The sequence below is a fragment of the Sphingobium sp. TomTYG73 genome, assembly GCF_055394245.1.
Genome location: NZ_AP027339.1, coordinates 1,231,747 through 1,339,845, shown reverse-complemented (window position 1 = coordinate 1,339,845; position 108,099 = coordinate 1,231,747). Strand labels below are relative to the sequence as shown.

At 62.2% G+C, this 108,099-nt stretch carries 120 protein-coding genes, 1 tRNA gene and 1 pseudogene (2 of these 122 cut by a window edge); 67 read left to right on the top strand and 55 right to left on the bottom strand.

The window, feature by feature from the left end; all coding sequences use genetic code 11:
• A protein-coding gene (gene lpdA / locus ACZ5TH_RS06770; protein WP_464793369.1) for a dihydrolipoyl dehydrogenase crosses the window boundary here: on the top strand, positions 1-852 show its 3' portion. 549 nt of this gene lie to the left of the window's left edge; the window shows 852 of its 1,401 coding nt (coding positions 550-1,401); its start codon lies beyond the left edge, outside the window; its stop codon occupies positions 850-852.
• 54 nt (positions 853-906) lie between these two features.
• Here the strand turns inward: lpdA and ACZ5TH_RS06765 are convergent, their stop codons facing one another.
• Together ACZ5TH_RS06765 and ACZ5TH_RS06760 are read right to left on the bottom strand one after the other, a co-directional pair.
• A complete protein-coding gene (locus ACZ5TH_RS06765; protein WP_464793368.1) occupies positions 907-2,079 on the bottom strand; it encodes a GGDEF domain-containing protein in 1,173 nt (390 codons plus the stop codon).
• A gap of 139 nt (positions 2,080-2,218) precedes the next feature.
• Positions 2,219-2,887, bottom strand: coding sequence for an HAD family hydrolase (locus tag ACZ5TH_RS06760; RefSeq protein ID WP_464793367.1), 669 nt, complete (start codon positions 2,885-2,887; stop codon positions 2,219-2,221).
• Positions 2,888-3,042: 155 nt separating this feature from the next.
• On the opposite strand from ACZ5TH_RS06760, the gene glmU reads away from it, so the two are divergent.
• From glmU to glmS, 3 genes are all read left to right on the top strand, one after another.
• On the top strand, positions 3,043-4,335 hold the full coding sequence (gene glmU, locus ACZ5TH_RS06755) for a bifunctional UDP-N-acetylglucosamine diphosphorylase/glucosamine-1-phosphate N-acetyltransferase GlmU (protein WP_464795072.1): 1,293 nt from the start codon (positions 3,043-3,045) through the stop codon (positions 4,333-4,335).
• A 41-nt stretch (positions 4,336-4,376) separates the two neighbouring features.
• The gene (locus tag ACZ5TH_RS06750) at positions 4,377-5,189 is read left to right on the top strand and encodes a metallophosphoesterase (RefSeq protein ID WP_464793366.1); all 813 of its coding nucleotides are present in this window, start codon (positions 4,377-4,379) and stop codon (positions 5,187-5,189) included.
• 92 nt (positions 5,190-5,281) lie between these two features.
• Positions 5,282-7,105 carry a glutamine--fructose-6-phosphate transaminase (isomerizing) gene (gene glmS, locus ACZ5TH_RS06745; RefSeq protein WP_464793365.1) on the top strand — a complete coding sequence of 608 codons (1,824 nt, stop codon included), beginning with the start codon at positions 5,282-5,284 and terminating at the stop codon, positions 7,103-7,105.
• On the opposite strand, the gene ACZ5TH_RS06740 is transcribed toward glmS, so the two are convergent.
• Positions 7,092-7,298, bottom strand: a complete 207-nt coding sequence (locus tag ACZ5TH_RS06740; protein WP_464793364.1) for a KTSC domain-containing protein — start codon at positions 7,296-7,298, stop codon at positions 7,092-7,094. The two genes, glmS and ACZ5TH_RS06740, sit on opposite strands and share 14 nt — an antisense overlap.
• Before the next feature lie 470 nt (positions 7,299-7,768).
• Between ACZ5TH_RS06740 and ACZ5TH_RS06735 the strand changes: the two genes are divergently transcribed.
• Together ACZ5TH_RS06735 and ACZ5TH_RS06730 are read left to right on the top strand one after the other, a co-directional pair.
• Positions 7,769-9,064 carry a chloride channel protein gene (locus ACZ5TH_RS06735; protein ID WP_464793363.1) on the top strand — a complete coding sequence of 432 codons (1,296 nt, stop codon included), beginning with the start codon at positions 7,769-7,771 and terminating at the stop codon, positions 9,062-9,064.
• A gap of 113 nt (positions 9,065-9,177) precedes the next feature.
• Positions 9,178-10,217: pseudogene (locus tag ACZ5TH_RS06730) on the top strand (IS110 family RNA-guided transposase).
• A gap of 267 nt (positions 10,218-10,484) precedes the next feature.
• Here the strand turns inward: ACZ5TH_RS06730 and ACZ5TH_RS06725 are convergent.
• The 6 genes from ACZ5TH_RS06725 to ligK form a co-directional block, all read right to left on the bottom strand.
• Positions 10,485-11,426, bottom strand: coding sequence for a helix-turn-helix domain-containing protein (locus ACZ5TH_RS06725; protein ID WP_464793362.1), 942 nt, complete (start codon positions 11,424-11,426; stop codon positions 10,485-10,487).
• A gap of 89 nt (positions 11,427-11,515) precedes the next feature.
• Positions 11,516-12,478, bottom strand: coding sequence for a PDR/VanB family oxidoreductase (locus ACZ5TH_RS06720; protein WP_464793361.1), 963 nt, complete (start codon positions 12,476-12,478; stop codon positions 11,516-11,518).
• A gap of 8 nt (positions 12,479-12,486) precedes the next feature.
• A complete protein-coding gene (locus tag ACZ5TH_RS06715; protein WP_464793360.1) occupies positions 12,487-13,590 on the bottom strand; it encodes a Rieske 2Fe-2S domain-containing protein in 1,104 nt (367 codons plus the stop codon).
• A gap of 201 nt (positions 13,591-13,791) precedes the next feature.
• Positions 13,792-14,679, bottom strand: coding sequence for an amidohydrolase family protein (locus tag ACZ5TH_RS06710; protein WP_464793359.1), 888 nt, complete (start codon positions 14,677-14,679; stop codon positions 13,792-13,794).
• Positions 14,676-15,731, bottom strand: a complete 1,056-nt coding sequence (locus ACZ5TH_RS06705) for a 4-oxalomesaconate tautomerase (protein ID WP_464793358.1) — start codon at positions 15,729-15,731, stop codon at positions 14,676-14,678. The genes ACZ5TH_RS06710 and ACZ5TH_RS06705 overlap by 4 nt, the downstream gene beginning before the upstream one ends.
• Positions 15,724-16,398 carry a 4-carboxy-4-hydroxy-2-oxoadipate aldolase/oxaloacetate decarboxylase gene (ligK, locus tag ACZ5TH_RS06700; RefSeq protein ID WP_464793357.1) on the bottom strand — a complete coding sequence of 225 codons (675 nt, stop codon included), beginning with the start codon at positions 16,396-16,398 and terminating at the stop codon, positions 15,724-15,726. The genes ACZ5TH_RS06705 and ligK overlap by 8 nt, the downstream gene beginning before the upstream one ends.
• A gap of 103 nt (positions 16,399-16,501) precedes the next feature.
• On the opposite strand from ligK, the gene ACZ5TH_RS06695 reads away from it, so the two are divergent.
• The 7 genes from ACZ5TH_RS06695 to ACZ5TH_RS06665 all read left to right on the top strand — a co-directional run bounded on the left by ACZ5TH_RS06695 (position 16,502) and on the right by ACZ5TH_RS06665 (position 22,692).
• Positions 16,502-17,653 (top strand): LysR substrate-binding domain-containing protein, encoded by a 1,152-nt coding sequence (locus ACZ5TH_RS06695; RefSeq protein WP_464793356.1) that lies wholly within the window; start codon positions 16,502-16,504, stop codon positions 17,651-17,653.
• 64 nt (positions 17,654-17,717) lie between these two features.
• Positions 17,718-18,620 carry an NAD(P)-dependent oxidoreductase gene (locus ACZ5TH_RS06690; RefSeq protein WP_464793355.1) on the top strand — a complete coding sequence of 301 codons (903 nt, stop codon included), beginning with the start codon at positions 17,718-17,720 and terminating at the stop codon, positions 18,618-18,620.
• A 328-nt stretch (positions 18,621-18,948) separates the two neighbouring features.
• Positions 18,949-19,974 carry an amidohydrolase family protein gene (locus ACZ5TH_RS06685; protein ID WP_464793354.1) on the top strand — a complete coding sequence of 342 codons (1,026 nt, stop codon included), beginning with the start codon at positions 18,949-18,951 and terminating at the stop codon, positions 19,972-19,974.
• A gap of 106 nt (positions 19,975-20,080) precedes the next feature.
• Entirely contained in the window at positions 20,081-20,485 is a 405-nt protein-coding gene (gene ligA / locus ACZ5TH_RS06680) for a protocatechuate 4,5-dioxygenase subunit alpha (RefSeq protein WP_464772535.1), read from the top strand.
• Positions 20,485-21,333, top strand: coding sequence for a class III extradiol dioxygenase subunit beta (locus tag ACZ5TH_RS06675; protein WP_449473307.1), 849 nt, complete (start codon positions 20,485-20,487; stop codon positions 21,331-21,333). Before ligA ends, ACZ5TH_RS06675 begins: the two co-directional genes overlap by 1 nt.
• Before the next feature lie 21 nt (positions 21,334-21,354).
• A complete protein-coding gene (locus ACZ5TH_RS06670; protein ID WP_464793353.1) occupies positions 21,355-21,717 on the top strand; it encodes a hypothetical protein in 363 nt (120 codons plus the stop codon).
• Between the two features lie 36 nt (positions 21,718-21,753).
• A complete protein-coding gene (locus ACZ5TH_RS06665; protein WP_464793352.1) occupies positions 21,754-22,692 on the top strand; it encodes a Gfo/Idh/MocA family oxidoreductase in 939 nt (312 codons plus the stop codon).
• Here the strand turns inward: ACZ5TH_RS06665 and ACZ5TH_RS06660 are convergent.
• The gene (locus ACZ5TH_RS06660) at positions 22,653-23,540 is read right to left on the bottom strand and encodes a helix-turn-helix domain-containing protein (RefSeq protein ID WP_464793351.1); all 888 of its coding nucleotides are present in this window, start codon (positions 23,538-23,540) and stop codon (positions 22,653-22,655) included. The genes ACZ5TH_RS06665 and ACZ5TH_RS06660 overlap by 40 nt on opposite strands.
• Positions 23,541-23,653: 113 nt before the next feature.
• On the opposite strand from ACZ5TH_RS06660, the gene pobA reads away from it, so the two are divergent.
• Positions 23,654-24,823 carry a 4-hydroxybenzoate 3-monooxygenase gene (gene pobA / locus ACZ5TH_RS06655; protein ID WP_464793350.1) on the top strand — a complete coding sequence of 390 codons (1,170 nt, stop codon included), beginning with the start codon at positions 23,654-23,656 and terminating at the stop codon, positions 24,821-24,823.
• 413 nt (positions 24,824-25,236) lie between these two features.
• On the opposite strand, the gene ACZ5TH_RS06650 is transcribed toward pobA, so the two are convergent.
• From ACZ5TH_RS06650 to ACZ5TH_RS06640, 3 genes are all read right to left on the bottom strand, one after another.
• A tRNA-Glu gene (locus ACZ5TH_RS06650) sits at positions 25,237-25,311 on the bottom strand.
• Between the two features lie 287 nt (positions 25,312-25,598).
• The gene (locus ACZ5TH_RS06645) at positions 25,599-26,387 is read right to left on the bottom strand and encodes a SapC family protein (protein ID WP_449473299.1); all 789 of its coding nucleotides are present in this window, start codon (positions 26,385-26,387) and stop codon (positions 25,599-25,601) included.
• Between the two features lie 126 nt (positions 26,388-26,513).
• Positions 26,514-27,953, bottom strand: coding sequence for an FAD-binding oxidoreductase (locus ACZ5TH_RS06640; protein WP_464793349.1), 1,440 nt, complete (start codon positions 27,951-27,953; stop codon positions 26,514-26,516).
• A 77-nt stretch (positions 27,954-28,030) separates the two neighbouring features.
• On the opposite strand from ACZ5TH_RS06640, the gene ACZ5TH_RS06635 reads away from it, so the two are divergent.
• On the top strand, positions 28,031-28,465 hold the full coding sequence (locus tag ACZ5TH_RS06635) for a hypothetical protein (RefSeq protein WP_449473298.1): 435 nt from the start codon (positions 28,031-28,033) through the stop codon (positions 28,463-28,465).
• A gap of 124 nt (positions 28,466-28,589) precedes the next feature.
• On the top strand, positions 28,590-29,936 hold the full coding sequence (locus tag ACZ5TH_RS06630; protein ID WP_464793348.1) for a DEAD/DEAH box helicase: 1,347 nt from the start codon (positions 28,590-28,592) through the stop codon (positions 29,934-29,936).
• Positions 29,937-29,981: 45 nt separating this feature from the next.
• On the opposite strand, the gene radC is transcribed toward ACZ5TH_RS06630, so the two are convergent.
• Complete coding sequence (gene radC / locus ACZ5TH_RS06625; protein ID WP_449473294.1) at positions 29,982-30,677, bottom strand: RadC family protein; 696 nt, start codon at positions 30,675-30,677, stop codon at positions 29,982-29,984.
• Between the two features lie 130 nt (positions 30,678-30,807).
• On the opposite strand from radC, the gene ACZ5TH_RS06620 reads away from it, so the two are divergent.
• The 27 genes from ACZ5TH_RS06620 to ACZ5TH_RS06490 all read left to right on the top strand — a co-directional run bounded on the left by ACZ5TH_RS06620 (position 30,808) and on the right by ACZ5TH_RS06490 (position 56,714).
• Positions 30,808-34,029 (top strand): intermembrane phospholipid transport protein YdbH family protein, encoded by a 3,222-nt coding sequence (locus ACZ5TH_RS06620; RefSeq protein WP_464793347.1) that lies wholly within the window; start codon positions 30,808-30,810, stop codon positions 34,027-34,029.
• Positions 34,026-34,214, top strand: coding sequence for a YnbE family lipoprotein (locus tag ACZ5TH_RS06615; RefSeq protein WP_196225806.1), 189 nt, complete (start codon positions 34,026-34,028; stop codon positions 34,212-34,214). Before ACZ5TH_RS06620 ends, ACZ5TH_RS06615 begins: the two co-directional genes overlap by 4 nt.
• The gene (locus ACZ5TH_RS06610) at positions 34,211-34,612 is read left to right on the top strand and encodes a DUF1318 domain-containing protein (protein WP_464793346.1); all 402 of its coding nucleotides are present in this window, start codon (positions 34,211-34,213) and stop codon (positions 34,610-34,612) included. The genes ACZ5TH_RS06615 and ACZ5TH_RS06610 overlap by 4 nt, the downstream gene beginning before the upstream one ends.
• Positions 34,613-34,786: 174 nt before the next feature.
• Positions 34,787-35,110, top strand: a complete 324-nt coding sequence (locus tag ACZ5TH_RS06605; protein WP_449473288.1) for an AtpZ/AtpI family protein — start codon at positions 34,787-34,789, stop codon at positions 35,108-35,110.
• A 46-nt stretch (positions 35,111-35,156) separates the two neighbouring features.
• Positions 35,157-35,942 carry a F0F1 ATP synthase subunit A gene (locus tag ACZ5TH_RS06600; protein ID WP_196225809.1) on the top strand — a complete coding sequence of 262 codons (786 nt, stop codon included), beginning with the start codon at positions 35,157-35,159 and terminating at the stop codon, positions 35,940-35,942.
• Positions 35,943-35,996: 54 nt separating this feature from the next.
• Positions 35,997-36,224, top strand: coding sequence for a F0F1 ATP synthase subunit C (locus ACZ5TH_RS06595; RefSeq protein WP_021240110.1), 228 nt, complete (start codon positions 35,997-35,999; stop codon positions 36,222-36,224).
• A gap of 85 nt (positions 36,225-36,309) precedes the next feature.
• Positions 36,310-36,804, top strand: a complete 495-nt coding sequence (locus ACZ5TH_RS06590; RefSeq protein ID WP_460986071.1) for a F0F1 ATP synthase subunit B family protein — start codon at positions 36,310-36,312, stop codon at positions 36,802-36,804.
• Positions 36,797-37,411 carry a F0F1 ATP synthase subunit B family protein gene (locus tag ACZ5TH_RS06585; protein WP_464793345.1) on the top strand — a complete coding sequence of 205 codons (615 nt, stop codon included), beginning with the start codon at positions 36,797-36,799 and terminating at the stop codon, positions 37,409-37,411. The genes ACZ5TH_RS06590 and ACZ5TH_RS06585 overlap by 8 nt, the downstream gene beginning before the upstream one ends.
• Positions 37,412-37,888: 477 nt before the next feature.
• Positions 37,889-39,805 (top strand): excinuclease ABC subunit UvrC, encoded by a 1,917-nt coding sequence (gene uvrC, locus ACZ5TH_RS06580; protein WP_464793344.1) that lies wholly within the window; start codon positions 37,889-37,891, stop codon positions 39,803-39,805.
• 363 nt (positions 39,806-40,168) lie between these two features.
• Positions 40,169-41,827: a sensor histidine kinase gene (locus ACZ5TH_RS06575; RefSeq protein WP_464793343.1), complete on the top strand. Its 1,659-nt coding sequence runs from the start codon at positions 40,169-40,171 to the stop codon at positions 41,825-41,827.
• Between the two features lie 218 nt (positions 41,828-42,045).
• The gene (locus ACZ5TH_RS06570) at positions 42,046-42,828 is read left to right on the top strand and encodes a DUF2569 family protein (RefSeq protein WP_464793342.1); all 783 of its coding nucleotides are present in this window, start codon (positions 42,046-42,048) and stop codon (positions 42,826-42,828) included.
• Positions 42,829-43,524: 696 nt separating this feature from the next.
• The gene (locus ACZ5TH_RS06565; RefSeq protein ID WP_464793341.1) at positions 43,525-43,710 is read left to right on the top strand and encodes a Flp family type IVb pilin; all 186 of its coding nucleotides are present in this window, start codon (positions 43,525-43,527) and stop codon (positions 43,708-43,710) included.
• A 16-nt stretch (positions 43,711-43,726) separates the two neighbouring features.
• A complete protein-coding gene (locus ACZ5TH_RS06560) occupies positions 43,727-43,927 on the top strand; it encodes a Flp family type IVb pilin (RefSeq protein ID WP_464793340.1) in 201 nt (66 codons plus the stop codon).
• A 66-nt stretch (positions 43,928-43,993) separates the two neighbouring features.
• Positions 43,994-44,920 carry a Flp pilus assembly protein CpaB gene (gene cpaB / locus ACZ5TH_RS06555; RefSeq protein ID WP_464793339.1) on the top strand — a complete coding sequence of 309 codons (927 nt, stop codon included), beginning with the start codon at positions 43,994-43,996 and terminating at the stop codon, positions 44,918-44,920.
• On the top strand, positions 44,907-46,409 hold the full coding sequence (locus tag ACZ5TH_RS06550) for a type II and III secretion system protein family protein (protein WP_464793338.1): 1,503 nt from the start codon (positions 44,907-44,909) through the stop codon (positions 46,407-46,409). Before cpaB ends, ACZ5TH_RS06550 begins: the two co-directional genes overlap by 14 nt.
• Before the next feature lie 14 nt (positions 46,410-46,423).
• Positions 46,424-46,711: a hypothetical protein gene (locus tag ACZ5TH_RS06545; RefSeq protein ID WP_464793337.1), complete on the top strand. Its 288-nt coding sequence runs from the start codon at positions 46,424-46,426 to the stop codon at positions 46,709-46,711.
• 19 nt (positions 46,712-46,730) lie between these two features.
• Positions 46,731-48,299, top strand: a complete 1,569-nt coding sequence (locus ACZ5TH_RS06540) for a pilus assembly protein TadG-related protein (RefSeq protein WP_464793336.1) — start codon at positions 46,731-46,733, stop codon at positions 48,297-48,299.
• A gap of 11 nt (positions 48,300-48,310) precedes the next feature.
• A complete protein-coding gene (locus tag ACZ5TH_RS06535) occupies positions 48,311-48,838 on the top strand; it encodes a TadE/TadG family type IV pilus assembly protein (RefSeq protein ID WP_449473267.1) in 528 nt (175 codons plus the stop codon).
• A gap of 71 nt (positions 48,839-48,909) precedes the next feature.
• Entirely contained in the window at positions 48,910-49,461 is a 552-nt protein-coding gene (locus ACZ5TH_RS06530; protein WP_464795025.1) for a TadE family protein, read from the top strand.
• Positions 49,462-49,481: 20 nt separating this feature from the next.
• Positions 49,482-50,693, top strand: a complete 1,212-nt coding sequence (locus ACZ5TH_RS06525; protein WP_464795024.1) for an AAA family ATPase — start codon at positions 49,482-49,484, stop codon at positions 50,691-50,693.
• On the top strand, positions 50,693-52,054 hold the full coding sequence (locus tag ACZ5TH_RS06520) for a CpaF family protein (protein WP_464795071.1): 1,362 nt from the start codon (positions 50,693-50,695) through the stop codon (positions 52,052-52,054). Before ACZ5TH_RS06525 ends, ACZ5TH_RS06520 begins: the two co-directional genes overlap by 1 nt.
• Positions 52,051-53,055, top strand: coding sequence for a type II secretion system F family protein (locus ACZ5TH_RS06515; protein WP_464795023.1), 1,005 nt, complete (start codon positions 52,051-52,053; stop codon positions 53,053-53,055). Before ACZ5TH_RS06520 ends, ACZ5TH_RS06515 begins: the two co-directional genes overlap by 4 nt.
• 4 nt (positions 53,056-53,059) lie before the next feature.
• The gene (locus ACZ5TH_RS06510; RefSeq protein WP_464795022.1) at positions 53,060-54,031 is read left to right on the top strand and encodes a type II secretion system F family protein; all 972 of its coding nucleotides are present in this window, start codon (positions 53,060-53,062) and stop codon (positions 54,029-54,031) included.
• Between the two features lie 26 nt (positions 54,032-54,057).
• A complete protein-coding gene (locus ACZ5TH_RS06505) occupies positions 54,058-54,891 on the top strand; it encodes a tetratricopeptide repeat protein (RefSeq protein WP_464795021.1) in 834 nt (277 codons plus the stop codon).
• Positions 54,888-55,715 carry a tetratricopeptide repeat protein gene (locus ACZ5TH_RS06500; protein ID WP_464795020.1) on the top strand — a complete coding sequence of 276 codons (828 nt, stop codon included), beginning with the start codon at positions 54,888-54,890 and terminating at the stop codon, positions 55,713-55,715. The genes ACZ5TH_RS06505 and ACZ5TH_RS06500 overlap by 4 nt, the downstream gene beginning before the upstream one ends.
• Positions 55,712-56,236: an A24 family peptidase gene (locus tag ACZ5TH_RS06495; RefSeq protein WP_464795019.1), complete on the top strand. Its 525-nt coding sequence runs from the start codon at positions 55,712-55,714 to the stop codon at positions 56,234-56,236. Before ACZ5TH_RS06500 ends, ACZ5TH_RS06495 begins: the two co-directional genes overlap by 4 nt.
• A gap of 262 nt (positions 56,237-56,498) precedes the next feature.
• Complete coding sequence (locus ACZ5TH_RS06490; RefSeq protein ID WP_460986051.1) at positions 56,499-56,714, top strand: hypothetical protein; 216 nt, start codon at positions 56,499-56,501, stop codon at positions 56,712-56,714.
• 572 nt (positions 56,715-57,286) lie between these two features.
• Here the strand turns inward: ACZ5TH_RS06490 and purQ are convergent.
• Entirely contained in the window at positions 57,287-57,961 is a 675-nt protein-coding gene (purQ, locus tag ACZ5TH_RS06485) for a phosphoribosylformylglycinamidine synthase subunit PurQ (protein WP_464795018.1), read from the bottom strand.
• A 3-nt stretch (positions 57,962-57,964) separates the two neighbouring features.
• A complete protein-coding gene (gene purS, locus ACZ5TH_RS06480; RefSeq protein ID WP_022683267.1) occupies positions 57,965-58,198 on the bottom strand; it encodes a phosphoribosylformylglycinamidine synthase subunit PurS in 234 nt (77 codons plus the stop codon).
• Between the two features lie 126 nt (positions 58,199-58,324).
• Here purS and ACZ5TH_RS06475 point away from each other — a divergent pair, with 126 nt between their 5' ends.
• Positions 58,325-58,474, top strand: a complete 150-nt coding sequence (locus tag ACZ5TH_RS06475; protein WP_176502204.1) for a hypothetical protein — start codon at positions 58,325-58,327, stop codon at positions 58,472-58,474.
• A 53-nt stretch (positions 58,475-58,527) separates the two neighbouring features.
• Positions 58,528-59,280, top strand: coding sequence for a sulfite exporter TauE/SafE family protein (locus ACZ5TH_RS06470; RefSeq protein WP_464772507.1), 753 nt, complete (start codon positions 58,528-58,530; stop codon positions 59,278-59,280).
• Between the two features lie 72 nt (positions 59,281-59,352).
• On the opposite strand, the gene purC is transcribed toward ACZ5TH_RS06470, so the two are convergent.
• The 4 genes from purC to otsB form a co-directional block, all read right to left on the bottom strand.
• Positions 59,353-60,135 carry a phosphoribosylaminoimidazolesuccinocarboxamide synthase gene (purC, locus tag ACZ5TH_RS06465; protein ID WP_464795017.1) on the bottom strand — a complete coding sequence of 261 codons (783 nt, stop codon included), beginning with the start codon at positions 60,133-60,135 and terminating at the stop codon, positions 59,353-59,355.
• A 148-nt stretch (positions 60,136-60,283) separates the two neighbouring features.
• Positions 60,284-61,690: an alpha,alpha-trehalose-phosphate synthase (UDP-forming) gene (otsA, locus tag ACZ5TH_RS06460; RefSeq protein ID WP_464795016.1), complete on the bottom strand. Its 1,407-nt coding sequence runs from the start codon at positions 61,688-61,690 to the stop codon at positions 60,284-60,286.
• Positions 61,687-63,411, bottom strand: coding sequence for a glycoside hydrolase family 15 protein (locus tag ACZ5TH_RS06455; protein WP_464772505.1), 1,725 nt, complete (start codon positions 63,409-63,411; stop codon positions 61,687-61,689). Before ACZ5TH_RS06455 ends, otsA begins: the two co-directional genes overlap by 4 nt.
• Positions 63,412-63,563: 152 nt before the next feature.
• Entirely contained in the window at positions 63,564-64,328 is a 765-nt protein-coding gene (otsB, locus tag ACZ5TH_RS06450) for a trehalose-phosphatase (RefSeq protein WP_464795015.1), read from the bottom strand.
• A gap of 115 nt (positions 64,329-64,443) precedes the next feature.
• Between otsB and parC the strand changes: the two genes are divergently transcribed.
• Together parC and ACZ5TH_RS06440 are read left to right on the top strand one after the other, a co-directional pair.
• Positions 64,444-66,732, top strand: coding sequence for a DNA topoisomerase IV subunit A (gene parC / locus ACZ5TH_RS06445; RefSeq protein ID WP_464795014.1), 2,289 nt, complete (start codon positions 64,444-64,446; stop codon positions 66,730-66,732).
• An 84-nt stretch (positions 66,733-66,816) separates the two neighbouring features.
• Complete coding sequence (locus ACZ5TH_RS06440; RefSeq protein ID WP_464795013.1) at positions 66,817-68,568, top strand: putative bifunctional diguanylate cyclase/phosphodiesterase; 1,752 nt, start codon at positions 66,817-66,819, stop codon at positions 68,566-68,568.
• Here ACZ5TH_RS06440 and ACZ5TH_RS06435 read toward each other — a convergent pair.
• The 4 genes from ACZ5TH_RS06435 to ACZ5TH_RS06420 are packed head-to-tail and all read right to left on the bottom strand — an operon-like array spanning position 68,532 to position 71,460.
• Complete coding sequence (locus tag ACZ5TH_RS06435; protein WP_464795012.1) at positions 68,532-69,743, bottom strand: CCA tRNA nucleotidyltransferase; 1,212 nt, start codon at positions 69,741-69,743, stop codon at positions 68,532-68,534. The genes ACZ5TH_RS06440 and ACZ5TH_RS06435 overlap by 37 nt on opposite strands.
• Entirely contained in the window at positions 69,724-70,335 is a 612-nt protein-coding gene (locus ACZ5TH_RS06430; protein WP_464795011.1) for a CoA pyrophosphatase, read from the bottom strand. The genes ACZ5TH_RS06435 and ACZ5TH_RS06430 overlap by 20 nt, the downstream gene beginning before the upstream one ends.
• A complete protein-coding gene (locus ACZ5TH_RS06425) occupies positions 70,332-70,898 on the bottom strand; it encodes a DUF1285 domain-containing protein (RefSeq protein WP_464795010.1) in 567 nt (188 codons plus the stop codon). The genes ACZ5TH_RS06430 and ACZ5TH_RS06425 overlap by 4 nt, the downstream gene beginning before the upstream one ends.
• Before the next feature lie 43 nt (positions 70,899-70,941).
• Positions 70,942-71,460, bottom strand: a complete 519-nt coding sequence (locus ACZ5TH_RS06420; RefSeq protein ID WP_449473231.1) for a GNAT family N-acetyltransferase — start codon at positions 71,458-71,460, stop codon at positions 70,942-70,944.
• Positions 71,461-71,570: 110 nt separating this feature from the next.
• Between ACZ5TH_RS06420 and ACZ5TH_RS06415 the strand changes: the two genes are divergently transcribed.
• Positions 71,571-71,954, top strand: a complete 384-nt coding sequence (locus ACZ5TH_RS06415; protein ID WP_449473229.1) for a dihydroneopterin aldolase — start codon at positions 71,571-71,573, stop codon at positions 71,952-71,954.
• A gap of 13 nt (positions 71,955-71,967) precedes the next feature.
• Here the strand turns inward: ACZ5TH_RS06415 and ACZ5TH_RS06410 are convergent, their stop codons facing one another.
• The gene (locus ACZ5TH_RS06410; RefSeq protein WP_464795070.1) at positions 71,968-72,864 is read right to left on the bottom strand and encodes an isopenicillin N synthase family dioxygenase; all 897 of its coding nucleotides are present in this window, start codon (positions 72,862-72,864) and stop codon (positions 71,968-71,970) included.
• A gap of 123 nt (positions 72,865-72,987) precedes the next feature.
• On the opposite strand from ACZ5TH_RS06410, the gene ACZ5TH_RS06405 reads away from it, so the two are divergent.
• Together ACZ5TH_RS06405 and ACZ5TH_RS06400 are read left to right on the top strand one after the other, a co-directional pair.
• The gene (locus ACZ5TH_RS06405) at positions 72,988-73,395 is read left to right on the top strand and encodes an EVE domain-containing protein (RefSeq protein WP_464795009.1); all 408 of its coding nucleotides are present in this window, start codon (positions 72,988-72,990) and stop codon (positions 73,393-73,395) included.
• Positions 73,396-73,529: 134 nt separating this feature from the next.
• On the top strand, positions 73,530-73,814 hold the full coding sequence (locus ACZ5TH_RS06400) for a hypothetical protein (RefSeq protein ID WP_464772498.1): 285 nt from the start codon (positions 73,530-73,532) through the stop codon (positions 73,812-73,814).
• 70 nt (positions 73,815-73,884) lie between these two features.
• Here the strand turns inward: ACZ5TH_RS06400 and ACZ5TH_RS06395 are convergent, their stop codons facing one another.
• The gene (locus ACZ5TH_RS06395) at positions 73,885-74,187 is read right to left on the bottom strand and encodes a glycine zipper 2TM domain-containing protein (RefSeq protein ID WP_449473222.1); all 303 of its coding nucleotides are present in this window, start codon (positions 74,185-74,187) and stop codon (positions 73,885-73,887) included.
• A 323-nt stretch (positions 74,188-74,510) separates the two neighbouring features.
• On the opposite strand from ACZ5TH_RS06395, the gene ACZ5TH_RS06390 reads away from it, so the two are divergent.
• The 3 genes from ACZ5TH_RS06390 to ACZ5TH_RS06380 all read left to right on the top strand — a co-directional run bounded on the left by ACZ5TH_RS06390 (position 74,511) and on the right by ACZ5TH_RS06380 (position 76,904).
• Positions 74,511-75,140 carry a class I SAM-dependent methyltransferase gene (locus ACZ5TH_RS06390; protein WP_464772497.1) on the top strand — a complete coding sequence of 210 codons (630 nt, stop codon included), beginning with the start codon at positions 74,511-74,513 and terminating at the stop codon, positions 75,138-75,140.
• 64 nt (positions 75,141-75,204) lie between these two features.
• Positions 75,205-76,137 carry an ABC transporter ATP-binding protein gene (locus ACZ5TH_RS06385; protein WP_464772496.1) on the top strand — a complete coding sequence of 311 codons (933 nt, stop codon included), beginning with the start codon at positions 75,205-75,207 and terminating at the stop codon, positions 76,135-76,137.
• On the top strand, positions 76,134-76,904 hold the full coding sequence (locus ACZ5TH_RS06380) for an ABC transporter permease (RefSeq protein ID WP_449473216.1): 771 nt from the start codon (positions 76,134-76,136) through the stop codon (positions 76,902-76,904). The genes ACZ5TH_RS06385 and ACZ5TH_RS06380 overlap by 4 nt, the downstream gene beginning before the upstream one ends.
• A gap of 34 nt (positions 76,905-76,938) precedes the next feature.
• Here ACZ5TH_RS06380 and ACZ5TH_RS06375 read toward each other — a convergent pair whose 3' ends face one another.
• The 5 genes from ACZ5TH_RS06375 to ACZ5TH_RS06355 form a co-directional block, all read right to left on the bottom strand.
• Entirely contained in the window at positions 76,939-77,259 is a 321-nt protein-coding gene (locus tag ACZ5TH_RS06375) for a hypothetical protein (RefSeq protein ID WP_449473214.1), read from the bottom strand.
• 83 nt (positions 77,260-77,342) lie between these two features.
• Positions 77,343-78,719, bottom strand: a complete 1,377-nt coding sequence (locus ACZ5TH_RS06370) for an MATE family efflux transporter (RefSeq protein WP_464795008.1) — start codon at positions 78,717-78,719, stop codon at positions 77,343-77,345.
• 43 nt (positions 78,720-78,762) lie between these two features.
• The gene (locus tag ACZ5TH_RS06365) at positions 78,763-79,692 is read right to left on the bottom strand and encodes a DUF808 domain-containing protein (RefSeq protein WP_464795007.1); all 930 of its coding nucleotides are present in this window, start codon (positions 79,690-79,692) and stop codon (positions 78,763-78,765) included.
• A 107-nt stretch (positions 79,693-79,799) separates the two neighbouring features.
• Positions 79,800-80,045, bottom strand: a complete 246-nt coding sequence (locus tag ACZ5TH_RS06360) for a hypothetical protein (protein ID WP_464772493.1) — start codon at positions 80,043-80,045, stop codon at positions 79,800-79,802.
• A complete protein-coding gene (locus ACZ5TH_RS06355) occupies positions 80,042-80,374 on the bottom strand; it encodes a hypothetical protein (protein WP_464779949.1) in 333 nt (110 codons plus the stop codon). The genes ACZ5TH_RS06360 and ACZ5TH_RS06355 overlap by 4 nt, the downstream gene beginning before the upstream one ends.
• Positions 80,375-80,497: 123 nt before the next feature.
• Here ACZ5TH_RS06355 and ACZ5TH_RS06350 point away from each other — a divergent pair, with 123 nt between their 5' ends.
• Positions 80,498-80,800: a plasmid stabilization protein gene (locus tag ACZ5TH_RS06350; protein WP_464779321.1), complete on the top strand. Its 303-nt coding sequence runs from the start codon at positions 80,498-80,500 to the stop codon at positions 80,798-80,800.
• Here the strand turns inward: ACZ5TH_RS06350 and ACZ5TH_RS06345 are convergent.
• Positions 80,797-81,561 (bottom strand): glutaminyl-peptide cyclotransferase, encoded by a 765-nt coding sequence (locus ACZ5TH_RS06345; protein WP_464795006.1) that lies wholly within the window; start codon positions 81,559-81,561, stop codon positions 80,797-80,799. The two genes, ACZ5TH_RS06350 and ACZ5TH_RS06345, sit on opposite strands and share 4 nt — an antisense overlap.
• Positions 81,558-82,295: a CAF17-like 4Fe-4S cluster assembly/insertion protein YgfZ gene (gene ygfZ / locus ACZ5TH_RS06340; protein WP_464795005.1), complete on the bottom strand. Its 738-nt coding sequence runs from the start codon at positions 82,293-82,295 to the stop codon at positions 81,558-81,560. Before ygfZ ends, ACZ5TH_RS06345 begins: the two co-directional genes overlap by 4 nt.
• A gap of 48 nt (positions 82,296-82,343) precedes the next feature.
• Here ygfZ and ACZ5TH_RS06335 point away from each other — a divergent pair, with 48 nt between their 5' ends.
• Entirely contained in the window at positions 82,344-83,675 is a 1,332-nt protein-coding gene (locus ACZ5TH_RS06335; RefSeq protein ID WP_464795004.1) for a dihydroorotase, read from the top strand.
• A 10-nt stretch (positions 83,676-83,685) separates the two neighbouring features.
• Here ACZ5TH_RS06335 and rarD read toward each other — a convergent pair whose 3' ends face one another.
• Together rarD and ACZ5TH_RS06325 are read right to left on the bottom strand one after the other, a co-directional pair.
• A complete protein-coding gene (gene rarD / locus ACZ5TH_RS06330) occupies positions 83,686-84,543 on the bottom strand; it encodes an EamA family transporter RarD (RefSeq protein ID WP_464795003.1) in 858 nt (285 codons plus the stop codon).
• A 41-nt stretch (positions 84,544-84,584) separates the two neighbouring features.
• Complete coding sequence (locus tag ACZ5TH_RS06325; RefSeq protein WP_196225858.1) at positions 84,585-84,806, bottom strand: hypothetical protein; 222 nt, start codon at positions 84,804-84,806, stop codon at positions 84,585-84,587.
• A 152-nt stretch (positions 84,807-84,958) separates the two neighbouring features.
• On the opposite strand from ACZ5TH_RS06325, the gene ACZ5TH_RS06320 reads away from it, so the two are divergent.
• The 6 genes from ACZ5TH_RS06320 (at position 84,959) to ACZ5TH_RS06295 (ending at position 89,053) form a co-directional block, all read left to right on the top strand.
• The gene (locus ACZ5TH_RS06320) at positions 84,959-85,681 is read left to right on the top strand and encodes a hypothetical protein (RefSeq protein ID WP_464795002.1); all 723 of its coding nucleotides are present in this window, start codon (positions 84,959-84,961) and stop codon (positions 85,679-85,681) included.
• A 61-nt stretch (positions 85,682-85,742) separates the two neighbouring features.
• Positions 85,743-86,126, top strand: coding sequence for a fluoride efflux transporter CrcB (crcB, locus tag ACZ5TH_RS06315; protein WP_196225860.1), 384 nt, complete (start codon positions 85,743-85,745; stop codon positions 86,124-86,126).
• The gene (locus tag ACZ5TH_RS06310; protein WP_464795001.1) at positions 86,123-87,454 is read left to right on the top strand and encodes an RluA family pseudouridine synthase; all 1,332 of its coding nucleotides are present in this window, start codon (positions 86,123-86,125) and stop codon (positions 87,452-87,454) included. Before crcB ends, ACZ5TH_RS06310 begins: the two co-directional genes overlap by 4 nt.
• Positions 87,451-88,110 carry an HAD-IA family hydrolase gene (locus tag ACZ5TH_RS06305; protein WP_464795000.1) on the top strand — a complete coding sequence of 220 codons (660 nt, stop codon included), beginning with the start codon at positions 87,451-87,453 and terminating at the stop codon, positions 88,108-88,110. Before ACZ5TH_RS06310 ends, ACZ5TH_RS06305 begins: the two co-directional genes overlap by 4 nt.
• The gene (locus tag ACZ5TH_RS06300; RefSeq protein WP_464794999.1) at positions 88,107-88,361 is read left to right on the top strand and encodes a hypothetical protein; all 255 of its coding nucleotides are present in this window, start codon (positions 88,107-88,109) and stop codon (positions 88,359-88,361) included. The genes ACZ5TH_RS06305 and ACZ5TH_RS06300 overlap by 4 nt, the downstream gene beginning before the upstream one ends.
• A complete protein-coding gene (locus ACZ5TH_RS06295; RefSeq protein WP_464794998.1) occupies positions 88,358-89,053 on the top strand; it encodes an ATP12 family chaperone protein in 696 nt (231 codons plus the stop codon). Before ACZ5TH_RS06300 ends, ACZ5TH_RS06295 begins: the two co-directional genes overlap by 4 nt.
• A 179-nt stretch (positions 89,054-89,232) precedes the next feature.
• Here ACZ5TH_RS06295 and ACZ5TH_RS06290 read toward each other — a convergent pair whose 3' ends face one another.
• The 3 genes from ACZ5TH_RS06290 to ACZ5TH_RS06280 all read right to left on the bottom strand — a co-directional run bounded on the left by ACZ5TH_RS06290 (position 89,233) and on the right by ACZ5TH_RS06280 (position 91,752).
• Complete coding sequence (locus ACZ5TH_RS06290; RefSeq protein WP_464794997.1) at positions 89,233-89,913, bottom strand: murein L,D-transpeptidase catalytic domain-containing protein; 681 nt, start codon at positions 89,911-89,913, stop codon at positions 89,233-89,235.
• A gap of 90 nt (positions 89,914-90,003) precedes the next feature.
• Positions 90,004-90,291, bottom strand: coding sequence for a hypothetical protein (locus tag ACZ5TH_RS06285; protein ID WP_464794996.1), 288 nt, complete (start codon positions 90,289-90,291; stop codon positions 90,004-90,006).
• A gap of 6 nt (positions 90,292-90,297) precedes the next feature.
• Positions 90,298-91,752: a L,D-transpeptidase family protein gene (locus ACZ5TH_RS06280; protein WP_464794995.1), complete on the bottom strand. Its 1,455-nt coding sequence runs from the start codon at positions 91,750-91,752 to the stop codon at positions 90,298-90,300.
• 59 nt (positions 91,753-91,811) lie between these two features.
• Here ACZ5TH_RS06280 and ACZ5TH_RS06275 point away from each other — a divergent pair, with 59 nt between their 5' ends.
• A complete protein-coding gene (locus ACZ5TH_RS06275; RefSeq protein ID WP_464795069.1) occupies positions 91,812-92,729 on the top strand; it encodes a histone deacetylase family protein in 918 nt (305 codons plus the stop codon).
• Here the strand turns inward: ACZ5TH_RS06275 and ACZ5TH_RS06270 are convergent.
• The 6 genes from ACZ5TH_RS06270 to hisB all read right to left on the bottom strand — a co-directional run bounded on the left by ACZ5TH_RS06270 (position 92,713) and on the right by hisB (position 96,562).
• Positions 92,713-93,285 (bottom strand): hypothetical protein, encoded by a 573-nt coding sequence (locus tag ACZ5TH_RS06270; RefSeq protein ID WP_464772479.1) that lies wholly within the window; start codon positions 93,283-93,285, stop codon positions 92,713-92,715. The two genes, ACZ5TH_RS06275 and ACZ5TH_RS06270, sit on opposite strands and share 17 nt — an antisense overlap.
• Before the next feature lie 72 nt (positions 93,286-93,357).
• The gene (locus tag ACZ5TH_RS06265; protein WP_464794994.1) at positions 93,358-93,678 is read right to left on the bottom strand and encodes a phosphoribosyl-ATP diphosphatase; all 321 of its coding nucleotides are present in this window, start codon (positions 93,676-93,678) and stop codon (positions 93,358-93,360) included.
• A gap of 46 nt (positions 93,679-93,724) precedes the next feature.
• Positions 93,725-94,489 (bottom strand): imidazole glycerol phosphate synthase subunit HisF, encoded by a 765-nt coding sequence (hisF, locus tag ACZ5TH_RS06260; RefSeq protein ID WP_449473180.1) that lies wholly within the window; start codon positions 94,487-94,489, stop codon positions 93,725-93,727.
• A 103-nt stretch (positions 94,490-94,592) separates the two neighbouring features.
• A complete protein-coding gene (hisA, locus tag ACZ5TH_RS06255) occupies positions 94,593-95,330 on the bottom strand; it encodes a 1-(5-phosphoribosyl)-5-[(5-phosphoribosylamino)methylideneamino]imidazole-4-carboxamide isomerase (protein WP_196225871.1) in 738 nt (245 codons plus the stop codon).
• Between the two features lie 30 nt (positions 95,331-95,360).
• Positions 95,361-95,978 carry an imidazole glycerol phosphate synthase subunit HisH gene (gene hisH / locus ACZ5TH_RS06250; RefSeq protein WP_464794993.1) on the bottom strand — a complete coding sequence of 206 codons (618 nt, stop codon included), beginning with the start codon at positions 95,976-95,978 and terminating at the stop codon, positions 95,361-95,363.
• Complete coding sequence (hisB, locus tag ACZ5TH_RS06245; RefSeq protein ID WP_464794992.1) at positions 95,975-96,562, bottom strand: imidazoleglycerol-phosphate dehydratase HisB; 588 nt, start codon at positions 96,560-96,562, stop codon at positions 95,975-95,977. The genes hisH and hisB overlap by 4 nt, the downstream gene beginning before the upstream one ends.
• A 98-nt stretch (positions 96,563-96,660) precedes the next feature.
• On the opposite strand from hisB, the gene ACZ5TH_RS06240 reads away from it, so the two are divergent.
• The 3 genes from ACZ5TH_RS06240 to ACZ5TH_RS06230 all read left to right on the top strand — a co-directional run bounded on the left by ACZ5TH_RS06240 (position 96,661) and on the right by ACZ5TH_RS06230 (position 98,965).
• Positions 96,661-97,137 carry an SspB family protein gene (locus tag ACZ5TH_RS06240; RefSeq protein WP_449473174.1) on the top strand — a complete coding sequence of 159 codons (477 nt, stop codon included), beginning with the start codon at positions 96,661-96,663 and terminating at the stop codon, positions 97,135-97,137.
• A gap of 66 nt (positions 97,138-97,203) precedes the next feature.
• Positions 97,204-98,586, top strand: a complete 1,383-nt coding sequence (fumC, locus tag ACZ5TH_RS06235) for a class II fumarate hydratase (RefSeq protein ID WP_464794991.1) — start codon at positions 97,204-97,206, stop codon at positions 98,584-98,586.
• A gap of 40 nt (positions 98,587-98,626) precedes the next feature.
• Positions 98,627-98,965, top strand: coding sequence for a hypothetical protein (locus tag ACZ5TH_RS06230; RefSeq protein WP_196225876.1), 339 nt, complete (start codon positions 98,627-98,629; stop codon positions 98,963-98,965).
• Here ACZ5TH_RS06230 and ACZ5TH_RS06225 read toward each other — a convergent pair.
• A complete protein-coding gene (locus tag ACZ5TH_RS06225) occupies positions 98,962-99,561 on the bottom strand; it encodes a DUF2585 domain-containing protein (RefSeq protein WP_464794990.1) in 600 nt (199 codons plus the stop codon). The genes ACZ5TH_RS06230 and ACZ5TH_RS06225 overlap by 4 nt on opposite strands.
• 27 nt (positions 99,562-99,588) lie before the next feature.
• On the opposite strand from ACZ5TH_RS06225, the gene gmk reads away from it, so the two are divergent.
• Positions 99,589-100,254, top strand: a complete 666-nt coding sequence (gene gmk / locus ACZ5TH_RS06220) for a guanylate kinase (RefSeq protein ID WP_464794989.1) — start codon at positions 99,589-99,591, stop codon at positions 100,252-100,254.
• 53 nt (positions 100,255-100,307) lie between these two features.
• Here the strand turns inward: gmk and ACZ5TH_RS06215 are convergent, their stop codons facing one another.
• Positions 100,308-101,378: a class I SAM-dependent methyltransferase gene (locus ACZ5TH_RS06215; protein ID WP_464794988.1), complete on the bottom strand. Its 1,071-nt coding sequence runs from the start codon at positions 101,376-101,378 to the stop codon at positions 100,308-100,310.
• Positions 101,368-102,270, bottom strand: coding sequence for a prolipoprotein diacylglyceryl transferase (gene lgt, locus ACZ5TH_RS06210; protein ID WP_464794987.1), 903 nt, complete (start codon positions 102,268-102,270; stop codon positions 101,368-101,370). Before lgt ends, ACZ5TH_RS06215 begins: the two co-directional genes overlap by 11 nt.
• Positions 102,271-102,427: 157 nt before the next feature.
• Here lgt and ACZ5TH_RS06205 point away from each other — a divergent pair, with 157 nt between their 5' ends.
• Positions 102,428-103,138 carry a helix-turn-helix domain-containing protein gene (locus ACZ5TH_RS06205; protein ID WP_464794986.1) on the top strand — a complete coding sequence of 237 codons (711 nt, stop codon included), beginning with the start codon at positions 102,428-102,430 and terminating at the stop codon, positions 103,136-103,138.
• A gap of 238 nt (positions 103,139-103,376) precedes the next feature.
• Here the strand turns inward: ACZ5TH_RS06205 and rplI are convergent, their stop codons facing one another.
• The 8 genes from rplI to ACZ5TH_RS06165 all read right to left on the bottom strand — a co-directional run.
• Entirely contained in the window at positions 103,377-103,973 is a 597-nt protein-coding gene (gene rplI, locus ACZ5TH_RS06200; RefSeq protein ID WP_449473163.1) for a 50S ribosomal protein L9, read from the bottom strand.
• 13 nt (positions 103,974-103,986) lie between these two features.
• Positions 103,987-104,211 carry a 30S ribosomal protein S18 gene (gene rpsR, locus ACZ5TH_RS06195; protein ID WP_004212076.1) on the bottom strand — a complete coding sequence of 75 codons (225 nt, stop codon included), beginning with the start codon at positions 104,209-104,211 and terminating at the stop codon, positions 103,987-103,989.
• A 13-nt stretch (positions 104,212-104,224) separates the two neighbouring features.
• A complete protein-coding gene (gene rpsF, locus ACZ5TH_RS06190; RefSeq protein ID WP_449473159.1) occupies positions 104,225-104,656 on the bottom strand; it encodes a 30S ribosomal protein S6 in 432 nt (143 codons plus the stop codon).
• Between the two features lie 160 nt (positions 104,657-104,816).
• Complete coding sequence (locus ACZ5TH_RS06185; protein ID WP_449473158.1) at positions 104,817-105,218, bottom strand: BLUF domain-containing protein; 402 nt, start codon at positions 105,216-105,218, stop codon at positions 104,817-104,819.
• A 142-nt stretch (positions 105,219-105,360) separates the two neighbouring features.
• A complete protein-coding gene (locus tag ACZ5TH_RS06180; RefSeq protein WP_464794985.1) occupies positions 105,361-105,738 on the bottom strand; it encodes an RcnB family protein in 378 nt (125 codons plus the stop codon).
• A 124-nt stretch (positions 105,739-105,862) separates the two neighbouring features.
• Positions 105,863-107,068 carry an ABC transporter permease gene (locus tag ACZ5TH_RS06175; RefSeq protein ID WP_464794984.1) on the bottom strand — a complete coding sequence of 402 codons (1,206 nt, stop codon included), beginning with the start codon at positions 107,066-107,068 and terminating at the stop codon, positions 105,863-105,865.
• A gap of 184 nt (positions 107,069-107,252) precedes the next feature.
• A complete protein-coding gene (locus ACZ5TH_RS06170) occupies positions 107,253-107,951 on the bottom strand; it encodes an ABC transporter ATP-binding protein (RefSeq protein WP_460988087.1) in 699 nt (232 codons plus the stop codon).
• Positions 107,952-107,955: 4 nt separating this feature from the next.
• Positions 107,956-108,099 carry the end of an efflux RND transporter periplasmic adaptor subunit gene (locus tag ACZ5TH_RS06165; protein ID WP_464794983.1) on the bottom strand. Its footprint extends 1,287 nt past the window's final position, so only the last 144 of its 1,431 coding nucleotides appear in the window; its start codon lies beyond the right edge, outside the window; it ends in the stop codon at positions 107,956-107,958.

Sequence of the window (108,099 nt, the reverse complement as noted above, 5' to 3'; positions counted from 1 at the left end):
GTCATCGGGCTGGAACTGGGGTCGGTCTGGCGCCGTTTGGGGTCGAAGGTGACGGTCGTCGAATTTCTCGACCAGATCCTGCCGGGCATGGATGGCGAGGTTCGCAAGGAAGCGAACAAGATCTTCAAGAAGCAGGGCTTCGAATATAAGCTCGGCACCAAGGTCACGGGCGCCAAGGCACATAAGAAGGGCGTCAGCCTGACGGTTGAGCCTGCCGCAGGCGGGGCTTCGGAGACGATCGAGGCCGATGTCGTGCTGGTATCGATCGGCCGCCGTCCGAACACTGACGGATTGGGCCTCGACAAGATCGGCCTTGAGCTGAATGCGCGCGGGCAGATCGAAACCGATCATGACTTTGCAACCAAGGTCCCCGGTGTTTGGGCCGTCGGCGATGTGATCCCCGGCCCGATGCTCGCGCATAAGGCTGAGGACGAGGGCATTGCCGTCGCCGAGAATATCGCCGGGCTGACCGGGATCGTGAACCATGCGGTGATCCCGTCGGTGGTCTATACGAAGCCGGAGATTGCAGGCGTCGGCCTTACCGAGGAAGCCGCCAAGGAGCGCGGTGCGGTCAAGGTCGGCAAGTTCCCGATGATGGCGAATAGCCGCGCCAAGACCAATCATGAGCCTGATGGCTTTGTGAAGGTGATCGCCGATGCGGAAACCGACAGGGTCCTGGGCGTGTGGATCATCGCGACCGTGGCTGGCACGATGATCGCGCAAGCGGCACAGGCGATGGAATTCGGGGCATCGAGCGAGGATATTGCCTATACCTGCCACGCGCATCCGACGCATAGCGAAGCGATCAAGGAAGCCGCAATGGCGGTCATGGGCAAGCCGATCCACATGTGATCGGCGCCTTTGGCGAAGTTGGAAAGGGCCGCCGCTGTGCGGCCCTTCTGCTTTTCAGGCGCTGGCGATGCGGGGCGTGGACGCCGCCGCTATGGTTGGTGAGGATAGCGCGCGCCGGATGCAGACCCGGTTCCGGCCACGCGCCTTTGCGTCATAGAGTGCATCATCCGCGCGAGCGATGGTGTCGTGGATTGACGTGTCGCTGCGCTGAGTGGTCGATAGGCCAAAGCTGGCAGTCAATGGACGGCTGAGCCGTAGTTGCTTTGCAATCGTCGCGGTGAAGCCTTCGCGCAGCTTGTTCGCAATCTCCGCCGCATGTGCTGCATTGATGCCCGGTAGGAATAGGACAAATTCCTCTCCACCGAAGCGGGCCACGACCGCGCCCTCCGGAGCCAATGTGGTTAGAAGACGCGAAAGCGCCCTGATCACCTGGTCGCCGGATGCGTGGCCATATTCGTCGTTGATGGTCTTGAAATGGTCGATGTCACAGACAATGAGACTTCCTGCGGGCAGTCTATCCGATTGCCTACGCTGGATGGCGTCATCGAATCCCCGACGATTGAAGAGGCCGGATAACGGATCGACCATGGCTTCCCGCTGATAGCGACTCAGTATGTCGATCACCTGCGTCGCAAGAGCAGCGAACGCGAGAAACAAGCCGAATATGCATGCAAGCGCCTGCATCAAAAAGGCATATTCGCTGGTGAGGAAGTCGCCATTCTCCGACAGCGTGAGCGGGACAGTGGTGCCGCGAACGAAATTATCCAATGCGACGAGCGATGCAGCGGCGAACAACGTCCGATCGGCCCCTGTACGCAAGTGATCCTTCGCCGCGACAAGGGGAAGTCCGATCAGGAGAAAGCAGCCAAAGTCCGAGGCGACCAGCTCGAGCGGTAGATTGTCCATCGCATAGGCGAGGATGCACAGCAGGATCGAGCCGCCCCAGATCATCAGCCGCGCCGTCAGAAGCCAGGATGGTCGCCAGCGTTGCAACAGGGCCTGACCGAAAAGCAGGAACCCGGTGGCAAACAGCAGATCAGCGATGATGCTCCAGACAGGGTCCGGCATTGCGGCAAAACCGACGGGTGCCGCAAATCCCGCGGCGACGCAGAAGAAGGCCGCGCTCCACCATGCAGCGGCCCGCACATGCCAGTTACAGATGATCAGGAACGCGATGCTAAAGCTGGCCATCATGATCGGCAGGAAGAAAGCGAAATTTTCTCCCATGCTGACTGCCTTTACCTGATGTTACCCGGAGGATCGGCAGGCACGAAGCCGCCGTTGGGGCGGCGGTATAAGCCTTTGTTTAAAAAATACTTCCAAAATCGACGAGATGTTCATCCGCTATGGATCAAACGGCTGACGATCAGCCTGGCCAACCTTCGAGAAGCGGCATCAGTTCATCGAAATGATCTATGACCGCGTCTGCTTCCAGTTGTTCGACGGGGCCGTCGAGGAAGCCGAAGCTGACCGCTATACTTGGTACTCCCGCGTTGCGAGCGCCCGCGATGTCGTTGATCGTGTCGCCGAGGAATATCGTGCGGCCGCCGCCAGCGCGCGCGATCATCTCGTGGATCGGCGCTGGGTCCGGCTTCGCTACGCCAAGCGTGTCGCCGCCAATGACGCTGACGAAACGTTCGGAAAGGCCGATCTGATGGAGCAGGGGAATAGTGAAGCGTTCAGCCTTGTTCGTGCAGATCGCAAGCTTCGCGCCCGCTTTGTCCAAAGCCTCCATCGCGTTCATGAGGCCGGGATAGGGGACCGAATGGATGGCAAGATTCTGCTCATAATAATCGAGCAATGTCGGCAGCATCCGAGCCAGTAGGGCGTCATCATAGCCGCCCGATGCGGTTAGCGCCCGTTCCAGCATGACTTTCGCGCCCTTGCCCACGAACGGGCGGATGGCATCGACGGGAAAAGGCGGGCGGCCATCCGTCGCGATCGCGTAATTGACTGCTGCGGCGAGGTCGCCGCTCGTGTCGAGCAAGGTGCCGTCGAGGTCGAAACCTACTATATCGAAGGGAATGCTGGTCATGCGCGGCTCATGCGGCCTCTCCGGTGGCAAAGGCAAGGCAAACGTGGCAGAGAGCGATCAGATTCATAACCTTCCTGCTAAAGAGGACGCGTTCCGCCGTGACCGCCACCCGCCCACTCGCCGTCATCATCCTTGCCGCCGGGCAGGGCACCCGCATGAAGTCAGCCAAGCACAAGGTGCTCCATTCGGTCGCGGGTCGGCCAATGTTGCTGCACCTGCTGGCCAGTGTCGCGGAGCTTCAGCCCGAGCGGCAGGTCGTCGTAGTCGGCGCTGGCCGCGAGCAAGTGGAAGCCGCCGTCGCCGGAACTGGCGCGGTGATCGCCGTGCAGGAGCAGCAGTTGGGAACTGGCCACGCGGTTGCCCAGGCGCATGACGCGCTTGCCGGTTTCGCGGGTGACATATTGATCCTCTATGGCGATGTGCCGTTGGTGCGGGCGGAAACCATGCGGGCCATGCTGGACCGGCTGAACCTGGGGGATGACCTGCGCGCGGTGGTGCTGGGCTTCAGACCCGAGGACGCGGGCGCCTATGGGCGGATCATTACCAACGGCCAAGGCATCATCGGCAAGATGGTCGAATATAAGGATGCCGACGCGGCGGAACGGGCGGTGACGCTGTGCAACTCCGGCCTGATGGCTGTACGATCCACGGATCTTTTTGTCCTGCTCGACAAGATCGGCAACGACAATGCGGCGGGCGAATATTATCTGCCCGACATCATCATGTTGCCCGGCGCTCAAAGTGCCGTCATCGAAACCGAGGCGTGGGAAGTGGCTGGCGTGAACAGCCGCGCGGAGCAGGCCGTGATCGAGGCTGCCTGGCAGGACCGGCGGCGTAGCGAGGCGATGCGTGATGGCGTGACGCTGGTGGCGCCGGAAACTGTATTCTTCGCGCATGATACTGAGTTGGGCCGTGATGTCCTGGTCGAGCCGAATGTCGTATTTGGGCCGGGCGTGACGGTGGCTGATGATGTGACCATCCGCGCCTTCTCGCACATTGAGGGCGCAACCATCTCCAAGGGTGCCGAGATCGGCCCCTATGCGCGACTGCGTCCCGGAGTCCAAATTGGCGCAAAGGCGAAGGTCGGCAATTTCGTCGAAGTCAAAAAGGCGGAACTGGGCGAAGGCGCGAAGGTCAATCACCTGTCCTATATTGGCGATGCCACCATCGGGGCAGGCGCGAATGTCGGCGCGGGTACGATCACCTGCAACTATGATGGCTTTTTCAAATATAAGACGGAAATCGGCGCGGGGGCGTTCATCGGCTCCAACAGCGCGCTGGTCGCTCCGGTCAAGATCGGGGCAGGCGCGATCGTCGGCGCAGGGAGTGTGGTGACTAAGGAGGTGGAGGCGGACGCTCTTTGCCTCGTCCGGCCCGCGCAGGAGGGCAAGCCCGGATGGGCGGCGCGGTTCCGCGCTGGAATGCAGGCGCGCAAAGCGGCCAAGTGAAATCCCCATCTGGTCGTAGAGGGTGCCTTTGGGCGCTGCTGATGCTGGGCCTGATTGCGGCAGGCTCTTGCATCTGGCTTATCGCTAATGCGCGAGCCATGCCGGTCGTGCGCCGGATGGAGATTGCGCTACCATTTCCGGAAGGCGCGCCGCGACGGCCGTTGACGGTCGCGCTGATGACCGATTCTCATTTGTCGGGACCGGATAACAGTCCCGATAGGATGGCGCGGATCGTGCGTCAGGTGAACGGTCTGAAGCCCGATCTTATCCTGCTGGGCGGGGACTATATCGGCGATCATAAGGGCGGTGCGGTTTATGATCCGGTCGCGAGTATCGCGCCCTTTTCAGCTCTTCGTGCGCCGATGGGTGTGCTGGCGGTGCTCGGCAATCACGACGCGCGCCGTTACGCGAAGATCAGCCGCACCCAATGGCGCGCCCTCTTTCGGCGGATCGGGATCACCCTTTTGACCGATCAGGCCGTGCGCCGGGGGCCGCTGGTGATCGGCGGGTTGCGCGATATTTACACTGACCGCCCGGATGTCCCCGGCGTGTTGCAGGAGATGGAGGATATGGGCGGCGCTCAGATAGTCCTTTCCCACGGGCCAGACGTTTTTCCTTCCCTGCCCGACAGGCCGTTGCTGGCGATGGTGGGGCACACGCATTGTGGTCAGGTGGCGCTGCCCTTTGCTGGGATTGTCTATGTGCCGTCCCGCTTCGGCACCCGCTATGCTTGCGGCGTCTATCGTGACGATGCGAAATCCATGATCGTGTCGGCGGGGATCGGCACCAGTGGTCTGCCGATCAGGCTGCTTTCGCCGCCAGATGTCTGGTTGGTTACAATTCGTCCAGAATGACTGTCTACCCTGTCGCTGATCCGTCGATCATGGCATAGGTGGGCGCGAAACGGGTTGGTCGTTTGTTTGCATAGCTTTGAGGCTCAGGATTCATGTGCGGTATCATCGGTATCATCGGTAAGGACGATGTGGCGGAGCGTTTGGTCGATGGGCTGAGGCGCCTGGAATATCGCGGCTATGACAGCGCGGGTGTCGCGACCGTCTATGAGGGCGCGATCGAGCGGCGGCGGGCGGAGGGGAAGCTTGCCAATCTGGTGAAGGAATTGGCGAATAATCCGCTGCCGGGGACGACCGGGATCGCGCATACCCGCTGGGCGACGCATGGGGCGCCTACGACGAGCAATGCGCATCCGCATGCCACGAAGGAAGTGGCGCTGGTGCACAATGGGATCATCGAGAATTTCAAGCCGCTGCGGGAGGAACTGACCAGCCGCGGACGTCGTTTCGATAGCGAAACAGATACGGAAGTTGTCGCGCATCTGGTGAGCGAGCTGGTGGAGCAGGGCGCTTCGCCGAAGGACGCGGTGGCGCAAGTGCTGCCCCGCCTGCATGGCGCATTTGCGCTGGCCATCCTGTTCCGCAGCCATCCCGGCATGCTGATCGGCGCGCGGCTGGGGTCGCCGTTGGTCGTGGGTTATGGCGAGGGTGAGACCTACCTGGGCTCCGACGCGCTGGCGCTGGCGCCGCTGACCCAGCGCATTTCCTATCTGGAGGAGGGCGACTGGGTCGTCATCACCGCAGAGGGTGCGGAGATTTTCGACAAGGACAACAATCCTGTCGAGCGGCCGATCACCATTTCCGGGGTGACCGGCGAATTGATCTCCAAGGGCAATCACCGCCACTATATGCTCAAGGAGATTTACGAGCAGCCGGTCGTCGTCGCCCAGACGCTGAAATCCTATCTTCAGCGGATGGAAGACCGGGTATCGCTCCCCATTCCGGATTTCGACCTGGGCGCGATCCGCCGCGTTACGATCGTTGCGTGCGGCACCAGCTATTATGCCGGGATGGTCGCCAAATATTGGGTTGAGCAATTCGCCCGCGTCCCCGTCGATATCGATGTGGCAAGCGAGTTCCGCTACCGCGCTCCGGTGATGGAGGATGGCGGGTTGATGATCGTCATCAGCCAATCGGGCGAGACGGCCGATACGCTGGCCGCTCTCCGCCATGCCCGTAGCGAGGGGCAGAAGATCGCGGCGGTCGTCAATGTGCCCACCAGCACCATGGCGCGGGAGGCTGACTTGCTGCTGCCGACCCATGCGGGTCCGGAAATCGGTGTCGCGTCGACCAAGGCTTTTACGTGCCAGCTGGCGGTACTGGCGGCGTTCGCGGCGAATCTGGCGCGGGCCAAGGGGCGACTGGATGCGAAGGCGGAGAAGGAACTCGTCCGTCACCTCGCCGAAGCCCCTGCGGCTCTCAACGGCGCGCTGGCTTATGATGAGTCGATCGAGGGCATGGCGCACCTGATCGCGGGCGCGCGGGACGTGCTCTATCTGGGCCGGGGGCCGGATTATCCGCTGGCGCTGGAAGGGGCGCTGAAGCTCAAGGAAATCAGCTATATACACGCCGAAGGCTATGCCGCCGGCGAGATGAAGCATGGCCCGATCGCGCTGATCGATGACAAGGTGCCGGTAATCGTTCTGGCGCCCAGCGGGCCGCTGTTTGAAAAGACCGTCAGCAACATGCAGGAAGTGCAGGCGCGGGGCGGCAAGGTGGTGCTGATTTCCGACTATGATGGCGTGAAGGCGGCGGGCGAGGGCTGCATCGCTACGATCACCATGCCCAAGGTCCATCCGCTGATCGCGCCGATGGTCTATGCGGTGCCGGTGCAGTTGCTGGCCTATCATGTGGCGGTGGCAAAGGGGACCGATGTCGATCAGCCGCGCAATCTGGCGAAGTCCGTCACTGTCGAATGAAGGGAAAGCGGTCGCGGATGTGGTGGTTGAAAAAGCCGCCCTTCGAGGTCGCTTTGGCCATCTCTCCAGCCAGATTTTCCGGCACATCGAAATAGCTGTAGCGCTTTCCGCTGACGAACTGGACATCCAGCCGATGTTTGGCCGCGTTATAGTGAAATTCGCGAATGGCTGTCGATGGCCTAAGATGTTTCATGTTCGAGCGGTGGCATGGTTTCGGTCCCGTACAGCTGTCCTTTCTCCGTCATCCCAGCGGCAAGCTGGGATCTCGTGAGCGAGGTCGAGCGCCATCGACCGAGATGCCAGCATGCGCTGGCATGACGAAATGAGGAGGGTAGGCTTTCGACCATTTGTTGCCGCTCCGTGGTCAATTTCCCGTTCCAATGAGCCTACGTTCCGTTAAGGGATAATCCATGTCGATGGATTGGAATCCTCTGGGCGTAAGATCCCAAGGCGTAGAATGGCCTTTGGACGATTCAAAGAGTAGCCGCATTTTTCCTCGTTGGCGCAGAATCGGCGAAGTTCACTTCCACGCCCCCCTTATTCCAAGCCAATTCATGGCTTTGACGTTTATGAGGTGGATGTTCACGGCCGAACTGCCCGCTTCGCAGCAGGGAGGCGTCTCCGGGGGCATATGATTTCTACATTCCAGATAATTTCCAAGCCATGCGCCAGTTTATTCGTATCCCACTGACCGGCAAACATATCGCTGCCGTCCATAGCCGGTTGGCTGCCGTTGCAGGCGCCATCATACTCGGTCTGGCAGCTATTGTTTTTGCTCGGATGGGTGAGGTTTCTCAGAATATCTTTCTGCAAGTGGTGACGATCTCGCGCTATGCGCCTCTCATCGTCACGCCCTTGGTCTTCGCGACAGTCGCCTATGCCACGCTGCGCTTCTTTCCAGCTGCTCGCGGGTCTGGCATCCCGCAGGTGATGGCCGCCAGTCATAACCCAGACCTGCATGCAGGGGGAGACTTGTTGTCGCTGAAGACGGCTGGGGCCAAGTTATGCGGCACGATCAGCATGTTACTCGTCGGTGGATCGGCAGGACGCGAAGGTCCGACCGTACAAATCAGCGCGGCACTCATGGTTGCGGTTCATCGCTGGCTTCGGGTGCCCGTCTCGAGCGGTATCATCATCGCGGGGGGCGCGGCAGGCGTGGCGGCAGCTTTCAACACTCCGCTGGCCGGGGTTGCGTTTGCGATCGAGGAGCTGGCATCTGCGTTTGAGCAGAAAGTGGCCCTTATGGTGATGGCCGCAGTGATGATCTCGGGATTGGTGAGCCTCGGTCTGGCGGGAGACTATGTGTATTTCGGGGCGATGAACGGAAATCTGCCGCTCCGGGCTATGCTTCTCATTGCGCCGATAGCGGGAGTGCTTGGAGGCTTTTTCGGCGGTATTTTCTCCCGCATTCTTATCGCGGCTACATGGCCGCGCCACCCAGTGCTGGCCCGTATTCGGTCTCGTCCTGTCATGTTCGCGGCGGGATGTGGGCTAGTCGTCGCCATCACGGGCTGCGTCACGAATGGCCTTACATGGGGCACCGGCTACGAAACCACCAAACTTCTCCTCGTTGGCCACGGTTCGACCATGAGCTTTGGCCCGGCGAAGTTTATCTCCACCCTTGCTACAGCGCTCAGTAGCGCTCCTGGCGGCATATTTGCCCCGTCGCTGTCGGTCGGAGCTGGTCTTGGTCAGATGATTTCCTCCGTTTTCCCCAACAGTCCTTCAGGCGCCGTGGTACTGCTTGGTATGGTTGGATATTTTACGGGTGTTGTTCGGGCGCCGATGACTGCTGTGATCATCATGATGGAGATGACGGCCGACCGGACCATGATTTTACCTTTGTTCGCGACGGCGTTGATCGCGGATGCCGTCAGCACCATGATTTGTCGCCAAAAACTTTATCACGCTTTGTCGGGGCAGTTCCGCTCCACTTCACACGAGGCGAAGCGGGCTTAGATAATGTCCATCTTGCCCAGGCGCCTTCCGCAGGTGGATGAGGTGGATGGCTCCCGCTCACGGCATCTAGGTGCCAAGATGGGTTTGCTGTCACGCAACCCGAGCCACCCGCCATGGAGATTAGCATGATCGGCCTGGATTTGGCCAAGAACGTTTTTCAGGTTCACGGTATCAGCGCGACCGGTGAGGTCGTCATTCGCAAGGCGCTGCGGCGATCCCAGATGCTGCCGTCTTCCAGAAGTTGCCGTCTTGCTTGGTAGGCGCAGAGGCCTGCGGGACGTCGCATCACTGCGCGCGCGGACTGACTAGGCTGGGTCACGAGGTGCGGCTGATGCCGGCGGTGTACGTGAAGCCTTATGTAAAGCGCGGCAAGAACGATGCTGCCGACGCCGAGGCGATCTGCGAAGCGGTCACACGCCAGACAATGCGGTTTGTGCCCATCAAGTCGCGCGAGGAGCAGGCGGCGTTGTCGCTGCACCGCGTGCGCCAGCTGTTGATCAAGCAGCGCACACAACTGGTCAACATGATGAGCAGCGTGCTCGCCGAGCTGGGTATCGCCCTCCCGGTCGGGATCGTGAAGGCACTGCAGATGGCGCGACAGATCGTTGACGGCGAGTCCGAGCTCGACTTGCCAGTCGAAGCCGCGAACGTCGTCGGCATGCTGGCCGGGCAACTGCTCCAGATTCATGTCCAGTTGCGCAAGCTCGACCTGCGTCTCGCCGCTCTGGAACGGAGCGACGACAGGTCGCGGCGCCTAGCGACGATCCGTGGTATCGGACCGATCGGCGCGACCGCGCTTGCCGCATCGGTGACTGATCCAGGCCAGTTCTCGTCAGGACGTCAGTTCGCCGCCTGGCTGGGGCTGACCCCGCGGCAGAGTTCGAGTGGCGGCAAGGAACGGTTGGGGCGCATTACCAAGATGGGCGACAGATATCTGCGGTAGCTCCTGGTCGTCGGCGCAACCGCGCTGATCCGATACGCCAAGGAGAAACCCGGCACGGTCGATCCGCGTTTCGTCGCTCTGCTCGCCAGAAAGCCCGCGCGCGTCGCCTCGGTCGCCATTGCCAACAAAATGGCGCGGATCGCATGGGCGGTCATGGCGCGCGGCGGCGTGTTCGAACGCGGGCATGCGCCTATGCTGGCGGCAGCATAGATCAAGAACTTAGCTGAGGAGATCAGCTTCACGAGGTTGTGAGAGCGAAGGATGTGATGGCAAAACCGATAGGACCTTGTTCGCGGACACCATCAGGGCCAGCAGTCTACACCGACTGCATCAACAGGCCGGACAGACGACTGCACCTGACGGAACGCCAGTCATCACTTGACGCTTGCAACGCGGGAGCCATCCACAGAAGACCGTCTGCCTTCGACAGGCTCACGGCGAACGGTGATGTAATTTACACGGAAAGAAGCTGAGCCCCTAACCGTCCTTCCGAAAAGACGTCGGCGAACGCCCAAATTCTTGTGCGAAACAGCGGGCGAGATAGCCCGGATCATTGAAGCCGCACGCATAAGCGATCTCGCTGACGGTCAGGCTGCGGCACGCCTTGTCCTCCAGCATCGCGCGGACGCGTGTCAATCGGATCGTGCGCAGTTCGCGCCCGACGCTGCTGCCCGTCGCGGCGAACAGACTGTGGAGATAGCGGACTGAGATTCCGTGCTGCGCGGCGATGGTCGCCGGCGTCAGGTCCGGGTCCGCGAAGCCGCTGGTCAGCGTCCGTCGGATCTGGTGCATCAGGCGGCGGCGATGTGTGGTTTCCTCGCCCGCCATCCCATCGCACATCAGCGCCAGGCAGCCGCCAAGCTGGTCAGCGATCAGGTGAGCGGGCAGGGGCCGTCCTTCCTCCACGGCATGGGCGACGCTGTGCAACAGCCCGTCGATCGCAGCGCCCCATGGCGATGATCCGATCAGCGGGCGGATGGTGCAGGCATAGGGATCGGCGAGCCAGCGTTCGATCCAGGCGCTGGGCAGGGCGACCAGATAGGCTTCCGAAAATGCGGATGTGACAAAGCTGAAATTATCGAGATGGCTGAACAACAGGGCCTCGCCCGCGCCCAGCGTGGCTTCGCGCCCGTTCTGGCGCAGGGTGATGCCGCCGCTGCGCATATAGACAAGGTCGAAGCGCGGCGAGGCGCCGTGGCGTCCGCTGGCGTCGTGCACGCCTTCCTGGCTGGTCGCGTTGATGACGGAGAATTGCACGTCGCCGATATGCTGCTGCCGCAACTCGCCGCGGAATGTAAAGCGATCCGGCACGCGAATGTCGATGGGCGTCACATGCGCCTGCACCTGCCCGTGCCAATGGTCAAAGGCGGGCACGCCGTCCAGCGCGGCGGTCGATACGTGATAGCCGGGGCCATTCACCCGCAGTCCGTCTCCTTCCCGCGCCGTCGATCGCACGTTCGGTCGCGACGATAGCGGGAAAGGCGGGCGTGCGCCACAAGGACGTTAGTTCAAAGGTCGAGAAGCAACAGCGGCGATAGCGCCCGCGAGCAGCAGGGGGTGAAGAGCTTTCCTTCGTTCCGTTCATCGTCGGTCAGATAGCTGTCCCGATGATCCGGCGACCCTTCCAGCACGCCGGTGACGCAGGTGCCGCACACGCCTTGTTCGCAACTGATCGGGACGTCGATCCCCGCGTCGGCCAGAATGCTGGCAACCGACGTGCCGGGTGCGATCGTAAAGGTCGCGCCCGTGCTGGCAATGCGCACATCGAAGGGCCTGTCGCCTGCCTGTACCAGCGGTTCGGCGGCTTCGAACAGTTCGCGATGGATGCTGGCATCCGCCCAGCCAAGTCGCTGAGCCTCGTCCCGCACGGCGTTCATGAAGCCTGCCGGGCCGCACACATAAATATGGGTGCCTGGGCCGGGCGACCCAAGCGCTGCCGCCGGATCGAAGCGAGGCGATCCGTCATGCCGACTGAAATAGATGTGTCCGCCCGCCGCGTCCACGGCGCTGCCGAAGGCGGCGCTTGCCGGGCTCCGGCAGCAATAATGCAAGTCGAAAGACTTCCCTCCGCTCGCCAGTGCCGCTGCCATGGACATGATCGGGGTGATGCCGATGCCGCCGCCGATCAATATGTGGCGGCTACCTCCTTCGGCCAGCGCGAACAGGTTGCGCGGCGTGCCCACATTTACCTGCCGTCCCGGATGGAAGGCGTCATGCACCAGAGCCGATCCGCCGCGCGATTGCCGTTCGCGCAGCACCGCAATCTGGTAGCGGTGCCGCTCGACCGGATCGTTGCACAGCGAATATTGCCGCACCAATCCTTCATCCACCACGACGTCGATATGTGCCCCTGCCGCGAAGGGCGGCAGTTCGCCCCCGTCAGCCCGCGCGAGGTCGATCTGCACGATATCCGGAGCCAGCAGCATGCGTCCGGTGATTTCGAGCGTCAGCCCGTCAGCCAGCTTTGCCATGACCTGCCTCAGACCACAGGTTCGACCGGCAGTCGCGTGCCAGCCTTTCGCCTCAGCAGGTCGAGCGGCGATTCCGCGCCGGGCTGTGGCAGGGCGCCTTGCGCCTCGTCGGCGATCAGCTTCTTCATGATCCGGCGGGCGCGGGTTGCCGCGACGTCGGCTGACGCCATGACCGGTCCCATATCATCGAGCGTCCGGGTTCCCATCATGCGCTGCTGTTCTTCCAGGATCGGCTTGTCCTGCCCGACGAAGGCGATCTCGATCGCGGCGCGCCACATCTCGTCGACCGACGGATCGTCCACCTTGTAGTTGCGGGCGAAGGACCAGAAATACCAGCTGGAGGTCGCATCCTTGGGCGTCAACAGGTCGCACCCATAGAGCCAGACGCCTTCATCTCGCGTCTTGCCCACCGGGGTGACGCCGACGTCGAGCAGCAGGTTGCCCGGCGGGTCCCAGCGCATATAGGCCCAGTGATCGACATTCTCGGCATAATGGTCGAAAGCGGCGGCCCAGGCGGGCGGTGCCGCGCCGTCATGCGCCCAGCGGTTGGACCAGACCGTGGTGCCGCTTTGGAGTGTCTCCAACTTGCTGCGGGTGAGTGCCTCGCTGTTCAAAACGCCTTCATGCACGAATTCGGCATGGGTCAGGTCGAGGAGGTTGTCGCTGATCAGCTCATAGTTGGCCGCGACCTCCATCATGCCTTCGATCCGGCGGAAGGACGGGTGATTGTTGCAGGAAAAATCGGGGATCGTGCTTTCGTCGGCATGATCCGCATCGCCGAGCCACAGCCAGATCATGTCATAGCGTTCAACCACGGCATAGCGCTTTACCCGCATCTTCGCCGGGATGACGCCGTCGATCAGCGGCGTTCGCGTGCAGCCGCCCGACGTCCCGAAACGGAAGCCATGATAGCCGCACTGGACATCATCGCCGATCAGCTTTCCGGCGCTTAGCGGCGCAAAGCGGTGCGGGCAGACATTGCCGAGAGCGACCGGATCGCCATTTTCCGCGCGGTAGAAGACGATCGATTCATTGCAGATCTGACGTTCCAGCAGGGTGCGCCCGATCTCGCTGCTCCAGGCGGCTACATACCAGCAATTCTTAAGGAACATCTGCCTCTCCGCATTATTTCAGTCCGTCGTCGGGCCGTTTTTCGCTGTCAGGATAGATCGGCGCGTCCGGGCTTGCGCGGACAGGAGAGCACAAAAGTTGGGACTAGGAAGCAGCGCCGTAAGGGGTACGCGCATGGAGGCTTCCATGGATGAAGACTGCGATTTCGAGAACCGGCTCCCGTCGAGCATTTCGACTGTAAACTAATCGTCAGCTACTTCCTCGGGCCAGTAAAGCCGGGCGGGATTGGCGACAAGCAGACTATGCTGGAGGCTGGCGGTGGGCGCGATGCGCGGGATCATATCGACCAGCGTGCCGTCGTCGGGAATGGCCTTTTCCATGTTCGGGTGCGGCCAATCGGTGCCCCAAAGCACGCGGGTCGGATAATCCGTGACCAGAGGGGCGACGGTCCTTGCGAAATCGTCCCACGGCGGGCCTTGCGGGTCTAACCGATCGGGACATGTGACCTTGGTCCATATGTCGTCCCTGCTGTCGAGCAGGGCGCGAAAAGCGCGCATGTCGATGCCGTCCGGCCCTTGGGTGACGTCCGGACGGCCCATATGATCGATGACGATGAGGGTGGGAATGGCGTCCAGGAAAGGGCGTAGTTCTTCCAGAAGGTCGGGTTCAAAATAGACAACTACATGCCATCCAAGCTGCTCGATGCGGCGGGCGACTTCGAGGAACTTGTCCTTCGGCGCGTCATCGACGAGGCGCTTGAGGAAGTTGAACCGTACTCCGCGGATGCCGCCTTCGTGCAGCGTTTCAAGTTCTGCGTCGCTGATTTCCGGGTCAACCACTGCGACGCCACGCGCCTTGCCGTTTGACTGCGCTATGGCGTCCAAAGTCGCGGCATTATCCGTTCCGTGACAACTCGCCTGGACGATGACGTTGCGGGAGAAGCCCAGCCGGTCCCGAAGCGCGAAGAGCATATCCGGCCCTGCGTCCTCTGGAAGATATTTCGCCTTGGGACTGAATGGAAACCGCGCCATTGGTCCAAAGACATGGCAATGCGCATCGACCGCGCCCGGGGGCGGCCTGAAACCAGGGGCTGACGGAGTGGAGTGCCAGCTAACAACACGATCCGTCATGCAAAAATCTCTCCGTCCATCAGCTTTCGGGCGGTGCGCAGTAAGGCGGCGCTGACGACCCTGTCCTGATGGTCCAGTTCCATGACGCAGGTGGTTTCGCCCGTGGGATGTTCTACCGAAAGGCTTTTGATCCTGCCATCGGGAATGGTGGCAAGCTCTGCCGCTGGCGTGCCTTCAATGAGGCAGGCGGTGGCGACGCTGACCGCGCCCAGCACGCCGATGGAGGCGTGGGCGCGATGGGGGATGAAGCTGCGCACTGTGATCGCGCCGCCTTCGCGGGCGGGGGCTACCAGCATCATCTTGGGTACCGACTTTTCCTTTACATCGCCAAGGTTCATGCGTTCTCCAACGGCGAGACGGATTTTCTCGATGCGAGCCTTGAGGGCGGTGTCCTTGTCCAACGCGTCGCGATCTTCATAGCCGGTTATGCCCAAGTCTTGTGCCTTCATGACGACGCAAGGCATTCCATTGTCGATCAGGGTGACGCGAACGCCTTCGATCTCGTCAAAGACATTGCCGGTTGGGAGCAAAGCGCCGCAGGAAGAACCGGCGGTGTCGCGGAATTCCAGCGGGATAGGGGCAGCGGTGCCGGGGACTCCGTCGATCTTCGCGTCGCCGTCGTAGCGGACGATACGGCTCGGGGTTTGCACGGTCGCGATCGCGGTCTGGCCGGTATTTTCCATGTAGATGGCGACGCGGGTCTCCCCATCCCGTGCCTCGACGAGGCCGCGCTCGATAGCGAAGGGGCCAACGCCAGCGAGGATGTTGCCGCAATTCTGGGCGTCGGTGACGATGGCTTGATCAACGAAGATCTGGAGAAAAAGATAGTCGACATCCACGCCGGGCCGCGCCGACTTTTTGACCACGGCCACCTTGCTCGTCAGCGGATCGGCGCCGCCCATACCGTCGATCTGCCGGGGATCGGGTGAACCCATGATGCGCAGAAGGAAGCTGTCGCGAATGGCGGGGTCGGCTGGCAAGTCTTCGGCGAGGAAATAGCCGCCCTTTGACGTGCCGCCGCGCATCCACATGACACGGGCCGAGTCAGACATATTTGAGGCCCATTTCTTCAAGGCGCGGGCGCATGTTGTAGATGTCGAGACCGAGTTCGCCAGCAGCCAGGCGAACACGCTTGGCTTCTTCGGCGGCTTCGCGGGCCTGGGCCTTTTCGAGGACGGCGGCAGCGTTGGCGCGTGGGACGATGCAGACGCCGTCATCGTCAGCGATGATGATGTCGCCCGGATTGACGAGGGCGTTGGCGCAGACGACGGGGATGTTCACGCTGCCGAGCGTCGCCTTTATCGTGCCCTGGGCGTGGACGGCTTTCGACCAGACGGGGAAGTTCATTTGGTTGAGGTCGCGGATGTCGCGGACGCCTGCATCGATGACCAAGCCACGACAGCCGCGCGCCTGAGCTGAGGTTGCCAGGAGATCGCCGAAATAGCCGTCGGTGCAGGGACTGGTGGGCGCGAGGAGGAGGATGTCGCCTTCGCGGAGCTGCTCGATCGCGACGTGGATCATCCAGTTGTCGCCAGGAGGCGCGGAGATGGTGACGGCGCTGCCGGCAATGCGGGCGCCGGAATAGATGGGGCGCATGTAGGGCGCGAGGAGTCCGGTGCGGCCCTGGGATTCGTGGACGGTGGCGACGCCGCAATGGGCGAGGGCGTCGATGATGGAAAGGTCCGCCCGGTCGATATTCTGGACGACGATGCCGGACATGCGATTTGCTCCTTTGGCGAAAGCATGAAGGAAGTGGCGAAAAGAAACGGGTTGCTCAAATTTAAACTGTGTCGTTGGCATTAGTTTTTGCTAAGTGTTCGTGATGGCACCTGATCAGTTCAATATCCGGCACCTGTCTGCCGTCGCCGCCGTGGTCGCGCAGGGGACGGTCAGCCTGGCGGCGCGCGCGGTCAATCTGACGCAGCCTGCGGTGACACAAGGGATCGCGAAGCTGGAGGCGCAGCTGGGCCTGCCGCTGTTCGAGCGGCATCCGGGCGGGATGACGCCGACGGAAGCGGCGGCAAGGCTTGCCCCCCGGCTGGAGGCGGCTTTGCGGCTGATCGGCAGCAACCGGGCGACGGCGGCGCAGATCCGGGCTTTCGTCGCGCTGGCGCGGGCGGGGAGCTATGCGGCGGCGGCGGCCGAGGCAGGGGTGACGGAGCCGTCGCTGCATAGGGCGGTGGGCGACCTTGGCCTCGCGATGGGATACAGGCTGGCGGAGCGGCGCGGGCGGGGCGTGGCGCTGACAAATGCGGGGGCAGCGCTGGCGCGGCGGTTGCGGCTGGCGCTGGCGGAATTGCGGTCGGGGCTGGAAGAGATCGAGGCGCTGAAAGGGCAGGAGAGCGGGCGGGTCGTGGTGGGCGCAATGCCGCTGTCGCGCGCAAGGCTGCTGCCCCGCGTGATCAGCCGGTTTCGGCGCGAGTTCCCGCAGGTGCATATCAGCGTCCATGAAGGATCGCATGCCGAACTGGTCGGCCCGCTGCGCGACGGCGAGGTGGACATGATGATCGGCGCGCTGCGTGATGCGTCGGTCGGGCAGGACCTTGTGCAAAAGCCGCTGTTCGAGGATCGGCCGACGATCATGGCGCGGGCCGGGCATCCGCTGGCCGGAGGATGGGACGCGGATGCTCTGCGGCGTTTCCCATGGATATTGCCACCGGAAGGGACGCCGTTGCGGCAGTTGTGGCGGGAGATGGTGGAGACGCTGGGCGGCGAATTGCCTGCCGTGCCGATCGAATGCGGATCGGTGATGACGATCCGAGAACTGCTGGTGAATGGCGATTATCTGACGATGTTGTCGGTCGATCAAATGGCGCTGGAACTGAACGCCGGGATGGTGATCGACATCGGTCCCGCGCCCGGCGCGATCAGCCGCATGATCGGGCTGACCACTAGAACGGACTGGCGGCCGACCCGCTTGCAACACTGTTTCATGGCGGCGATCGATCAGGAAGTTGAAGGCATAAGTTCGTAAAAACTTATGAGGATGCCGGGGATTCGATTGGCGACGCCGATAGGGATGGGCCATCCCTTGGCGCATGGAGCAGGAAGTCGGTCTGATCGGATTTGGCGAGGCGGGTTCGACCTTTGCATTGGCAGGGGGCTGGGCCGCGCGGGCGCATGTATTCGACAGCAAGACCGAAGACGCCGCAGCGCGTGACGTGATGATCGCCAGCTATGCGGACGCCCATGTGCTGGGCGCGCGCTTTCTGGAAGATGCGCTTTCCGGCGTGGCATTGGTGATTTCGCTGGTGACGGCAGATCAGGCATTGGCGGTTGCCGAAGCGGCGGCAGAGTGCATCGCGCCGGGCACCATCTATTGCGACATGAACAGCGTGGCGCCGCAGACGAAGCAGGAGGCGGCGCGGACGATCGAGGCGGCGGGTGGACGATATGTCGATGTTGCCGTCATGGCGCCGGTTCATCCGGCGGCGCTGTCCGTCCCGTTGCTGTTGAGCGGCGGTGCGGCGGAAGAGGCCGCAGCGAGGTTGCAGGCGCTGGGCTTTGCCAATGTGCGCGTGGTTGGAGACGCGGTGGGCCGTGCGTCCGCGATCAAGATGATCCGGTCGGTGATGGTCAAGGGACTGGAGGCGCTGACGGCGGAATGCGTGCTGGCGGCGGAGGCGGCGGGCGTGCGTGATGAGGTGCTGGCGTCCCTGGATGCGAGCGAGAAGGCGCGGCCTTGGGGCGAGCGGGCGGATTATAATCTGGAGCGGATGCTGGTTCATGGGCTGCGCCGTGCTGCCGAGATGGAAGAGGTGGTGAAGACGCTGGAGGCGCTGGGCACCGGGGCTGCGATGACGCGCGGTGCGGTGGAGCGGCAGCGGGCGATCGGGGCGCTGGGCGTGGCGGATGTGCCGGATGGGTTGAGCGGGAAGCTTGCGGTGGTTTTGGCGCGGGGTGATGGTTTGGCCCGAGATGGGAGTGCAGTTGCGGCTTGAGGGAGTTTCGTCATCCCAGCGAAAGCTGGGATCTCAGGCGGCTTGGGTTCGGCCTTGAGGCACGAGATCCCAGCTTTCGCTGGGATGACGGAAGATGCTGGGATGACGGGAGTTAGGCGAGGGCGCTTCCCCCCTTCGTCACCCCGGACTTGATCCGGGGTCTCGCTGGCTGAGTGCGCGGGGATGGAGAAGCGGGACCCGGGTCAGGCCCGGGGTGACGAGCTTGTGGGGGCGGAATGAGGCATGAGATGCCAGCCTGCGCTGGGATGACGGAAACTGGCCGATGACGGCGATGTGTGAATGCTGTGATTGAAGGACTGAGAGACGAATGAGCCTGATTATCGACTGCCATGGCCATTATACCGTGCTCCCCAAGGGGCATGATGGCTGGCGGGAAGAGCAGAAGGCGGCGTTCAAGGCGGGCGTTGCTGCGCCGCCTTATCCCGACATCAGCGATGATGAGATTCGCGACACGATCGAGTCCAACCAGTTGCGGCTGATCAGGGAACGGGGCGCGGACCTGACGATCTTTTCTCCGCGTGCTTCGGCGATGGCGCCGCATGTTGGGGATGCGGGGGTCGCCCGGGAGTGGGCGATGCGGTGCAATGACCTGATCGCGCGGGTGGTGAGGCTGTATCCCGAGACCTTTGCTGGCGTTTGCATGTTGCCGCAGTCGCCAAAGGCCGACATGGGCAATAGCATTGCTGAGCTGGAACGGTGCGTCACGCAGCTGGGCTTTATCGGATGCAACCTTAATCCCGATCCGGGGGGCGGGCATTTTCAGCATCCGCCGCTGACGGATCGTTACTGGTATCCCTTTTACGAGAAGATGGTCGAGCTGGACGTTCCGGCGATGATCCATGTGTCGGGCAGCTGCAACCCGGCGATGCATGCGACCGGCGGCTATTATATCGCGGCGGACACGATCGCCTTCATGCAGTTGCTGGAGGGGGATTTGTTCGCGGATTTTCCGACGCTGCGCTTCATCATTCCGCATGGCGGCGGCGCGGTGCCCTATCATTGGGGGCGTTACCGGGGGCTGGCGGACATGCTGAAGAAGCCGAACCTCGACACGCATCTGATGAACAACATCTTTTTCGATACATGCGTCTATCATCAGCCGGGCGTCGATTTGCTGGCCGATGTGATCGACAACAAGAACATCCTGTTCGGTTCGGAAATGGTCGGCGCGGTGCGCGGGATCGATCCGACGACCGGCCATTATTTCGATGATACCAAGCGCTATGTTGATGCGCTGGATATCAGCGATGCGGAACGGCACGCGATATTCGAGGGCAATGCCCGTCGTGTCTTCCCCCGTTTGGACGCGCAACTGAAGGCGCGCGGTCTGTGAGCTTCCACACCCCCCATTTATCCCTGTGGGTGGTGGCTCCATCTCCCGTCCTTGCTGTGGAAGGACGGGGCGGGAGATGGATTTTTCTTTGTCTGGAGAACCGCCGATGAGCGTTGATATCCATGAATATCTGGCTGAGTTTGACGATATCCCCGGCACGCGCGTCTATACCGGAAAGCGCGCGCGGCAGGGATATTGGATGAACCAGTTCGCGATGAGCCTGATGAAGGGCGACAATCGCGAACGGTGGAAGGCGGACGAGCGCGCCTATCTGAACGAATGGCCGATGACCGAAGATCAGCGGCAGGCGATTTTGGATCGCGACTATAATCGTTGCCTCGATCTGGGCGGCAATATCTATTTCCTGGCCAAAGTATTTTCGACCGACGGCATGTCCTTTTTGCAGGCGGTGGGAACCATGACCGGCATGAGCACGGAAGAGTATCAGGCCATGATGGTCGCCGGAGGGCGATCACCCGAAGGCCAGCGATCGATAAGGGAGAAACGTTGATGGCCCGCATTACCGCTGGCGTAGGGACCAGCCATGTGCCGGCGATCGGCGCGGCGATGGACAATGGAAAGGTGGGAGAGCCCTATTGGGCGCCGCTGTTCGCCGGATATGACTGGTCGCGGCAATGGATCGCGCAGGAAAAGCCGGATGTCGTGATACTGGTTTATAATGACCATGCGTCGGCGTTCGACATGAAGATCATTCCGACCTTCGCGATTGGTTGTGCGGATCGCTATGGCATTTGCGACGAGGGATGGGGGCCGCGGCCGGTGCCGGACGTGGAGGGGCATGCGGACCTGGCCTGGCACATCGCGCAGAGCCTGATCCTGGATGAGTTCGACATGACCATCATCAATGAGATGGATGTCGACCATGGCCTGACCGTGCCGATGAGCCTGATGTTCAACCAGCCAGACAAGTGGCCAGTGAAGGTCGTTCCGCTGGCCGTCAATGTCGTCACCTATCCGCCGCCGTCGGGCAATCGCTGCTGGATGCTGGGCGAGGCGATCGCGCGGGCGGTGGAGAGTTTCCCCGAGGATCTGAATGTGCAGGTGTGGGGCACGGGCGGGATGAGCCACCAGTTGCAGGGGCCGCGCGCGGGTTTGATCAATGCGGAGTGGGACAATCGCTTCCTGGACCTGTTAAGTGCCGAAGATAATGGGCAGTTGCGCGCCATCCCGCATATCGAATATCTGCGAGAAACCGGATCGGAGGGGATCGAGATGGTGATGTGGCTGATCATGCGCGGTGCGCTGGGCAAGAAGGTCACGCCGCTGCATCGTCATTATCATGTTCCCGCATCCAATACGGCGGTCGGGCATCTGGTGTTGAAACCCGACGATTCATAATGACAATCGAGGGGATGGATCATGGCGCGCGCCGACATCGAGGATGCATTGGTCAGGCTGGAGCAGGTGCATAAGCAGCTGGGGGAGCTATCCACCGGTGCGGAGCCGGGCTGGGAAAAGCAATATTTGCAGGCTCGGCGCACGTTGCAGGAACAGATCAACCGATTGTGTCAGGCGGATGCGCAGCTGAACCTGTCCGATGAGGATAGACGTCGGTTCCGCGATGCCTTTGGCAAGTTCCGCACGGCTACAGCGTTGCATCAGGCGGATTGGCCGGTCGTCGAAATCGACCGGCAGAACCCGGGATATAGTCAGTCCGCAGCCAATGTGGGGCAGACCTATCAGCAATTCATGACGGTGATGCGCGCGCTGATGCAGCGATAGCCAGAGCGCGCGGCCAGTAAGATGAGGAGTCAGTTTATGAGAATCGCGCTGGCCGGTGCGGGGGCTTTTGGTGAAAAGCATCTGGATGGCCTGAAGACTATCGACGGCGTGACCGTCACCTCGCTGGTTGGGCGCAATCTGGAGCCGACGCAGGCGATCGCGGCAAAATATGGGATCGGGCATGCGACGACTGAGCTGGCCGAGACTCTGGCGCGCGATGATGTCGATGCGGTGATCCTGTGCACGCCGACGCAGATGCATGCGGAACAGGCGATAGCTTGCATGAACGCGGGCAAGCATGTGCAGGTGGAGATACCGCTAGCCGATAGTTGGGGCGATGCGCTGGCGGTGCTGGCCAAGCAACAGGAGACGGGACTGACCTGCATGGTCGGGCATACGCGGCGGTTCAACCCGAGCCATCAATGGGTGCATCAGCAGGTCAAGGCAGGCGCATTCAACGTCCAGCAGATGGATGTGCAGACCTATTTCTTCCGGCGCAAGAATATCAATGCGAAGGGTGAGGCGCGGTCCTGGACCGACCATCTGTTGTGGCACCATGCGGCGCATACGGTGGACCTGTTCGCCTATCAGGCGGGGCGGATCGTGGACGCGCATGCGATGCAGGGGCCGATCCATCCCGAACTTGGCATTGCGATGGACATGTCGATTCAGCTGAAGAGCGAGAGCGGGGCGATCTGTACGCTTTCGTTGAGCTTCAACAATGATGGGCCGCTGGGGACGTTCTTTCGCTATATCGGCGACAAGGGCACTTATATCGCGCGCTATGATGATCTGGTGAACGGCAAGGAAGAGCCGATCGACGTGTCCAAGGTGGACGTGTCGATGAACGGGATCGAGTTGCAGGACCGCGAATTTGTGAGCGCGATCCGCGAGGGGCGGGAGCCTAATTCGAGCGTGGCGAAGGTGTTCGATTGCTATCGGGTGCTGGGGGAGCTGGAGACGCAGTTGGGGTGAGCGCGCCAGTCGCGGGGTGAGCGGCCCGTGTGGCGGGCGAAGAAGCGGGAGAAGTAGGCGGGGTCCTCGAACCCAACCGCATAGCCGACTTCCGCGACGGACAGGTTGGAATAGAGGAGCAGGCGGCGGGCTTCGAGCAGGGCGCGCTCGTCGAGCATGGCGGCAGGGGAGAGCCCTGCGACGCGAGCGCAGGCTTGGCGTAGCGCGGTTTCGCTGACGCCCAGCGCGCGGGCGTGGGCAGCGACAGGCTCCCGCTTGCGAAAACGCTGTTCGATCCGATCGCGCAGACGGGCGACGAGACGGGCCTGGCGGCCGCCGCCGCTGGCGCTGGCGTCGGACAGGGCGGCGTGGCGCAGCGCCTGGACCATGAGCCAGAGGAGGAGCGCTTCGACCGCCGCGCGCTGGGCAGGGCCGGACCATGCAAGCTCGCGGGCGAGTGCGCCGATGCGGGTTTCCACTTCGGCGGCGCTGGGCACGGCGATGGCACGGGGTGTGCGGAAGAGCGGTTGGAGGTCGGCGTCACGCTCCAGCAGGTGGTGGAGGTAGCTGTTGGCGATGGTGATGACCCAGCCACGGGAGTCGCGGTGCCAGGAAAAGCCGTGGATGATCCCGGCCGGCACCAGCAGCAGGCAGGGCGCTTCAAATGTGACGCTTTCGCCATCCGCCCGCATCGATCCGCCGCCTTCGGCGATGAAGATGATATGGTTGAGATCGCGATGGAGATGCGGCTGGATCGTCCACTCGCTGGGGCGGGAGCGGTCGTCCAGGCTTTCGACATGTACGAAGCCTTCCGCAACGCTACGTTGCGGTTCTCCATAGAGGTAGAAGCTGGGGACGGGGGTGGTCATGGCTACGTCCGGAAAGCTGCTGGATCGTCCAAGTCATAGGCCAGTTCGCCCATGTCCCGCAAGCAGCATCGGGCGCATCATGCGCGGCGTCGGAAAGCTGCGAAGAGGATGTCATGAGGACGCAAGTCGCCATCATAGGCGCGGGGCCTGCGGGGTTGCTGCTCGGCCATTTGCTGCGGGCAGAGGGGCTGGAGGTCATCGTGGTGGAGCGAGCATCGCCCAGCTATGTCCTGGGGCGCATCCGCGCAGGCGTGCTGGAGCGGACCACGACGGATTTGATGGACCGGCTGGGCCTTGGCGAGCGGATGCATCGTGAAGGGTTGCCCCATGACGGCTTTCACCTGGCCAGCGGCGATCGGTCGATCCGCATCGATATCGCGGGCCTGACCGGACGGCAGGTCATGGTATATGGCCAGACGGAGATGACCCGCGACCTGATGGAGGCGGCGGCTGGGCGCGGCCTGGAGATCATCTACGAAGCGGATGACGTGGCATTGCATGATGTTGACAGCGACGCGCCGTACCTGACCTATAGCAAGGATGGTCGGCAGGAGCGGATAGATGCTGAATTTATTTGCGGGTGCGACGGCTTTCACGGTCCTTCGCGGCGAGCCATACCGGCTGGCGTAGCGACCGCCTATGAGAAGCTATATCCGTTCGGTTGGCTCGGCATCCTGGCGGATGTGCCACCGTGCGATGACGAACTGATCTATGCCAATCATGAGCGCGGCTTTGCGCTGGCGTCCATGCGATCGGGGACGCGCAGCCGCTATTACATTCAGGTGTCACTGGATGAACGGATCGAGGATTGGCCGGACGATCGGCTGTGGGATGAGCTGGCAGTGCGGCTGGGGCCTGAAGCGGGTGCGCGGATGGTGCGCGGGCCAGCATTGGAGAAGTCGATCGCGCCGCTGCGATCCTTCGTATTCGAGCCGATGCAATATGGGCGGCTGATGCTGGCGGGGGACAGTGCGCATATCGTGCCGCCGACGGGAGCGAAGGGGCTCAACCTCGCGGCGTCGGATATATTCTATCTTTCGGCGGCCTTGACTGGATGGTTCCGGCGGGGTGACGGGGACGCGGTAGCGGGCTATTCCCAGCAGGCGCTGACGCGGATCTGGAAAGCGGAACGATTTTCCTGGCAACTGACGCGGCTGATGCACCGCTTTCCGGAAATGGATGCGTTCGACCGGCGAATGCAGGTTGCTGAGCTGGACTATATTGCCTCTTCCAGGGCGGCGCAGGCGGCTATCGCGGAAAATTATGTGGGATTGCCGCTTTGAAAAGAACTTGGAGCAAAACAATGAAGACTATCCTGAGGTAATCACGCGGAATATTCAAAGGTCTGATCGATAAGATATTTCACAGATTGTCAGCCTGCCGGGGCGTAGCCTTTCAAAGCGTGACCGGATCCGATCTGCGCCACGTTCCCTGCCGTGCGGTCTCGTGCTGCTGCTCGAATTCCGCTTTGACGGCGATGAACAATTGCGCGGCTCGGACGAAATCCTTGGTCCGCAGCGACTGCTTGTGCACCGCTCACATGCCGAAGGCAGGGCGCAGGTTCTCAGGCATCTGTCTGCGGAGGTAATAAGCGTCTGTCTTGGGGTGCCGCCCCGGCTGTGCCATTCTCGTCTCGCTGCACCAGCGAGAGGTCAAGAAAGGCTGCATCGCAGCATTCTGCGCCCAAATAGGTAAGTGGTGACCCCTACGGGAATCGAACCCGTGTTTCAGCCGTGAGAGGGCCGCGTCCTAACCGCTAGACGAAGGGGCCTTGGCCGCTCGGGCGGCTGGCAGGCGGTGGCGTTTAGGGGGAGAGGGGTTCGCCGTCAAGCGAAACCACTTGTCCTGTCCGGCCCATAAAAAACCACCCCATGTATTACATGGGGTGGCCAAGGTTCAGGGAGGAGACGCCTCCAAAAGGGGGAGGCGCCCATACGACACACCCGAAAGGGGGGCAGGTGCGCCGTATGTTTGGAAGATAAAGAAGGTCCCGCTCACTTTCAAGTGGCGAGCAGAAACCTTTTCTATCGCATTATTGATGCAGGTTAATTTATAGCGTCATGCGTCGGCGGTTTGGGGCGCTGCCGGGACGGAAATAGGACCTTTGCCCTGCGTGATCTGCGACTCGAAAACTTCGCGGATGAGCTGCAGCGAGAAAAGATGCGCGTAGATAAGGGGCAGCATGCCGTTCTGGCTGATCTTCCGCAGTTGATCGCCACGCATGTCACGCAGCTTTTCCTCGTTCACCATGCGGAAGCCGCGATAGACGAAAGGCTGATCGTTGCCGGGGACCTGGATGGCGACTTCGCCGTCCATCAGCAGGTCCAGTTCCTTCAGGTCCTTCATGAACTGGCCAGTCCGCGCGGCGGCCTGTTCGAAATCCTCGCAGAATTTGAGGACGCCCTGGGTGAGTTCGGTTGGCTTACCATCTTCGAAAAGGGGCTGGCCTTCCTCAAACTCGCCGACCGCTTCGCTGGTCGGATCGAAGCAGAGCGACAGTTCGTCGGTGTCGGGGCGCAGCTTCGCCAGCATCCATGGATAGCGGCGGACATAGGCGGGGACATAGGCGGGGCCGCGCAGCTTGCCTTCATCGTCGAGGAAGGTGTTGACGCCTTCATTAAGGCCCATCAGCGCCAGCGGCACCGCTTCGTCGCCAGCCGAGAAGATGATCGGCACGAACCGTTGGGCCGCGACGAATTCATCGACGGTCAGGGGAACGGCATGCTGCTTCGTGAGGAAAGGCGCGGACTCCACCGAGCGGCTGCGATAGCTCGCATGATCGACGCTGCTGAGCGGGAGCAGGTCGTTGTAAAACACGGGGAGATTATTGGCGGGCGCGCTAGCCATGATGCTGTTCTTCCATCCTATCGAAGCAGCGCATGTTGGCTGCACTGCCTTTCCTAAAAACTGGGTGTGGGCGATAAAGACCTTGTGGGTGGGAGGCAATTGCTTTGTCGAGCCGCCCCGCTGCCTCTAGCCCTCTTCGGGACGGGGGATCAGCTTGTCCGGGTTCATGAGGCCAAGGGGATCAAGCGCAGCCTTGATCGCGCGCAGGGCATGTAGCCGGGCAGGACTGGCAAGGCGGCCGAGTTCGGCCCGTTTCATCTGGCCGATGCCATGTTCCGCCGAAATGGAGCCGCCCGCCGCGACGACGGCATCATGGACGAAGGCGTTGATCGACTTCCCTTCTGCCGCGATCCAGGCAGGGCCGTCCGTCGTTCCCTTGGGCGCGCGGACATGGAAGTGGACATTGCCATCCCCAAGATGACCGAAGGAGGAGGCGGTGGTTCCCGCGAAGGTGCGTTCGGCCGCCGCGGCCATGTCGATCATGAAGGAGGGCATGCGGGCCACGGGCACGCTGATGTCATATTGCAGCGCCGGTCCCTGCGCCCTCTCCGCTTCGGACAGTGATTCGCGCAAGCGCCAGAACGCCGCTGCCTGAGCATCATTGGCGGCGATCGTGGCATCGACAGCGAGTCCTTGTTCGAGCGCTTGCGCCAGCGCTCCTTCAAGACGCTCGCCCGGAGATGGGCTGGACAGGTCGGCATGATCGACTTCGATCAGCACATGCCAGGGCGTGCGCGTCTCGATCGGGCAGCGGGTGCCGGGAATGTGGGACAGGACATGGCCCAGGCCATCGTCGGCGATAATCTCGAACCCTTCGACGCTGTCGCCCAATTGCCTTTCGGTCAGGCGGAGCAGGGCAAGCGCGTCGGCGGGCGATCGGACGCCGACCCAGCCGACTGCGCGGATCGCGATCGCAGGGACGAGGCGGAGCGAGGCGGCGGTGATGATGCCGAGCGTACCTTCCGCGCCGATCAGCAATTGTTTGAGGTCATAGCCGCGATTGTCTTTTTTGAGCGCGTCGAGGCCATGCAGGATGGCGCCGTCGGGGAGGACTGCCTCCAACCCCTCGACAAGTGCGCGCATCGTGCCATGGCGCAGCACCTGAGTGCCGCCGGCATTAGTCGATATCAGGCCGCCGATCGTCGCCGATCCCTTCGCGCCGAGGCTGAGCGGGAAGCGGCGCCCGGCTTGCTCCGCAGCATCGTGCAGGGTTTCGAGGATGACGCCTGCTTCGCATATTGCGAGATTGTCGTCGGAAGAAAGGGAGCGGATGCGGTTCATCCGGCGCAGCGACAGGATAAGTGCCGACCCGTCATCCGGAGGAGTCGCGCCGCCGACCATTGAGGTATTGCCGCCCTGAGGAACCAGGGGCACGTGAAGATCGGCTGCGAGTGCGACGGTCGCGGCAACTTCCTCCGTACTGGAAGGCTGGAGAATGGCGGCAGCGGCGCCGTGAAAACGTCCCCGCCAGTCTGTGAGCCAGGGAGCGATGTCGTCCGCATCGGTGACGACGCTCTTTGGCCCCAGCAAGGCTATGAACCTGTCGATGATGTCTTGCCCTATCATACTGCAATGCTATGCCCCGGAATTCATCGACGGTTCAACCACCGGCCCATAGCGTGCCGCCCCAAAAGGGGTTCGATTTGCTTCATTCCGTCCTGTTGCTGCTTGTCGCGCCCGTGAGTGAGCCCGTGCAATTGGCGCAGATGTCGATCGAGCAACGGATCATCATTCGCGTGCCAATGGCGAAAAAGGGACGAGCGCCCGCGCGCATTGCTCCGCAGGCGGGGCGTGCGTGGAAGGAAAAGAAGGGGCCGCGCTGCATCGCCTTGCGGTCGATCCGGTCAGCCAGCGTCATTGTGGATAATGGCGTCGATCTGCTGCTGGCCGATAATCACCGCTATAGGGCTCGGCTGGAGCGGGGGTGCAGTTCGACAGGCTTCTACTCGGGATTTTATGTCGAGCCGGATGAGGATGGGTCGCTTTGTTCCGGGCGCGATGAATTGCAGGCGCGCAGTGGGCTTAGTTGCGTGATCGACAGTTTCCGCCGATTGGAAGAGGCGGACGGGGACGATTAACCGTCTGTGGAAACGCGCTCCGATGCGCGATTTTCTTGACAAGATACCAATATTTCCGCAAGGCGCGCGCGATTTCCGTGACGCATGAGCGCGTTGCGGAAGAGCCTCTGTCCCGGACAATTGAATGACTTTTGCCGATCTCGGCCTTTCCGATGAACTGTTGAAGGCCGTTAACGAGGCCGGATACGATACGCCCACGCCGATTCAGGCGCAGGCGATCCCCCCCGTACTGATGATGAAGGACATTATCGGCATCGCGCAGACGGGGACGGGCAAGACTGCCAGCTTCGTTTTGCCGATGATCGACATTCTGGCTCATGGCCGGGCTCGTGCGTTGATGCCGCGTTCGCTCATTTTGGAGCCGACGCGCGAATTGGCGGCGCAGGTTGCCGAGAATTTCGAGAAATACGGGAAATATCACAAGCTCAACATGGCGCTGCTGATCGGCGGCGTGCAAATGGGCGATCAGCTCAAGGCCCTGGAAAAGGGCGTCGATGTGCTGATCGCCACGCCGGGCCGACTGATGGACCTGTTCCAGCGCGGCAAGATATTGCTGAACGGCTGTTCGATGCTGGTCATCGATGAAGCTGACCGCATGCTGGACATGGGGTTCATCCCGGACATTGAGGAGATCTGCACCAAATTGCCTTCGCAGCGGCAGACACTGCTGTTTTCAGCGACCATGCCCGCGCCGATCAAGAAGCTGGCGGATCGGTTCCTCAGCAATCCCAAGTCGATTGAAGTGGCGCGGCCGGCGACCGCCTCCACCAACATCACCCAGAGGCTGGTGAAGGTTGATTCGCGCAAGAAGCGCGAAGCCCTGCGCGCGATGCTGGAGCAGGAGGAAGTGCTGAGCGCGGTAATCTTCTGCAACCGCAAGACCACGGTTCGTGAACTGAACAAGAGCCTACAGCGCTACGGTTTCAAGTCGGGCGAGATTCATGGAGATATCGATCAGTCTTCGCGAATTGCCGAACTGGAGCGATTCCGGGCGGGATCGGTGAATATCCTGGTAGCGTCCGATGTCGCTGCGCGTGGGCTGGATATCAAGGGCGTCAGCCACGTCTTCAATTTCGATGCGCCGTGGCATCCCGATGACTATGTCCATCGCATTGGCCGTACTGGGCGTGCGGGGGCATCGGGTGTCGCCTATACCTTTGTGACCCCGGAAGATGCCGAGGCGATCGATAATATTCAGAAGCTGATCGGGCAGAAGATTGAAACGATCGACACCCCCGCTGCCGCCGCTGCAAAGGTGGATAAGGCCGAAGAGCCGCGCCGGAATAGCGAGCGGAAGGTGGAGCGTAAGCCCGCCAAGCGCAAGGACGACGAACGGCGGGAAGAGCCTCGTCCTGCCCGCCAGCAGGATAATGGTTCAAAGTCGCGCCGCGCCGATGTTCGGGATGAAGGTCCGGATGACGGCTGGAACGGACCTGTGCCTGAATTTCTTTCGGTGGGGTTCGAGGGTTAGGACGTCCGTGGAACGTCCTTCCTGCCGGTAGTAAGAAGGACGGCCCTACAATAGCCCCATCGCGCGCAGGCTGCTGTGTCCCTGCGATCCGATGATGATATGATCATGTACCGCGATATTGAGGCGCTTGCCCGCCTCTGCGATCTGGCGCGTGATTTCAATGTCCTGACGGCTGGGTTCGGGAGAACCGCTCGGGTGGTTGTGAACCAGGATCAGCGCTGATGAGCCAAGGTCGATGGCGCGGCGTATGACTTCGCGCGTGTAGATGGCGGCCTGGTCGATCGACCCGTCGCCCATATGTTCGTCGCGGATCAGCATGTTGCGGCTGTTGAGGTGAAGCACGCGGACGCGCTCCACCGGGAGATAGGCCATGTCGGCCCGCAGATAATCGAGTAGGGCTTGCCAGCTTGCAAGGACCGGACGCTGTGACACCTCATTGCGGAGCATGCGCAGAAGGGTGGCATGCACGATCTTGACAGCGGCGATGCTGGTGTCGCCCATGCCGGGGACGCGCGCGATCGCCTGCCAATCGGCGGTCATCAAGCCGCCGATGCCGCCAAATTCACGCAGCAACGCCTTCGCGAGCGGCTTGGTATCGCGGCGGGGAATGGCAAGGGCCAGCAGATATTCGATAAGCTCATGATCGTGCAGCGCATCGCCGCCGCTTTCCGCCAGCTTCTGCCGAAGCCGGGCGCGATGCCCCACGCCGTCATGGCTGACCACAACTTCCCTGTCCGCCAATGCCTTATAATCCCCCGTTCAGAGAAATGGGCCTATGCGTTGCGCAAAAATCGGGCAAGGATATTTAGGGAGCGTCAGACGTTATGCAGGCGTTACGGATCGAGTGTGAAAGCCGGGGTTGGCCATAAGCATGGAAGTTGAGGACGGCGAAGAGGGAGTTCGCCGCGGCTGGTTACGCTGGCTGGGCGTAGGGACGGGGTCTCTGGCGCTGATCCTTGTTGCGTTGTGGACCCAGCGAGCGCCGATCGCGGAAAATTTCATTGGGCGGGAGATGAACCGGCGCGGCGTCCAGGCAAGCTATGACCTGAAGGACATTGGCCTGCGCACCCAGCGTATCGAGAATATTGTCCTTGGCGATCCGGCGAATCCCGATCTGACTGCCCTGTGGGTGGAAGTGGATCTGGCCTTCACAGGCCTGTCCCCGCATGTCGCGGCTGTGAGGGCAGGCGGCGTGCGGCTGCACGGTTCTTATCGTGATGGGGTGCTCCGGCTCGGAGAATTGGACAAGTTCCGCGATCCTGCGTCTAAGGCGCCGTTCAGTCTACCGGACATCGTCCTCGCGCTGCGCGATGCGCGCATGCGGCTTGAGACCGACGCCGGAGTGGTCGGCATGCAGATCGACGGCAAGGGTAATCTAAGGTCGGGCTTCGACGGCCGCCTTGCCGCTGCCATGCCACGGGCGGCGTTCGCGGGGTGCAACGTGGCGGGCATGACCGCCTTGCTGGATGTCGCGATAAGGAATGAGCGGCCGCATTTGGTTGGACCGGCGCAGGCGACGGCTCTTGGATGCAGGAGCAGCGCGACCGGCGCGGCGAAGCCGAGAGCGGACATGGATGTCTGGATCGGCAAGGCCCTGGATCGGTGGAACGGCCATGTCGTGCTGGGAGCCGAGGCGTTGAAGTCCTCTGGCATGGTGCTGGCGAAGCCCGTCGGTCGGATCGACTTTGATGGCAATGCGTTGGCGATGGCTGGCCGTGCGCGGATCGGCGCGGCGGCACTGGGTATGGCGGGTCTCAAGGCAGGTCAGTCGGAGATTGTCGGCGCTTGGAGCGTCGCAAAAGGTAAGTCACAGGCCAGCGGGCGTTTGTCGGCGCATCAACTGAGCCTTCCCGGACGTGATCCTCTGGTGGGATTGAAGCGGTCTGCGGCGGGCACGCCTCTGGCGCCGCTGGCCGAACGGCTGGCCGATGCGGTGCGCCGCGCGGGGGAGGATAATGTGCTGCGAACCAGCCTGGCCTTCGCGCAGAGCGGCCAGGGTGGGAGCGTGGTGCTGACGAACAGTAGATTCGAATCGCGCAGCGGCGCGCGTGTGACGATTCCCGGTGATGGCAGGGTGACCATTGCCTGGCCGGGCAAGGCGGGAGCAGCTGTCGACTGGGCGCTGGATGGCGCGCTCACGACGGACGGGGGTGGGCTACCGAAGGCTGCACTGCGGCTGGCACGGCGGCCGCGTGGCGGATTGGGTGGGCAGCTTTTTATCGACCCATATGCCGCTCGCGACGCCAGGCTGGCGCTCGACCCTGTACGTTTTACCGCCGGACCTCGGGGAGATACGCTCTTTTCAACAGTGGCAAGGCTGGACGGCCCACTGCCCGGCGGACGTCTGCGCGGGCTTGTGGTGCCGGTTGCGGGACAGCTGAATGCTGATGGCTCGATAGCCATCAACCGACGCTGCGTGCCGTTGGCGTTGGAGGAGGCGCGCTACGGCAGCTTTTCGGTTGGGCGAACCCGGCAGACGCTGTGTCCAATCGGCGGTGGCGCTCTGGTGGCGACGGGGCCGGGCGGGGTGAGCGCGGGGGCCGAGATTCGCAATCTCGACCTGCGAGGACGTAGCGGCCAGAGTCCGATGCGGCTGTCGGCGGAGCGGGCAAGGGTCGCCATCGGGCAGGAGGGCTTTTCGCTATCTCGGGCGGAACTGGCGATCGGGCCTGAAGCATCTCCGGTACGGCTGGTCGCGCAAACGCTGACCGGCCGGGCTACGGCACAGGGTCTGGCGGGAAGGCTGGCAGGGACCAACGCGCGAATCGGTTCCGTTCCGCTGATCGTGGAGGATGGCGCGGGCGAATGGAGCTTCGCCCAAGGAGTGTTGAAGCTCGCCGCGTCGGTGATGGTGCGCGATGCCCAGACGCCGGGACGGTTCGAGCCGTTGAAGGTGCCGGACTTCGCGCTCAGCTTGCGGGACGGCCGAATCCTGGCGACAGGAACGTTGCGGGCGCCGCGCAACGATGCCTTGGTGGCGCGTGCGGACATCGCGCATGATCTGGGCTCCGGCCGGGGCAACGCCGACCTGACCGTGCCGGGGTTGGTGTTCGGTCCCAATTTGCAGCCAGAGGACGTGACCCGCCTGGCGCTGGGAGTTGTCGCCAACGTCAATGCGACGGTAACGGGCGAGGGATATATCCGATGGAACGGCACGGATGTGACCAGCGATGGCGTGTTCCGCACCGATAACGCCAAGCTGGCGGCGGCGTTCGGTCCCGTCGAGGGAATGACCGGCGAATTGCGCTTTACCGATCTGCTGGGGCTGGTGAGTGCGCCGGGGCAGGAAATGCGGATGAGGATGGTCAATCCTGGCGTCGAAGTGCGCGATGGCCTTGTCCGCTACCGGCTGGAGCCTGGGCAGAAGGTCCGCATCGAGGGCGGCGGCTGGCCCTTTTCCGGAGGGCAACTGGTTCTGTTGCCCACGACGATGGACTTCAGCGCGGATGTGGACCGCTATCTGACGTTCCGCGTCATCGGCATTGATGCGGGCGCCTTCATCCAGACGATGGAGCTTGAGAATATATCGGCCACAGGCACGTTCGACGGCATCATGCCGCTGATCTTCAATGCCCAGGGCGGGCGCGTCGCGGGGGGCGTGCTGACCGCAAGGCAGCAGGGGATGCCGCCGCTCATCATGCCCGAAGGGGTGCTGCCCACGGTGCCGTGCGATCCCAACCGCCAGTCGGGGACGCTGTCCTATGTCGGCCCGGTTTCGAACGAGCAATTGGGCGTGATGGGCAAGCTGGCCTTCGACGCGCTCAAGAATATGCAATATAAATGCCTCACCATCCTGATGGACGGCGCGCTGGATGGAGAGATGGTGACCAATGTCGTGTTCAACGGCGTCAACCGGGGGAAGCTGGGCGATGTTCCGGCGGGTATGGCGCGCAACCTGACCGGATTGCCCTTCATCTTCAATGTGCGCATCGCGGCGCCATTTCGCGGCCTGCTGGGCACGGCAAAATCCTTCATCGATCCCACTATGCTTATCCAGAACAGCATAGGGGATCAGATGCAGGAGAAGATTCGCCAAGGGATTGCAGTTAACCCTGCGGAAAGCGACACTGTGAGAAACAGGGAACAGAAATGAAGACACAAGCTATCTTTGCGGCGGGTTTCGCCGGTTTGGCCCTGACGGGCTGCATCCAGGTGAAGGCACCGGACAAGCCGATCGAAATCAACCTGAATGTAAAGGTGCAGCAGGAGGTCGTCGTACGCCTTCAGCGCGATGCACAGGATCTTATCCAGAATAACCCGGAGTTGTTCCCGCAATGACACGCAAGCTTTTGATGATCGTCGCAGGTGCCGCCGTCGTGCTGGCCACGGGCCTTGTCGCGAGCGCGCCCGCTCGCGCGCAGTCGGGCGCGGTTGCCGCTGCAATGGCGGAGGGCGCCGTGGGCGAGCAGGCGGACGGCTATCTGGGCATCGCTGGATCGGTGAGCGCGGCGGTGCGATCGGAAGTCGAATCGATCAACATCAAGCGGCGCGCGGCCTACACCGACCTTGCCAGCAAGCGAGGCGTCACGGTTCAGGATATGGCGGCAGCTACGGGTTGCCAGACATTGAGCAACCGCGTGAAGCAGGGCCAGGTTTATCGCGTGGGCGCGGGACCCTGGCAAACCAAGGGCGCCGGGCCGATCGCCCTGCCGACCTATTGCGCGACCGCAGGGTAATTACGCGACTGCGGGGAGTTTCGCCGCCGCGTCCGGTGGAAGCGCAATTCTCCTGTCCAACGATGGTTGACTATCCCGAAAGCCCTTTCTAAACGGGCCGCGCCTTGACGGGTGCAACCGCACGCGCCATGCCGCCTGACGTTGGCTTATCTGCCTGAACGAAAAGGAACGGCCATGACGCAGGATGTGCCCGGGCAAGACCCGGCAAATGAGGACGAGCGCATCACTTCCCTTGAGGAGCGGATCGCGAAGGCCGAACGAGCCGAAAAGGTCAGACAGGGGACCACTAAGCAACAGGGCGATGATGGATCGCGCCTGGGCAACAGGGTTCTCGCAGAACTGATCGGCGGTCTTGCCGGTGGTGCCGTGGTTGGTGGGACTTTGGACTACTTTCTGCGAACATCCCCTTGGCTCCTGCTGGCGTTCCTCGGTCTTGGGATCGTGGTTGCTTTCAGGAACATCATCAGATTGACGACGACGAAGCGTCCCGGCGAATAGGGGCGCTTTTATCTTAGTCCGAATACCAGACGTTACAGGGGTCAACGTGGCAGAATCCGGCAAAATCGATCCGATGCACCAGTTTGCGATCGAACCGCTGTTCGGTACGGATCACTTGTCGCTTGGCGGCTTCAACATCGCTTTCACCAACAGCGCGCTCTACATGGTGGCTGCTGCTGTGGTGCTGTGGATTTTCGTGATCGGCGGCATGAAGCGTGAGCTGGTGCCCGGCCGCTGGCAGATGGCGGTCGAATATATGACCGGCTTCATCAAAAGCCTGCTGATCGCCAATGTGGGTGAAGGCGGCAAGAAGTATATTCCTTATGTCTTCTCGCTGTTCATGTTCATTTTGCTGGCGAACCTGCTTGGCCTGTTGCCGCTCGGCCTGATCGGTCTGCATCCCTTCACCTTCACCAGCCACTTCACGGCTACCGGCGTTCTCGCGATCCTGAGCTTCTCGATCGTGCTGATCGTCGGCTTCTGGAAGCATGGCCTGCACTTCTTCTCGCTGTTCGTGCCACATGGTACGCCGCTGCCGATGATCCCGGTGATCTTCCCGATCGAGCTGGTGTCCTTCATGGTGCGGCCGTTCAGTCTTGGCCTGCGACTGTTCGTCGCGATGACGGCGGGCCACGTGCTGCTCAAGGTGCTGGCCGGGTTCGTCATCAACAGCTCCAACGCGGGTGCCGGATATGGCCTGACGGTCGGTTCCGCCAGCTTCATCCTGATGATCGGCATCAGCGCCTTGGAAGTGCTGGTGGCGGTGATCCAGGCCTATGTGTTCGCGCTGCTGACTTCGGTTTATCTGAACGACGCCGAGAACCTCCACTAAGTTTCCACTATTTTTCCAACCATTTGTTCGAGTTTAGAAAAGGGAGTTTACGACATGGACGCAGAAGCCGCAAAGCTGCTCGGTGCTGGCCTGGCCGCGATTGGTGCGGGCCTCGCCTCGCTCGGTGTGGGCAACGTGTTCGCATCGTTCCTGGAAGGCGCGCTGCGCAATCCGGGCGCCGCTGACGGCCAGCAGGGCCGCCTGTTCATCGGTTTCGCCGCAGCCGAACTTCTGGGTCTGCTGGCGTTCGTTATCGCCATGATCCTGGTGTTCGTGGCCTGACAACCGCTTGGCGTGCGGGCAGGGCGGCTGTCGCCGTCCCGCCCGCACGCATGAATTGACGGCGCCCTGATCGGACGGACCTATAATGCCTCAAATCGCGCAAATTGCCGAAACCTATGCATCTCAGATTTTCTGGATGCTGCTGACATTCGGCTTTGTCTTCTTCGTCATAGGCCAGGGTATGGTCCCCAAGGTTCAGGCGACGGCCGACGCGCGCGACGCGAAGATCACAGGTGATCTGGACGCGGCCAAGGCTGCCTTCGCCCGCGCCGATGAGGCAGAGGCTGATTATCGCACCCGCGATGCGGAAAGCAGGGCTGCGGCCCAGGCAACGCTGGCCCGTGCGAAAGCGGAAGCTGCTAAGGCTTCCGAAGTGCAGCTTGCTGCCGCCGATGCTGAAATCGCCACGCGGATCGGCGCTGCCGAAGCCCGCATCCAGGCGGCCAGCCAGGCAGCGATGGCAGAGATTGAAACCGTCGCCGCCGAAGCGGCGCGCGACATGGTCGCTCGTATTTCCGGCGTGAATGCGTCGGACGAAGCGGCCCGCAACGCAGTAAAGGCGGCACTGGCCCATGGCTGAGGCAGCAGCACAGCATAGCGAAGGTACGCCTCCGCATCTTGACGACGCAATTCACTCCGAAGGGATGGAGCCGGTAGGCACCGTCGCGCATGAAGGTGTGGCGCCGCATACTGATCCGAAGGCCGTTGGCATGGACGCGACCGCCTGGGTCAGCCTGGCGATGGCGGTCTTCATCCTTATCCTCCTGATCAAGAAGGTGCCTGCGCTGATCGGCAATGTGCTCGACGGCCGGATCGCCCAGATCAAGGAACAGTTGGCGGAAGCTGCAAAGCTGCGCGCTGAGGCTGACGCGCTGAAGGCTGAATATGAGGCGAAGCTTGCCAATGCGGCTGGTGAAGCCGAAGCGATGCGCAAGTCGGCCGAGAGCGAAGCGGCAACGCTGCTCGAAGATGCCAAGGCCAATGCGGTAGCGCTGGTTGCCCGTCGCCAAAAGATGGCCGAGGACAAGATCGGTGCAGCGGAACGCTCTGCCATTGCGGGCATCCGTACAAAGGCAGTCAACGCTGCCACCAGCGCGGCTGCGACGCTGATCGCGCAGAATCATGACGCGGGCGCGGATCGGCAGTTGGTTGATAGCGCAATCAAGGGTCTTGGCTCCAACGTCTGAAGCTGACGATTTCGTCTTGAAAAGGGTCGATGCGGTTTGTCGCACCGGCCCTTTTTTATGTCTGGATGTGGATCGGCCTTGTGTGTTCCCAGCTAATATCTCGCGCGATGTGCCGACCATAGAAGATTGACCGGCAAGCCCGCTGTTGTCGATGACCATGCGGCATTGGGTGTCGCTCCTCTGCGTCCGGTTACGAGCAGTTTGAATATCGTGCACGCCGACGATTCCGATCTCGGAAACGATTCCCTGTCCATGCGGATGTCGCGCATCTCCGGTTGCCGAGGATCAAAGTCTCTACGATTATTTCCGGTCATCCGCGCTCCGATGTTGGAAGGGGGGGCGGATATCGCGGGCACCTAATCACGCGTGAACAAGGCCAAAGATGGTCAAGGTGGTCCGCGCTGATTTAGGCTCCAAGGTTCAGGAAGCGGCGCCCCAGCCATTGCGCTTGTCTGTGTCACCGCTATCTCTGCACCCATGTCGCATCCCCAATCTCCCGACCGTTTTCATGAGGACAAGGCCAGCTTCACCGTACGCGGAGCAGGCACGCCCGATATCGAGGCGGGCGTTGAGGCGATCCGTACCACCCTGAAAACTCTGCCGACGCGGCCGGGTGTTTACCGGATGCAGGATGCTCGCGGTGACGTTCTCTATGTTGGCAAGGCACGGGCGCTGCGCAATCGGGTGGCGAATTATACGCAGGTGGATCGCCTGCCAAAGCGATTGCAGCGCATGGTGGCGCAAACGCGGTCGATGACGATCGTGACGACTAACAGCGAGGCAGAGGCGCTACTGCTGGAAGCGCAACTGATCAAACGGTTCCGGCCGCCTTACAATGTGCTGTTGCGGGACGACAAAAGCTTCCCCTTCATCCTTTTGCGGGAAGATCATCATTTTCCTCGGGTCCAGAAACATCGTGGTGCGCGCAAATATAAGGGGCGCTATTATGGGCCGTTCGCCAGCGCGGGATCAGTGACGCGGACGATCAATGCGCTGCAAAAGCTGTTCCTGCTGCGAAGTTGCACGGACAGCTTCTTTGCGAACCGGTCGCGCCCCTGCCTTTTGTTTCAGATCAAGCGTTGTTCGGCGCCCTGTGTCCAGCGGATCGACGAGGCGGGCTATGCAGAGTTGGTGAAGGATGCGCAGGATTTCCTGGGCGGCAAATCGACTGCCGTGCAGAAGAAGCTGGGCGAGGCGATGCAGGCCGCTTCGGAAGCGATGGATTTCGAACAGGCCGCCGTTCTGCGCGACCGGCTTAAGGCGTTGACCTTCATTCAGGGTAGCCAGGCGATCAACGCCGAAGGGCTGGGCGATGCGGACATCTTCGCGCTGGCGACGAAGGGTGGTTCGATGTGCATCCAGGCTTTCTTCATTCGGGGCGGGCAGAATTGGGGACATCGCAGCTTCTTCCCTGTCCACACGGCTGAAGTGGCAGAAGATGAGGTGCTGGCGAGTTTCATGGCGCAATTTTACGAGGAAGTGCCGCCGCCTAAATTGATCCTGTCCGACCGCGCGCCGATGGAATGCGAACTGATGGCGCAGGCTCTGACGGAGCGGATCGGGTCCAAGGTACGGATCGAGGTTCCACAGCGCGGCGATCGGACGCGGCTGATCAAGCAGGCGCAGCGCAATGCGGTGGAGGCGCTCGACCGGCGGCTGGCCGAGACGACGACGCAGGCTAAGATTCTGGAAGAGATGGTCGAGACATTCGGGTTGGATGGCGTGCCTGACCGGATCGAGATTTATGACAACAGCCATATCCAGGGGAGCCATGCGCTGGGCGCGATGGTGGTCGCGGGGCCGGAAGGTTTCCGCAAGAACGCCTATCGCAAGTTCAACATGAAGAACCCCGAAACATCTAACGACGACTTCGCGATGATGCGGGAGATGTTTGAGCGGCGTTTCGGCCGGGCGGCGCGGGAAGATCCCGATCGCGATAGCGGGGAGTGGCCCGATCTGGTGCTGATCGATGGCGGCAAGGGGCAGTTGTCGGTGGCGCGGGCGATCCTGGAAGATTTGGGGATAGAGGATATCTGTATGATGGGTATCGCGAAGGGGCCGCATCATGGGCGTGATGGACGGGAAGTGTTCCATATGCCGGATGGGCGGGAGATTAGTTTTCCGATCAATCATCCCGTGCTGTTCTACCTTCAGCGATTGCGGGATGAGGCGCATCGTTTTGCGATCGGGGCGCACCGGCAGAAGCGGAGCAAGGCGATTTCGACCAGTTCGCTGGATGAGGTGCCGGGAATTGGTCCGTCGCGAAAGAGGGCGCTGCTGATGCATTTTGGAACGGCGAAGGCGGTGAAAAGTGCGGCGCTGGAAGATTTGCTGAAAGCGCCGGGCGTTTCGAAAGCGGTGGCGCAGCAGATTTTTGATTATTTTCATGGATGAGATGGCGAGAAGAATCATCTTCTGAAATCGTGTTTCGGTGTCGAAACAATCAACGGGGCATGTGATTGACTTTGCCCCTGATTTTTCCTGTTGCCCTTGCGTAATGAAGGTAGGCCTGCGATGGTCCGGTCAGACGCTGACAATCATGGCGCGGGTTCGGGAGAAGGGGTCGTGAAGAAGATGAGCTTTCGTTCATCGTCGCGGAGTGATTCCGCTAATTTACTACGTCCGTTGCAATCTATCATTGCTCTTGCCCGGATATATCATTTAGATTCACTTCACCCTTATTAAGTGAAATCAGAAGATACTTATCCGAAGACATATATCCAGTCCTATAAGATAGGCGGGCGGAGTTGTGAGAGCATGATCAGAAGACATGCCGAACTGCTGCGGACCTTGGGCAGGCGGCGTTCGTTCGCCCCGTCCGCGCTTCGGCCATGGCGCATGCTGGACGTCACGCGGCTTGTGCTCGCCAGCGTCTATGGCTTTGTTAGCTTTGTCTTCGCGACGCCCCGGTCCTGGGCGGAGGCCGTGGAGAACGGCATCATCGCCGCCATGCTGCTGCTGGCGGTGGGTGCGTTGATCCTGTCCGGGCGGTCCTGGGTCACGGAATTGCGCGTCCGCAAGCCGGTGGTGTGCCTGGACGCCATGCTGTTCCTCGCGCTGCTGGTCGTCACCAACGCATCGACCAGCCCCTATTTTCCCGGCAGCCTGTTCGTCGTGGTCGAGATCGCGCTGATCGTCCGGCGGCGCTTCCACCTGTTTGTAGGGGCGTTTGCAGCGATAACCGCGATGCTGATCGTGTGGGTGAATGATTGGGTCGCGGTTCCATCCGAACCGGATGCCGAGCGGGTTGCGTTGCGCGTCCTCTACCTTGCGGTGGTGATCACGGTGACGGGCATGTTGTTAGGCCCGCGCCGCGAAAAGCTGCTTCAGCAGGAGCGGGCAAGGAGGCTGACGGAAGGCAGCCTGACGCTGGCGAAGGGAGCGGCGGGCGCCTTTCTGTTGCAGGCGCTGAAGATCGCGACGGGCGGTGAAAATGGCGCGTTGCTGTTCCGTACCGCCAGCACGGAACCCTATCGTTTTGCATCAAGCCGTTCCGGCGACAGCATGCCGGAGGGCAGCGACACATTGCTGGCGGTGGAGACGGGATGGCATGACCGCCGCCGTGGCGCGTCGATCAGTCTTTCGCAGGACGGCGTCAGCCAGATCGAGCCTCTGACGCGGAGTGGTCGGGCCTGGGCGGTTCTGTTGGATGCCGAAACGGTGATGACGCTGCACGTTTCGCTGGGCACGTTCGAGGCAGTGGGCGCGGTTCAACTGGACGATCCGGCGCATGAGGATGTGGCGGCGATCGCCCAGCGGGTGTTCGAGAGCGCGTGCGAGGAACTGATGGTCCGCAATAGCCTGGACCTGGCCCATGTCATCGCAGGCGCGCGGGAGCGTGAGCGGTTGCAGCGGGAATTGCATGACAGCGTGCTGCAGGCGCTGGCCAGCATCCGTTATCAGGCCGCGCCGGTGCTGAATGGGACGGTAGAGGACGCCATTCCCGTGCTGCGCACTATCGATCAGATCGCGAAGGATCAGATCGGCACCATAAGATGGATCATTAATCCGGTTCGGGATGAGGATGATTTTGCCTATCTGCCGGAGACGCTGTCGATGGTCGTCCGGTCGCTGGCGCAGCAATGGGGCATCCAGTGCGACCTGCGCGTGGAGGAGGGCAATTGCGCCACCAGTGCGATGATCGGCCGGGAACTGAGCTTTGCCGTGCGCGAGATCGTCGCCAATGCGGTGCGCCATGCCGGAGCGCGGACGATGGAATTTTCCCTGCGACCGGCGGGCAACCGGATCGCGTTGCATGTGACGGATGACGGGGTGCCAAATCTGGCGAGGCTGGGGTCGACCGGCGCGGTGCAGTCGCGATCGTTGATGCGGCGGATACAGGGATTGGGGGGCGAGGTGTATTTGCACAATCTGGGCGGGCGGACGATGATTCAGATTACTGTGCCGCGGAAGTGAGGGGGTGGGGTTCGGTAGAGTGAACTGGGGTGACAGCGGGGCGTTGGAGTGACGTTGCGCGTTTTCCCCTCCACCAGCTTCGCTGGTCCCCCTCCCCATGCAGGCATGGGGAGGATTAAAGGGCAGAACCATTTGGGGGGCGGGGCGTTTTACCGTGAGTTAACCAGAATGATTGATAATCCGCCCTTCTAGTTGGCGGGGCGGAGGTCCGGGTTTCCATGGTGCGATTGGTTCAGGATCATCTTTACCGCAAGAGCGTGGCGCTGGTGCTGTCATTGCAGCTGAACCTGGAGCGCATAATTGCCGCCTGGGTGGTGATCGCGGCCTTTGCCTGCGGGCTGCGGTTGGCTTTTCCGGCTACACCCTATGCGGGAGTTCCCTGGGCGAGCGAAGCGGGGCTGTTGCCCTATCTGCTGGTTGTAGGCGCGCCGGTGGCCACGCTGCTGCTGGGCCTGAAGCTGTTTCCGGCTGGGCGCGTGCATGCGCAGCCGAGCTTTCGGCTGGCGAAGGTCGGCCGGTGGCGCAAGATCGACTGCCTGAAGGCGCGTGAGATGTCGCAGTTCGGACTATATGGCGTGATGGCGTCGCTATTGCTGGGCATCGCGCTCAACGTGCCGGTGCGGACGCTGGAGTTTTTGAGCGCCGTGCCTGCGCTGGGCAGCTATGCGCCGACATGGTTCGTCAGCCTGTATGCGGTGATGCTGGCGGATGTGGTGCTGCTGTCCTGCCTATACATGTTCGCCTTTGCCATGGCGTTGCGCATGGCGCCGCTATTCCCCCGCTTTCTGGTGATGGTGTGGGGCGTGGACCTGATGGCGCAATTGGGCATTGCGCAGTTGGTGGCGCGCATCGGGGATGTGCCCCATGCCGTTGAGTTGGCGCTGGTCGATTTGCTGAGCGGCAATATCAAGAAGGTGCTGATCAGCGCGGCTCTATGGCTGCCCTATCTGCTGCTGTCGGAGCGGGTGAACGTGACTTTTCGCAACCGGGTGAGCGCCTGAAAGCGTTCGGGGTGATCCCGAACTGATCGGATGGTTCGGCAGGGCAGGGAGCCGGGCCGAGTCGTTTTCCAAAAAATGCTGGTGATTCGCGGGCCGTAAGGCGCGGCGGGTTGTTGCTGATTCGCGATGGAGCGTGAGGGGCGCCGCCGAGCGGCGGTGCAAGGCTGTACCCTTAAAAGGTGACAGGGCGGAATGGTTGGTGGAGCTATTGGCGGCGAGGATGTGGTCCAACGGATCACCAAGAGCCATGGATATATATCGTTAATTAGGCCTTTATACTGCTAAGAAGCAAAACTATAGATTTGCATTATTCGTGGTTTTATTGTTATTTGTCCAAGATATATTGGTAGAAACGGTAAAATGCCTAAAAGTAAATGGGCGAATTTCTGTAGATTTCAAGCGGTATATAACCAAGGATATATTAAGCAATTCGGCAGAGTTACTTGAAAAGTCGGATATGGAAATCAAAAATGGTTAACAGAAAATTGCCGTAAAACATTGTAAAATATGGTCTTTTTTTACCATGTTGACTTGCATCAGCTTTGAGCCAATTTGGGGACAAGTTCTACGGGAACTGCCCAACTGCCTGGCGAGTGGAGAAACCACTGCTGGGGTCGCCAGGTGGCAAAGGCCCCTCCGCAGAACTGTGCGAGAGCAGCCGGGAAAATGGTTTCCGGTCAAATAGGGGTAAAAGACATGACTTTTTTCAAGACACTCTGGTGCGACCAGAGCGGCGCTTCGGCGGCCGAATATGCGTTGATCCTTGCCATTGTTGGCACCGGCATTGCGTTGGCGGCCTTCAATCTTGGTGGGGCGATCAAAGGCGCCATGTTCAAGGCAACCAATTGCATTTCCAACGGCAGCACAAGTGGTGCCTGCTAAGTTAAAGGATCGAGCAATGATTTTCGTCAAAACGCTTTGGAACGATCAGAGCGGCGCCTCGGCGGCCGAATATGCCTTGATCCTAGCAATTGTGGGGACAGGCATTGCGGTGGCGGCGTTTAATCTAGGCGGTTCAATTAAGGGAGCCATGGATCAGTCGTCCACCTGTATTTCTAATGCGGTGGTAGGAACTGGCGTCTTGGCGAAATGCCAATAAGGTTGAACTGCTAAATAAATATTGGATGTCCATGCCTTGGCATGGACATCCAAAAAGGGGGAAGTCGTGGGGCAGCGCAGATCTCTTATCATCCTCGGCTTCGCGATCTTGCTGGGGTTGGCGGCGGTGTTCATCGCCAATGCCTATCTAAGCAAGGCCGAGCAGGCGCAGGCCACTCCGCAAGGGGGCATGGTCAAGGTCGTCGTTGCGTCGATGCCTTTGGCCTTTGGCACGGCGGTCACTCCGGAAAAGATCAGGGTGGTCGATTGGCCCGCGGCTTCGGTGCCGCCGGGCGCTTTCCGCGATCCGGTCCAGCTCACCTCCCTTGGCAAGCAGCGGGTTGTGCTGCGCCAGATCGAGCCGGGTGAGCCGATCCTGACATCCAAGCTGTCCGCAGAAGGAGGCCGTGCCACCATGTCCGGTGTGCTGCGGCCCGAAATGCGTGCAGTCGCGGTTCGCGTGAGCGACGTGGCGGCGGCTGGCGGCTTCGTGCTGCCGGGTGATACGGTCGATGTCTTCGTCACGCGCACGGCGCAGGACGGCGCGGGCGGTAGCCAGCAGATCACTGACGTGCTGCTGCAGAACACCCGTATCATCGCCATCGACCAGAATGCCAATGACAGCTCCAAGGACCCGGCGGTCGGCAAGACCGCGACGCTGGAGGTCAATCAGGTCGATGCGCAGAAGCTGGTCCTGGGCCAGCAGGTCGGCCAGCTGACGCTTGTGCTGCGTAATGTGACGGACCAGCCCAACCCGGCCGTGCAGACCGTGGGGATCGAGGATTTGCGTGACGGCGCCTATGTCGGGGGTTTCTCAGGCCCACGCGCGCGGATCGCGGAGGCTGGCTTCGGGCCGGCTCCGATGCCCAGGATGCGTGCGCCCCGGCGCAGCGTTCCGAGAAATGTTTCCGCATTGCCCGCGACCGCATCGGTCGAAATCGTGCGCGGCACGACCGGCACCAGCTATGAGGTGAAGCGCTATGGTTCGCGGTAAGTCCATGAGGGCGCTGGCGCTGGGGGCAGCGCTGGTCGCAGGGGGGGCGACATCTGCCCCGGCCCAGATCGCTTCGCTGACCGCCAGCAATGTGGATCATGCAGGGCAGCTGGACGTGCCGCTCAACAAGAGCCAGGTGCTGACGGTTGATCGCGCTTTTTCCAAGGCGCTGGTGGGCAATCAGGAAGTTGCGGACATATTGCCGCTGACCAACCGGTCGCTCTATGTGCTGGGCAAGAAGGTGGGGACGACGAGCCTGACCCTCTATGACAGCCGCAACATGTTGATCGCGGTGGTCGATGTGGCGGTGGGGCCGGATGTCGTGACGTTGAAGCGGCAGCTGGCGGAGTTGATCCCCGGCGAGCAGATCGGCGCGCGCATCTCCAACGACGCGGTGGTGTTGACGGGCACGGTGTCGAGCGCTTCGGCGGTGGACCGGGCGGTGCAGATCGCCAGGACCTATGCGGGTGGCGACGAGAAGGTCGTCAACATGCTGTCGGTGGGTGCTTCGCAGCAGGTGATGCTGGAAGTGCGCTTTTCGGAAGTGAACCGGCAGGCGGCGAAGCAGATTGGGCTGAACCATAGCTTCACCGGCAATCGGACGGCGGGCAGCATCGGCAATCTGGCGGGGGATTCGATCATCCCGACCAATAATGACGGTGTTCCCACCATCAAGCTGGACGGTTTGTCCGATGCGTTCGGTGTCGGGACGTGGGCCTATAAGATCGGCAGCCTGAACCTGTTTTCCGCGCTGGATGCGCTGGAGAGGAAGGGGCTGGTCAAGACGCTGGCGGAACCGACGCTGGTGGCGCTGTCCGGTGAGACGGCGTCGTTCCTGGCGGGCGGTGAGTTTCCGATCCCGGTCGTGCAGAATGGCGGCGGCGGGGGCGGCGGTGGCAATAATGGCATTACCGTCGAGTTCAAGCCGTTCGGTGTCAGCCTGGGCTTTACGCCTACCGTGTTGAGCGACGGGATCATCAACCTGGTGGTTGAGCCGGAAGTGAGCTCGATCGATCCTTCGGCTTCGGTGTCGATCAACGGGCTGGTGGTGCCGGGCTTGCTGACGCGGCGCGCGAAGACGGTGGTGGAACTGCGCGATGGGCAGTCGTTCGCCATTGCCGGGCTGCTGCGCAACGACTTTCAGGATACGGTGCGGCAGTTGCCGATATTGGGTTCGATCCCAATCATCGGATCGCTGTTCCGCTCGACCGGTTTTCAGAAGCAGCAGACCGAGTTGGTCATGATCGTGACGCCCCGGCTGGTGAAGCCGATGCGGGCGGAGGATGTGAGCCTGCCGACCGACCGGGTGGGCAATCCCAACGAGCTGGACCTGTTCCTGATGGGGCGGACGGACAAGGCGGTGGGGATCAATCCGCTTAACCCTGACGCGATGCCTCCGGAAAAGCGCCAGGCCGTGCCTGCTCCTGCTGCTCCGGCGGCTGCTGCTCCGGCCCCGGCGGCGGCGAGCCAGAGCGGATATGAACTATGAGCGGGAGTGAGACCATGCGCAGACTGTCCCTGGCCGCCATGCTGGTCGTTCCGGCGCTGGCGGGATGCACGGCGAATGACCCGACCTTTGGCGGTGCGGTGCGGAGCAACTATGCGCTGCAGGTGATCAACCCGGAGCCGCGCTATGAGGGCACGCTCGTCGAAGGGGGCGAGGGCAAGCGCAGCGCGGCGGCGGTGGAACGCTATCGCACCGACAAGGTGAAGAAGCCCGCGACGATCAGCACGACCTCCGGCACTGGCGGCGGGTCTGGCGGCGGTGGTGGCGGCTCGGGCGGCCGGTAAGCGGGGAGGGCTTCGATCCATGTCTGCCCGTCGGAACAGCCTGCTAAGGTCAACCAGCGGTGCGGTGGCGCCGACGGTGGCCCTGTCGCTTTTCGGTTTGATTGCGGCGGGTGGCATCGCGTTTGATTATGCGCGGCTCGCCAGCATGGACAGCGAGTTGCAGAATGCGGCGGACCAGGCAGCGCTGGCAGCGGCGACGCAGCTGGATGGAGCCAGCGGGGCATGTAGTCGAGCAGCGAATGCCGCGAGAAATTTGATCACCAACGATAGCAGGTTTGCGAATGACGGAAGCCTGCCGAAGATAACCATCGCAAACGAACCCGATTGTGACGCGGTCGGCGCCATCAAGTTCTACAATACCAAGGACAAGTCCGTGGCGGCTACGAGTGATGCCACGGCGAATTTTGTAGAAATCACGGTTGGTTCGCGGTCTGCATTCTATGCTCTGACGCCGATCGTTTCGGTCATTTCGTCGGGACCCGTGGCCGCGAAGGCTTATGCAGGCGTAGGATCAGCGATCTGTGGCGCGGTGCCTTTCTTCATCTGCAATCCTGACGAGCCGATCAATAACAACGATCCCTATTATCCGACCGCCATCCCGTCGGGTACCGGCATCGTCATGGGAGAGGGCGGCACGCAATGGGGGCCGGGCAATTTCGGCTTCGTCGATCAGGCGGGCCGGGGGGCAAACAGCGTTGCGGAGGCGCTTGCGTCAAACGCTCTCTATGCCAATTGCGCCCCTACCGAGAACGTCACCACGGAAACCGGCAATATCCTCAATGCGGTTCGTGACTCCCTCAATATGCGGTTCGATTTCTTGCCCGGCAATAACTCCGCCTGCAAAAGCCCGCCCTGCTCACCGTCCACCAACGTGCGCAAGGACGTCGTCCGGAGCTCAAATTGTTCATGGCAGGAAAATCCAGCCACGGACGCCAATTACGCGAGCAAGCGATACCGTCCGTCGTCCGCCGCTGCGCTCGATCCATCGATCACACCGGAAATTATGGGTTTCCCGCGCGATATGATGCATTCAATTGGATCGGGGAACTATTCTTCACGGATAGGGAATGGTGCCTGGGATAGAGCTGCATATTTCAGATCTAATCATCCGGGGCTGGACTGGCAAAATACGACTGGATTGGGTCCCAACGTCACGCGTTACCAGACCTACATGTGGGAAGCGCAGGATCCCTCCACTCGACTGACAACGAAGGTCACGGCTGCCGATGCGAGCTTGGCGGCATACAGCACGCCTCAGGCCGGTAAGTGCAACTTCCCCGGGGTGGTGCCCAGCACGACTGGTACAGACCGACGCCGCCTGACGGCTGCGGTCGTGAATTGCCGCACCGTTTCCAAGACGACCGGATTGAACGGCAGTAAAAAGATTCCGGTCACCGGATATATCGACGTGTTCATGGTCGAGCCGAGCCTGGATCGCACAAAATGCGATGGCAATAAAAACGGATGTTCGGACAGCTATACGAGCCGCAACGACGTGTACGTCGAGGTGATCGGGGCATCTGGAACCGGCGAGGGCGGCGGGGCGCCGCAAATAACGAGGCGCGACACCCCGCGCCTGATCGAATGAGGGGCGGACAGATGTTCACGCGCCTTCTGAGAGATCGATCGGGTTCGTCTGCCGCTGAAATGGCCTTGGTGACGCCGTTTCTGATCGCGCTGATGTTCGGTTCGTTCGAATTGGGCAACTATTTTCTGAGCGAGCATGTCGTCGTCAAGGCGGTTCGGGATGGTGCCCGCTATGCCGGCCGCCTCAGTTTTTCAAATTACTCCTGCGCTAGCGCTTCGACCGATAACAGTCCGGGGGGAAGCATCGAGGTGAACACGCGCAATCTCGTGCGAACCGGACAACTGAGCGGCGGGAGCGCCCGGCTCGATGGGTGGACAGATCCGGAAACTATTAAAGTGACTTACGACTGTGTTGACGCCACCACCGTCAGTCCGTCCGGCATTTACGATGGACTGAATTTCATTCCGGTCGTGAAAGTGCAGACGACGACAGACGCGGCTCACCGGTTGCAATATCGTTCACTGTTCAACAAGCTCGGGTTCGGAAGCGGTACCTTGTATCTCAACGCTCGGTCTGAGTCTCCGGTCGTGGGCTCATGAAAGCATCAAGCGCCCTATTGGTCCGTGACACCCGCGCTTCCTCAGCCGCTGAGTTCGCTCTGGTCCTGCCCTTGTTGCTGATCTTTTTATTGGGTATAATCGATGTCGGGCGCGTAATGTGGACTTGGAACCGCGCCGAAAAAGCTACCCAAATGGGGGTGCGCTATGCCGTCGTGACCGACCCGGTGGCCACCGGCATTGCGACTTACAGCTTTGCTACGGGCGGTAGCGCGATCGCGCAGGGCGAAGCGATAGGCACATCCTATTTCACCTCTATGACCTGCAATTCCACCACTTGTGGGTCTTGCACCGGGAGCGCCTGCAACTCCCTCATTACACCCTATAATTCGACGGCCTTCACAAAGATTGTTAGCCGGATGCAGGTATTCCTGCCTGAATTGGCGCCCGCAAACGTGGAGGTTCTCTACAGCAATTCAGGGATAGGGTACTCCGGAGACCCAAATGGTCCGGACATCGCACCCTTGGTCACGGTTCGCATCAAGAGCATGACCTTCCGGCCAATTCTTCTTTCACTTTTCAACGGCACGATATCTCTTCCGGCCTTTAGCGCCGTTCTGAGCATGGAAAGCGGGCAGAGCTACTCAGGCCAGGCACCAAATTGAGGAACAAGATCTTGGGCATCGTGACGAACACAGCGGAAGCGGCCGAGAGCTGGACACTCAATGTGGGGGATGAGGGGATTCATCTGATCCTTTCGGAGCAGGAGGTGGCGGCTTCCGATATTCTTGGGGATCAGTTGAGCGGGCAGTCCTTGACCTTGTCCATGTTGCCTGCCGGGGCGCCATTGCCGCAGTCGTTGGTGGCGGAGGCGAAGGCCGTCATATTGGAGGTGCAGCCGGACGACGATGCGTCGACGCGGCGGCTGGCGGCTTTGCGGGCGGCTCATCCGGCGCTGCTGGTGGTGGCCGCCGTGCGCAATGCGGAGATTCCGTTGGTGCGGGCTTTGCTGCGCAGCGGGATCAACGATGTGGTGGCGCTGCCTTTGCAGGCGAGCGAGCTGTCGTCGATCCTCGATCAACTGCGGGGAGAAATTGCGGCCAAGGGTGGGCGTGACGTCAAGACGGGCGCGCTTGTGTCGATCATCAAGAGCGTTGGCGGCGTGGGCGCTACGACGATCGCGACGCAGGCGGCCAGCCTGCATGCGCGGAACGCCAGACAGACGGGCGAGCGGGTTTGCCTGTTCGATTTCGATGTGCAGTTCGGCAATGCGGGGACGTTCCTGAGCATCACTTCGCCACTGACGCTGGCGGACCTGTTGCAGGGCGGTAACCGGGTGGATCGGGAGCTGCTGGCTTCTGTCACCGTCGAGACGCCGACCGGGCTGCATGTCGTGACGGCGCCGACGGACATCATGCCGCTGGAGGCGGTGAATGCCGATCAGGTGTTGCGCGTGATCGAACTGGCGCAGCGCAATTATGATACCATCTATCTGGACCTGCCGGGCAACTGGACTAACTGGTCCATGTCGCTGGTGGCGCGGTCGGAAGTCATTTTCCTGGTGTGCGAGCTGACCATCGCCAGCCTGCGGCAGGCGCGGCGGCAGATCGCTTTGCTGCGCGATCAGGATATCGATCCGGCGCGGATTCATGTGATCGCCAATCGGGTAGAGAAGAAGCTGTTCCGCGCTATCGGGCTGGAGGATGCGGCGGCGGCGCTGGATCATCCGGTGAACCTTAGCATCGCGAACGACTTTCCGCTGGTCAGCTCTGCGCTGGATCAGGGGGTGTTGATCCAGGAATTGAAGGCGCGCAGCCGTATTTGCAAGGACATGCAGGATATCGTCGATTGCACCATGCAAGCGGTCGAAGCGCGGCGTCAGGCGGAGAAAGGGTGATGTGGCAGATCCGGAAAGGCGACAGCCGCTTTGGCGATTCCCGCGATGAGGTGGGGCCGACCGATACCGAGCTGGTCCATTGGGAAGAGGACCGGCATACCGAGCTGAAGGTCGCGCTGCACCAGAAGCTGATCGACCTTATCAACCTGTCCGCGCTGGAGAATATGTCGCGCGCGCAGGTCGAGGCGGAAGTGGGCGAGATCGTCCATGAGCAACTGGCTTTGCAGAAGCATGCGCTCAACCTGGAAGAGCGCAAGCGTCTGGTTTCCGATATATTGGACGAGCTTCTGGGGCTGGGGCCGTTGGAGCCGCTGCTGAAGGACCATAGTGTCACCGACATTTTGGTGAATGGGCACAAGATCGTCTTTGTCGAGCGCGGCGGGCGGTTGGTGGAGACGGCGGCGCGCTTCAAGGATGAGAAGCATCTGCTGCGCATCATCCAGAAGATCGTGGCGGCGGTCGGGCGGCGCGTGGACGAGGCTTCGCCCTTTGTCGATGCGCGTCTGGCTGACGGGTCGCGCGTCAATGCGGTGGTGCCGCCGCTGGCGGTCGATGGATCGCTGCTGTCCATTCGTAAGTTCGCCAAGGTGCCGATCAGCATGGCGCGGCTTTCGGAGCTGGGCAGCGTGCCCGCGCCGATGGCGCAGGTGCTGTCGGCGGTGGTGGCTTCGCGGCGCAATGTGCTGATTTCCGGCGGTACGGGTTCGGGCAAGACGACGCTGCTCAATGCCATGTCTGCGAGCATCGATGAGGCCGAGCGGATCGTGACGATCGAGGACTCGGCGGAGCTTCAGTTGCAGCAGCGGCATGTTGTTCGGCTGGAGACGCGGCCGCCCAATATTGAGGGGCGGGGCGAGGTCACGCAGCGCGATCTTGTGAAGAATGCGCTGCGTATGCGGCCGGACCGGATCATCGTGGGCGAAGTGCGCGCCGGGGAGGCGTTCGACATGCTGCAGGCGATGAATACGGGGCATGATGGGTCGATGACCACGGTCCATGCGAATACGCCGCGCGATGCGCTGTCCCGTGTCGAGCAGATGATCGGCATGAGCGGGATCGACATTTCGCCACGATCGGCACGGGCGCAGATTGCTTCGGCGCTGAACGTCATCGTGCAGGTCGGGCGTTTGTCTGACGGGCGGCGGCGATTGCTCAGCATTTCGGAGATTACCGGCATGGAGGGGGAGGTCATCACCATGCAGGAGATCTTCCGCTTCAAGATGACGGGCCGTGACGAGAATGACATGGTACGCGGTCACTTCGAGGCGACCGGCATCCGCCCGAAATTCATGAGCGATCTGGCCGACCGGGGCATTCACTTGCCCGCCGAACTTTTCCGTCCTGATGCGGTGGTGCAATGATCAATCCGATCTACATCCGTGCCTTTGTGCTGGTCCTGCTGTTCGCGGCGGTGATCCTGACGATCGAGGGCGTGCATAGCTGGTTCCGAGCGCGTGCGGGGACTGAGCGGGTCGTCAACAAGCGGTTGAAGATGATCGCGGCGGGCTTTGAGCGGAGCACGGTCCTGTCCCGGCTGCGGCGCAATGACGATAGTTTGAACTTTAATCATGACAGCGTCTTTGGGCGGATGGCTTTGAGCGTGGTGCGGTCGCTGCATGGCGCGGGGCTGAGCGTGCCTGCGCGCGTCGTGCTGACGTTCATGGCGATTGCGACGGGTGTGCTGTTCCTGATCGTGGTGATCGGCGCGCTGGCGGCGGGATATGGGATGACGGCGGGCATGATCGTGATGGCGGGGGCTTTTGCCGTGTCGCTGGGCGTGCTGCTGCCGATCATGGTGCTGGGCCGACTGAGCCAGCGGCGGCGCAAGAAGATGGAAGAGCAGTTCCCGGTGGCGCTCGATACATTCGTGCGTGGGCTGCGCGCCGGACATCCGATCGCGGCGGCGCTGGACCTGCTGACCAAGGAGATGCGCGACCCGATCGGCAGCGAGTTCGGGATCGTGGTCGACGAGGTGACCTATGGCTCCGACCTGCGCGACGCTTTGCAGCGCATGGCCGAGCGGTGGGACATGAACGAGATGCACATGTTCGTGACGTCGCTGTCGGTGCAGGCGGAGACAGGTGGCAACCTGGCGGAGATATTGGAAAATCTGTCGCTGGTGATCCGGGAGCGGGCGAGCCTGTTCCTGAAGGTGCGGGCGCTGAGTTCCGAAGGGCGGATGACGGCGGTGATGCTGACGGCGTTGCCGATCCTGGCGTTCGTGGCGTTGTTCCTGCTCAACCCGGCCTTCTACCTGGATATCGCGCAGGACCCGATGTTCATCTTTGGCTTTTCCGGGCTGATCATCCTCTACATCATCGGCTTCGTCACGATACGCCGCATGGTTGATTTGAAAGTCTGACCTGATGCTGGACCTTGCCCTTATTTCGCAATTGCGGCCGGTGTTGCTGGTGCTGCTGTTCGTCGCGATCGTGGCTATTGTCTATGGCGTGACGGAGGCGGTCGCGCGTACGTCCAGGGTGCGGAGTCGGCTGGACGTTGTGAGCGACGTCGGTAGCGCGGTGCAGGGCGGTGGGCAGTCGCTGCGTAACGAGCGCAACAATAGCGAATGGAAGAAGCTGGTCGATCGGATCGAGAAGCTGGGCATTTCGCTGGCGGATACGAAGAATGACAGCCTGCGCAAGCGGTTGATCGCGGCGGGCTATCCTTCGCCCGAGGCGCCGAAGATCTTTACGTTCATCCGGTTGGTGCTGACGCTGGCGCTGCCTGCTGTGCTGGTGCTCATGTCGCTCAACAAGCCCGAGCCGCCGAGCCCGGTGAAGTTGTATTTCATGGCGACTGCCGTTGCGGTGCTGGGGCTGTATCTGCCGAACCTCTTCATTTCGGCGAAGGCGGCGCGGCGGCAGGAGGCGATCGTCCACGGCTTTCCCGATGCGCTGGACCTGATGCTGGTGTGCGTCGAGGCGGGGCTGGGGCTGGAAGCGGCGATGGATCGGGTGGGGCGTGAGCTCGCCATCTCGCACCCGCTGGTGTCGCAGGCGCTGGGCAAAGTCGTGCTGGAATTGCGCGCAGGTATGAGCCGGGCGGATGCGCTGCGGAGGATGGCGGATGATGTGGACGTGGACGAAATTCGGTCCTTCTCGACGCTGTTGATCCAATCGGACCAACTGGGGTCTAGCGTCGGGCAGACGTTGCGCGTCTATGCAGCGGAGATGCGGGAGAAGCGGCGGATGCGGGCGGAGGAGAAGGCGCATCGCTTGCCGGTGCTGCTGTCAGTGCCGCTGGTCGCGTGCATGCTGCCGGTGATGATCGGGGTGTTGATGCTGCCCGCCGTGGTGCGGGTGGTGAGGGAAATCCTGCCGGTGTTGAGCCGGTAGCGGATACCAAGAGGGGGGGACGGGGCATGATGAGACAGGCAGTGGCGATCTCGCTGATGCTGGGGAGCGCGGCATGCAGTTCGCCCAACCGGGACGTGGCTATCCGGCCCGTGAACGTTGAGGCGGCGGCGACGGGGAAAGAAGCCATCGCGCGGGGGCAGCTGCTGTTTTCGCGGGGAGAATATGCGCTGGCGCTGGATGCTTACCGGCGGGCGATGCGGCAGGACCCGGCCGATGCGAACGCGCTGAACGGCGTTGCGATCAGCTATGCGGCGATAGGGCGGCATGATCTGGCGCGGGATTATTTCGAGCTGGCTCTGGCGCGTGCACCGATGGACGCGCGCATCCATCGCAACTTCGCGCGGAGCCTGAACGCGCAGGGTTTGCAGGGAGAAGCGAACGCCTTGCTGGCTGAGATCGGACAGGGCGTGCAAGCCGGTAGTGCGCGCCGCCCGACGCTGGCGCAGATCGCGATGGACGGTGGCAAGCGTCCGGCGGCACCCGTGCGGGCGGCCGGGCTGGAGCTGGAGCGGGTTTCGATGAGCGAGGTGCGGCTGCGCACCGTGTCGGCGGGCGTCGCACAGGCTACGCTGCCAGGGCGGGCCATTGCGCAACTGAATACCGCGATCGTGACCGTTGCGGACGAGGCTGGCCCGGCGCCAGCCATCTCGCTCTCTCGGTCGTTGGCGGCACCGATCACGACGCGGCCGACGCCAACACAAGTCACGGTGGCTGGGTGTGGTGAGTCCAAGGATGGGGCCAGTGCGGGAGCGTCACGCCCCTGCGCGACGATGGCGAGTGGGGATGAGCCCGACAGCCTGTTCCAGAAGCTATGGGCGTGGAGCGGAGGCCGGGGATGAGCATCCTGCTGCTGCTCGCGGCTGCGGCCATCTCGCCCGGCGCGACAGCAGCCGAGACGGCGCCCGCAGCGGCTCTGGACTATGGCCGATTGATCGATGACGCGATCGAAGGCGGGCGTATCGTACAGGCCGAGTTGATGTTGGGCCAATGGCGCGACGGGGCGCAGGCGCAGGACAAGCGGGGCATCGACATCGCAGTGGCGCAAATGGCTCTGGCCAAGGGGCAGGATGCGGAGGCGGAGTCGCGCTTTTCCGCGATCGGTCAGGCAGGAACGGCGGATTGCCGGGTCGATGAGGGACTGGGCATCGCAAGGTTGCGGCTGGGCCGGGCGGATCAGGCGGCAGAAGCGCTGCGCCGCGCCGTCGATCATTGCGCGTCGCGCTGGCGGGCCTGGAACGCGCTGGGCGTCGCTTATGACAAGGCAAAGTCCTGGGCGCTGAGTGCCGCCGCCTATGAGCGGGCCTTTCAGTTGACCGACAGGCCGGTGCAGGTGTTGAACAATTATGGGCTGTCGCTGATGGCGCAGGGACAGGCGGACAAGGCGATCGCCATATTCGACAAGGCACGGGACATGGCGCCCGATGACGCGCGCCTCATCGCACATGGCGATGCAGCGCAGGTGATGGCGGGGCGCGATATAGAAAGGCGCGCCGGCGATGACGCCAATAGCTGGGCCAAGCGGCTGAGCGATGCGGGGCAGGTGGCGTTGCGCATGGGGGACGCGGTGAAGGCGCGGGCCTATCTGAGCCGCGCGGTCACGGAGTCCGAGAGTTTTCAGCCGGAGGCGACTGCGGCTTTAGCTGGCATGGGGGCAAGGCCATGACGAAGGACCTTGTCCTGATTGCGCTGTCGTTGGTTTTATTGGGCGCGGCGATCGAGGATATTGCGCGGTTGCGGATATCCAACATCTTTCCGCTGCTGGTTATGGGGTTGTTCGTGCCCTGGGTTGCCATGGCCGGATGGGAAAATGACATTTGGCAGAATGGCACGCTGTTTTTGGCCGTGTTCGCGCTGGGGTGCCTGATGTTCGCGCTGCGATGGATGGGTGGGGGTGACGTCAAGCTGCTGGCGGCGTGTGCGCTGTGGTTCGATTGGGGCGCGGCGCTGCCCTGGTTTGTTTATGTGACGGTCGGTGGAGGCGTGCTGGCGTTGCTGATCATGGCCGGGCGGCGGATGGTGCCGAAAGCGGTGCGGGACGGGTCATCGCTGGCGATCTTCGCGCCGGGCGGGCCGATCCCTTATGGGGTGGCGATTGCGCTGGGGACTGTGATGGCGCTGTATATGGCGGGGCCTAATCCTAGCGGGGTGGCGCATCTGCCTGCGTTTGTGCGGGGGCTGAAGTAGCGCAACATTGGCATTGTTGAGCGGGCCGACGCGGAAGCTCGCTGCGCTCGCGCCCACCCCTAACCCCTCCCGCTTGCGGGAGGGGGATGTGTTGTATGGAGCGGACCGAGTGTAGCGGATTATGCTATCGAATAGCCTTTTGCAAATGATGCGACAAAGTAAAAATATTCTGCTAGGAGGCGTAATCGAGCGAAATCAGCCCGCAAGCCTTCGTATTGACAGAGAGACCATCGCGCTCCCGCTTGCCTGCTGAAGTGTGCCCATGGAAGATCTGAATAATCTACTGGAAAATGAACAAATCGAGCTTTTAAAAGAGCAGGCGGCGACGTGTATTTTCGCGCGTTCCGCTCATCGATTTCGTGCCAGGAGCTATGCCCGGCGCATTCGTGCCCATGACTATCCTTACAGATCAGGCCCGGTGAATAGCGGAAAAGCTTTTGCCCCATATCCGTTTGGCGGCGAAGGACAACATTCATGAGTCGGGTTGTCAACACGACGGCCAGCGTGGCTGAGATCGAGAAGATTTGCGCGGCGCACAGTTTTCGCATTTCAACGATAGAAACCTTGGCGTCGGGTGGTTCGAGAGTGGTTTTGCTTGACGGAAGGGACGCCGAACAAGTTCGCCTGTTGTTAAAGAATAAAATTCTTACTGGCGAGATTAAGCGCTCGGCCGCGCACGTCTCGCGCCAACCTCCTGCATCCTACAGGTCGCGGTAATGCAGCAAATCATAAACTTACAACGCCGACAACAGCTGGCAGAATGTAGTGCGGCAGGTGCAATCTGCGAGATGGACCGGCAGCAACATGATGCCCTCGCTCGTGCTTACGAGAAGATCATCGCGGTCTTGAAACGTGACCGCTTTGAAGCAGGCGGTCGTCGCGTCAGAAGGACGTGAACTGGTCGTAAGCCGACAGTCCCAATCTCGTGATGCCAGCGTAAGTTGATGGCGTTTTGCCCAGCCTACTGAGATCCCAGCGTGTGCTGGGATGACGGGTGTTGGGTGGTTGGATCAGGGACCTGGACGTGGAGGAGGGGTAGCGCGCGCCGGGTCAGGCGCGGGCCAACAGTCCCTCTACCAGACCTTCGAACAGTCGGCGGCCGTCGGTTTTGCCGTGGGCGGCCTCAATCACGCGTTCGGGGTGGGGCATCATGCCCAGCACATTGCCTGCTTCGTTGAGGATGCCGGCGATGTTGCGGGCGGAGCCGTTTACGGCTTCGCCATAGCGCAGGGCGACGCGGCCTTCGCCTTCTAAGCGGTCGAGGGTTGCGGCGTCGGCGAAGTAATTGCCGTCATGGTGAGCGACGGGGTAAGTCACTGTCTCGCCAGCGGCATAGCGGCTGGTGAAGGCGCTCTGGGCGTTTTCGACGGTCAGCGAGACATCGCGGCAGATGAAGTGGCCGCCTGCGTTGCGGAGCAGGGCGCCGGGGAGCAGGCCGCTTTCGGTCAGCACCTGAAAGCCGTTGCAGATGCCCAGCACATAGGTGCCGCGTTCGGCCGCCTTGGCCACCGCCTGCATCACGGGCGAGCGGGCCGCCATTGCGCCGGAGCGCAGATAGTCGCCGTAGGAGAAGCCGCCGGGTACGCCGATCAGGTCGATGCCTTCGGGCAGCTCGGTATCGCGGTGCCAGACCATGACCGGCTTTTCACCGCTCACCGCCTCGAAAGCCACGGCGAGGTCGCGGTCGCAATTGCTGCCGGGGAAGACGATGACGGCGCTCTTCATGGCTCAGGCCACCTTTTCGATGCGGTAGTTTTCGATCACCGTGTTGGCGAGCAGCTTGCGGCACATGGCGTCGATATCTTCGTCGCTGGTGCCGTCGGCCAGGTCCAGCTCAATGAGCTTGCCCGCGCGCACGTCGTTGACGCCCGAGAAGCCCAGACCGTCGAGTGCGTGGTGGATCGCCTTGCCCTGCGGGTCGAGGACCCCGCCCTTTAGGGTGACGAAGATGCGGGCTTTCATGAGGCCAAAAACTCCGTGGATTGCTATGGCGCACCCCCTAGTCCCCTGCGCCGCGCCAAGCAAGGCATTATCCCTTTATTAGCGAGACGGCGCTATGGTTTCGGGACGGGATAGAGGGTTTTGAATATGGCTGGTCTTGCACTGGCGATGTTTGTGGGGCTTTTCGCCTTTGGGCAGCAGATCGTCGGCTATGACGATCCGCATGGCCGTGTGCAGCTGGCCCTGCTGGCTACCTTTGCCTTCGGTGTTCTGATCGGATACCGGGCTAGCGCCTGAGCTTAACTGGAAAAGCTGTTCGCTTCAGCGGTCCTCTGCTTTAGGGCGGGGCGATGAGCGGCGATTATCTCTATTATGCATGCGCGATCGTGGCGGTGGTCCTTTCCGGGCTCGCCAAGGGCGGTTTTGCCGGGGCAGGGGCGCTGGCGATGCCGATCATGGCGCTGGGAATCGATCCGGTGCGGGCGGCGGCGATCATGCTGCCTATCCTCATATTGCAGGATGCGGTGAGCGTCTGGTCGTTCCGGCATAGCTGGGATCGGCACATATTGAAGGTGATGATGCCGGGCATGATCGTCGGCGTGGGGCTGGGTTACCTGTTCGCTGCGCGGGTGCCTGAGACGGCTGTGTTGGGCGCGCTCGGTTTCATTTCTACGCTGTTCGGTGCGCAGAGGCTGTGGGTCGAGCGGGGCGGGAAGGTTGTGCTGCCGTCCAGTTCGCCGAATTGGGTCGGGACGTTGCTGGGCGTGGCGAGCGGATTTACCAGCCAGATCGCCCATGCGGGCGCGCCGCCATTCCAGATGTGGGTGCTGCCCAAGCGGCTGGCGCGCGACACGCTGATCGGCACCACGGCGATTGCCTTTGCCATCATGAACTGGATCAAGGTGCCCGCTTATGCGGCGCTGGGGCAGTTTACGCGGGCCAATTTGATGGCGACCGCGATGCTGGCGCCGGTGGCCATTGGGGCGACTTACGCGGGGGTGGTGCTGGCGCGCAAGGTTGATCCGGCGCGGTTCTACACGCTGATCTATGTGCTGATGGTGCTGTTGGGGGTGAAGCTGATGGTGGATGCGGTGGTGGGATGAGCGGCGCGCTATTCCCCTCCACCGCCTTTGGCGGTCCCCCTCCCCATCGTTGATGGGGAGGATTTGAGACGGTCAGTCCTTGCTGCGCTTCTTGCGGTGGGTGTCGAGGTCGAGCACCGTTGTGTCCGCGCCTTCGGGCAGGAGGCCCAAGCGGCGGGCGACTTCCTGATAGGCTTCGACTTCACCGCCGAGGTCGCGGCGGAAGCGGTCCTTGTCCAGCTTTTCGCCGGTGTTCATGTCCCACAGGCGGCAGCCGTCCGGGCTGATTTCGTCGGCCAGGATGACGCGGCTGAAGTCGCCGTCCCACAGGCGGCCGAACTCCAGCTTGAAGTCGACAAGGCGGATGCCGATGGCCGCGAACAGGCCGCACATGAAGTCGTTGATGCGGATCGCCATGTCGGCGATGTCATGCATCTCTTCCTGCGTGGCCCAGCCGAAGCAGGCGATATGCTCGTCGGACACGAGCGGGTCGCCCAGCGCATCGTCCTTGTAGCAATATTCGATGAGGGTGCGGGGCAGCTGCGTGCCTTCCTCGATCCCCAGCTTCTTGCTCAAGGAACCGGCGGCGACGTTGCGGACCACGACCTCGATCGGCACGATTTCAACCTGGCGAACCAGCTGTTCGCGCATGTTGAGGCGGCGGATGAAGTGGGTCGGCACGCCGATCTGACCGAGCAGGGTGAAGATATGCTCGGAGATGCGGTTGTTGAGTACGCCCTTGCCGGAAATCGTGCCCTTCTTCTGCGCGTTGAAGGCGGTGGCATCGTCCTTGAAATATTGGATGATCGTGCCGGGCTCAGGGCCTTCGTAAAGGATCTTTGCCTTGCCTTCGTAGATCTGGCGGCGACGGGCCATGCGCGTTCCTGTCTTCCCGAGAAAAGAATGTGCCCCGGCAACGCGAATCGAAGAGGATCAGCGGGTGCCGGGGCTGCTGGCTGGCCCATAGACCAAAGCAGACAGGGGTGCAATTAGCGCGCTGATCTGGCGGCGAACTGTCGTGAGTTCAGTGCGCGATTTCGACGTCTGCCGCCTGCTCATCGTCGCGACGTACGGCCATCAGGCGTTCGGTGAAGCAGCGGCGCCACCAGCTGATGTCCTGTTCCTCGACGCAATCCATCATCGAACGCCAGCGCCGCTTGCGTTCATCCAGTGGCATGGCGAGGGCGCGGGTGATGGCGTCCGACATCTCCTCCGGGCTGTAAGGGTTGATGAGGAGCGCGTCCTTGAGCTGGGTCGCGGCGCCAGCGAAGCGGGAGAGAATGAGGACGCCGGGATCATTGGGGTCCTGCGCGGCGACATATTCCTTGGCGACAAGGTTCATGCCGTCGCGCAGCGGGGTGACGAGGCCGATCCGCGCGGCGCGGTAGATGCCCGCCAGCTTGTCGCGGGGATAGCCCTGGTTCACATAGCGGATCGGGGTCCAGTCCACATCGCTATATTCGCCGTTGATGCGCCCGGCGGTGGCGTCGAGCGTTGAGCGGATGTGCTGATAGCTTTCCACTTCCCCTCGCGAGGGCGGCGCGATCTGCGTCAGGACCACCTTGCGATGATGTTCGGGATGGTCCTTGAGGAAGCGGGCATAGCCGCTGAATCTTTCCTCCAGCCCTTTGCTGTAGTCGAGCCGGTCTACGCCGACGATCATCGCGCGGTCCTGCAATGAGCGGCGGACTTGTTCGAACATGTCCCGCGCGGGTTCGCTGACGGCGGCGTTGGAAAATTCCTGCGCGTTGATGCCTATGGGGCAGGCGATCGCCTGAATCGTGCGGTCGCCCAGCGTGACGAAGTCGCCATTTACCGTCCCGTTCATCTCCCGCTCCACATAATGGCGGAAGGATTCGAGCCATTCTTCGGTATGGAAGCCGATGACGTCATAGGCGAACAGGGTCCGCACCAGCTTGGTATGATGGGGCAGGGACACCAGCAGACGCGTGGGCGGCCATGGGATGTGGAGGAAGAATCCCATCCGGTTGTTATGCCCCTTGTCGCGCAACATCTGGCCGAGCGGAATCATGTGATAATCCTGCACCCAGATAATGTCTTCGGGCTCGATCAGCGGGCTGGTCGTGTCGGCGAAGCGGTGGTTGACGCGGTTATAGCCGCCCTCGAAATCGCGGGCATATTCGGCAAGGTCGATGCGGAAGTGGAAGAGCGGCCACAGCGTCTTGTTGGCATAGCCGTTATAATATTCGTCGACGTCCTGCTCTTCGAGGTCGATCGTTGCCGTCTTTACGCCTTCATCTTCGGAAAAGCCGATATGGCCAGTGAAATTTTCGGTGACTTCGCCTGACCAGCCGACCCAGATGCCCCGGCTTTCGCGCAGCGCCTGTGCCAGCGCCACGGCAAGGCCACCCTGATTGCCGGACTTGTTGGGCCTGCTGACCCTGTTGGAAATGACTATCAGGCGGCTCATCGCATAACGCTCCACGGCTTGCTCAACAGAACGGCGCAGTTGATGATGCCGACCAATGAGTAGGTCTGGGGATAATTGCCCCACAATTCCCCTGTCGCGGGATCGATATCCTCCGACAATAGGCCGGCGGCGGTGCGGCGGGACAGCATTTCTTCAAACAGCAGCCGCGCTTCTTCCGTGCGGCCGGTGCGGTGGAGGGCCTCTATCAGCCAGAATGTGCAGACGTTAAAGGCGGTGACGGGCTCCCCGAAATCATCCGGCGTGCTGTAGCGCAGCATGTCATTGCCCCGGCGCAGATCCTTTTCCAGCGCCTTCAATGTGCCCACAAACATCGGATTGTCCGCCGTCAGGAAGCGCAGGTCCAGAAGCTGAAGCAGTGAGGCGTCGCGGGCGTCATCCTCGAAATTGGCGGAGATGGCGTTGCTGCCGCTGCGCCAGGCCGATTGCAGGATGCGCGCCTTCATGATCTCGGCCCGTTCGCGCCAATAAACCTCCCGCTCGGGCAGGTCTAGCGCGGCGGCGGCGTGGGCGAGGCGGTCGCAGGCGGCCCAGCACATGACGGCGCTGTAGCTGTGCACATGCGCGCGGGTGCGCAGTTCCCACAGGCCAGCGTCGGGCTGGTCATAGACCGACCATGCGCGTTCGCCGACCGCTTCCAAGGATTCGAAGTCGGACATGCTCGCCATGCGAAGCAGTCGCTGGTCGATGAAACCCTGAACCGAGGACAGCACGATCTGGCCATAGGCGTCATGCTGAATCTGGGAATAGGCGGCGTTGCCGACGCGAACCGGCCCCATGCCGCGATAGCCCGGAAGGTTCTGCGCCTCGCGCTCCTCCAGCGTGGCGTTGCCGCGCACGTCATAGAGCGGCTGGATGTGACCGCCCTTTGCGCCGTCGACGATGTTGCGGAGGTAGACGAGGTAGCTTTCCAACACGTCGAGCGCGCCGAGGCGGTTCAGTGCCTCCACCGTATAATAGGCGTCGCGTATCCAGCAGTAGCGATAGTCCCAGTTGCGCCCCGAGTCGGCATGTTCCGGGATGCTGGTGGTCAGCGCGGCGACGATCGCGCCGGTTTCCTCATGCTGACAAAGCTTGAGCGTGATGGCCGAGCGAATGACCGCTTCCTGCCATTCGGCGGGAATGGCGAGGCCGCGCACCCAGACCTGCCATTCGTGGATGGTGTCGTCCAGCATTCGCTCCACTTCGGGGCGAAGCGCATCCGAAAAGCTTTCGTCCGGCCCCAGGAAGAAGTGCATGTCATGTTCGAGCCGGAACCAGCTTTCCTGGGAAATGAGGCCGATGGGCGCGTTGGTCGACATGCGCATAGCCATATAGGACAGGACGAGCCGAATATGGTTTGAGCCATAGCTGATCGGCACGCTCTCCGAATTCCAGGACGTGGTCGGGCGAAGCCGCACGCGGATGCGGGGGCTGCCTGCCACAGGCCGGACGATCCGGGCGAAAGCCACGGGACGGTACATGCGGCCCATGTGGCGATGGCGCGGGCAGAAGTCGTATAGCTCTATGGCATTGCCGTGATCGTCGGTCAGGCGGGTCACGAGGATCGGCGTATTGCGGATATAATGTTGTTCGACGCTGACGCAGTTTTCCAGTTCGATCGCCCAGAAACCGCGCGCGTCCGGTGCGTCCCAACTTTTGTCGTCGAGAAGGGCGGAAAAGACGGGGTCCCCGTCCACGCGGGGCACGCACGCCCATATCATCCGCCCTGCGCGATCGATCAGCGCGGATGCCTGGCAATTGCCGATGGGCCAGAGATCGAGAGTGCGTTCGTTTCCGGCGGAATGCGTTTTACTGGTCCTGACTATCGGTCTGCCCCCCTGACTCATTCGAACGAGGGGGCGCCAGTCATGGCTCAGCCGGGCCTGACGACCCCCCGCGCGAGATAATGCCTGACAGCGGCAACCTGTTCCAAAGAGAATGCGGCGAGTGTCGTCCGGGGCGGGCCGACCAGAACGCCCGCGCCGCCCAGTTCGGTGGCGGCGGCAAAGCCTTCCTCATCCGTGACATCGTCGCCGATGAAGAGCGGGCGTCCCCCTGCCATGGGAGTGCGGGCCATCAGCGTGTGGACCGCGCTGCCCTTGTCCGCGCCGCCGGGGCGCAGTTCGAACAGCATCTTGCCCGGTTGCACGGCGAGGCCAAGTTTGGCGGCGAGGTCGCTGGCCAGTTCGCCCGCCTGCTCGCCCCATTGGGGCGCGCCACGGAAATGCAGGCCAACGCTGATCGATTTGCGTTCGACCAATATGCCGGTCTTGCCCTCCGCAAAGCTGTGGAAGGCCGCTTCGGCATCATCGACCGCCGGGCGGCGAGGGGCGGCTTCAACCTGTTCGCCGGGTTGAGCGAATTCCAGTCCGTGCGTTCCGGCAAGCAGGAAGTTGGCGAAGCCGAGATCGCGCAAGGTGACGATAGACCGGCCGCTGACGATAGCCAGACGGCCTTGCAGCACATCGCGCAATTCGCCGAGCAGGGTGAGCAGATCGCCGTCCACGACCACGCCGTCAGGTGTGGCGGCGATCGGCGCGAGGGTGCCGTCAAAGTCGAGAAACAGCGCCGCGCCGGTCAGCAGCGAGGCAGGCGGCGGCGGAAGGGCGATGACAGGAGGTGGGTTGGAATCGGACACGGGCGCAAATTGGCGCGTGGCGACGAATGTGCAAGCCCCGGAGGCGAAGAAGATGAATTTTTCGGGGCTGCAATCCCCGTTTCCGTTTTGTCGTTGCGCTGCTATTCCGATCGCGATGACCGATTTTCGCGACCCGTTCGACGCTATCAAGGATCACCCGTTCGACGAAGCGCTGTCCCAGCGCTACCTCGTCTATGCGCTTTCCACGATCACGGCGCGGTCGCTGCCGGACCTGCGCGATGGATTGAAGCCGGTGCACCGGCGTCTGTTGTGGGCGATGCGGCTGCTCAAGATGGAGCCGGGCGGCGCGTCGCCGGATGTGCTGGTCGCTAATCCGGCGCGTAACACGACTTCTTATAAGAAATGCGCGCGCGTCGTGGGCGATGTGATCGGTAAATATCACCCGCATGGCGATACGTCGGTCTATGACGCCATGGTGCGACTGGCGCAGGATTTCTCGCTGCGCACCCCCTTGGTCGATGGGCAGGGGAATTTCGGCAATATCGACGGCGATAATGCGGCGGCCATGCGCTATACCGAGGCGCGGCTGACGCAGGCGGCGGCCGACCTGATGGCCGGGCTGGACGAGGGGACCGTCGAGTTCAGGCCCACCTATAATGGCGAGGATGAAGAGCCGGAGGTTTTTCCCGGCCTCTTCCCCAATCTGCTGGCAAATGGCGCAAGCGGCATCGCTGTGGGCATGGCGACGAGCATTCCGCCGCATAATGTGTCCGAGCTGATCGATGCGGCGAGCCTGCTGATCGAAAATCCGGAGGCCGAACATGCCGACCTGATGCAGGTCGTGCGCGGGCCGGATTTCCCGACTGGCGGCGTGCTGGTGGATAACGCTTCCATCATTTCGGAAGCCTATGCGACGGGGCGGGGGTCGTTCCGCACGCGGGCGCGCTGGCACAAGGAAGATGGCGGGCGCGGAACCTGGGTGGCGGTGGTGACGCAAATCCCTTTCCAGGTGCAGAAGTCGAAGCTGATCGAGCATATCGCCGCGCTGATCAACGACAAGAAGCTGCCGATATTGGCGGATGTGCGGGATGAGAGCGACGCGGAGATCCGCATTGTCCTTGAACCGCGGGCGCGGACGGTTGATTCCGATGTGCTGATGGACAGCCTGTTCCGGCTGACTGACCTGGAGAACCGCTTTCCGCTGAACCTCAACGTACTGGACGCGAGCCGGACGCCGCGCGTTCTGGGGCTGAAGCAGGTGTTGATCGAGTGGCTGAAGCACCAGATCGACGTCCTGGTGCGGCGCGCGCAGCATCGGCTGGACAAGATCGCCGCGCGGGTCGAACTGCTCGACGGCTATATCATCGCTTATCTGAACCTCGACCGGGTGATCGAGATCATCCGGACGGAGGATGAGCCCAAGGCGGTGATGATGGAGGAATTTGGGCTGAACGACCGGCAGGCCGAAGCCATCCTCAACATGCGGCTGCGTTCCTTGCGCAAGCTGGAGGAGATGGAGCTGCGGCGCGAGCATGCGGGGCTGCTCAAGGAACGGGACGAGCTTACCAAGCTGGTCGAAAGTCCGACGCGCCAACGCAACCGGCTGAAGAAAGACCTGGCGGAACTACGCAAGCGCTATTCGCCAGAGAGCGATATCGGCAGGCGGCGGACTTTGGTGGAGGAAGCGGCGCCCGCGCGCGAAATTCCGCTGGAGGCGATGATCGAGCGCGAGCCGATCACCGTGATTCTGTCGGAGCGCGGCTGGATACGGGCGATGAGCGGTCATCGCGACCTTTCTTCGGCGGACACGTTGAAGTTCAAGGAAGGCGACGGGCCGAAAATCGCCTTTCATGCGCAAACGACCGACAAGCTGCTGCTGGCGACGGCGAGCGGGCGCATATTCACGCTGGGGGCGGACAAGTTGCCGGGCGGGCGCGGATTTGGCGATCCGGTGCGGTCGCTGGTCGATATGGATGATCAGGGCGACATCGTGGCGCTGTTCCCAGCGAAGACAGGAAGCGAGCTGTTGCTGGCTGCATCGGACGGCAGGGGCTTTGTCGCGGCGGTCGCGGATGTCATTGCCGAGACGCGCAAGGGCAAGCAGGTGGTGAATGTGCGTCCGGGCTCTCGCTTGACGGTGGTCCACATCATTGGGGCAGAGGCGGACAGCGTCGCCGTGGTCGGTGAGAATCGCAAACTGCTGGTGTTCCCGCTGGTCGAAATGCCGCGCATGTCGCGCGGGCAGGGCGTGCAGATGCAGCGTTATCGCGATGGCGGCCTGTCGGATGCCGTCACTTTCCGGATGAGCGATGGCTTAAGCTGGGCGATGGGCGGAGGAAGCGGGCGCACCCGGACCGAGGCCGACATGACGCCGTGGCGCGTTGCGCGCGGGGCGGCTGGGCGGATGCCGCCGGTTGGCTTCCCGCGAGACAACCGATTTTGATGAATGCGTAACGAGCCGGATATCTTCTTGAAATTACATCGGGTCATTTCCTGAAAATTTACCACTGGTATCTAATCCGGTGGCATGAAAACGGTGCCAGCGCGTATTCGGCCAGGTCAAAGGCTGGACGACAACCTCCTCGCGAGGTTCGAGCGCACGCATCTGCGCTGCCTGGCGGAGATGGAGCATTGGTTGGAGGCGGTGCCTCACGCCGCAGCCATGTTATGTTTTAAAGACAATGACTTGTCGATCGTTGCTGTTAACAAGGCTTTTTATCACAGCTTCCTGGAGAGGGGCGATACGGGCACCGAGTCGCCCTATTGCAAGGACTGGCGCGAACGGATCATCGAGGTTGCGCTTTCGGAAAGCGTCTCCGCCACGTTTGAATTGCGGCGTGATGGTCCTTTGGGGCCGGAATATTTCTCCTGCACCGCCGGGCTGCTGCCCTCGACTGACGAAGCGGCGCACCTCATTCTCTTCACCGCGCTGGACCGCACTAGCGATCGCGTGACCGAACGGAATTTACGCCGCGAATTGCTATCCGACGGGTTGACAGCGCTGCCGAACCGTACGGGATTTGGCGAGGAGATCGAAGACCGACTGCGCAATTCTCCATGGCCGAGCAATTCGCAGTTCGGGATCATCGCGATCGATCTCAGCCGATTTAGCCGGGTTAACGAATCGCTGGGGCCGATGGCGGGTGATGAACTGCTGATCACGGTTGCCAAGCGTTTGAAGTCGAGCCTGCGGCAGGGCGATGTGCTGGCGCGGATCGGCGGCAATGACTTTGCGATATTTGCACGATTGAACAATGGGTTGTCCGACTGTCTTCATATCGTGCAGAGGGTAAGGGATGCGCTGAATTCGCCGATCCGCCTCAGTGATCTGCAAATTCGGGTCGACTGTGCGATCGGATGTGCTCTGGCGACCAGCCTGGACGATGACCCCGACGATATAATCCGCAAGGCACAGGCGGCGGTGAAGATCGCCAAGCGTAGCGGCAAGGTGGAAATCTATCGCAACGGCGTGCTGAAGGAAGCGCAGCGGCGCTTTTCCATCGAAAGCCGCCTGCGCACCGCGTTGACACAGGGTGAGCTTACACTGGCATATCAGCCGCTCATTCAGTTGCAGACGGGGGAGATTACCGGATTTGAAGCGCTCGCCCGGTGGAATGACCCTGAATTGGGCCATGTTTCCCCGTGCGAGTTCATTGCGGTTGCCGAGGAAAGCGGCCTCATCACGCCGCTCGGCCGTTGGGCGGCCTATGAGGCCGCGCAGGCGCTGAGCCGGTGGGACGCGAAATTCGGACAGGCAATGCCGGTCGGCGTCAATGTGAACCTGTCGCCGATCCAGATGGCGCGGGATGATGTGGCGTCGATGTTCGAAGAAGCGCTGCGCTATTCAGGCGTATCGGGCAAGCGACTGACCGTCGAACTGACGGAAAGCGCGATCATCGCCGATCCGGACAAGGCGCGGAAACTGCTGGTCGCGTTGAAGGACCTGCAAATGCCGATCGCCATGGACGATTTCGGCACGGGCTATTCCAACCTTGCCAGCTTGCACAGCCTGCCGATCGACATTTTGAAGATCGACCGCAGCTTTGTGACCAACATGCTGGATGACAAGGACAAGCAGGCGATCGTTCGCACGATCCTGTCGCTGGCCGAATCGTTGAACCTGCATGTCACCGCCGAAGGGGTGGAGACGCAGGAACTGGCCCATGGGCTGCAATCCATGGGATGCAGCCACGGGCAGGGCTTTTACTTCGCGCGCCCGATGCCGGAAAATGATGCGTTCGATTACTGGCGCGCGCGCTGGAATTTCGAAACGGTCTGATCCGCGATCTGATCGACCCGACCTGCCTCCGGGAAACCTTCTTCTACCCAGATACGCTGCACCTCGCCCAGCGCCTTGGCGACCTCGGGGCCGGGCGGCAGGCCGCGCGCGATCAGGGCGCCTCCGCCGATCGGCAGTTGCGGTGGCGTCCAGCCTTCGAGCGAGGCGATGCTGTCGAGGGGCGCCATGGGATCTAGCAGGATGCGATCGATTGCACCTTCGACGCCGATGGTGAAGGCGAGCGCCCTGAGCGATGGGGCCGCCTTATGGGGTTCCAGCGCGAGGACGAGGCGTTTTCGCGCCTTGTTGGACAGTTTGAGGCGGGCGCCCACGGCATCAGCGGTACGCGCGTCGGGGGGGAGCAGGGCAGCCAGCCGGCGCAGCGCTGCGTACGGAATGCCAGCGTCGGCTTCCCGCGCGATCAACTGCCCCAGTCGAGCAAGTCCTTCCCTGTCGATTTCCGGAAGAACGGGAAGGAGGATGCCGCCTTCGATCATCAATTGGAGCGAGGCGAAAGGATCGGGGAGGGCGAGGAGCTTCATCAGCTCATCGGCGATACGCTCACGCGACAGGGCCATCAGGCTGTTTGCGGCGGTGCGGCAGGCGGCATAAGCCTGCTCGTCAGGCGTGTCGCGGCCGAAGCGGGCGAGGAAGCGGAAATAGCGCAGGATTCGTAGATGATCTTCGGCAATGCGCTCAGCCGCGCTGCCTATGAAGCGGACGCGGCCTGCTGCAAGGTCATCAACGCCGCCGAAAAAGTCGGTCACTTCATGGGTGTAGGGGTCGGCGTACAGCGCATTGATGGTGAAATCGCGCCGTGCCGCATCCTCCCGCCAGTCGGTCGTGTAGGCGATGGTCGCACGGCGGCCGTCCGTGCTGACGTCGCGGCGCAAGGTGGTGATTTCGACCGGCCAGCCCCCGATCACCGCCGTGATCGTGCCATGGTCTATGCCGGTGGGCACGGCTTTTATCCCGGCGGTTTTCAAGCGCTCCATCACCTCTTGCGGCTCCAGCGCCGTGGCGATGTCGAGATCGTTGACGGGAAGTCCAAGCAGTCCGTCGCGCACCGCGCCGCCGACATAGCGGGCAAGGCCCTGTTCCGCCCCCAGCGCGGCGAGCAGGCCGTCGAGGCCGGGCCGGTGGCGCCAGTCGGCGTCAGGCAAATAGGCGGTCAAGATCAAGCCTCCGCGACAGGTTGGCGAGTATGGCAGCGGTGATGCCCCAGATACGGCGATCATTCCACATTATTTCATAATAGTGCCGTTCAACACCTTGATAATGGGCGGAATGGCTGACCCGGTTTGCGGGATTGAGCGCAAAGGAGAGGGGCAGTTCGAACCAATCAGCGACCTCGTTTGCCTGTGGCATGAGCGGTAGGTCGGGCGGGATGACGCCCAGCACGGGCACAATGTCGAAGCCGGTGAAGGTGTGATAGCGGTCGGTCGTGCCGATGACGTCCACGAAGCTAGGGAGCAGCCCGATTTCTTCGTGCGCCTCCCGCAGCGCTCCGGCGATCTCGCTAGTGTCTTCCTGATCGACGCGGCCGCCGGGGAAGGCGATCTGCCCCGCATGTTTGCGCAGGGAAGCCGCGCGCTCGGTGAGGATGAGGCCGGGTTCCGGTCGGTCAGTGATGGCGACGAGCACGGCGGCGGGCGCAAGAACGAGTTCGCCGTCGATGCGGGGATCGCGTGTGTCCGATAGCATGAGCCCGACTTCGCGCGCATGTCCTTCGGCAAGCGCGGCGCGGACGCGGTCGGCCAGAGTCATGCGGAGCCGTCCAATGGGTAGAAGGCGCCATTGCTCCAGAGGCCAACCGGATCGCTTGCTTCGTCCAGCGCGAGGTTCATCAACTCATAATAGACGCTGCGGTTGACCAGTGCCTCAAGCCCGCCACGTACGTGCAGATAGGGATGCGGGCCATCGGCCGTTTCCCGGATGACGAGCGGGTTTTCGGGGCCTGCGGGGATCAGGTCGCCTGTGTTGAGGCGAAAGGCGAGGGCGCGGTCGCGGCCTTCGCCCTCGCTCTTTAGCTCGACGGCGAGGAAGGGGGCGTCGTCCACCTCTATCGACAGCTTTTCAACTGGCGTTACAAGGACATAGGAGCCATCCTTTTCACGCCGCAGGATCGTCGAGAAGAGGCGTACCATGGCTTCGCGGCCGATCGGCGAACCCTGATGAAACCATGTGCCGTCGCGGGCAATGCGCATTTCGGCGTCGCCGCAATGGTCGGGATTCCACTTTTCGACGGGCGGCAGCCGCTTTTCCTCGGCCAGGCGGGCTATGTCGGCCAGCGACAGGTTGGCAAGATCAGGTGGCGGGTCCATCGGCATGGCGTCGAGATAGGATCGCGCGGCGCCGAAGGCAAAAGGGAAATCACATTGGAGTGGTGATTCGCGGCCCAAGCATCCCTTCGCCGCCGATCGCGGCTCCATCGACCGAAAGAGCGAGTAGTCGGCGCGCTTCATAGGGGCCGGGGCAGCTCCAGCCGCCCGTGGATGCAGCGGAAAAGCCCCAGAAGCGGCCATAATATTCGGGATCGCCGATCATCATCAGCGGATCGCTATGGTGGGCGCGAGCGGCATTGACGACCGCATCCATGAGCGCGCGGCCGTGGCCGGTGCGTTGCAGGGTGGGGGAGACAGCGACCGGGCCGACCATGATGAGCGGTGTCTGCGTTCCGTCGGCATGGGTGAGCGCCACCGGCCAGCTTTGGAGCGAACCGGCCAGCTCGCCATGTTCATCCATCATGCCGAAGGACAGCTCAGGCACCCAAGGCATGCCGTCGCGGATCAAATAGGCTGTGCGGCCGTGCCTGTCGGGACCGAAGGCGGCGTCGAGCAGTTGCTCAATCGCCTCTTCCGCCACGATGTTAAGGGGCACAATATGAGACACGTCTTGCCGATCCGCCGTCAATGGCGCATGGACCGCGCCGGAGCGGCGGGATTAACGCCTGTTCCGCAAAATTAAAGTCTATTCTGGCCATCGCCAGCAGCAGGAAAGCCATGGACCGCGGATTTGACGATTTTCTGACGCTGGAGGTCAATCATCTGGACGTCGATGTCCTGACGGGCATCTATTCGGAAGAAACCCATCTGCCGCAGCCGCTGCGCATTTCCATCCGCGCGCAGTTGAAGGTCGCTGACCATTATGAACTGGATACGCCGTTATCCCGTTCGAAAAATTACATGGACCTGAAGCATGCCGCCACGAGCGCGCTGCCGGAAGGACAGCATTTCACGCTGATCGAGGCCGTGGCGGACCATATCATCGACACCATCTTGCTTCAGGATGACAAGGTGCTGCATGTCGAGGTGAAGATCATCAAGCTGGCGCTGAGCGAGAAGGGTGAGGAAATCGGCATCACGCTTGGTCGGTGGCGTAAATAGGCCTTTCGGGCGCTCAGCCCTTCACCAGTCCGATCTCGCGCAGGCGCTCGGTCAGATAGTCGTGCGCGGTGATCGGCGGGTCCTGGCGCGGGTGGTCCGCATCGACACATTGCGGCAGCGGTTCGATCAGGAAATCCGGGCGTAGGTGCAGGAAGAAGGGCATGGAATAGCGCGCGACGCCGCGCCGCTCCGGCGGAGGATTGATGACGCGGTGGCTGGTTGATCGCAGGCGATAGTTGGTCAGGCGTTGCAGCATGTCGCCGACATTGATTGCCAGCGCGCCGGGGGGCGGTACGACGGGGAGCCAGTTGCCCTGGCGGTCCTTGATCTCCAGGCCACCTTCCTCGGCGCCGAGCAGCAGGGTGATGAGGTTGATATCCTCATGCGCGCCCGCGCGGATGCCCGGGGCTTCGGGCGAAACTGGCGGGTAGTGCAACAGGCGCAGGATCGAATTGCCGTTTTCGATAGCGTCGTCGAACCAGTGTTCGGGCAAGTCGAGATAGAGGGCGATCGCGGCAAGAAGCTGGGCGCCTATGCGGTCGAACTCTGCATAAAGACGGCTTAAAGTGGATTGAAATTCCGGTATTTCTTCGGGCCAGATGTTTGGCGGCATGGTGGCGCCAAGGGGGTGTCCTGGGGGTAGGTCGCGACCGACATGCCAGAATTCCTTGAGGTCATTCTCGCTCGCGCCCTTGGCGATTTCCCTGCCGAACGCCGTGTAGCCTCGCTGGCCGCCATTGCTGCTGGCATCGTAGCGGCGCTTTACATCCTCCGGCAGGGCGAAGAAGGCGCGGGCGAGCCTCCAGCCATCGTTGATCAGGGCGGCATCCATGCCGTGGTCCTTCACCATGGCGAAGCCGAATTGCCGGAACGAATCGCCGAGCGCTGTTGCAAAATCCGGCTTAGCCATCGCGGTGAGGGACAGCAGTGGAACCTGTTCCAGCGGTGCGTGCGGCAAGTTTCGGCTTTCCTTCTGTCAATTGGCGCCGTCCGATCCTTGATCGGCCCGGGCGGCTGATGCAAGGAGGCGATCATGAACTATTGGCTCATGAAATCGGAACCCGATGTCTTTTCCTATGACGACCTGGTCGAGAAAGGAAAGGCGGAGTGGGATGGCGTTCGCAACCATGCCGCGCAGCTAAACATGAAGGCGATGCGCAAGGGCGACCTGTCCTTCTTTTATCACAGCAATATTGGTGTGGAAGCGGTCGGCATCATGGAGATTGTCGAGGAAGCCGCGCCCGACAGCACCGACGAAAGCGGCAAGTGGATCGCGGTGCATGTCGCACCCAAGGAAAAGCTGAAAAAGCCCGTCACGCTGAAGGCGATGAAGGCGGACCCGGCGCTGGCCGATATGGTGATGCTGCGGCAGTCGCGCCTGTCCGTGTCCCCCCTGACCGAAGGGCAGTTTCGTCACATCGTGGCGATGTCGGAGGTTTGATGCGTGGCAGGTTGCGCCCGGCGCAACTGGTGATCCGCCTTTTGCGGTTGCGCGCATGTGTCTGGCCCATAGGTTCGACACCGACAGAACAGAAATGCAGAGGTGTTTGATCGGCATTCACAAGGAGAAAACCTATGCGAATGCTGTCGAAATTCATTCTTACCGGTGCAGTCGGCACCGTCGCCGCTGCCCTTGCCCCCGTCCATGCGGAAGAAGGCAAGCAGCGCTTCACCCATGAAGGCTACACCTATGTCTATCAGGTGAAGGATACAAAGACGGGTCGGCTCGTGTCAGGCCGCCGCTATCCGGATGCCGTTGCGTTTAACCTGGCGATCAAGAACGGCAAGGTGTCCGGCGTGTCTGGCGGCCGACCGGTTGCGTTTAAGGTCGATGAGGCTCGCGGAGCCGCCTCGGAGTAAGCGGCGGTACTTTAGGAATTTGCACAGGGCGGCTTCCAATCGGGAGCCGCCCTTTTTATGTGTTGGCAGATTAGCGGCAGCGGCGCTTGCTATCGATTTCCTTGCCGAGCAGCGCGCCGCCAGCGGCGCCCAGGATCGTGCCGGTGGCCCGATCACCGCGCGTGTCGATGGCACGGCCGACAAGGGCACCGCCTACGCCGCCAACGATAAGGCCGGTCGTGCCGTTGGACTTGCGGCAATATGTCCGTCCGTCGCGGCCACGCCATTCGCGATAGTGGTGATGCTTCCGGGCGCTCGCCCCATCTGTCGGGATCGCCATGGACACAGGGATGGCCATTGAAAGGGCCGACAGGGCGATAATGGCTTTGCGCATAATTCTCCTCCGAAACAATGATTTGCTGTTCAACCCGCCAATATTGGAGGAGGTTGCATGAACCTGCGGCAACAAGCTAATATGTTGATTATAAATGCGTATTTTTGACTTTTATGATCTGAAGCAGGATGTTGAGCCGATCACCTTCAGGCTGATCTCGCAAATTTGTTCAGGAAGGCGTGTGGGCGGTTCGGGCCGGCATCGCGACGGGCGCCGCACAAGTGAAAAATTTGCCATCTATGGACATGTTAAAGCCAATCGACGGCGCGCTTCAGGCTCGCTAAGGGGAGTCGCGATGACATGTTTCCGGTCGCCTTTCGCTCATGCATGACAAGTCCAAACGTGGCCGGGCAGTCGCCATGCCCCGGAGCGAATTCCGGGCGCGGGCGACGGAATATCTGGATTTCCTGGCCGCCTGGGTAAAGAAGCCGCGCCAAACCGCCTCGGTGGTGCCGAGCAGCCGCTATCTTGCCCGGCTGATGGTAGCGCATATTGATCCGCTTGATGGCCGGGTGATGGAATTGGGCGGTGGGACTGGCGTGTTCACCCGCGCGATCCTGCAGACGGGCCTGCCGCCGGAAAAGCTGGAGGTAGTGGAGATCAATCCCGCCTTTGCGCGCGGGCTGCGGCGGCACTTTCCGCATGTGTCGGTGCTGGAAACGCCAGCGCAGATCGTATCGACGGCGGCGGCTGGTGAGCCGGGGCAATATCAGACGGTGATAAGCGGCCTTCCGCTGCTGGCGATGGACCGCCATGTGCATGCCGACATTCTGTCCGAAGCGTTTCGTATGCTGCGGCCGGGCGGCAGCTTTATCCAGTTCACCTATTCGACGCGGCCGCCGGTCAGCCGTGACGTGCTGCATGCGCTGGACCTGGAAGTCGCGCGGGTGGGACAGACGGTTCGCAATTTTCCGCCAGCAACAGTGTTCCGCTTTCATCGCCAGGGCGAATAGGCCGGTTGCGCTTGGACCCGGCGCCCCTATCTTGGCGTGCAGATAAAAAGGGGCTTTTGCGCGCATGGCGTCCATCATTACCGTTTCCGGGCTGACGAAAAGCTACGCATCGGGTTTTCAGGCACTTAAGGGCATCGATCTGGAGATTGAGGAGGGTGAGATTTTCGCCCTGCTAGGCCCCAATGGCGCGGGCAAGACGACGATGATCTCCATCATCTGCGGCAATGTGCGGCCCAGCGGTGGAACAGTGACCGTTGCGGGGCATGACATCGTGCGTGACTATCGCGGATCGCGCTCCGCGATCGGGTTGGTGCCGCAGGAATTGCACACCGACGCGTTCGAGCGGGTGATCGACACGGTACGCTTTTCCCGTGGGCTGTTCGGCAAGCCGCGCAACGATGCCCATATCGAAAAGGTGCTGCGCGACCTGTCGCTTTGGGACAAGCGCAACAACAAGATGCTTGAACTGTCCGGCGGCATGAAGCGGCGCGTGATGATCGCCAAAGCGCTGAGCCATGAGCCGCGCGTGCTGTTCCTGGACGAGCCGACCGCTGGCGTGGACGTTGAGCTGCGGCGGGATATGTGGAAGCTGATCGGCGAGCTGCGGCAGACTGGGGTGACCATCATTCTGACCACCCATTATATCGAGGAGGCCGAGGAAATGGCCGATCGGGTGGGCGTGATCAACAATGGGGAACTGATCCTGGTCGAGGAAAAGACGGCGCTGATGAAGAAGCTGGGCAAGAAGAGCCTGACCGTGGCGCTTAACCAGCCGCTGCATCAGCTTCCGGCAGAGCTGAGCCAATGGGATTTGTCGCTCAAGTCCGACGGCCATGAGATCGAATATATTTTCGATACGCGCGCCGAGCGCACCGGCGTGTCCTCATTGTTGCGGACGCTGGGCGACCTGGGCATCGGCTATAAGGACCTCAACACGCAGCAGAGCAGCCTGGAGGATATTTTCGTCAGCCTGGTCCATCAGGAGAAGGTGGCATGAGCGGCTTCAACTATCGGGCGATCTGGTCGATCTACAAATTCGAATTGCATCGGTTCAGCCGCACATTGCTGACCGGGTTGCTGGTGCCGGTGATCACGACATCGCTGTATTTCGTGGTGTTCGGCGGCGCGATCGGGTCGCGTATGACGCAGATTGACGGCATCGATTATGCGGCGTTCATCGTGCCCGGCCTGATCATGATGTCGATGTTCACTGAGAGTATCTTCAACGCGAGCTTCGGCATCTACATGCCCAAATTCGCGGGCACCATTTATGAGCTGCTTTCCGCCCCGGTATCGGCGACGGAAACGGTGATCGCTTATGTCGGCGCGGCGGCAACCAAGGCGTTGAGCGTGGGCACGATCATATTCGTGACGGCGCATCTGTTCGTCGATGTCCATGTCGAGCATCCGATCGCCATGGTGGCGTTCATGGTGCTGATCGCGGTCAGCTTCTGCCTGTTCGGGTTCATCCTGGGCATCTGGGCACAGAGCTTTGAGCAGTTGCAGGTTATACCGCTGCTGCTGATCATGCCGATGACCTTTCTGGGTGGCGCTTTCTATTCGGTGCATATGCTGCCCGAGCCATGGCGCACGGTGACGCTGTTCAACCCGATCGTCTATCTGGTGTCGGGCTTCCGCTGGACCTTTTTCGGTCGGGGGGACGTGGGGATCGAGTTCAGCCTGTTGTTCATCGCAGGGATGCTGGCGGTGTGCCTGGCAGTTATCGGATGGGTATTCCGTACCGGCTATCGGCTGAAGAAATGAAAGGAGCGGCCTGCCGGGGCCGCTCCGTCGGCTCTCAGGCGGCTGCGCTCTCGGGCGCGACGGCGAAAAGGGTCACGCCCTTATATTTGTCGTCGGTCTCATTATAGAGACCGTACATCGCCTCGAAAGTCTCATCGAGCACGGTGACGTCGTTGAGCCCCGCCAGCTTGAATGTGCCGAGCTTCAGTTCGCGCGGCGGGCCGCCTTCGCGTTCCACCGTCACGGCGTCGATGAACATCTCATCATGGCGCGTGTAAAGGATGTGGGGCGCCAGCTTGACGACCAATTTATTGTAGGTCGCCTTCAGGCATTTCTGAAGCGCGATGGCTTCGAAAATGGTCGTCGGGGCAGTCATGATTTTCGTCATTACCGATTCGCAGCCTGTCTTCAATTGCTTTGTGCGCCGCAATATCGACGCAAAGTGCATCCGGGCGCTTTTCAGGATGAGCTGACGAGGCCCAGCCGTTCCCGCATCGTCCAGCGGATGAGGAGCAGTAGTGCCACCGCACCAAGGCCGCTGGCGAGGCCCAGCCATATGCCGAGGCCCTTCATCCCGAGCGGGAAAGCGAGGACTGTTCCTACGCCCACGCCGATGATCCAGTAGCCGATCAGCGCGAAGATCATCGGCACCTTCGTATCGTGCAGGCCGCGTAAAACACCGGCGGCGACCGCCTGTGTGGCATCCACCAGTTGAAACAGCGCGGCCACGGCGAGGAAGCTGACGGCCAGCGCCGCCGTTTGAGTGTTTGCAGGATCATTCAGGTCTAGGAAGGCGCCGATCAGCAGACGGGGAACGGTGATAAGCAGGATGGCGGCGGCCAGCGCGAATCCGAAACCCAGCAGTAGGGCGAGCCAGCCCGCGCGCCCAATTTCGGCAGCATCGCCGCGTCCCTGAGCGAGGCCGACTCGTACCGTGGCGGCCTGACCTATGCCCATGGGCACCATGAAGAGAAGCGCGGCGATTTGAATCGCGACGGCATGCGCGGCGAGGGAATCGCGGCCGATGAGGCCCATGAGCAAGGCCGAGGCGTTGAACACCGTCGTCTCAAAACCCACAGTGATCGCGATCGGTAGGCCCAGCGCCCAGACGGCGCGATGCCGGTCTCTGTCGTGAGCCCAGAAGCGGCCCATCACCCGATAGCGGCGGAAGCGCCGGTCGATAAGGATCACCGCCAGAAGGCTAAGGAAAAGGAAGCAAGACGAGAGGGTGCCGGCCAGTCCCGCGCCTAAAAGGCCAAGGGCTGGCATGCCCAGCTTGCCAAAGATCAGAACCCAGCCCGCCAAGAGGTTGAAGGGTATGGCAAGCAGCATGACGACCACGGCCCAGACTGGCCGCTCCAGCGCCGACATGAAATTGCGCAGCGTCGAGAAGGCTAGGAAGGGAAGCAGCGCCCATTGCAGCCCGCGCATCATGACTCCGGCCTGATGGGCAAGATCAGGCTGCTGCCCCATGGCGAGGAGGATGGCTTCGCTCTGCCAGAGCAGCGCCCAGGCGGGCAGCACGAAGAAAAAGGCGGCGCGCAGCGTCTGTTGGACCGTGCGGCGCACGTCGCGGACGGAATGGCGGCGGCGGCCACGCTCATTGGCGATCAGCGGCGCGGCTGCTGTGACTAGGCCCATGCCGAATATGAGCAGGGCCTGGAACAGGTTGATGGCGAGCGCGCCCGCCGCGACGCTTTGCGCGCCCAGACGGCCGATCAGCAAAAGGTCGGTCGCGGCTATCCCTGCCCAGGCGACATTCCCCGCGATCATCGGCAGCGCAAGGGCGAGCAGGGCGACGGCCTCGACGCGCCAGGGGGAATGGGTTTGGGGCATTTTTAAGTTCTGCATTGGCCGAACGTCCGGCGTGCCGCGCGCTTCAGTGCTTTTTGAACAGGTGCAGCACTGCAACGATGATCCCACCGATCACCAGCCCGACGATGGCCCCGCCGATCGCGTTCACGGTCCAATCCAGGAAAGGTCCGATGGCGGGCGCGGTGGCCGCCACGCTTTGCGCAACATGGGGGATGGCGCCGGGGATCAGGTCCCAGTGGAACTCATGCAACCCGTGAACGATCAGGCCGCCGCCGACCCACAACATGGCGGCTGTACCAACCACGGACAGGATCTTCATCAGGATGGGCATGGCATGGACCAGCCCGCGTCCCACGGTGCGCGCCGTTGATGAGGAGCGTTCGGCGAGGTGCAGGCCGATGTCGTCCATCTTCACGATGAAACCGACGACGCCATAGACGCCCGCTGTGATGAGGATGGCGACGACGACCAGGATCAGCGCCTGTTCCCAAAGCGGTTCTGCTGCCACGGTGCCGAGCGCGATTGCCATGATCTCGCCGGAAAGGATGAAGTCGGTGCGGATGGCGCCTGAAACCTTCTGGTCCTCCAGCTCTTGCGAACTGTGGGTGGTGAGCGCTTCCTGCGCGACGTCATGCCCGCCTTGAACCGCCTCCAGCAGCTTTTCGACGGCCTCAAAGCAGAGGAATGCGCCGCCCAGCATCAGCAATGGCGGGAGAAGCCAGGGCGCGAAGGCGCTCAGCAGCAGGGCGGCGGGGAGGAGGAACAGCAGCTTGTTACGCAGCGATCCGCGCGCGATCTTCCAGATGATCGGAAGCTCGCGATCCGGCGTCAGCCCCATGACATAGCGGGGCGTCACCGCTGCGTCGTCGATGACGACCCCGGCCGCCTTCGACCCGGCCTTACCTGCGGCTGCGGCGACATCGTCCAGAGACGTGGCTGTGAGCTTGGCTATTCCCGCTACGTCGTCGAGCAGCGCGATGAGACCCGAAGGCATTTGCTGGATTTCCCCTTTTGTAGGTCGATGCCGACACGCGGCCATTACGGCCCCGTCTCATAGAGGCCGGGTCGGTCAGGGGCAACAACCGCGCCAGTCGGAACAGGTCAGGCTATGCCGCGATAGTTGCCGGGCGGGTCGCTTGCCGGAAAGGACTCGTCCACCTGCTCGTCGATCATGTCCCAGTCGCTTGGGGCGATATGCTGTTCCGCGGGACCGGCATCCCGGATGATTCCCGACGATCCCACCGGCGCGCGATCGTCAAGCTCAGCTGGGGCCTTCCGGTCTTTCCAGCTACGCCATGCCACAGCGCCCAGCCCGCCGAGAAAAGCCAGCTTCAACAACCCCTTCATGATGATTTCTCCTGCCTGTCATGAACATGGACCCAGTCGGCACGGTCCTGGGTGACGCCCTGGGGGTGAAGGGAAAATTCGCCTTCTTCGTCGGTGCCGGGTTCGGCATGATCGCCCCCCGGGTGAGTGGTGACGGCCCACCGCTCCCGAAGCGCGGCGTTGATCATCGCGCGCCATTGGGCTTCGTCACCTGCCTCGCGCATGGCGGGGTCAGGGTCCTTCATGATGGCGAGGATGCTGGCCGCGTCGGCTACGTGCGCCTGCCACTGATCGGGTTCGTGCGCGGCGAGATGGCGGGCCAGCCGTTCGATAAGGGTGCGCTGTTCCATAGCCGGGGAACGCCCGCCCATCAGCTTCCGTTCCGCCAGTTTCGTGACGCAAGCGCAGCGTTGTGAACGCGATTGCCGGATGATCGTTGGATCGCGGTGAGGGGGCTGCTGAGGAGATGGATCATGCCGCGTGGCGACAAGGGCAGTTATACCGACAAGCAAAAGCGTAAGGCCGAGCATATCGAGGAAGGATATGAAGATCGCGGCGTTTCCCGCAAGGAGGCGGAACGGCGGGCCTGGGCCACGGTGAACAAGGAATCCGGCGGCGGAAACAAGTCCGGGTCCGGGCGGGGGAAGCCTGACACGCATGTTTCCTCGCGCAAGGGCGGACGAAAGGGCGGCGCCGCTTCGGCCGGGCGGTCGGCGGCGGATCGATCTGCGGCGGCGAAGAAGGGATGGGAGACGCGGCGCAAGAAGGCTAGTTAGCGCGCGTCCTTGCTTTGCTTTTTCAGGCGTATCTCGAACAGCTTTGGCCAGTATTTGCCAGTAATGAAGATGCGGTCGTGCTTCTGGTCATAGGCGATGCCGTTGGGTACGCCTTCACTATCAGTAACGCCGCTTTCCCGGATTAGGGGGGCAATGTCGATCCAGTCGATGACATTGCCGGTCGCGGGATCGATCCGGGCGATGCGGGTGTCGTACCAGATGTTCGCCCATAGCTCGCCCTTCACATATTCCAGTTCGTTCAGACGCTCGACCGGACGACCGTTGAACGTGACCGTGATGCGGCGTGTCTCGCCAAGCGTTTCCGGGTCGAGGAAGCGAAGCTGCGAGGTGCCATCGCTCATGATCAGGTTGTGGCCGTCCTGGGTCAGGCCCCAGCCTTCGCCTTCATAGCGAAACTGGGAAAGCGGCGAGAACCCATTGATTTTCCAAACGAAACCTTGACGATGGCGCCAGGTTAGGCTGATCAGCCGGTCTTTCCAGTTGACGATGCCTTCGCCGAAATATTGCGGAGCGAGGGTGCGGCTTTCAAGGACTTTGCCGTCCTCAAGCGAGACCTTGCGGATTTCCGATTGGCCTTCCAGGCCGGTGCTCTCGTAGAGGGCGCCGTCGTGGAAGAAGAGGCCCTCGGTAAAGGCTTTGGGATCGTGAGGATAGGCTTTCACCAGCGTCCAGGGCGTGTCGGCCCATGCGGGTGCGGAGAAGCTGACGGCCCCGATCAGGGCGAGCAAGAGGCGCTTCATTCGGCGGCTTGCTCCGCGATCGCGGCGGCGAGCCATGGGGGCAGGGTTGCGGGATCGATGTCTTCCACGCGGCGCAGTTCGATGGACAGGTTGAGGTCGGCTAGGGCGGCGCGTTGGCGTTTCTCGTCGGCGTTGGCCAAGGGCACGGCGATAAGGCGTCGGTTCACCTTGCTGCGATAATGCATGCGGGCGGTGTTTTCCTGACCGACATAGCAGCCCTTGTCGAAGTCAACGCCACGTAGTTCGCCCGCATTGGTTTCCAGCCAGAGCGTTTGGTCCTGACCAAGCTCGCCTGCACCCTCGAAAACGCCGAGCGACAGGCGGTGTGAGCGAAAGGCAGCAGAGGCGTCGCCCGATGCGAGGGGAGTAAGCCAGCGATGGCCGAGGTCGGCGAGGCGCGGGTCGAGGGGCTTGTCAGTGGCCGCGAGCGACCAGTCTACCGCGAGTGCTTCCTCCCGCGCGATCGTCACCTTGCGGCGCAGACGGTAGAGAGTCAGGCGATTGGCCAGCGCGTCGACCTGCGTTGCCTCGCAATCGATCAGCACATCGTCGCCATCGGCCCACAGAATGAAGTCGTACAGTGCCTTGCCCTGCGGCGTCAGGAGCCCCGTCCAGCGTGGTTCGTCTGCCTTGAGCGTCAGGACGTCGCGGGTCAGCAGGCCTTGCAGGAAGGACCGCGCCTCTTCGCCTGAAATTCTGAGTAGCGCGCGGTCGGTTAGGGTGGTGCCGGTCATCGGCTTTAGGTAGGACAGACGCCGACCATATCCAAGCGGCGAGCAATCATGTCCCAGAATTTCGACCTGATCCTGAAGAACGGCACCGTCCACACGCCCGGCGGGTCCGAGCAGACCGATGTCGGCGTGCGCGGCGGCAAGATCGTGGCGATCGGATCGTCCCTTGGCGACGCGGGCGAGGTGATCGACTGCACGGGGCTGGACGTGCTGCCCGGCTGCATCGACAGCCAGGTCCATTTCCGCGAGCCGGGCCTTGAGCATAAGGAAGACCTCGAATCAGGCAGCCGCTCCGCCGTGCTGGGCGGGATCACTTCTGTTTTCGAGATGCCGAACACCAACCCGAATACGGACAGCGCCGAGCGTGTGCATGACAAGCTGGCCCGTGCTCATCGCCGCATGTGGTGCGACCATGCCTTTTATGTCGGAGCGACGGCGGACAACGCCGAAGCGCTGAAGGAGCTGGAGCGTATTCCCGGCACGGCGGGCGTGAAGATCTTCATGGGCGCATCGACCGGTAGTCTGTTGGTGGATGATGACGCGGCGCTGTCGCGTGTGTTGGCGAGCGGCACGCGGCGTGTTGCCATCCATGCCGAGGATGAGGCGCGGATGAATGCGCGCAAGGATTTGCGGGTTGATGGCGATCCTTCTTCTCATCCCGTCTGGCGCGATGATGAAAGCGCGATGATCGCGACGAAGCGCATCATCGGCCTTGCTCGCAAGGCGCGTCGGCGCATCCATATTCTGCATGTGACGACGCCAGCGGAACTGGAATATATCGCCGGGCATAAGGATATCGCCACCTGCGAAGTGACGCCGCAGCATCTGACGCTGGCGGCGGAGGATGCCTATCCGCGTCTCGGCACCTATGCGCAGATGAACCCGCCGATCCGCTCGGCTTCGCACCGGGATGGCCTGTGGCATTGGCTCAACCAGGGCGTGCCCGATGTACTGGGCAGCGACCATGCGCCGCATACGATCGAGGAAAAGGCGAAAACATATCCCGCATCGCCCAGCGGCATGCCGGGCGTCCAGACGCTGGTGCCGTTGCTGCTCAACCATGTGGCGGAAGGGCGTTTGTCGCTGCGGCGGTTTATCGAGCTGACCTCTTCCGGGCCGCAACGGGTGTTTGGGCTTGTCGGCAAGGGGCGGATTGCGCTCGGCTATGATGCCGACTTCACGGTGGTGGACCTCAAGAAGCGGTGGACGGTGGGCAGTGATTGGCTTTCCTCGCGCTGCAACTGGTCGCCCTTTGAAGGCATGGACCTGACCGGCAAGGCCGTGGGAACCATCGTGCGCGGAAACCGGGTCATGTGGGAAGATACGCTGGCCAATGAAGCGGTGGGCGAAGCTGTGCGCTTTGAGGCGACCGAGTTCGCCTGAACGCCCCGGCCTACGCCGCCGCCAGCCTGTTCTTGCGGGCGGCAGCGAGGCTGTCGGTTGCGAACAGGATGAGGCCCAGCCAGATCAGCGCGAAGCTGATCATCTGTCCCTGCGTCAGTTTCTCCCCATAGAGCAGCACGCCGCACAGGAATTGCAGCGTGGGCGCGAGATATTGGATGAGGCCGAGCGTCGTAAGCGGCAGGCGCTGCGCAGCCATGGCGAACAGGATCAGCGGCACCGTCGTCAAGGCGCCCGAGAAGATCAGAAGGCTGCTGGTATAGCTATCCTGCCCAAGGCTGATGCCACCATGGCCCCACAGCCATAGCAAATATGCAAAAGCGAGCGGCGCCAGCAGCAGCGTTTCCGCCCCCAGGCCAACCATCGGCGCAACCGGGGTCAATTTGCGGACGAGGCCGTACAAGGCAAAGCTGACCGCCAGACCGACGCTGATCCACAGGGTGGTGAAGGCCGCCGCCGCCATGATGGCCACGCCCACGGCAGCAATCGTGATGGCTATGGCTTGCCCACGCCGCAGTCTTTCCTTCAGCACGAGGACGCCGAGCGCGACATTGACCAGTGGATTGAGGAAATAGCCAAGGCTGGCAGCGATGACGTGGCCGTTATTGACCGACCATACATAAACCAGCCAGTTGAACCCGATGAACAGCGCGGATGCGGTGAGGGGCAGGACGATCCGCCTGTCGCGCAATGCTGCGCCAAGCGCGCCCAGGTTCCGCCGTGCCGCGAGTACGCCGACGATCAGGACGAGCGACCATATGACCCGCTGCGCTACCACCTCTACCGGGGTCACGGCGTGGAGCAGCTTGAAAAAGATGGGCAGCAGGCCCCAGAGCCCATAGGCCGCCACCGCAGCGATCAGGCCCGTCCTTAGCTGCTGATCATGCGGGTTCAGAAAATGCCTCCGCCCAGAAACAGGCGGAACGCACCGATCGCCGCGACGATGAGGCACAGGTTGCGGCCGCTGTTACGGGTCGATAATATCCCGATTACGGCGCCAAACAGTGCGATCGGCACCAGCAGCCAATTGGCGATCCCCAGAAGCGGCAGGAAAGCCGGGATCATCAGCAGGAGGGCGAAAAGGCCGATCAGGACCGAGAGGACGTTTAGCATCGCGATGAAATGGGCCTTGTTCCGCCCGGAGACAAGATGGGCGCGGATGCCATTCGCATCTTAATGGCATGGGAAAATTTAGCGATTTACCAAAATCACTAACGAAAAATTAACTCCTGACATTCACCTCTTGTTTACAAAGGAGTTAAGCCATGCCGCCTTTCCGTTCTGTCTATGCCCTTGCCGTGCTGCTCGCGCTGCCATTGGCGAGTTGCGGGAAGGGGGGCAAGGAGGCTGATCTTAACGCCCTCGACGCCCAGCTGACCAACAATGCAGTGGACCCGGCTTTGCAGGAAGCATTGGGGGGGAAGATCACGGTCGATCCCAAATTGACGGGTCAATCCGGACGCTCTGCCATTGCGGGTTTACCGAAGCTTAGTGGCGACGCGGCCCAGGCACTGGCCGAATCGGTGAAGCTAGCGGGTGGCAAACTGCTCGCGACCCCTGCTCCAACGGCAGGTGAGGGTAAGGAACCGGCGGCTGCGCTGGCCTCCGCCGCTCAAGATCAGGACAAGCCCGGCGGCAATGTCTTCTGCCGCAAGCAACTGGCCTATGGCATGCAGTGGGCCAGCCGACTGCCCGATCCCTTCGGCGTGTATCCGGGCGCTAAACTGACGGAGGCGGCGGGCGCGGACAAAAATGGTTGCACGCTGCGCGCGGCCACTTTTGTGACGCCGGTGCCCCGCCAGAACGTCATGGATTATTATTATACGCAGGCGCGGCGTTCCGGATTTGACGCCGAACACACGGTTATGGGCGGCGATCATGTGCTTGGCGGCACGCGCAAGGACGACGGCGCCGCCTTCCTGCTGGTCTTCACCGATGCGTCGGGCGGGCGGACGAATGTCGATATAATCGCCGACAAGGGACGGTAAGCGCGCAGAAAGGCGCGCGCCGCCATTTTCTTTACTGCGATTTGCCTCTAGGGCGGGCGGGATGAACAATATCCTCCTTGTCATGGGCGGCGGCGCGGTTGGCGCGCTGGCGCGCTACCAGCTGGGCCGCTTTGCCGGTCATATGCTGCCGGGTGTGCAATGGCCCTGGGGCACCTTTGCCGCCAATGTGCTGGGCGGTTTTGCCATGGGTCTGCTTGCGGGCTGGCTGGCACGGTTCGGCAGCGCATCGGGTGAAGCCCTACGCCTGTTGCTGGCGGTCGGGCTTCTTGGTGGCTTCACAACCTTTTCCTCATTCAGTCTGGAGACCGTGCTGATGATTGAGCGCGGGCAGCTGGGCATGGCGATGAGCTATGCCGCCCTGTCAGTCATCGCGGCGGTCGGCGCGCTGGTCCTTGGCCTTGGCATGATGCGGAGCGTCGCATGAAGGGGCGTCCTCCCGGTAAGCCTTCCGGCCCTTCGCGTGGGGGCAAGCCCGGCGCTGGCGCACCCGGCCGCGCCCGTGGTGGCGCAAAGGCGGCGCGCGCGCGCAAGCCTGATGCGCACAAGTCACCGGCGAAAACTGCCGCCAAGCCTGCTCTGGCCAAGGCCACAACGCCTAAGGTTGCTGCGCCCAAGGCTGCTGCTGCGGGTAAGGGCGTTTCGCTGGACGTGCGTCAGTTCCGCGTGGGCGCGGATGACGATGGCATCCGGCTGGATCGCTGGTTCCAGCGGCATTTGCCGGACATCGGCTTCAACAGCGTGTCGCGCTGGTCTCGTACGGGTCAGTTGCGGGTCGATGGCGCGCGCGCCGCGCCGGGCGATCGGGTGGCCGAGGGCCAGCTGATCCGCGTTCCTCCCGCCGAGCCCAAAGCCGCCGAGACCGCCAAGCCGCGCCGCGTCCGGCCGGAATTGAGCGAAGATCAGATCAGTTTCGCACAGAATATGGTGATCCATCGTGACGCGCAGGCGATCGTCATCAACAAGCCGCCGGGCCTAGCGACGCAGGGCGGCACCAAGACTGACGAGCATGTCGATGGCCTGCTCGACGCTTTGGAATATGAGCTGGATCAGCGGCCCAAGCTGGTCCACCGGCTGGACAAGGATACGTCCGGCGCGTTGCTGGTCGCCCGCACGGCGCGGTCGGCAGCCTATTTCGCCAAGGCCTTTTCCAGCCGCACCGCGCGCAAGGTCTATTGGGCGATCGTCATGGGCGTGCCCTCGATCAATGACGGCATGATCGAACTGCCCATCGCCAAGCAGCCCGGTACGGGCGGCGAGAAAATGCATGTCGATGAGGAAGAGGGCTTGCCCGCCCGCTCGCGCTACCGCGTGATCGAACGCGCGGGGAACCGGGCGGCCTGGGTCGAACTGCAACCGCATACGGGCCGCACCCATCAGTTGCGCGTGCATATGGCGGCTATCGGGCATCCGATTGTCGGCGACGGCAAATATGGCGGCAAGGAGGCCTTTCTGTCCGGCTCGATCAGCCGCAAGATGCACCTGCACGCCCGCCGCATCCGTGTCGATCATCCCGATGGTGGCCGGGTCGATGTGCGTGCCGATCTGCCCGAGCATTTCGCGGCGAGCCTGATTTCGCTAGGCTTCGACATCAATGCGGGCGACCTGCCGCTGGACGAGGAAATCGCCCGCGCGCCAACCCGCGAGGATGAGAAGAAGGCGGCGCGCGCCCATGCCAAGCAGGTGCGCAAGGAGCGTCGTGGCGAACGGCGGTCGCGCGGATCGGGTGGTAGCGGGAGTCCCCGCAAGAAATGAGCAACCGCCTTGCCGTTTTCGATTGCGACGGCACTCTGGTCGATAGCCAGCATAGTATCTGCGCCGCCATGACGCTGGCGTTTGAAGGCGAGAAGCTGGCTGCGCCTGACCGGACTACGATCCTGTCCGTGGTTGGCCTGTCGCTGCCGTTGGCGATCGCGCGACTGCTGCCGGAAGCGGAGGCGGATTTCCATGACCATCTGTCGGAAAGCTACAAGCGCGCTTTCCAGCAGATGCGCCGCGACAATGCGGTGTCGGAACCGCTATATCCGGGGATAGCCGAGTTGATCCGGGAACTGGATGCCGACGGATGGCTGCTGGGCGTGGCGACGGGCAAGTCGGATCGGGGGCTGAACCTTTGCCTGACGCATCATGGCATTGATGCGCATTTCGTGACGCTTCAGACAGCCGACCGGCATCCGTCCAAGCCGCATCCGTCCATGCTGCTGACCGCTATGGCGGAAGCGGGCGCGAGTCCGGAGACGACGGTGATGATCGGCGACACCAGCTATGACATCGACATGGCGTTGAGCGCGGGGACGAGGGCGTTGGGGGTCGGCTGGGGCTATCATCTGCCCGCCGATCTCATTGCAGCTGGCGCGCACGCCGTAGCGATGGACAGCGATGAACTCAGGACCCATATCCGCGCAGCATGACCGATTTTCCTCCTCCCCCTCCCGTCGATCCTGAAAAGGTCGCGCGCCAGCGTCACTTCGCGCTTGGCATGTTCCGCCTTTCGGGCGCCCTGCTCGTGATGTTCGGCTTCCTCATCCTGATGGAGCGCTTCAACTGGGTGCAGGGCAGCAAGGCCAAGGCGATGGGCATGATCTTCGTGGTTGTAGGCCTGTTCCAGTTCATCATCGTGCCGCGTCTGCTGCTGGCCCTGTTTCGGAAGCCGCCGCAATGAGGCGCTTCTACAAGGATGTCGCGGTGATTTCCGGCGAGGCTGGGCATGAGATCCAGCTGGACGGGCGTCCCGTGCGGACGCCCGCGCGCGCGGCGCTGGCCCTGCCGACCGTGGGGTTGGCGGAGGCTGTGGCGGAGGAATGGCGCGGGCAGGGTGATGTGGTCGATCCGCGCTCGATGCCGTTCACCGGCCTAGCCAACGGGGCTATCGACCAGATCGCGCCCAATCGCGAGAGCTTCGCTTCGGGCATCGCCAATTATGGGACCAGCGACCTACTCTGTTACCGCGCCGAAGGGCCTGCGGAACTGGTGTCGCGGGAGGCGGCGGCATGGGACCCGCTGCTGGACTGGGCGCGGCGGCGCTATGACGTCACCTTTCGCGTGACCCAAGGCATCATTCCGGTCGATCAGCCGCCTGAGACTTTGGAGCGGCTGGATGCGGCGGTGAAAGTCTATGATCCCTTCACGCTTGCGGGATTGTCCACGCTCGTGACCCTTTCGGGTTCGCTGGTTTGCGGCCTGGCGATCGTCGAGGGTGGGCATGATGCCGATGCGATCTGGACCGCGTCGGAAATCGATGAGGCCTGGGAAGTCGAACAGTGGGGCGAGGATGCCGAATCCGCCGCCCGATCAGCCAGACGGCGGGATGAGTTCGCGATGGCCCGACGCTTTTGCGAGTTGGTTGCGCGATAGATCAGAGTTGGATTTAACCGGCACCACCTTTTAATCCCGTTCGGGCTGAGTTTGTCGAAGCCCTCCACTTCTTAAACGAAATAGAGCCTTTCGGCAGGCTTAGGGCGAACGGGGTGAGGAAAAGCTGATTAATTAGAGCGGGGATCTAAGATTCCTGCCAGCGGTGCGTACGCCCCTCTTCAAGCCCCCATCGCGGTGAGCTTGTTCGCATAAACCATGCGGCCCGGGCCAAGCAGCCCGAGCAGTTGCGGCAACATGTGCTGGGCGACGGCGAAGCAGCCTTCGCTGCGGCCGATTTTGCCCCATGACGCGATATGGTCTTCGCTCACATAGTCGGCGCCGTGGATCACGATGGCGCGCATCTCGGCATTGTTGTTCTGCGAATCGAGCCCTGCCAGCCGCATGGCGCGGCCGTGCTGCCCTTCGTAGATTTGCCCCGTCTTATACGCGCCCGCCGAACTGGCCAGCGAATTGGGCTCATTGGAGAAAGTCTGGAGCCAGCCGGAATGGCCCGGATCGGACCCCCGGCCATGAGCCACCAGATAGGAGCTGGAATGACCGCCGAGGAGATCGACGATGTGGAAGCGCAACTCACGCGAAGGAGCGTTGAAATCGGCTAGCGCGATCCGGTCGCGCAGTTCGAACATGTGCGCATGTTCGTCCAGCGCCGCCTTTGCCCGGTCCAGCAGCCGCGCATAGGGCTGCTGCGCCAAGGGCGTAACCGGATGCGGGGTGACAGGCGGCGGGACTGGCGCGGCAGGCTGTGGCATGGCCGTCACGGCCGCGCGTCCGGCGCTGTCTGCTAGGAATGAAAAGGCGAGTCCGCTTAAAGCGGCCTTCGTAAAACTGCGGCGATCCATGAATCGCAATATAGCAAAGCTCTGCGCCCGCTTAAAGGGCAGAGCGCAGATGGGCCGCCGCCGTTCGTCCGAAGGCGGCCAGCCTTCGGCTCAATTGGTCGAATTGCTTCCCTCGGCCGACTGGTCCAGCCGCGCGGTCATGCCGGTCGCTTCCGCATCGTCCTGAATCTGCTGTTTCTCGGTAATGCTTGGCGGCGGCGCGGGTTCCGGCGCGTTCGCATTGTTGGCTGGCGGCAGCGGAGCTTCCGGTTCCTCGATGATTACATTTTCAACCGGCGGCTCGACCATGTTGTTGGTCGCGGGCGCTTGCTCTTCCTTCTTCCCGCAGGCGGAGAGGGCGAGCGCGCCAGCGAGGGCGGCGAGGGCAATCTTGCGCATGGGGTCTTAGTCCTTCGATGCGATGGTGGGCGTCGGGGCGGCAGTGGGATCGAGCCGACGGCTGGATGCCTCGATCTTCTGGGCGAGCAGCTTGTCCCAGCCATAGGGGTCAGACCGGAAATTCATGGTGCCGTTGCTGCTGGCGAAGGCGGTCCAGTAGAGCAGGTAGACCGCCACTTCCTTGGGTAGCTGGACGCGCTGCGTTTTTCCGGTGTCGATCAGCGACTGCACCTTGCCTGCAAGGTTGGGATCGCTTTGCAGCATCAGTTCCGCGAGCGGAACGGGCTTTTCAAGGCGGATGCAGCCATGGCTGGCGAGCCGGTCATAGCTTGAGAATTTCGCGCGGGCAGGCGTGTCATGCAGATAGACGGCGAAGGGATTGTTGAAGTCGAATTTCAACCGCCCGAGCGCGCTGCCGGGACCCGCTGGCTGAACGATCCGCTCCCCGGTCTCAGGCGTGCCGACGATCTTGTAGCCCTGACGCAGCAGAGCGGCGCGGCCCTTTGGCCACAATTCCTTCTTCGCGATGGAGGAGGGGACGTTCCATGGCGGATTGACGACGATCGAATGGATGCTGGATGTCAGCATTGGCGTCGCATTGTCTGGCGACCCGGTGACCGCCCGCATGGAGGTGACGGGCTGATCGCCTTCGAACAGGGTGAGAACGGCGGCGGCGATGTTCACCTGCACGCGGTTGACCGGCAGCTGGCGCGGCATCCAGCGCCAGCGTTCCATATTCGCCATGATGGCGGCGATGCGCTCCTCCACCGGAACATTGAGTTCCTTGAGCGTGCGGGCGTCCAGCAGGCCGGTGGGATTCAACCCATAGCGGCGCTGCGCCCGCTGAAGCGCGTCGGACAGCTTTTCGCCGGGCTGAACGCTCTTGTCCTCAATGGCCAGGCGCATGCGCACCGCATCGGGCGCGGATTTCGCGCCGAGGACTGGCCAGCCCCCGGCGTCACGGATTTGCTCATAATTGGCAAGGCCCCGGCGCAGACCGTCATAACCCGAATAGGGCGGCGTCAGAGTGGCCGCCCATTGCGGCAGGCGGTCTTCGGCAATGGCGCGGGCAAGGCCGGGACGCGGATCGACGGCCGCAGGGCGCAAGGCCCAGATGTCCAGGAAGTCGGCGGTATCGACCCTGCCGGTGCTGAGCGCCTTGGCCCTGTCGAGAACGGCGGTGACCAACGCGTCGCCACTCAGGACGCCGGTCGCCTTGTTGCGCGCCATCAGGCCTTGTTCAGCGCCGCCCTTCAACCAATTGTTGAGCCAGGCCTGCTGCGCGGCCGATGGGGCCGGGATGGGGACGGGCGGCGGCGTTACCATAGCGGGCGGCGCGATGACCGGCGGAGTGGGCGCGGGCAGCGTCGGCACAACCGCAGGCGGCTGCGCGAGCAAAGGTGTCGCGGCAAGGCCCATGAGGGAGCTGAGGCTGAGACGGATCAAATTGGGACGGTTCATGCTGGACCAGATAGCGCAAAGCCCTCATCGTTCAAACTTATGATCGCGGAAAAAAGATGATGCTCCATGTCGTTCACCATCCTGCCTATGTTTCCCCTGCCACAGGCGGCAGCCGCTTTCGTTTTGATAAATATGGGCTGGTTATGGAAGCACTTAGGGTAAGTGGCGCCGCCTTTACCGTCCATGAACCCGCGATCATGCCCCGCCACTGGATAGAAGCCGTCCATGACGAGGCCTATGTCGAGGAGGTTGCCAGTCTGAATGTGCCGCCCGAAAAGGAACGGCGGATCGGTTTTGCGGTGAATGATCGGGTGATGCTGCGGTCGATGCTGTCTCCCGGCGGAACCTGGGCTGCGGCAAAGCTGGCGATGGTTCACGGCTATGCCGCCAACGCGGCCGGGGGCAGCCATCATGCGCTTTACGAGAGCGGCGCGGGCTATTGCGTGTTCAATGACCTGGCCATCGCGGCGAATCGCCTGATCGGGGAAGGGGATGCGCGGCGGGTGTTGATTCTCGACCTCGACGTGCATCAGGGCGATGGCACCGCGCAGTTGATGGAGGGGCGGGACGATGTTTTCACGCTGTCCGTTCATGCGGAGAAGAATTTTCCGGTGCGCAAGATGCGGTCGTCGCTGGACGTGGCGCTTCCCGATGGCGTGGGCGACGCCGATTATCTCGCGGCGTTGATGGAAGTGCTGCCCCAGACGCTGGATAGTTTTGGCCCTGACCTGATTCTTTATCAGGCCGGTGTCGATCCGCATGCTGACGACAGGCTGGGGCGATTGGCGCTGAGCGATGCGGGGCTGGAAGCGCGGGACCGCACCGTCATGCAGGAAGCGCGTAACCGGGGCATCCCGCTCGCCAGCACCATGGGTGGGGGTTATGGCGAGGACAGGATGGTGGTGGCAGAGCGTCACGCCGCCTGCATGATCCGGTTGGCGGAGGAGGCGGGCACGAGGCTTAGTGCATCGTCGTAGCGTTAACCGATGCGGCAGGAGCCGTCACGATCAGTCGAGCCGCGATAAGTCCTGCGGCAGCCAGCGCGATGAAGTCGCTGAATGCGAGGTAGAGACTATATCCCCAATGCGCGTGGTTGAAGACGGCTTGGCCTATGTCCAGCCACAGAACGGCCGCGAGCGCGGAAAGCAGGGCAATGCGCGCCCGGTTGCCGAAGTCCGCCGCCGCGAATCTCAGCGCCAGGGCGATGAGTACCCCGGTGATCAGGGCGAGGATGAGCCCGCCGATCAGCGCGGCACTATCCGTCACCGGAAAGCCGCTATTGTTGTAGAAGATCGTCGCGATTGGTCCCTTGCCATATAGGACGGTGCCCTGCGCGGTCGCCGGATCGGGGACGATATAGACGCCGGTTCCGGTCTGCGTCAGAGACTGCGCCAGTGCCGCCTGAAGGTTCGCGCCGGGCGCTTCACCCGTGCGGTGAAAGGCAAGAGCGCTGAGCGGCGTCTGCCAGAAGAGGAAGCGGATCACGAAAAGAGCGAAGCCGCCCAATATGCCGCCCGCGATCGTTCTTACCATGCCGTCGTTCTCCCTGTTTGCCTTGAGGCAGATCAGGAAACGCCGATGGGCGGATTTCTTTCCGGCTGTGTATCAATCTCGCGGGCGCGCAGCCTTCTCCGCGATCCCGGATACGCCTTCCCGGCGGTCCAGTTCATCGAGCACAGCGTCCAGCGGAATGTCGAGGTCCGCCAGGAGAACCATCAGGTGGAACAGCAAATCCGCGCTTTCGCCGATCACGCCTTCGCGATCGGATGCCATGGCGGCGATCACCGTCTCCACGGCTTCTTCGCCGACCTTCTGCGCGATCTTGCCCCGGCCTCGTGCGGTCAGCTTGGCCACATAGGATTGGGACGGGTCAGCGGCACGCCGTTGCCGGATGGTCTTTTCAAGATCGAAGAGTGTCGAGCGCATGCTGTCCATCAAGCCTTCACCGCCAAATGCGTCAATGAAAAGTTGTTCATCGCGAACGGACGGGCACGCCCGCAGCGGCAAGCGCCTGGTGCGCTTCGGCTACCGTGTGCTGGCCAAAGTGGAAGATGGAGGCGGCGAGCACTGCGCTGGCATGACCTTCGATCACGCCTTCGACCAGATGCTGGAGCGTGCCGACACCGCCGCTGGCGATAACGGGAACGGAAACCGCGTCGGCGATGGTGCGGGTGAGGGCGAGGTCATAGCCTTGTTTCGTGCCGTCCCCGTCCATGGAAGTGACGAGCAGTTCGCCCGCACCGAGTTGCGCCAGCCTTACCGCATGTTCGACCGCGTCGATGCCGGTCGGCTTGCGGCCGCCATGGGTGAAAATTTCCCAGCGGTTGTCGCCGACGCGCCGGGCATCGACCGATCCGACGATGCACTGGCTGCCGAAGCGGTCGGCGATGTCGGCCACGACTTCGGGGCGCGCTACTGCGGCGCTGTTGACGGCCACCTTGTCTGCGCCCGCGAGCAGCAGGGCTCGCGCATCTTCCGGGCTGCGCACGCCGCCGCCGACGGTGACGGGCATGAAGCAGACTTCGGCGGTGCGGCGCACCACGTCCAATATGGTGCCGCGCGCCTCATGGGTGGCGGTGATGTCCAGGAAGCACAGCTCGTCCGCGCCAGCCGCGTCATAGACCCGCGCCTGCTCGACTGGATCGCCAGCGTCGCGCAGGTCGACAAAGTTCACGCCCTTCACCACGCGGCCATTGGCGACGTCGAGGCAAGGGATGACGCGGGTGCAGACGGTCATGCTTCGATTTCCCAACATCCGTTCGGTTCGAGCGTAGTCGAGAACTGCTGAGTTAGAGCTTCTCGACTGCGCTCGGAGCGAACGCCGGGGAGGAACCGGTTCGTCACGCCGCAGCCTTCGCGATCGCCAGCGCCGCCTTCAGGTCCAGCCGCCCATCATAAAGCGCGCGCCCGGTGATGACGCCTTCGATGCCTTCGTCTGCATGCAGGCTCAGTACGCGAATGTCCGCGATCCCCGCCACGCCGCCGCTGGCGATGACGGGAATGTCCGTACCACGCGCCAACTCGACGGTCGCGTCGATATTGCAGCCCTTGAGCAAGCCGTCGCGGCCCACGTCCGTGAAGAGGAGGCTGGCGACGCCCGCATCCTCGAACCGGCGGGCGAGGTCCGCGACGGGCATGTCGGACTTTTCGGCCCAGCCGTCCGTCGCGACGAAACCGTCCCGTGCATCGACGGCAACCACGATCCCACCCGGAAAGTCGCGCGCTGCCGCTTTCACGAAAGCTGGGTCCTTTAATGCGGCCGTGCCGATAACGATGCGTGATACGCCAAGGTCGAACCAGCGCTCCACAGCCTCGCGATTGCGGATGCCGCCGCCTAGCTGGACATGGCCGGGGAAAGCTTCGACGATGCGCTCCACTGCTTCGGCATTGACCGCATGGCCCGCAAAGCTGCCATCGAGGTCCACGACATGCAGATGCTCGGCCCCCGCCTCCGCGAAGATCAGCGCCTGTGCGGCGGGGTCGTCGCCATAGACGGTGGCGCGGTTCATGTCGCCCTCGGCCAGACGGACGACCTGTCCGCCTTTGAGGTCGATTGCGGGAAAGACGATCAGGCTCATATCAATATCCGAACGGGCGGCGAAGTGCGGTCACGGACGCCACTTCAGGAAACGGGAGAGGAAGGAAAGGCCATAGGTCTGGCTCTTTTCCGGATGGAACTGGCAACCGATGATCGTGTCGCGCGCCACGGCAGCGACCAGCGGGCCGCCATGATCGGTGATGGCGGCGACATGGGCGGGGTCGGCAGCTTCGAAATGATAGCTGTGCAGGAAATAGCCTTCGCCCGGCTGCAGCAGGGGCGGCGCGCCGTTCAGCACGACCTTGTTCCAACCCATGTGCGGCACCTTGATCGCGGGATCGGTCGGCTCGATCCGCCGAACCGTGCCGGGAACCCAGCCCAGTCCTTCATGCCGCCCGAACTCTTCGCCTGCATCAGCGAGCAGTTGCATGCCGACGCACACGCCAAGGAAGGGCGTGCCGCGCTGGCCCACTGCCTCGTTCATCGCGCCGATCATGCCGGGAATGGCGGACAGCGCATCCATGCACGCGCGGAACGCGCCTACGCCCGGCAGGACGATGCGGTCAGCCTTCGCCACCACTTCAGGATCGGCGGTGATGACGGCATCCTCCGCCCCCGCCTTTCGCAGGGCATTATGGACCGAATGGAGGTTGCCTGCGCCGTAGTCGATGAGGGCTAGCGCAGTCACAACATCCCCTTGGTGGACGGGATGGCGTCCGCCTTGCGCGGGTCGATCTCCACCGCCTGCCGCAGCGCGCGGGCGAGCCCCTTGAAGCAGCTTTCGACGATGTGGTGATTGTTGCTGCCATAGAGATTTTCGACGTGCAGCGTGATCCCGGCAGCCTGCGCGAAGCTGTGGAACCAGTGTTCGATCATTTCGGTGTCCCATTCGCCGAGGCGCTGAACGGTGAAGTCCGCCTTGAATACCAGCCAGGGACGGCCGGAAATGTCGAGCGACACGCGACTCAGCGTCTCGTCCATCGGCGAATAGACGCTGCCATAACGGGTGATGCCGCGCTTGTCGCCCAAGGCCTTTGCCACAGCCTCGCCGATGGCGATTGCCGTATCCTCGGTCGTGTGGTGCTGGTCGACATGCAGGTCGCCGACCGTGCTGACCGTCATGTCGATCAGCGAGTGCCGCGACAGCTGCTCGATCATGTGATCGAGAAAGCCTATGCCGGTGGAGACGGTATAGATGCCCGTTCCGTCGAGATTGACGGTCACGTCGATCTGCGTTTCCGCAGTGTTGCGGTGAATTTCGGCCGTGCGCATGGCTGCGCCCTATACCGAAGTGGGGGTGGCATGCAATGTGGCGTTGCATGTGCGGGGCGCACTTGACCAGCCGCGCCGCGCCGTTAGGACAATGGGGGATGAGCGACGACTTGCCTGACAGCCTGATTCCCTACGACGAAATCGTGCAGGAGGCGCTGCGTGCCGTGGTCGGCCGCGTGCTGGGCGAAGTCGAGCATTCTGGCGGTCTGCCGGGTTCGCATCATTTCTACATCACCTTCAAGACGCAGGCTCCCGGAGTCGCGATCCCCAAGCAATTGGTGGAACGGTTCCCGGACGAGATGACGATCGTCCTTCAGAATAAATTCTGGGATCTGAAAGTCAGCAGCGATGGGTTCGAGGTCAGCCTGACATTCAATCAGGTTGCGTCGCATCTTGTAATACCCTTTGCCGCCATCACGGCTTTCGTGGACCCCGCGGTGAATTTCGCGCTCCAATTCCAGGTGCAGTCGGACGGACTGCCCGAGCCGCATGAGGAAGCGGAGAATGACGCGCCGCTGGTCACGACCGAAGACGGCTCCAACGTCGTGACTGTGGATTTCGGCAAGAAGAAATAAGGGCTGGCGGATAGCCGCCTTACCTCCCAGATTGGCTACCTGACTTTACGCTCCGGGAGCCTTTGCATGGAAAGCCGCACGGAAACCGACAGCATCGGCGCCATAGAGGTGCCCGCAAGCGCCTATTGGGGCGCGCAGACCCAGCGCAGCATCGAAAATTTTCCCTTCGGAGCGATGGAGCGCATGCCGATCGGGATCGTCCACGCGCTCGCCATCGTCAAACAGGCTGCGGCGCGGGTCAATCGCACGGGGGGATTGGCGCCGGAACTGGCCGAGGCGATAGAGGTGGCCGCCGCCCGAGTGATCGCGGGCGATCATGACGACCAATTTCCGCTTGTCATCTGGCAGACCGGCAGCGGCACCCAATCCAACATGAACGTCAATGAGGTGATCGCGGGCATCGCCAATGAAGCGCTGACTGGCAAGCGGGGTGGCAAGTCACCCGTTCATCCGAACGATCATGTAAATATGGGGCAGTCGTCCAACGACAGCTTTCCGACCGCGCTTCACATCGCCGCCGCCCGCGCCGCGACGGAGCAGCTCTTTCCCGCGCTCGACCGGCTCCATAAGGCTCTGGACGATAAAGCGGAGGCATGGGGTGGCATCGTGAAGATCGGCCGCACCCACCTTCAGGACGCGACGCCGCTGACGCTGGGGCAGGAATTTTCGGGCTACGCGCATCAGCTATACCGCTGTCGTAATCGGATCGAGCCTGCCGTGGCGCACGGGATGATGGCCCTCGCCCAAGGGGGAACCGCCGTGGGCACGGGGTTGAACGCGCCCAAGGGCTTTGACGTCGCCATGGCAAGGGAGATTGCGGCGATCACCGGCCTGCCGTTCCGCACGGCCGACAACAAGTTCGAAGCGCTCGCCTCCAACGACCCGCTGGTCCATCTCTCCTCAACCCTCGCCACGCTGGCTGTTGCGCTCACCAAGATCGCCAACGACATCCGCCTGCTTGGCAGCGGGCCGCGTTCCGGGCTCGGCGAACTGGACCTTCCCGCCAATGAACCGGGCAGTTCGATCATGCCGGGCAAGGTCAATCCGACCCAGTGCGAGATGCTGACCATGGTGGCCGCACAGGTGATCGGCAACCATCAGGCCGTGACGGTCGGCGGCCTTCAGGGACATCTGGAATTGAATGTCTTCAAACCGATGATCGGCGCGGCCGTCCTGCGTTCCATCCATCTGCTGAGCGTCGGCATGGACAGCTTTGCCGAACGCTGCGTCGAGGGGCTGGAGGCGAATGAAAAACGCATTGCGGAACTGGTCGACAGGTCGCTGATGCTGGTGACGGCCCTCGCGCCCGAAATCGGTTATGACAACGCCGCGAAGATCGCGAAACGTGCCCATACAGAAGGGCTGACGCTCAAAGAGGCGGGCCTCGCCCTTGGCCTGATCGATGAGGAAAGTTTTGATCGGCTGGTCCGACCGGAAAATATGGTGTGAACTGGCGGAACCGCCCGTCCTGCGATACATTGATCGCCATATGAAGAAGATCACGTCCAAACAGCCGCTTGTCACCGTCCGTCCGCCGCGCAAGGCAGGGCTGCTGCGAAAGACGGCGCGCCTGGGCGCGGCCGTCGTCGCGGCCCGCGTTGCTGCGGCTACCGGAAAGAAGGGCGTGGTCGGACTTATCGCGGGCATGGGCGCCAAGCGGTTGATCATGCGCTATCCGATGGGCGCGCTGTTCGTCACCGGCGCTTATCTTGCTGGCAAAGCCTATGAGACAAAACGCGAAGTCGATCGCAAACGTGCGGTGAAGGCGCTGCCTGATCTTAGCAACGAACCGGTGCCGATCACCGAAGCCCGCACGAAAAAGGCCTAAAGGGCCGACTGCCAGCTTTTTACCGCTTCAATCGGCCAGGCAAGCATTAGCACGTTGAGCGTCAGATTGTCGCGGATCGCCACTAGCGCGATGATTTCCAGTGCGATGCCAGCGCATATCGTCACCGCGACTGGCGCTCGGGCCGCGAAGAGGAAGCCGAGCGCCATCATGCCGATATCGCTCATCGAATTCAGGATGCTGTCGCCACTATAGCCCAAGGCGATCGTCGCCGCGCGGTAGCGGTCGATAATGATCGGCGAGTTCTCCAATATCTCCCACACGGATTCGACCAGCACCGCCAGCGCAAAGCGTGGGCCAATCGGTTGCCGCCGCATCAACGTCCACGCCCCTGCGTAGAAGAGGAAGCCGTGGATCCCATGGCTGAGGCTGTACCAATCGGCGATATGCTGGCTGTTGCCGCTGTCCAGTGCGCCATGCCACAGCTCGACATGGCCGCAAGTGCAGATTGGCGGTCGCGCCATCAGGAACAGCAGCGCGCAGGTCAGCAGTACGATGATCCCGGCGGCAACGAATCCCCGGCGGTTGCGTAGTGCCTTGCGTCTCAACGATCGTCCCCCTTCACGGCCTCTTGCCAAACGCGTTCCACGGCGTCACTAGCGGCCATGGCCGACAGCATCCCTATTGAGGCGCCCGATTTCAAGCGGCGTGGCGTGCTCTTCGTTCTTTCCTCGCCTTCCGGCGCGGGCAAATCCACCATCGCGCGCAAGCTCCTGGCTGCTGAGTCGGACCTTGCCATGTCCGTTTCCGCCACCACGCGGCCGATGCGGCCGGGCGAAGTGGAGGGCAAGGACTATCATTTCGTCGATCTGGAGGAATTTCGCCGGATGACGGCGGAGCATGAATTTCTCGAATGGGCGCACGTCTTTGGCCAGCGCTACGGCACGCCGCGCGCGCCTGTCGAGGCCATGTTGAAGAGCGGCCGCGACGTACTTTTCGACATCGACTGGCAGGGCGCTCAGCAGCTGCACCAGATCGCCGGGGGCGATGTCGTGCGCGTGTTCATCCTGCCTCCCTCGATGGAAGAGCTGGAACGCCGCCTGCGCGGCCGTGCGACCGACAGCGAGGAAGTGATCGAAGGCCGCATGTCCCGCGCCGCCAATGAAATCGCGCATTGGGACGGATATGATTATGTTCTGTGCAATGTCGATGCGGAGGATTGCTTCAGGCGGGTTCAGACGATCCTTCATGCAGAGCGCATGAAGCGCAGCCGCCAGACCGGCCTTATCGGCTTCATTCGCCGGTTGAGCCGTTATCATCAGGAAGATTGAAGAAGCATAGTTTTCCAGCCTCCGTTCGTTTCGAGCGACGGCGAGAGACTGGTCTACCTCTCAAATCCCGCCGGTTCCGCCCAATCCGGATGCACCCAGGCCATCGCCTTGAATAATGTGCCCATGGCGTGGTCAGCAGTCAGCCGCAGCCGCGCAGCTTCCACCTCCGCCGCCCGCGCGGGGGATGTGCGTGCGAGCTGATCCGCCCGCGCATCAATGCCTAGCTTTCGCAGCAACTCACCCTGGTTCACCGGCCCCAGCACTCGCAGGCCCGCCTGCCGCGCCATATTGCCGATCATGGTGAAATCGACATGGGTCGTAAGATCGCTTTCGCCCGGTTCCAGGAAAGGATCAGCAAACTGGTGCCCGCGCACGGCCTGCAACGTGTCGCCGATCGCTGGACCTTCATAGCCATAGTCGATGATGATCGCTGCGCCACCCTGCCGCGCGATCCGCTGCGCCAGTTCCAGCGCTATGGCGGTCCCAGCCAGCGGTATTTCGATGATCGCTCCATCGGGAGCGTCCGCCGCGATGGCGGGAATGCCCGATTCGACCCGCCGATAGCCCGGCACGGCTTCGAAACGGTTTGAGTCGGTCTCATCAGGGCAAATGACGACACGCTCGCGCCATTCGTCACCCGAACGGATGATCTGGCGGACGGGCAGGGCGTCGAAAAACTCGTTCGCGACGACCAGCAGCGGCGCATTGTCCGGCAAGGCGGCGACGCTGTCATGATGAAAGACGTTCGGGACGAGCGCGCGTTGCCGCTCGCGCAGGGTCTGGCTGGTTTCCACGAAATGGGGTTGGAGCGTTAACCCCGCGCTGCCCATGGCGCGCAGCGCATCGGACGCGAGGGTGCCGCGCCCCGGACCAAGCTCAACATAAAGCGCGTTCGGACGGCTACCCGATCGCATCCACAGGTCTGCCAGGCACAGGCCGACCAGTTCGCCGAACATCTGGCTGATCTCCGGCGCGGTGGTGAAATCGCCTGCCGCGCCCAGAGGATCGCGCGTGCCGTAATAATGCTGGTTCGCCTCGGCCATATAATGCGCGACCGAGATCGGCCCCCCGGCGTCAATCTGCCGCGCCAGCCGCTGGGCGAGGGTCAGCGTTTCAGCTGACACTCGCGCTCCCCGCGATCGGCTCCACGCGAACGCGGCGGCCCTTCGCGGTCGCGATCAGGTACAGTCCGCCGAGGATCATCGGCACGCACAGCCACTGGCCCATGTGAAGGCCGGTTCGCGCCGCAAATTCCATCAATTGCGCATCGGCTTCGCGGAAATATTCCACGCCGAAACGGAATATGCCGTAGCCGAGCAGGAAAATCCCCACGAGCATTCCTGGCTTGTAGCGGGCGCGCGTCTTCCAGAAGGCGAAGGCGAGGATGAGGAACAGCACGATACCTTCGAAAAAGGCTTCGTAAAGCTGGCTCGGATGGCGGGGGAAGGGGCCGCCGGTCGGGAAGATGATAGCCCAAGGCACGTCCGTTTCCTTGCCCCACAGCTCGCCATTCACGAAGTTGGCGAGGCGGCCGAAAAACAGCCCAAAGGGTACGCAGCAAGCGACGAAATCATGGATGCGCAGCCATGACAGCTTTTCCTTCCGCGCCATGTAGAGGATGCCCAGCGACACGCCAGCCGCCCCGCCATGGAAGGACATGCCGCCGTTCCACAGTTTGAAGATGTCGAGCGGATTGCGCAGGATTTCGGGCTGATAGAAGAAGACATAGGCCAGCCGCCCGCCGATGATGATGCCGAGCGTAGCATAGAAGATCATGTCATCGGCATGCCGCCGCGCCATGGGAGAACCCGGCTGGGCGATGAGTTTCAGCAGATACCAGTAGCCGATCAATATGCCCGCCAGATAGGCGAGGCTGTACCATTTGAGCGTGAAGAAGCCGAGGTCGAGCGCGACCGGGCTTAGCCCCAGCTGATCGAAACGAATGGCGCCCGAAGCCGCGGCGGCAAGGTCTAGGATCAAGTTGTCGGTCCCCTTCGGAAATATGGCCTTCGCCATAGAGCAGGATAGGGTAAAGAGGAAAGGGGGCTGTTATTTTCATCCGGGTCGGGGATGACGGCTGAACAGAATGGGGCGGGGGAAGAATGGCTCGGATCGGTCCAACCCGCTTCAGGCATTAACTTACTGTAAACCCGTTAAATGCGAGTATCATAGCATGGCTATCGATCCGATCATGGAGCAATCCCCCGAGCCCGGCGACAAGCGCGCCGATATTCGTTGGCCCATTCGCCTTGAGGTGGCCGAAGCACTGGGCGAGGGATCGGCCGACGTCGTGGTTCACGATATCTCCACGGCGGGGATGCTGATTGAAACCAGCTCAAAACTGCAGCTTGGCCAAGGCGTGCTTTTGTCCCTGCCCGAAGCGGGTTCCGTCTCCGCCCGCGTCGTGTGGCAGGATGAACCGTTATTTGGATGCCGTTTCGATGAGGCGCTCCCCCAAGCCGCTGTCAGCGCGACCCGGCTTCGCAGCACGGTGCGCAGCAATGGCAGGCCGATCGACCATGCCGCCGATGGGCAAAGCCCTGAAATGTTTCCTGCGCGTCTGCGCCGGTTGCGCCGCGAACGCGGCCTCAGCCGGGAAGCATTGTCCAAGTTGACGGGTTTCAGCAAGCCCTCGCTGTGGGCGTGGGAGGTGGGCAAGACCATGCCCCGGCGAAGGAGCCTGATCGCCCTCGCCCAGGCATTCGGCCTGACCGAGCAGCAGTTGCTTGTTGGCGAGGCGGTCGCGCCGTCCCGTGGTCCCGCAGTGGCGAGCAATGCCAGTCTGGGTCAGCAGCTTCATGATGTCATCGACTCAGCGAAGCGGGAAGTCGCGAGACACGCAGGCGTCGATGTCTCGCAGGTGCAGATCCGCATCGATTATTGAAGCGCTATCGGGCGGGCGCCTGAGCCGAATTTTACTCCGACCCGTCCGTTCGCTAGGGCTTGTCGACTGGCTCTGCCAGTTGGGCAGAAAACGGCTTCGACAAGCTCAATCCGAACGGCGCTTTACGTAAAATAAACACCAAGCTCCGGCAGGATCGCAACATCCAGCAATCCGCTAACCAATCAACAAAAAAGCCGCCCGATGAGGGGCGGCTTTCTTTTTGGTCCGTTGTGGAAACTCAGGCTTCTTCAGCCGGAGCCTCTTCCGCTTCCACGGCGATTTCGCCGGGTTCCGCGTTCGGATCATAATCTTCGGTGAAGCCAGCCTCGTCCTTTTCGAACAGGTCGGCCATCACGTCGACGCCCTGCGCCTGCAGATCAGCTTCTTCCGGCGAGCGAGCGACGTTCACCTGAATGGTGACGGCGACTTCGGGGTGCAGCGCAACCTTGACGTCGAACACGCCGAGCGTCTTGATCGGGCGTTCCAGCACGACCATCGCCTTGGTGACGTTGGTGACACCGTCAGCCTGCAGTGCTTCGACGACGTCGCGGACGGCGACCGAACCGTAGAGGTGGCCGGCGTTCGACGACTGGCGGATCAGGACGATCTGCTTGCCGTTGACGCCCTCGGCAGCCTTTTCAGCGTCGCCACGGCGGGCGGCGTTGTCGGCCTCGATCTTCGCGCGGTTAGCTTCGAAGACCTTCTTGTTGGCGTTGTTGGAGCGCAGCGCCTTCTTGTTGGGCAGCAGGAAGTTACGAGCGTAACCGTCCTTCACGGTGACGACGTCACCGATGGCGCCCAGCTTCTCGATCCGTTCGAGGAGAATGATTTCCATGAGTCTTACTCCCTCACTTCACGATGTAGGGCAGCAGGCCCAGGTGACGGGCGCGCTTGATGGCCTGGGCCAGCTCACGCTGCTTCTTGGCGGACACTGCAGTGATGCGGCTGGGGACGATCTTGCCGCGCTCGGACACGAAGCCCTGCAGCAGACGTACGTCCTTATAATCGATCTTCGGCGCATCCTTGGCGGCGAAGGGGCAGCTCTTGCGGCGGCGGAAAAACGGGCGTGCCATTGTTCAGATCTCCTTATTCGCCAGCCGGGGCTTCTTCGCGGTCGCGGCGCGGGCCACGATCTTCGCGAGGGCCACGATCGCCACGATCGCCGCGCGGGCCGCGATCACCACGTTCGGAACGCTCCTGCTTGCGCATCATGACCGACGGGCCAGCTTCCAGCTCATCGACCTTGACGGTCATGTAGCGGATGATGTCTTCGTTGATCTGCGTCTGGCGCTCCAGTTCCGCGACGACACCAGCGGGGGCGTCGATGTTCAGCATCACATAGTGAGCCTTGCGGTTCTTGGCGATCTTGTAGGCGAGGCTGCGCAGGCCCCAGGTTTCCACCTTGGTTACCTTGCCAGCATTATCCTCGACGATCTTGGTGGCGGTTTCCGCCAGTGCGTCCACCTGCGCCTGTGCCAGATCCTGGCGCGCAAGGAACACATGCTCGTAAAGAGCCATGGGTATTGCCTCATCTGTTGGCCGATCGCTGACGCCCACCCCATGTGGAACGCCCCTCCGGCTGTCGTCTCAAGCATTTTTCGCACAGGATCCGAGTCACCCCGGCCCACGCGAAGCGGCGCCTATGGCGGAAATGCGCCGGGTTGGCAAGGAAGACTTCTCAGTTGCGGTGCATCTCGGCCGTGCCGATGAAATGCGCCCGCGTGGAAGCTCCCGCCCGGTCGAGCAACGCGGCGACCTTGTGCTTCAAAGGCTCGGAAGGACGGAAGGGGTCGTCATAGGCCATGCCCCATTCACCGAACTCACGGGCATCGATCTCCTGCTTGCGCAGCATCACGAGCCCCCGGTGGCGGTCATCGAGGCCGATCCGGTTATAGATCCGCTCGACATTGTCCTTTGGCCCTTCGAGCACCTGGAGAAAGCGCTTGCCATTGTAGAGCAGCAATCCGGTCACGTCTTCGCCACTGTTCCTGCGCGAAGCAGCCTGCGCGATCGTCGCGCACTGGCTGGGTGAGACGGCACCTGTCGCGCTGCTGATATACATGATCTGATACAAGGACATGTTGCTTCCCGGAAAATATCGAGCCCCTTGCCAGGTTTCTAACCCTCAACGGTTTAAACATTATGTTTGATATGGATCATGAAGCGCCCCGGAGGGAGAGAGGTCCCCGGGGCGCTTACTGGCCGTTCGGTGGAGCGAAGCCTTAACGGATCGCGCTGCCGATCACCGCGCCGATGATGCCGCTGGTGATCGCGACCAGTACCGCATCATTGCCGGAACGGACCCAGTGATAACCGCGCGGCGGGGCGTTCAGGCGGTAGTCGCGATAATTGTTGATCACGCGATAATCGCGGGCATAGCGGCGGTCGAAGCGCTGACCCTTGCCCCAGCGTCGATAGTCGTTCTTACGTACTACCGTCTTGTGCTTGACCACCTTATGCTTGACCACGGTGCGGCCATGGGGGCCTTGATGGACGACGCGGGTCATTTCGCGATGCGGCGCGGCCTGCGCCTGCGCGGCGACCATGGGGCTTGCCACCATCGTCGTTGCGGCCAGCGTCATCAGCAGTTTCTTGATCATCTCACTTGCTCCTTTGCTCTTAATCTGTCGCGCCTTTGCTTCGGCGTTGAAGACAGATTTAGGCCGGACTTGTCGCAAACCTGTGCCAGTGGGACGGTTCAACTGTCTGAAATTGTAACAGCGCCTATTCGTGCCGCAGGGCGTCGATAGGATTGAGCGCCGCTGCCCGCCGGGCCGGGAAATAGCCGAACACCACCCCGATCGCCGCCGAAAAGAGGAAGGCGATCATGTTCACCTTCACATCGAAGATGAAAGGCACCTGCATCAGCGGGGCGATGGCAATCGACGCGATTAGCGCGAGGATCAGGCCGATCAGCCCGCCCAGGCAGGATAGAACGATCGCTTCCACCAGGAACTGCATCAACACTTCCCGCGCGACAGCGCCGATGGCCAGGCGGATGCCGATCTCGCGGGTGCGCTCGGTCACCGAAACCAGCATGATGTTCATGATGCCGATCCCGCCCACCAGCAGGGAAATGGCCGCCACCGCCGCCACGATCTGCGTCAGAATGGTGGTCGTCCCCGTCAGCGTATCGCTGATCTGCTTGGTATCGAAGACGTTGAAATTATCGTCCGCGCCCGGCTTCACCTTGCGCCGTTCGCGCATCAGTTCTTCCAGGCTCGCCTGCACCGTGGAGGTGTCATAAGCGTCGTCCACCGCGATCATGATCTGGCTGATGTCGCGGTCGCCGGTGAAGCGGCGCTGCACGAACTTGATCGGCATGACGACGACATCGTCCTGATCGCCAAAGCCCCCTTGGCCGCGTGTCGCCAGTGCGCCGATGACCTGACAGGATACGCCCTTGATGCGCAGGCGCTTGCCCGTGGGATCGCTTCCCTGGAACAGGTTTGTGCGTACTGTATTGCCGATGATGCAGACGGCTTTGCCCGCCTCTTCCTCCTCCGGCATGAAGAGACGGCCCGCGTCAGCCTTCCAGCTTTGCACCTCGAAATAGGAAGCGGTCGTGCCATAGACGGTGGTCGACCAGTTGCTGCCCTCATAGATGGCTGTGCCGCTTGACTGCACGAGCGGCGCGACGGCGCGGACGCCCGTCAGCTGATTCTCGATCGCCGTCAGGTCGGCGGGCTTGAAGTCTGGCGGCCGGGGGCCACCGCCGCCCCGGCCAAAGCCTTGGCCCGGCCGCAGTTGCAACACATTGGCGCCGAGCGAACTGATCTGCTCCCGCACCGCCGCCGTCGCGCCATTGCCCAGCGTCACCATGGTGACCACCGCCGCCACGCCGATGATGATCCCCAGCGTCGTCAGGAAGCTGCGCAGCTTGTGCCGGTTGATCGCCCGGAACGCCAGGGTGACGGTCGTGCCTAGCATCCCAACTCTCCCTCGCCCCTTCGGGGAGAGGGTTGCGCAGGCTTGGCAGCTTGCTGCCTAGCCGCAGCTGGGTGAGGGGGGTGCATGCAGCCTCTCACCCTCATCCAACTTCGCCTAGCTCGCGGCGCGAGCAAGGTTACGTATCCTTCTCCCTTCAAGGGAGAAGGTTGGGAACGTGTAGTCCTCACGCCGTCACCCCCGTATCGATCCGCTCCACCAGCCCGTCCTTGAAATGCACGATCGTGCGGGCATAGGCGGCCATGTCGGGTTCATGCGTGACCATTATCACGGTAATGCCGCTATTCCGGTTAAGGTCGGCCAGCAGTTCCATGATCTCTATCGATCGCTCCGAATCGAGATTGCCCGTAGGCTCGTCGGCCAGCAGCACGGCAGGCTGCGTCACGATTGCCCGCGCAATGGCGACGCGCTGCTGTTGGCCGCCAGACAGTTCAGCGGGCGTGTGGTCCCACCATTCTTTTAATCCCACCTTGTCGAGCGCCGCCATCCCCGCGTCATAGCGGCTCTTCTTGTCCTCGCCTCGATACAGGAGCGGCAGTTCGACATTCTCAAGCGCGCTCGTCCGGGACAAGAGGTTGAAGCCCTGAAACACGAAGCCCAGATAGCGGCGGCGAAGCAACGCCCGCTGGTCGCGGTCCAGCGTTTCGACATGGCGTCCCTTAAACAGGAACTCGCCGCTGCTGGGTACATCGAGGCAGCCGATAATGTTCATCGCTGTGGACTTGCCCGAACCCGAAGGCCCCATGACCGCCACGAAATCCCCTTCCTCAACGTCCAGGTCGATACCCTTTAGCGCCTGAAAGGCGGTGGCGCCCGAACCATATATCTTGGTCACGCCGCGCAGGGAAATGATCGGATCAGCCACCGTGTCAGGTTCCGCTCTGCCGTCCGGTGCCGCGCTGTTCGCCGCCGCCAGAACGATCACGCCGCTGGCCGCCGCCGTTCGAGCTGTCCTCGGAAGGCGGTTCCTGCCCTGCCGCCAACTGGCCCGTGATGACCCGCATCCCCAGCTT

Excerpts from the sequence above, each read along its gene's own strand:
- ACZ5TH_RS06520 (WP_464795071.1), top strand. The coding sequence starts at position 50,693 with ATGTGGCAGATCCGGAAAGGCGACAGCCGCTTTGGCGATTCCCGCGAT.
- ACZ5TH_RS06695 (WP_464793356.1), top strand. The coding sequence starts at position 16,502 with ATGGCACCTGATCAGTTCAATATCCGGCACCTGTCTGCCGTCGCCGCC.
- ACZ5TH_RS06735 (WP_464793363.1), top strand. The coding sequence starts at position 7,769 with ATGCGCCAGTTTATTCGTATCCCACTGACCGGCAAACATATCGCTGCC.
- ACZ5TH_RS06335 (WP_464795004.1), top strand. The coding sequence starts at position 82,344 with ATGTCCCAGAATTTCGACCTGATCCTGAAGAACGGCACCGTCCACACG.
- ACZ5TH_RS06475 (WP_176502204.1), top strand. The coding sequence starts at position 58,325 with ATGGCTGGTCTTGCACTGGCGATGTTTGTGGGGCTTTTCGCCTTTGGG.
- ACZ5TH_RS06350 (WP_464779321.1), top strand. The coding sequence starts at position 80,498 with ATGCCGCGTGGCGACAAGGGCAGTTATACCGACAAGCAAAAGCGTAAG.
- parC (WP_464795014.1), top strand. The coding sequence starts at position 64,444 with ATGACCGATTTTCGCGACCCGTTCGACGCTATCAAGGATCACCCGTTC.
- ACZ5TH_RS06715 (WP_464793360.1), bottom strand. The coding sequence starts at position 13,590 with ATGTTCCTTAAGAATTGCTGGTATGTAGCCGCCTGGAGCAGCGAGATC.
- ACZ5TH_RS06535 (WP_449473267.1), top strand. The coding sequence starts at position 48,311 with ATGTTCACGCGCCTTCTGAGAGATCGATCGGGTTCGTCTGCCGCTGAA.
- ACZ5TH_RS06360 (WP_464772493.1), bottom strand. The coding sequence starts at position 80,045 with ATGAAGGGGTTGTTGAAGCTGGCTTTTCTCGGCGGGCTGGGCGCTGTG.
- ACZ5TH_RS06375 (WP_449473214.1), bottom strand. The coding sequence starts at position 77,259 with ATGACTGCCCCGACGACCATTTTCGAAGCCATCGCGCTTCAGAAATGC.
- ACZ5TH_RS06415 (WP_449473229.1), top strand. The coding sequence starts at position 71,571 with ATGGACCGCGGATTTGACGATTTTCTGACGCTGGAGGTCAATCATCTG.
- ACZ5TH_RS06620 (WP_464793347.1), top strand. The coding sequence starts at position 30,808 with ATGGAAGTTGAGGACGGCGAAGAGGGAGTTCGCCGCGGCTGGTTACGC.
- ACZ5TH_RS06640 (WP_464793349.1), bottom strand. The coding sequence starts at position 27,953 with ATGATAGGGCAAGACATCATCGACAGGTTCATAGCCTTGCTGGGGCCA.
- ligA (WP_464772535.1), top strand. The coding sequence starts at position 20,081 with ATGAGCGTTGATATCCATGAATATCTGGCTGAGTTTGACGATATCCCC.
- ACZ5TH_RS06590 (WP_460986071.1), top strand. The coding sequence starts at position 36,310 with ATGCCTCAAATCGCGCAAATTGCCGAAACCTATGCATCTCAGATTTTC.
- ACZ5TH_RS06665 (WP_464793352.1), top strand. The coding sequence starts at position 21,754 with ATGAGAATCGCGCTGGCCGGTGCGGGGGCTTTTGGTGAAAAGCATCTG.
- ACZ5TH_RS06295 (WP_464794998.1), top strand. The coding sequence starts at position 88,358 with ATGAGGCGCTTCTACAAGGATGTCGCGGTGATTTCCGGCGAGGCTGGG.
- ACZ5TH_RS06345 (WP_464795006.1), bottom strand. The coding sequence starts at position 81,561 with ATGAAGCGCCTCTTGCTCGCCCTGATCGGGGCCGTCAGCTTCTCCGCA.
- ACZ5TH_RS06565 (WP_464793341.1), top strand. The coding sequence starts at position 43,525 with ATGACTTTTTTCAAGACACTCTGGTGCGACCAGAGCGGCGCTTCGGCG.
- ACZ5TH_RS06310 (WP_464795001.1), top strand. The coding sequence starts at position 86,123 with ATGAAGGGGCGTCCTCCCGGTAAGCCTTCCGGCCCTTCGCGTGGGGGC.
- ACZ5TH_RS06560 (WP_464793340.1), top strand. The coding sequence starts at position 43,727 with ATGATTTTCGTCAAAACGCTTTGGAACGATCAGAGCGGCGCCTCGGCG.
- ACZ5TH_RS06325 (WP_196225858.1), bottom strand. The coding sequence starts at position 84,806 with ATGCTAAACGTCCTCTCGGTCCTGATCGGCCTTTTCGCCCTCCTGCTG.
- crcB (WP_196225860.1), top strand. The coding sequence starts at position 85,743 with ATGAACAATATCCTCCTTGTCATGGGCGGCGGCGCGGTTGGCGCGCTG.
- glmS (WP_464793365.1), top strand. The coding sequence starts at position 5,282 with ATGTGCGGTATCATCGGTATCATCGGTAAGGACGATGTGGCGGAGCGT.
- ACZ5TH_RS06615 (WP_196225806.1), top strand. The coding sequence starts at position 34,026 with ATGAAGACACAAGCTATCTTTGCGGCGGGTTTCGCCGGTTTGGCCCTG.
- ACZ5TH_RS06290 (WP_464794997.1), bottom strand. The coding sequence starts at position 89,913 with ATGGATCGCCGCAGTTTTACGAAGGCCGCTTTAAGCGGACTCGCCTTT.
- ygfZ (WP_464795005.1), bottom strand. The coding sequence starts at position 82,295 with ATGACCGGCACCACCCTAACCGACCGCGCGCTACTCAGAATTTCAGGC.
- ACZ5TH_RS06230 (WP_196225876.1), top strand. The coding sequence starts at position 98,627 with ATGAAGAAGATCACGTCCAAACAGCCGCTTGTCACCGTCCGTCCGCCG.
- pobA (WP_464793350.1), top strand. The coding sequence starts at position 23,654 with ATGAGGACGCAAGTCGCCATCATAGGCGCGGGGCCTGCGGGGTTGCTG.
- ACZ5TH_RS06645 (WP_449473299.1), bottom strand. The coding sequence starts at position 26,387 with ATGGCTAGCGCGCCCGCCAATAATCTCCCCGTGTTTTACAACGACCTG.
- ACZ5TH_RS06270 (WP_464772479.1), bottom strand. The coding sequence starts at position 93,285 with ATGGTAAGAACGATCGCGGGCGGCATATTGGGCGGCTTCGCTCTTTTC.
- ACZ5TH_RS06175 (WP_464794984.1), bottom strand. The coding sequence starts at position 107,068 with ATGCTAGGCACGACCGTCACCCTGGCGTTCCGGGCGATCAACCGGCAC.
- ACZ5TH_RS06395 (WP_449473222.1), bottom strand. The coding sequence starts at position 74,187 with ATGCGCAAAGCCATTATCGCCCTGTCGGCCCTTTCAATGGCCATCCCT.
- ACZ5TH_RS06265 (WP_464794994.1), bottom strand. The coding sequence starts at position 93,678 with ATGCGCTCGACACTCTTCGATCTTGAAAAGACCATCCGGCAACGGCGT.
- ACZ5TH_RS06410 (WP_464795070.1), bottom strand. The coding sequence starts at position 72,864 with ATGGCTAAGCCGGATTTTGCAACAGCGCTCGGCGATTCGTTCCGGCAA.
- ACZ5TH_RS06685 (WP_464793354.1), top strand. The coding sequence starts at position 18,949 with ATGAGCCTGATTATCGACTGCCATGGCCATTATACCGTGCTCCCCAAG.
- ACZ5TH_RS06300 (WP_464794999.1), top strand. The coding sequence starts at position 88,107 with ATGACCGATTTTCCTCCTCCCCCTCCCGTCGATCCTGAAAAGGTCGCG.
- ACZ5TH_RS06550 (WP_464793338.1), top strand. The coding sequence starts at position 44,907 with ATGGTTCGCGGTAAGTCCATGAGGGCGCTGGCGCTGGGGGCAGCGCTG.
- ACZ5TH_RS06490 (WP_460986051.1), top strand. The coding sequence starts at position 56,499 with ATGGAAGATCTGAATAATCTACTGGAAAATGAACAAATCGAGCTTTTA.
- ACZ5TH_RS06275 (WP_464795069.1), top strand. The coding sequence starts at position 91,812 with ATGCTCCATGTCGTTCACCATCCTGCCTATGTTTCCCCTGCCACAGGC.
- ACZ5TH_RS06670 (WP_464793353.1), top strand. The coding sequence starts at position 21,355 with ATGGCGCGCGCCGACATCGAGGATGCATTGGTCAGGCTGGAGCAGGTG.
- ACZ5TH_RS06500 (WP_464795020.1), top strand. The coding sequence starts at position 54,888 with ATGAGCATCCTGCTGCTGCTCGCGGCTGCGGCCATCTCGCCCGGCGCG.
- uvrC (WP_464793344.1), top strand. The coding sequence starts at position 37,889 with ATGTCGCATCCCCAATCTCCCGACCGTTTTCATGAGGACAAGGCCAGC.
- ACZ5TH_RS06610 (WP_464793346.1), top strand. The coding sequence starts at position 34,211 with ATGACACGCAAGCTTTTGATGATCGTCGCAGGTGCCGCCGTCGTGCTG.
- ACZ5TH_RS06740 (WP_464793364.1), bottom strand. The coding sequence starts at position 7,298 with ATGAAACATCTTAGGCCATCGACAGCCATTCGCGAATTTCACTATAAC.
- purS (WP_022683267.1), bottom strand. The coding sequence starts at position 58,198 with ATGAAAGCCCGCATCTTCGTCACCCTAAAGGGCGGGGTCCTCGACCCG.
- ACZ5TH_RS06365 (WP_464795007.1), bottom strand. The coding sequence starts at position 79,692 with ATGCCTTCGGGTCTCATCGCGCTGCTCGACGACGTAGCGGGAATAGCC.
- ACZ5TH_RS06430 (WP_464795011.1), bottom strand. The coding sequence starts at position 70,335 with ATGACTCTGGCCGACCGCGTCCGCGCCGCGCTTGCCGAAGGACATGCG.
- ACZ5TH_RS06690 (WP_464793355.1), top strand. The coding sequence starts at position 17,718 with ATGGAGCAGGAAGTCGGTCTGATCGGATTTGGCGAGGCGGGTTCGACC.
- ACZ5TH_RS06505 (WP_464795021.1), top strand. The coding sequence starts at position 54,058 with ATGATGAGACAGGCAGTGGCGATCTCGCTGATGCTGGGGAGCGCGGCA.
- ACZ5TH_RS06385 (WP_464772496.1), top strand. The coding sequence starts at position 75,205 with ATGGCGTCCATCATTACCGTTTCCGGGCTGACGAAAAGCTACGCATCG.
- ACZ5TH_RS06380 (WP_449473216.1), top strand. The coding sequence starts at position 76,134 with ATGAGCGGCTTCAACTATCGGGCGATCTGGTCGATCTACAAATTCGAA.
- ACZ5TH_RS06285 (WP_464794996.1), bottom strand. The coding sequence starts at position 90,291 with ATGCGCAAGATTGCCCTCGCCGCCCTCGCTGGCGCGCTCGCCCTCTCC.
- ACZ5TH_RS06400 (WP_464772498.1), top strand. The coding sequence starts at position 73,530 with ATGCGAATGCTGTCGAAATTCATTCTTACCGGTGCAGTCGGCACCGTC.
- ACZ5TH_RS06455 (WP_464772505.1), bottom strand. The coding sequence starts at position 63,411 with ATGATATGGGCGTGCGTGCCCCGCGTGGACGGGGACCCCGTCTTTTCC.
- ACZ5TH_RS06630 (WP_464793348.1), top strand. The coding sequence starts at position 28,590 with ATGACTTTTGCCGATCTCGGCCTTTCCGATGAACTGTTGAAGGCCGTT.
- hisF (WP_449473180.1), bottom strand. The coding sequence starts at position 94,489 with ATGACCGTCTGCACCCGCGTCATCCCTTGCCTCGACGTCGCCAATGGC.
- ACZ5TH_RS06585 (WP_464793345.1), top strand. The coding sequence starts at position 36,797 with ATGGCTGAGGCAGCAGCACAGCATAGCGAAGGTACGCCTCCGCATCTT.
- ligK (WP_464793357.1), bottom strand. The coding sequence starts at position 16,398 with ATGTCCGGCATCGTCGTCCAGAATATCGACCGGGCGGACCTTTCCATC.
- ACZ5TH_RS06510 (WP_464795022.1), top strand. The coding sequence starts at position 53,060 with ATGCTGGACCTTGCCCTTATTTCGCAATTGCGGCCGGTGTTGCTGGTG.
- gmk (WP_464794989.1), top strand. The coding sequence starts at position 99,589 with ATGGCCGACAGCATCCCTATTGAGGCGCCCGATTTCAAGCGGCGTGGC.
- rplI (WP_449473163.1), bottom strand. The coding sequence starts at position 103,973 with ATGGAAATCATTCTCCTCGAACGGATCGAGAAGCTGGGCGCCATCGGT.
- ACZ5TH_RS06570 (WP_464793342.1), top strand. The coding sequence starts at position 42,046 with ATGGTGCGATTGGTTCAGGATCATCTTTACCGCAAGAGCGTGGCGCTG.
- ACZ5TH_RS06495 (WP_464795019.1), top strand. The coding sequence starts at position 55,712 with ATGACGAAGGACCTTGTCCTGATTGCGCTGTCGTTGGTTTTATTGGGC.
- ACZ5TH_RS06320 (WP_464795002.1), top strand. The coding sequence starts at position 84,959 with ATGCCGCCTTTCCGTTCTGTCTATGCCCTTGCCGTGCTGCTCGCGCTG.
- ACZ5TH_RS06180 (WP_464794985.1), bottom strand. The coding sequence starts at position 105,738 with ATGATCAAGAAACTGCTGATGACGCTGGCCGCAACGACGATGGTGGCA.
- ACZ5TH_RS06470 (WP_464772507.1), top strand. The coding sequence starts at position 58,528 with ATGAGCGGCGATTATCTCTATTATGCATGCGCGATCGTGGCGGTGGTC.
- ACZ5TH_RS06185 (WP_449473158.1), bottom strand. The coding sequence starts at position 105,218 with ATGTCCTTGTATCAGATCATGTATATCAGCAGCGCGACAGGTGCCGTC.
- hisB (WP_464794992.1), bottom strand. The coding sequence starts at position 96,562 with ATGCGCACGGCCGAAATTCACCGCAACACTGCGGAAACGCAGATCGAC.
- lgt (WP_464794987.1), bottom strand. The coding sequence starts at position 102,270 with ATGGCGAAGGCCATATTTCCGAAGGGGACCGACAACTTGATCCTAGAC.
- ACZ5TH_RS06355 (WP_464779949.1), bottom strand. The coding sequence starts at position 80,374 with ATGGAACAGCGCACCCTTATCGAACGGCTGGCCCGCCATCTCGCCGCG.
- glmU (WP_464795072.1), top strand. The coding sequence starts at position 3,043 with ATGAAGTCAGCCAAGCACAAGGTGCTCCATTCGGTCGCGGGTCGGCCA.
- ACZ5TH_RS06405 (WP_464795009.1), top strand. The coding sequence starts at position 72,988 with ATGAACTATTGGCTCATGAAATCGGAACCCGATGTCTTTTCCTATGAC.
- ACZ5TH_RS06760 (WP_464793367.1), bottom strand. The coding sequence starts at position 2,887 with ATGACCAGCATTCCCTTCGATATAGTAGGTTTCGACCTCGACGGCACC.
- hisA (WP_196225871.1), bottom strand. The coding sequence starts at position 95,330 with ATGAGCCTGATCGTCTTTCCCGCAATCGACCTCAAAGGCGGACAGGTC.
- ACZ5TH_RS06750 (WP_464793366.1), top strand. The coding sequence starts at position 4,377 with ATGCTGGGCCTGATTGCGGCAGGCTCTTGCATCTGGCTTATCGCTAAT.
- ACZ5TH_RS06425 (WP_464795010.1), bottom strand. The coding sequence starts at position 70,898 with ATGCCGATGGACCCGCCACCTGATCTTGCCAACCTGTCGCTGGCCGAC.
- purQ (WP_464795018.1), bottom strand. The coding sequence starts at position 57,961 with ATGAAGAGCGCCGTCATCGTCTTCCCCGGCAGCAATTGCGACCGCGAC.
- ACZ5TH_RS06575 (WP_464793343.1), top strand. The coding sequence starts at position 40,169 with ATGATCAGAAGACATGCCGAACTGCTGCGGACCTTGGGCAGGCGGCGT.
- fumC (WP_464794991.1), top strand. The coding sequence starts at position 97,204 with ATGGAAAGCCGCACGGAAACCGACAGCATCGGCGCCATAGAGGTGCCC.
- ACZ5TH_RS06720 (WP_464793361.1), bottom strand. The coding sequence starts at position 12,478 with ATGGCAAAGCTGGCTGACGGGCTGACGCTCGAAATCACCGGACGCATG.
- ACZ5TH_RS06440 (WP_464795013.1), top strand. The coding sequence starts at position 66,817 with ATGAAAACGGTGCCAGCGCGTATTCGGCCAGGTCAAAGGCTGGACGAC.
- ACZ5TH_RS06280 (WP_464794995.1), bottom strand. The coding sequence starts at position 91,752 with ATGAACCGTCCCAATTTGATCCGTCTCAGCCTCAGCTCCCTCATGGGC.
- ACZ5TH_RS06765 (WP_464793368.1), bottom strand. The coding sequence starts at position 2,079 with ATGGGAGAAAATTTCGCTTTCTTCCTGCCGATCATGATGGCCAGCTTT.
- ACZ5TH_RS06710 (WP_464793359.1), bottom strand. The coding sequence starts at position 14,679 with ATGACGGATCGTGTTGTTAGCTGGCACTCCACTCCGTCAGCCCCTGGT.
- purC (WP_464795017.1), bottom strand. The coding sequence starts at position 60,135 with ATGGCCCGTCGCCGCCAGATCTACGAAGGCAAGGCAAAGATCCTTTAC.
- ACZ5TH_RS06515 (WP_464795023.1), top strand. The coding sequence starts at position 52,051 with ATGATCAATCCGATCTACATCCGTGCCTTTGTGCTGGTCCTGCTGTTC.
- ACZ5TH_RS06675 (WP_449473307.1), top strand. The coding sequence starts at position 20,485 with ATGGCCCGCATTACCGCTGGCGTAGGGACCAGCCATGTGCCGGCGATC.
- ACZ5TH_RS06370 (WP_464795008.1), bottom strand. The coding sequence starts at position 78,719 with ATGCCCCAAACCCATTCCCCCTGGCGCGTCGAGGCCGTCGCCCTGCTC.
- ACZ5TH_RS06705 (WP_464793358.1), bottom strand. The coding sequence starts at position 15,731 with ATGTCTGACTCGGCCCGTGTCATGTGGATGCGCGGCGGCACGTCAAAG.
- ACZ5TH_RS06660 (WP_464793351.1), bottom strand. The coding sequence starts at position 23,540 with ATGACCACCCCCGTCCCCAGCTTCTACCTCTATGGAGAACCGCAACGT.
- ACZ5TH_RS06305 (WP_464795000.1), top strand. The coding sequence starts at position 87,451 with ATGAGCAACCGCCTTGCCGTTTTCGATTGCGACGGCACTCTGGTCGAT.
- ACZ5TH_RS06240 (WP_449473174.1), top strand. The coding sequence starts at position 96,661 with ATGAGCGACGACTTGCCTGACAGCCTGATTCCCTACGACGAAATCGTG.
- ACZ5TH_RS06545 (WP_464793337.1), top strand. The coding sequence starts at position 46,424 with ATGCGCAGACTGTCCCTGGCCGCCATGCTGGTCGTTCCGGCGCTGGCG.
- ACZ5TH_RS06540 (WP_464793336.1), top strand. The coding sequence starts at position 46,731 with ATGTCTGCCCGTCGGAACAGCCTGCTAAGGTCAACCAGCGGTGCGGTG.
- rpsR (WP_004212076.1), bottom strand. The coding sequence starts at position 104,211 with ATGGCACGCCCGTTTTTCCGCCGCCGCAAGAGCTGCCCCTTCGCCGCC.
- ACZ5TH_RS06390 (WP_464772497.1), top strand. The coding sequence starts at position 74,511 with ATGCATGACAAGTCCAAACGTGGCCGGGCAGTCGCCATGCCCCGGAGC.
- ACZ5TH_RS06595 (WP_021240110.1), top strand. The coding sequence starts at position 35,997 with ATGGACGCAGAAGCCGCAAAGCTGCTCGGTGCTGGCCTGGCCGCGATT.
- rpsF (WP_449473159.1), bottom strand. The coding sequence starts at position 104,656 with ATGGCTCTTTACGAGCATGTGTTCCTTGCGCGCCAGGATCTGGCACAG.
- ACZ5TH_RS06205 (WP_464794986.1), top strand. The coding sequence starts at position 102,428 with ATGGCTATCGATCCGATCATGGAGCAATCCCCCGAGCCCGGCGACAAG.
- ACZ5TH_RS06605 (WP_449473288.1), top strand. The coding sequence starts at position 34,787 with ATGACGCAGGATGTGCCCGGGCAAGACCCGGCAAATGAGGACGAGCGC.
- otsA (WP_464795016.1), bottom strand. The coding sequence starts at position 61,690 with ATGAGCCGCCTGATAGTCATTTCCAACAGGGTCAGCAGGCCCAACAAG.